Below are 105012 nucleotides of genomic sequence, written 5' to 3'. Positions count from 1 at the left end.
CTGCCGGTGGGGAGACCGGGGCCCGGACGCCGTATCACCGCGTCACGGGGTGACGATCGGGAACTTCGGGTCCGGCAGGGTCAGCGTGCCGAAGACGCTGTCCGCCGCCTGCTGGGCGTACGTGCCGGCCAGCGTGATCCTCCCGTCCTGCACCGCCCGGTCGAAGTTCCGCTGGAAACCGGGGGTTTCGGCGATGTCGTCGAGCGTCCGGCGGGTGAGCGTGATGGTGGCGTCCGGGACCTCGACGAAGCGGTCGCCGCCCGGCACGAAGACCAGCACGCCGTTGCGCAGGGTCGTGGTGCAGCGGTCGCCGGTGTCGGTGAACTCCCAGTTGAGCGCGATCGGCACGCGGTGCTGCTCGGCGGCCGTCGGCCCGTCCACGCTGCGGGCGAGCGCCGAGAAGAACTGGTCCAGGGTGGTGCTGCGGATCAGGTCGGCGGAGGACTGGCTGGTGATCAGCGGCTGCGGGCCGTGGACGACCTCCTGGGCGCCGGTCAGGTAGGCGTTGCGCCAGGTGCCGTTCTCGGCGCCGTAGCCGAGCTGGGTGAACACCTTCGCCTGGAGCTCCTTGGCCTGCTGGAGCACGTCCGCGGGGACCGGCGTGCCGGCCGTGCCGGTCGTGCCGGTCGTGGCGGCGGCGCCGAAGACGACGTGGTTGAGGAGTTCGGCGGCCCAGCGGAAGCCGTCCGGGGTGTCGGTGCCGTAGGCCTGCCGGGCCTGGGTGACGACGGCCTCCGCGCCGCCCATCGCCTGCACGTAGTTGGCGCCCGCCTGCACCGGCGGCAGCGTCCACAGGTGCGCCGGGTTGGCGTCGTACCAGCCCATGTACCGCTGGTAGACCGCCTTGAGGTTGTGGCTCACCGAGCCGTAGTAACCCCGGTTGTACCAGTGGTCGTCGAGGCCGGGCGGGAGAGTCTTCAGCTCCTCGGCGATCTCGGTGCCGGTCTGCCCCGCGTTGATCAGGCGCAGCGTCTGGTCGTTGAGGTAGCCGTACATGTCGCGCTGCTTGTTGAGGAATTCGAGGATGCGGGCGTTGCTGCCCTCGCTCTCCTGATCCCGCCAGACCGGCCAGTGGTGCGAGGCGAACAGGACGTCCGTCTCCTTGCCGAAGGTCTGGATCGACTCGGTGAGGTACTTCGACCAGGCGTGGGCGTCCCGCACCTGCGCGCCGCGCAGGCTGAGGATGTTGTGCATGGTGTGGGTGGCGTTCTCGGCGATGCACAGGGTGCGGGCGTCCGGGAAGTAGATGTTCATCTCCGCCGGGGCCTCGGTGCCCGGGGTGAGCTGGAACAGCATCTGCACGCCGGCCAGGGCGAACTCGTACAGGCCCGGACGCCACGGGATGACGTAGCTGTCCCGCCAGCTCTGCTCCGGCACCGCCGGGTGGGCCGGTCCGCCGATGTACTCGGTCGGCGGGACCAGCGTCACCTCGCCGGTGGAGATGGTCAGGCCGAGGCCCGAACCGACCTGCCCCGTCGGGCCCTTGTCCAACTGTGCCGCGTACATGTACTGCGCGCGGCGGGCCATCGCGGGGCCGGCGTAGATGTTCTCGCTGACGGCGTGTTCGAGGAAGCCCTCCGGCGCGACGACGGGCACGCCGGGCTCCAACGGGTCGCCGAGCTCGTGGAACAGGCCGCGGGAGCCGCCGAAGTGGTCGACGTGGCAGTGGGTGTAGACGATGCCCTTGACCGGCCGCTGCTCCTTGCTGAGCTCCGTCTTGTCCCGGAACAGCTGGAGCGCGGCCTGCGCGGTCTCGTAGCAGGCCAGCGGGTCGATGACGATCAGGCCGGCGTCGCTCTCGACGATCGTCATGTTGGACAGGTCGTAGCCGCGCACCTGGTAGATCCGGTACTCGCGACAGCTGGTGACCTGGAACAGGCCTGCGATCGCCGTCAGTTCGCCTTGGCGGTGGAGGCTGCCGTTGACCGTCGGGAACCCGGAACGGCTGTCGGGGTCGAGGAACTCGTAGGCGGTGAAGTCCCAGACCACCTTCTCCCGGTCCTTGCGGGAGACGATGACGGGCACGTCCGGCGGGGCGATCAGGAACCGGCTCGCGTCGGCGAAGTCCCGGCCGTCCTTCTCATCGGCGGCCGTGGCCGCCTCCGCGGCCCGCCGGTTCGCCGCCGCGACGGCGGGGGTCGGCTCGATGGGCTCGATGGGCTCGGCGTACTCGGGTGTTCCAGGCATGGCGAAGCCACCTCCACGTCGTTGTGCGGGAGCCGCGATGCGGCGGAGGTGGTCACGCTACGAACACGACCGGTCACCCACAAGGGAGCGATCGCGCCAACGCGCCGGGCCGAAGAGGCCGAATGACGACGTTTGGTGGGTGGGCGAAGCGTCCGACCACGGCGGGGACGGGGGAGCCCCCCGCGCCCGCTCCGTCCGGCCCGGGCAGGATGGGCCGATGAGCGATGAGCAGTTGCGGGTTTCCCTCGATCAGGTGCGCGATTCGTTCGAGGTGCTGATGCGGCACCTGGAGGCGCACGGGGCGGGCGGGGAGGCCGCCCTGCCGAACGACCTCTTCTGGACCGTGCCACCGCCCGAGCTGTACGACATGACCGCGAAGCCCGACGTGCTGACGATCGGACAGGTGTCGGAGTCCTGGGCGCAACTCCAGGCCCTGCTCGCCGACCCGGACCGCGCCATCGGCCACCACCTGGTGTGGCTCGCCGACGTCCTGCGCGCCATCGGCCTGGAGCACCCGGCGTAGCCCCTCAGCCTCAGCCCTCAGCTCCGGCGGGGGCGGCGGCGGGCGAGGGTGGCGAGGCCGAACAGCAGCCCGCCGGCCAGGAAGAAGGGCTCGTAGAGCAGCGTCGCGAACCGCCCCATCGCATCGAAGTCGCCCGTCGTCCGGGAGCTGGTGGCCAGGGCGAACCAGTCCGGCACGGACGGCAGCGAGTGCACCAGCAGGACGGCGGTGATGCCCCAGAGCGCGACCCCGAGCAGCTTGGCGGGCAGCCGCCCACCCCACGGCCGGACGATCGCCAGCGCGAGCACCGCCGCCACGGCACACCCCGGGATCGCGAGGATGTCGATGATCAGCAGCGGGGTGTTCCCGGTGACGGACAGCCCGTCCGGCAGGCCGATCCGGCCACCGAACAGCCAGTAGAGGTGGACGAGCGAGAACGCGCCGGCCCACACGGCGGCGGCGTAGGCGGCGGGGCGGAGAACGGTCGTCTTCATGCCTCCACATTCGCCGCGCGGGGCCGGTCGGCGAATCGTCCCGGCGGCGCGACCCCCTCCCCCTGGCAGGGGAGCGGGTCGCGCCCTGGTCATCCGTCAGGAGCAGTCGGACCGGTAGGCGAAGGGTCGGCCCGGGCACTCGGGGCACTCGAACAGGTAGACGCCGCCCATGTCGCCGATCGTGAGGCCGGGCGGACACTGGATCCGCGTCCGCTCCTCGTACGGGAGGTCCCAGATCTCGCCCTCCGCCGGGGTGTCCTCCACGGCCAGCCAGGTACGCCATCCCTCACCGTCGAACTCGCGGCTGTTGACGGTCAGGAGGTGCCGCATGGTGCGGTCGCACGACGGGCAGTCGGGCCAGTCCGGTTCCTGCGTCCAGGTCGGATAGCCGCCGACCTTGATCCCGCCGGACACCGAGAGGTGGTACCAGTACGACCAGCCGGTCTCCTCCTCCACCTGCTCGAACCTGGCCCTCAGCGCGTCGGCGACCTCCTCCGGCAGGTCCCAGTTCGGGTAGTCGGTGACGACCTCCGGGTGCAGGACGCACGGATTCGGCAGGTAGTCGTCGTCCGCACCGTCCGGGCGGGAGGGCGCCACCGGTGCGAGGTCCGTGCGGGCACTGTCCCACCGGAACACCTCCGGGCGGGGCACGAAGTCCGGATCGTGCTCCAAGGGGCACCACAGCAGCTGCAACAGGTCAGTGCCGGGCGGCAGTTCGAGCCCGGGCAGATCGGCGGCGAACAACTGCAGGACGGGCACCAGCGGGACCGGGCCCTCCGTGGTCCTCGGCGGGGAGTACGCCGTCCGCGGATGCTCGTCCGCGCAGTGCGGCCACGGCTCGGAGGACGGCCACAGCACCGGCCCGCCCATCGAACTCTCCCGGGGCCCCGGCTCGCCGGGCCGCGGATGCAGCCGGGTGGCCGGCTTCCGGAACGCGGCCACCTCGGGAAACAGCGCCTCCACGTCGAGCGGACGCGGCGGGGTCGTACGAGCCATCGAACGGCCAATCTGCCGTGGAACAAAGATCCACCCGTGTCTACCGCCGCCCCTCACCCGACGCAAGGGCCACCTGCGGCCCTCAGAACACCCAGCGGAACGACGTGCCGTCCGGGGCCGCATAACTCACCTCGTGGCCGTCCGGTCCGGCTTCGATGGTGAACCACTCACGCCGGGGGCGGTTCTGGTCGAGCCAGCTCCGGTGCGCGGCCTCAACGGTCTCCTGGAAGTCGCGGGAGCCTCCGAGATGAAGTCCCGCCCAGAAGGAGAACCCGGGGTCGTCCAAGGCGGGAAAGCTGATACCCGTGGGCCGCTCCCTCTCCCACTCCGGCGCCTCCGGGCCCGGGCCGGCCCCGGAACGCAGCGGCATGAAAGCGGCCGGGCGGTGCAGGAACCGCCCGACCGCCCGCCCGTCCGACAGCTTGGTCAGCCGGGCCACCGCGCCCCTGATCGGGACGACGATCAGGCCGCCCGGCGCGCACTGGTCCAGCCAGGCCCGGGGGAGCCGCTGGATGCCGCAGGTGGCGATGATCCGGTCGTAAGGGGCTCCGGCCGGATGCCCGTCCGCGCCATCGGCCCGGAGGACGGTCGGTTCGAAACCCACCGCACACAGCCGCGCCCGGGCGGTGGCCACCAGTTGCTCCGTACGATCGATCGTCGTCACCTGGGCCCCGCCCGCGAGGTGGCAGAGCAGAGCGGCGTTGTAGCCCGTGCCCGTGCCAACCTCCAACACCCTGTCCCCGAGCCGGACATCCAGCGCGTCGAGCATGTCCGCCATCAGGCTCGGCAACGTGGACGAGGAGGTCGGCACTCCGCGTTGCCCGTTCGGCGACGCGGCTTCCGCGTGCACCTCGTCCACCTCGGTCACCAGGACCTGATCCGTGTACACCTCCCGCAACCACCCTTCGTCCGCCGGCTCCCCTGCCCACCACGGCCGGTGAAGGCCGTTGGGATCCTCCCGGTAGAACACCGGAACGAACGGATGCCGGTCCACATTGAGAAACGCCTCGACCACCCGCGACGGCAGCGCCGCGCTCCGGCTGTCGATCTCCGACGCCAAGGCGACACGCGCTCGGAGGAGTTGCCCATCGGAGTAGCGGACGGTCGTCATGCCTCGTCGCTCCCTTCCAGGTAGTCACAGATGGCGGCCGCGATCGGAAGACCGGTCGCCTGCTCGATGAACCCGTACTGCCCGTTGGGGTTCACTTCGAGGAACGTCCACTCGCCCGAGGGCGACACGACGAAGTCGAATGCCCCGTAGGGGAGCTCGAGTCGGTCGAGCATCCGGCGAACCCCCTGCGCCACGGCGGCCGGCGGATCACAGACGCGGTAGGTCAGATTGTCGTAGTCGCTGCGCCAATCGACCTTCGAGGATGCCGAGTTCGCATGAATCTCAGCGGCGAAGAGCTGTCCGTCGATGGCGGTGAGCCGCACCTCGTAGGCCTTCGGCACCCACTCCTGGAACAGGTGCGCCGTGGTGGCGACCGATGGGTCGTCGACGTCGTCGGCCGCCACCACGCTCGCGTAGACGGCGACCGACCTGCCGTCGAGCGTCCCGCGGATCGGCGCGAAGGGCTTGTAGACCAGCGGAGTTCCGAGTCCAGCCGCGAAGTCCCGTGCGGCATCCTGACTATTGGTGACCAACGTCCTCGGAACACGCAGTCCTGATTCGGCCGCCACCCTGAGCTGGAGCGGCTTGTACTCGGCGTCGGCCGCACGCCCGGGTGGCGGCAGCCAGCGGCAGGGCAGCGCGGACAACAGCCCGCCGAATCCCCGTCGCGCTTCGGCGGACGCCACACTGCGAGCTTCGGCGGACATGCGCTCCGGGAACGCCGGTGCGGTCGGGCGCCGGTAGTAGACCGACCGCACCGACGACAGGTCGATCGCGCGTCGCTCCGTCGCCAGCGTCCCGCCCCAACCGGCCGCCCCGTCGAGGTTGGCCACCAGGGCCAACCTCGACGGGAACCACGCCGTGTCCGCCCGGAAGACGGGGGTCCCGCGCCGGTTCAGCTCCTCGATCACGAGATCGGCGGTGGGATCGAACGTCCCCGTGAGCACGAGGACGGCATCGGCGGTCGGCATCTCAGTCGTCGCTGCTTCCGGGGTCGTCCGGCGCGTCCATCTGCCCGGTGGGCTGCGTGGGGCCGAACGTCTTCGGCGGGCTGCTGGTCATGTAGACGCCGGGTGGCAGCCCCTCGTAGATGCAGGTCTGGGTCTCGTCGTCGTACCCGATGTCGGCGGGCAGGATCCCCCCGGCCCCGGTGACCGGGACGAGGAACCGGAACGCGAACGGGCTCTCCGGGCCGTGCTCGCCGTCCAGTTCGGGCATGGGCGTCGCCCCGGCCACGCCCATGGGCAGCCGGGACTCCACCCGGTCGAAGGCCGGAACGGCCTTCGACCGGGTCAGGACAGTGGTGGACATGTGTACCTCCGCGTTGGCGCACTCGTCGAATCGCGGGCCGCACACGACGCATTCCTTGTCGTGCGGCTCTCCCCGGCGGCCTCATTCCGCCCGGCGAGCAACCACGTTAGGACCAACGGGGGATTCTCCGGACAGGGTTTCCTGATCCGTCACATATCCAATCCGGGGGACGCAGACCCCCTTGCACTTTCCCGGATCTCCGCAGCCCACGTCGCCAACTTTGTCCGGGCCTCCTCATCCCAGAGCGAATAGCCCTCAAACGTTCGGAAGTCATTCAGATACTCCTGAACATCATCGGGGTCGCGAAAGACGAGTGCGCCTGTGGTGACCTCGACAGTGGCCCGAGTGGCGTCATAGACGGTGAAGACGTTCAGAGGCGCTCGCGGCAGATGGCCTTCCATCGGAATCACACCGAGCCGAACGTTCGGAAACCGGGCCACAGATGCCAGATGCTCGAGCTGGACGGCCATGCCCGCCGGTGGCAGCAGCGGCCACCGGCAGGCCTGCTCGGTGAGGATGAAGGTGAAGCACTTCGAGGCATCACGGAGTACAGCCTGCCGCTCCAGTTTCTTGGCGACAACCTTCGAATGATCACCCGGAAACGGGGCCACGCTGGCCCTCGCGTACTCCGGTGTCGCGAGCAACCCGGTGATCATCGTCGGCAGGAAGTAGCGAAACTCACGGAAGTCCCGCTCAAGGGCCGACAGTTCCAGCTGCTTGGTGTCCACCCCCGTCCGGCGCACGGCTTTGCCGTCCTGCCACTCCGCGTTGGTCGTCTGAGTCAACCCAGGTACTTCGGCCACGCCAACCTCCGGAAGGGATTACTGCAGCTAGGGTTCCTGGCGCCACAAGAAATCATCTCGAATGATCTCGATGGCACGACGCATCTCGTCAGCGGCAAAGGCCGCTTCGGCGAATCCTTCAAACTTGCGGATATAGAGCTCGACGTCACGAGGATCGGTGACAGAAATCTCGGCATGAATGGTTTCGACCGTCACCATGCGATCGTCGCGTATGACGAAGGAGTGCGACGGCACGTCGAACTGTCTGACCGTCAGCGGCACGACCCGGACATCGACATGGGGCAGCCGAGAGGCGGAGAGGATCCGGTCGAGCTGACCTGCCATCATGACGTCCGGCACGAAGCGCCACCGAAGAACCGACTCGGTGATGACGAACCTGAACGTCTTGGTTGTCTCATAGAGCGATTGCTGCCTTGCGATCCGCGCCGCCACCGTTCGATCCAACTGCTCGCCGCCGATTCCCGTTCTCGCGAACACGGCCCGAATGTACTCAGGAGTCTGGAGCAATCCGGGAACGAGTGACGGCTGGAAGACCCGAATCATGTCCGTGGAGTCATCCAGGGCTTTGATCTGCTGCTGCTTGCGGTGATACCCCAGGCGGCGGATCAGGCGCCATGCCGTCGCCTCCGTCGCATCGGCTCTGGCCGCAGCCATGTACTCGGCTTTGACCTCGTCGGAGACGCCTATGGCCGTGAGGATCCGCTCCACATCAACGACGGTCGGCGACACCTTGCCGGTCTCGATCTTGCTCAGCTTGCTCGGGGACATGACAGCGCCACGGGCCACGGCTTTGGCTTCTTTCCCAGAAGCCTGCCGAAGTTCCCGCAGCGCTGTCCCGAGCTGTGTTCTGTTCACTCGCCGTGCTCGGCCCACCAGTCCGCGAACGGGACGGCGTTGGCCATCGCGAGGTCGCGGTAGGCCTTGAACTCGGCGATCCGGTTGTTGTCGGTGTGGAACTCGGAGCCGAGGTACTTCCCCTTGGCGTCGTAGCTCATCTCGGCGGCGGTGGCGTCGTCGAAGAGCCAGAAGTCCGGCGCCTTGGGGATGGGGTTGATCCGGTCCGTGGTGTCGAGGATGAAGAACTCCTCGCCGGCCGCCATGTTCCGCAGGTACCCCCAACTGAGTTCGAACCGGAGGTAGTCCGTGAGCGGACGCGAAAGAATGTGTACCCGGTACATGCGCTTGCCGGCCCGGGCTGCGTTGCCCACAGTCCCGACCCAGCCGGAGTTCTTGAAGTCTTCCGGCTGCTCCTCGCCTGCGAGGAAGGCATGATAGGCGTCCACTCCGCCGGACCGGCTGTAGTCGTCCAGCGTCTCCAGCCGGAACGCCTCCCGTTCGAACTCCGAGAACCAGTCCCCCAGGGTCCTAGATGAGGTTGTCACGGATGGCCTTTCGGATGAGTTCCATGGGAATCTCGACGAGCTTCTCGTGACCCGGAATCTGGAGATCGTGCTCGGTCAGGTGCTCACCCTGAACGGCGAGGCTGCCCCGATCCGTCAGGTAGAGCGTCGGACACTCGCCCTCTTCACAGGAACCCACAAGCCGCGTCAGCTTCACGATGTCTCCTCGCTCGCCCGGTCTTACGACGATGCTCCCGAGTCAAGCCAGGGGGAGGCAAGAGGCAAGCGTTTCCGGTACTGGAAACCAGCTCAACTTCGAACATTCACACGAGAGTTCGGTAGCGACCGCGTTCCTTTTGGCAACGGAAGGGGCGTTGGCGTGGGAAGTCGGCCGGGCCGACTTCCCACGCTCTCCTCCCACCTGCAGGCCCGGGGTCTGTGCAGGTCGCCTTCGTGAGAAAGCTCGGCGGCTGCTGGGTAGGGTTCGGGGGATGTGGAGAGAAACGGCTCTTGGGGCCTATTCCGAGGTGGGGTTCCGGGAGCCCGTGCAGGTGGCGGCGCTGGCTGAGGCGGAGCGGCGGCTCGGGTTCGGGCTGCCCGGTGAGCTGGGGGAGTTGTTGCTGGAGAGCGACGGGGTCATCGGGCGCACCTGGGTGGACACCGTCTGGCCGGTCGAGCGGATCGTCGAGCAGAACCTGCTGTTCCGGTCCGACCGTTCTTTCGCCGAGTTGTACATGCCCTTCGACGCCCTGCTGTTCTTCGGGGACAACGGCGGCGGGGACCAGTTCGCCTTCGTGCGGACTCCGGTGCGTCCGGACATCTTCGTCTGGGAGCACGAGTCCGACAGCCGCCGGTGGGTGGCACGGGACTTGCGGGACTACCTGGGCCGCTCGCTCGCCCAGGGCGGCGACGACTGGTACCAGTAGCGCCAACAGCGGTGCGGCACAGGAAGTCGGTCGGGCCGACTTCCTGTGCCGCGGGGTGCTGCCTCGATCGGGGTCACGGCTTGGGGATCGCGGTGGTGACGGCCTTGGTCCGGGTGAGGAAGGCGATCGGCAGGACCGCCAGGGCGGAGAGGCCCTGGAGGACGGCGTACCAGGGCGGGCAGATCCCGGGGATCAGGTCGACGGCGATGACGGCGATCGGCATCACGGTGGCGACGGTCCGGATCCGGTCCAGGGCCTTGTAGTCGCCACCGGCGGCCCGGGCGGTGATCCGCAGCAGCACCGGGGCGAGAGCGGGGAAGAGGACCCCGCGGACCCACATGAACGGGGTGCTCGCGTGCCCGCTGAACGCCATCACGGCCACGGTCGCGAGGGTGATCACACCGATCGCACCGAAGAGCGTGATGCACTTCTTCGCGAGCGAGAAAACCTCGTCGGTACGGGAGTTGGTGCCGGTCGCCGATGCCGTGGTCGCCATTGTTCTGTCCTCCGTGTCGTGGTGAGAACGAATCTACGGAGACGACGGAAGACCCAGAACCCGTCCAGCCCCACACCTGGGGTGGGCCCAGACCCACCCCAGGCGCCGGCGGAGCGGAAACCGCCACCCGCACGCACACGCACCGAGAAACACATCGACGCAGGAAGTCGGCGAAGTCGACTTCCTGCGTTGGGTGGGGTGTCCGGAGAGGGTCAGGCGAGGGTCAGGCGAGGGGATCAGGCAAGGGGATCCGGCAAGGGGGTCAGGCGAGGGCGCGCTGCAACAGGACGGTGTCGATCCAGCGGCCGTGCTTGTGGCCGACGGCGGTGAGGCGGCCCGCGTCAGTGAAGCCGTGGCGGCGGTGCAGGGCGGCCGAGGCGTCGGAGCCGGAGTCCGCGATGACGGCGACGAGTTGGCACAGGTGGGTCTCGGCGCAGGCGTCGATCAGGGCGGCCAGCAGGGCGGTGCCGAGGCCTCGCCCGGTGTGGGCGGGGGCGAGGTAGATGGAGTTCTCCGCGGTGTGGCGGTAGGCGGGCTTGGGGCGGAAGGGGCCGGCGTACGCGTAGCCGGCGACCTCGCCGTCCACCTCCGCGACCAGGAAGGGCAGCCCCTGGGCGGTGAGGTCGTCCAGCCGTTGCTGCCAGGCGGCGAGGGGTGGCGGGGTCTCGTCGAAGGTGGCCACCGTGTGGTGGACGTAGTGGGCGTAGATCTCGGCCACCGCGCCCAGGTCGGCGGGGGTCGCCGGGCGGATCACTGGCTCCATGGCTGTCATGGCGGGGAGTGTAGGAGGCCGGGCTCCGGGGCGTGGGGGTGAGGGGTCACGGCTTGGGGATCGCGGTGGTGACGGCCTTGGTGCGGGTGAGGAAGGCGATCGGCAGGACCGCCAGGGCGGACAGGCCCTGGAGGACGGCGTACCAGGGCGGGCAGATCCCGGGGATCAGGTCCACGGCGATGACGGCGATCGGCATCACGGTGGCGACGGTCCGGATCCGGTCCAGGGCCTTGTAGTCGCCGCCCGCAGCCCGCGCGGTGATCCGCAGGAGCACCGGGGCGAGAGCGGGGAAGAGGACCCCGCGGATCCACATGAACGGGGTGCTCGCGTGCCCGGTGAACGCCATCACCGCGACCGTCGCGAGGGTGATCACACCGATCGCTCCGAAGAGCGTGAGGCACTTCTTCGCCGTCGAGAACGCCTCGTCGGTACGGGAGTTGGTGAGGGTCTCCGTCGCGGTGATCGCCATTGTTCTGTCCTCCGTGTCGTGGTGAGAACGAATCTACGGAGACGGCGGAGGACGGAACACGGGTCTGGCCCCACACCTGGGGTGGGGCCAGACCCACCCCGGATCAGTCGAGGGGGCTGAGCGGGATGTCGAGGTAGGACTCGGCGCCCACGGGGGAGGTGATCTCAAGGCTGGTCGGGACGGAGTTGGCGTCCGCGAAGAACTGGTCGTGGGTGCCGATGACCAGCTGGAGCACGCGGCCCTGGGCCAGGACGTAGTGGGCCGGCTGGAGCGGGAAGGTCACCGTGCTGGCCTGGCCGGCCTGCTGGTTGGTGACGGTGTACGGGGCGTTGGTGATGATGTGGGCCTTGCCGGTGGCCGGGTCGCAGTCCAGCAGGTAGGCCACGATCGTGGCGTCCATGGCCCGCGGCTTCACGGTCACCCGCAGCTCCAGGTCGCCCTGGACGCGCATGGGCTGGGTCAGCGGCGCGGTGGTCCAGATCGCGGCGAGCTCGCGGTCGATCCCGTCGGTCTTGTAGACGTGCGGCAGGCCCATCCGCTCGGCCAGGCCGGTCTGGACCAGCTTCGGGGCGACGACGACCTCGGTGTCCCGTCCGGTGGCCTTGACGGCACGGGTCCAGCCCGACTGCGGCTCCCCCTCGACCAGTTGGGCGTCACGCTGGCCAGCGACCGGTCCGGCGAGGTGGAGGCGCTTACGGGACAGGGCGTAGTCCTGCCAGCTGTCGTGGAAGAGGTCGGACAGCAGGTTGTGCATGTACTCCGAGCGGACGCCGAACCGCGGCGTGCGCCCGTCACCGGCGTTGCCCCCGAGGTGGTGGTCGAGCCAGCGGTAGGCCATCTCGGTGGGCTTGGAGAGGAGGCCCGCCAGACCGGCCAGTTCGCCGTTGCCGTGATCGCCGACCTGGACGAGCAGCGACTTGGGGCCCGCGAGGTTGGTGAAGAGGTCGATGACGGCGGGCACCGAGAAGATCGTCTCGTGCCAGGCCGTGGTCAGCATGATCGGCGTCGCGGCATCGTTATAGGCACTCAGGTGCGTACGGGGCGAGCGCTCGGCCGCGAACTCCCGGACCTCGTCGTCGACGTTGTTGTTCCGGATCTTCTCGATGATCCCGCGGAACTCCTTCGAGCAGCGCTCCTCACCGAAGAGCTGCACGAGCGCCTCGAAGGCCTTGAGGTGGCGGGTGCCGTTCTCGTAGAGCGACGCGAAGAGGTCGCCCCACGCGCTGGTGCCGGCCACGACCTTGATCCGGCGGTCCTTGGCAGCAGCCAACAGGCTCGTCCCGGCGCCGTAGGAGGAGCCGAAGAACCCGATCCGTTCGGCGTCGACACCGTCGATCTGGACCAGCGAGTTGATGATCTCGGTGGCATCGGACACGTCCTGCGGCCCGGCGACGTGGATCTCACCACCGGAAGCGGCCAGACCGCGCTGGCTGTAGGCGAGGACGGCGTAGCCGCCCAGGGCCAGACGCGGGAACATGCCGAGGTAGGCCCGGTGTCCGATGTTGATCAGCGGGGCGGGCAGGACGACCGCCGGAACGGTCTGTCCGGGCGCGAGGTTGCGCGGGATGCTCAGGGACGCGTCGATCATCGTCCCGTCCGCCATGGCGATCGAGAGCTCCCGGTAAGTGGCGACCTCCGCGTTGGTCTCGTAGGTGTCGGCCAGACCCCACTGGTCCAGGCGCCCGATCCGGCGCGGCGACGGGTCGAGAAGTGCCTCGCGGATCGCGTCCAGCTTGGCGAGGTCGTCGGCGTTGACGACGAACGGGTTCTCCGGGAAATCGGAAACGGGCATGGGTTTAACCGCCTTTGGTGGCAGGGATGGTGACGAACTGTCGGAGCCATGCTCGCTTCGCGGCGATCATCCCGGGGCACGTTCGAGGATGGTCACTCGAATGGGTGAACGGCGCGGTTCAAACCCCCAGAGCCGAAGGAGGGCGGAGCCCGTCACACGCCGGCGGCCTCCTGCTCCCCGCAGGAGGCCGCCGGAACGATCCGCTCAGGGGTTGGTGATCAGGTGGTCGAACTCGCCCGCCTTGGCGCCTCGGAGGAGTGCAGCGAACTTCGGAGCGGTGGTGCGGACGATGACATCGCCCTCATCGGATTCGCGAAGTTCGATCAGCCCGTCGACAGTGCGAAACTCAACGCAGTCAGCATTGGAACCTGAGTAACTGGACTTCTGCCAAACAGAGTTAGACATACTTGCTTTCCATGTCTTTCTTGATGGATCGAATGAAATCTCGCGACTCGCCTACCGTGAGGGCAGCCGAGTCAATCTGGGCAAGTAGCGACCGGAACCGAGCTGTGTGAGCTGGTGCATCGAAGAGAAAGTTACCGACGCCCGAGTCCGCCTGGACCGTATCGAGTTCCTGCACCGGTCCTTCGGCGTAGGTGAAGTTCTCATTCGGGAGCGGGATCGTATCGGCGTCGAACAGGACGACTCGAACTGAGATATTGGACTGACCGGAAACATCCATCAGAGCACCGAGTTGCTCGGCATGGATCCTGGCTCCGCCGAACTGCATGCGCAGCGCCGCCTCATGGATGTACGCGGTGAACGGGGTCGCTTCGGACCGGACGATGTGCTGACGCCGCAGGCGGAAGGCCGCTCTCAGATCGACCTCGTGACTCGGAAGCGGCGGATAGGAGCGGGCGAAGACGGCCGAGGCATAGTCGTTCGTCTGGAGCAGCCCGTGGATGAAGGCCATCGTGTAGGCCGAGAGCCCCCGAACCTCCCGGACGGCCGTGCCCGGCAGTGATTCGCCGAGATCCATGGTTCCGCCCGGCAGCGCGTACAGACCGTTGTCGGTGCGCCGCTGGAGCAGGATGCGCCCTTCGGCATCCGTCACGACGGCAGACGCCGCCACGACGAGCCGGTTCGGCTCGGGGGCGTCGGGATCGTCGTAGTACTCGGTCCGTGCCACGCGATCACCTCCCTTCAACTGGTACCAGCGGCGGCCACCAGGCAGGGCCCGGGCAGCACTTCGCCCCGCTGGATGGCTCCAGCGGGGCGAAGTGGCGTCCGGCGGTACCGGGTCAGCCGCCGGACGGGCTCTTGGGGGCGCCTCCGCCGAAGCCGCCTCCGCCTCCGGCACCACCGCCGCCGAATCCGCCCGCTCCGGCACCGGCGGCGCCCTCGACGAGCTGGGTGGCGTTGTAGCCGCCGCTGGAGTCGGGGGTGCCGACGACGGTCACGCTCTGGCCGGGCTGGAGGTCGGCGACCTTGCCCTGCTTGTTGAGCTGGACCTTGGTCGAGTCCCCCGTCGTCACCTTGATCGTGTTGCCGTTGGCGTCGGTCAGGTACACCGTCGAGCCGTCGACGGCCTTGACGGTGCCGCGCGCGAAGCCGCCCTGGCCACCGCCCTGACCGCCCTGGCCACCCTGCCCCTGGCCGCCCCGGCGCCCGCCGCCCTGAGCGCCACCCTGACCCTGACCGCCCTGTCCGTAGCCGCCCGCCGCCTGGCCGCCCGCCGCGGCGGCCCGAGCCGGCGCCTTGCCACCGGAGGAGGTCCCGCCCTGCCCCTGCTGGTACCAGACCCCGCCCGCGAACGCCCCGGTGGCGATCACGCCACCGGCCAGCACCAGCGACAGCCACGGCAGCTTCCGCCGCGGCGGCGCCGCCAGCTCCGCGCTCACGTCCCGCGCGTCGGGCGCGGTGGCCAGCAGGGCGACCTGTTCGTCGTGCTCCATCGAAGAAGTGCTCCTACTCGTGCCGGAGGGCGTCGATCGGCCGCAGCGAGGCGGCCCGGTTGGCGGGGTAGCTGCCGAAGAACAGTCCGATGGCGACGGCGATGCCGAAGGCGCCCACTACGGACTCGGGGATGACCACCGGCTTGATGCCGACGATGCTGAAGTGCGAGCCGACGATCCCCGCCGCCACGCCCAGCCCGGCCCCGATCACCGACAGCAGGGTGGATTCGGTCAGGAACTGCCCGAGGATGACGGCCCGGGGCGCGCCGAGCGCCTTGCGGATGCCGATCTCGCGCGTCCGCTCGGTGACCGTCACCAGCATGATGTTGGTGATCCCGATCCCGCCGACCAGCAGCGAGATGGCGGCCACCGCGCCGAGCAGCACGGTGAAGGTCTTGGTCGTGCTCTCCCGGGCCGTCAGCAGCGAGGCCTGGTTGGTGATCCGGAAGTCGGCCTTGGTCGGGTCGGTGATCGCGTGCGTCCCGAGCAGTACCCGGGTGATCTCCGACTGCGCGGCCGTGGTCGTGTCGGCGGACGACGCCTGGACCAGGATCTGGTTGACCGCCCCGAAGCCGGTGAAGGCGTTCTGCACGGTCGGCAGCGGCGCGATCACCACGTCGTCCGGGTCGGTGAACCCGCTGCCGCCCTTGGCGGCCAGCACGCCCACCACCGTGAACGGCGTCCCGCCGAGCACGATCTTCTTCCCGACCGGGTCCTCGGCGTCGAACAGCTGCTTGGCCGTCGTGGCGCCGAGCACCGCGACCTTACGCGAGCCGAGCACGTCGTCCTCGGTGAAGTAGTCGCCGTGGGCGACCTTCTGGTTGGAGGTCTCGAAGTACGCGGGGTAGGTGCCCACGACCGAGCCGGGGCTGTACGAGATGTTCCCGTACAGCGCCGTCGCGCTCGTCGTGACCACCGGCGCGACGGACTTGATCGCCGACGAGTCGGTGTCGCTCGCCAGCGCCTTGGCGTCGGCGACCGTCAGCTTCTTCACCGAGGAGGTGGCCCGCGAGCCGCCGGCCGCCGAACCGGCGCTGACGGTGAGGGAGTTGGTGCCGAGCGAGGTGATCGAGTCCTTCACCGCCTGGGAGGAGCCGTTGCCGACCGCCAGCAGCAGGATCACCGAGGCGACACCGATCAGCACCCCGAGCATGGTGAGCGCGGAGCGCACCTTGTTGGCGGCCAGGCCGCCGACCGCGAAGCGGAGCGTCTGCCAGAGGATCACGCCGATACCCCCTGTCGGCGCAGGGCGGGCGGGGGCCCGTCGACCGGCGCCTGCCGGACGTCGCTGACGATCTGCCCGTCGACCAGGCGCAGCACCCGCTTGGCGTGCAGGGCGACCTCGTCCTCGTGGGTGATCAGCACGACGGTGCGGCCGGTGGCGTTGAGCCCGTCGATCAGGCCCAGCACCTCCTCTGTCGAGCGGCTGTCCAGGTTGCCGGTCGGTTCGTCGGCGAGCAGCATCGCGGGCGCCGTGACCAGCGCCCGGGCCACCGCGACGCGCTGCTGCTGGCCGCCGGAGAGCTGGTTGGGCTTGTGCCCGGCCCGCTCGCCGAGGCCGACCAGGGACAGCGCGGCCATCGCCCGTCGTCGGCGCTCCGCCGACCGGACGCCCGCGTAGGCGAGCGGCAGCTCGACCTGGGCGAGGGCGGTGGTGCGCGGCACCAGGTTGAAGGACTGGAAGACGAAGCCGATCTTGCGGTTGCGGACCAGGGCGAGCTGCTGCTCGTCGAGGTGCCCGACGTCGGTGCCGTCCAGCAGGTAGCGGCCGGAGGTGGGGATGTCGAGGCAGCCGAGGATGTTCATCAGGGTGGACTTGCCGGAGCCCGAACTGCCCATCACGGCGACGTAGTCGCCCTGTTCGATGTCCAGGTCGACGCCGGCCGGTTCGTCCGTCCCGGGCCGGGACGGGCCGCGCAGGGCGTGCACGGTGGCGTCGCCGTGCCCGTACGACTTGGTGAGCCGGCTGATCCGGATCACCGGCACGGGTTGCGCGGGGACGCGTTTGTCGATGACGTGCTGCATGCTCAGCCCTTACCGCCGCGGCCGCCGCCACCGGCGCCACCGGCACCGCCGCCGGTACCGCCCGGGATGCCGACCGCGCCGCCGTTGCCGCCCCGGCCACCGCCGCCGCCACCGCCGCCCAGGCCCGGGAAGGAGCCGTTCGGGAAGCCGTTGGTGCCGCTGGTGGTGGGGAGTTGGACCTTGTCGCCCTCCTTGAGACCGGAGGTCACCTGCACGGTGCTGTCGCCCTCGACGCCCACGCCGACGTCGACCCGCTCGGTGGCCCCGCCCTCGTGCACCACCGTGGCGGTCCGCGAGGTGCCGGTGCCGGACAGCGCCGAGGTCGGCAGCGAGAGCGCGTTGTCCGCCTCGCCGGTGATCACCTGGACGGTCGCGCTGAGGCCGGTGCGCAGCGTGCTGGTGTCCCCGCTGAGCTGCAGGGTGGCCGCGTACTGGACGGCGGAGGAGCCGGCCGCGCCGCTGCCGCTGCTCGACGGCAGCGAACTGACGGACAGCACGGTCGCGTTGAGCTTGGTGTCGGACTGGGCGTTCAGCGTGACGGTGGCGGCCTCGCCCTTCTTCAACTTGAGCGAGTCCAGCTCGGAGAAGTTGGCGGTGACCTGCATCCCGGTCGGGTTGGTCAGCACGATGAAGCCGCTGGGCGATCCTGAACTCGCGCTGCTACCCGTGGACTTGGCGGCCGAGGAGGAGGACGCGCCGGAGGCCGTGGCGCCCACCGTGTCCCCGACCTTCGCCGAGACCGAGGCGACCGTGCCGTCCACCGAGGCGGTGAGCGTCGTCCCGGTCAGCGCCGCCTGGGCGTTGGTGAGGGTGGTCTGCGCGGTGGCGACCTGCTGCTGGGCCTGGGCGACGGCCGCGTCGTCGACCTTGGTGGTGGTGATGGTGGTGGTCTGCGGGGCGGGCGTACTGCTCCCGCCCGCCCCGCGACCCCCACCGGAGCCGCTGCCGCCGCTCGCCGGGGGTGTGGCCCCGGGCAGCGGCTCGGTGGTCGTGGTGGTGACGCCTGCCTGCGCCTTGGTGAGGTTGGCGTTCGCCGTGGTGAGCGCGGACTGGGCGGCGTCCACCTGCTGCTGGGCCGCCGTGGTGTCGACCGTCGCCAGCACCTGGCCCTTCTTGACGGCGTCGCCGACCGCGACCTTGACCGCGGTGAGCCGCCCGCCCGTGGCGAAGTCCTGGGCGGCGTCGGTCGGGGAGGCCAGGGTGCCGGTTCCGGACACCGTGGCCAGGACCGTTCCCTTGGTGACGGTCGCGGTACGGGCGACCGGCTTGGCGGCGGCCGTGCCGCCGCTGCCGTCGAGCGTGGCGTACACCAGGGCCGCACCGCCCAGCAGGGCCACGCCGAGCGCGGAGTTGACGAGGACGGCACCGCGCCGCCGTGGGAGCACCTTCATGGCGGACAGCTTCGCCGGGCGCTCTTGCGCTGCCCTGGGCGGCGGCTGGGAGAAGACTGACCGGCCGGATCCGGACATCCCTCCCATATCCACCGGCCCGCGCGGGCGGCTTGGGCGGGGCAAGGGCGATCGTTGGCCGAACTCCCAGCGCTCTCCCAGCAATCCCCGGCCATCCGGGAGGGCTTCCTCAGACGGCCCTCAGAAGACAGCCCTCAGACCGGGCCGGGAGACACGCGCCCCCGCGCCCCGGGACGCCGCAGGGGCGCACCCCGACCGGAGTGCGCCCCTGCGGGCGGGAAGGCGACCGGCCTCAGCCGTCGATCTCCTTGCGGAAGCCCTCCGCCACCGCCAGGAAGATCGAGTTGCCCTCGGTCTCGCCGATCGAGATCCGCACGCCCTCCGGGAACGGCCGGACCATCACCCCGGCCGCCGCGCAGGCCGCCGCGAAGTCCTGCGAGCGCTCGCCGAGCCCGAGCCAGACGAAGTTGGCCTGCGAGTCCGGGACGTCCCAGCCCTGGGCGCGCAGCCCGGCGACGACCCGGGTGCGCTCGGCGACCAGCGCCTCGACCCGCTCCAGCAGCGCCTCCTCGGCGCGCAGCGAGGCGACGGCGGCGTCCTGGGCGAGCTGGCTGACCCCGAACGGGACGGCGGTCTTGCGCAGCGCGTTCGCGACCGGCTCGTGGGCGATCGCGAAGCCGACCCGCAGGCCCGCCAGGCCGTACGCCTTGGAGAAGGTGCGCAGCACGCAGACGTTGGGGCGGTCGCGGTAGAGGTCGATGCCGTTGGGCACCTCGGCGTCGCGGATGAACTCGATGTACGCCTCGTCGACGACGACCAGGACGTCACCGGGGACGGCGTCCAGGAAGCGCTCCAGCTCGGCGCGGTGGATCACGTTGCCGGTGGGGTTGTTGGGGTTGCAGACGAAGACCAGCCGGGTGGCCGGGGTGACGGCGGCGAGCATCGCGTCCAGGTCGTGGTCGCCGTTGTCCTTGAGCGGGACCGGGACGGGCGTGGCGCCGGCGATCTGGGTGATGATCGGGTAGGCCTCGAAGGAGCGCCAGGCGAAGACCACCTCGTCGCCCGGGCCGGCGGTGGCGAGCACCAGCGACTGGGCGACGCCGACCGAGCCGGTGCCGAGGGCGATGTGCTCGGCGGGCACGCCGAAGCGCTCGGCGAGGACGGCGGTCAGCTCGCTGACACCCATGTCCGGGTAGCGGTTGAAGGAGCCGGCCGCCGCGACCGCCGCCTCCAGGACGCCGGGCAGCGGGTCGTTCGGGTTCTCGTTCGAGGACAGCTTGTAGGCGTCGGCGCCGGCCGGCTTGCCGGGCTTGTAGGTGGGGATGCCGTCCAGGCTCGGGCGCAGGCGCGGGCCCGGCGCTGAGGTACCACTGCTCACGGTCGTACTCCTTCGTCTTCTCTGCCGGTCCGCCCGCCCTCGCACGGCCGGGATCGCCGCCGTGCCGCGGTACCTGGCCACGTCCCCGGGAATCCCGGGACGCGCCCGGACCAACCCCGGTCGGGTGCCTTGCACGATACCGACCGCCCTCACCCGTAGGAGTGAGATGCCCGGACGGGTGACAGGCGCAGATCAGCCATTCTGCCCGGTTCCTTTGGCACATGTCAGAGGTAAGACGGCTGGATTCGGGAGGGGATCGAAGGGGTGCACCCCGGCTCACTCATGGAGAAACGTATCTCCAAAGGCTCCCGATGCGCCGGTCACAGACCCTTGTCAGGAGCCATACGATCGGTCCGCCATGACAGCAGCAGCCAACCAGAGCGGTCGGCGTCCCACCACCTCACGGCGTCTGGAGCGGGCCGGCATCCGGGATGTGGCAGCAGCCGCCGGAGTGTCGATCACCACCGTCTCCGATGCGCTGAACGGAAAGGGCCGCCTGCCCGACGAGACCCGCAGCCGGGTGCGCGAGGTCGCCGAGCGCCTCGGCTACCGCCCCTCGGCCGCAGCCCGCACCCTGCGCACCGGACGGTCCGGCCTGATCGGGCTGACCGTCACGACGTACGGCGAAGAACCCTTCACCTTCACCGAGTTCGCCTACTTCGCCGAGATGGCCCGGGCCGCCACCAGCGCCGCCCTCGGCCGCGGCTACGCGCTGGTCGTGCTGCCCGCCTCCTCCCGCCACGACGTCTGGGGCAACATCGCCCTGGACGGCACCGTGGTGATCGACCCGCCCGACCAGGACCCGCTGGTCAGCGAGCTGTACCGGTCCGGCGTGCCGGTGGTCAGCGACGGCAAGCCCGGCAACTGCCCGGTCACCGCCTGGGTCGACAACGACCACGAGGCCGCCGTGCTCGGCATCCTCGACCACCTCTCCGAGGCCGGCGCCCGCCGGATCGGCCTGCTCACCGGCACCAGCACCGACACCTACACCCGGCTCTCCACCGAGGCCTACCTCGGCTGGTGCGCCAAGGTCGGCCAGGAGCCGGTGTACGAGGCCTACCCCGCGCACGACCCGGCCGCCGGCGCCGTCGCCGCCGACCGGCTGCTCGCCCGCCCGGACCGCCCGGACGCGGTGTACGGCCTGTTCGACCCCAACGGCACCGACCTGCTGGCCGCCGCCCGCCGGTACGGCCTGCGGGTCCCGGACGACCTGCTGCTGGTCACCTGCAGCGAGAGCGACGTCTACGCGGCCACCGAACCGCCGATCACCACCCTCTCGCTCAAACCGCGCAAGATCGGCACCACCGTGGTCAACCTCCTCATCGACGCCATCGAGGGGGTCGACTCCGGGACGGGCGTGGACATCGCCCGGCTCTTCCCGCCCCGCTTCCGCACCGCCGGCAACGGCCCGCCCCCCGGCACCCTGATGCCGACCGAACTGATCGTCCGCGCCTCCTCCCAGCGCCGCAGCCCGCGCACCACCGTCAGCCCGCCGCGCCCCCCTGGCGAGGTGTAGCGCAGCGGGCGGGAAGGCGGCGAACAGCCGCCGGTACGCCCACGAAAAACCCACGAGACCCTACCGAGCCGGGGCAAAACGGACCCTGCGGGACCGCCCGGCTGACGCTCCGGAGGATTGGATACCCACCAGGTGACGACGGCGGGAGAGTGGTCTTCCTATGATGGGCGAATGACACCCGAGGACCGCTTCCCCGGACCTGAGCACCCCCACTCAGGCCCCCGCCACCAGCCGGACCTCGACGTGCTGCCGTACGGCACCTACTACGAACCCGAACCCGCCCAGGGCTACCAGGACACCCCGTACGAAGCGGAGACCTACAGCGGCTACGGCGGCGCCCGCTACCTGGAACAGCACTGGCACGACGGCCAGGGGCAGGGCCACACCGTGCACGCCCAGGTCGGCTACGAAGGCGGTTACGAACCCCAGGAGCGCGGCGGCTACGGGCAGCAGGACCACACCGGCTACGAGCCCACCCTGCCCGACCAGCCCTCCCCGGCCCTCCAGCTCGCGGACCAGCTCGGCGACCAGCTGACCGACCAGCTCGGCGACCAGCTCACCGACCGCGACGACCCGCCGACCATCGAGCTCGGCCCGCCGCTGCCCGACCCCTCCGCGCCGACCTACCCGTACCCGGCCCCCGGCCCCGGCGAGCCCCCCGGCCCGGTCTACGTCGTCGGCGACGTGCACGGCTACCTCGAAGAGCTGCGCGCCGAACTCCACCACCAGGGCCTGATCGACGACGGCGGCCACTGGTCCGCCGGCCGCGCCCGGATCTGGTTCCTCGGCGACTTCACCGACCGCGGCCCGGACGGCATCGGCGTCATCGACCTGGTCATGCAGCTCGCCGCGGAGGCCGCCGCGGCCGGCGGCTACTGCCGCGCCCTGATGGGCAATCACGAACTGCTCTTCCTCGGTGCCGCCAAGTACGGCGACGAGCCCGTCCAGTCCACCGCCGGCACCGCCTCCTTCCTCGCCGCCTGGCGGCTCAACGGCGGCCAGCAGAACGACCTGGACCGGCTGGAGGCCCACCACATCAGCTGGCTCTCCCGGCTGCCCGCCATGGGCCTGGAGGACGGCCACCTGCTGCTGCACTCCGACACCACGGCGTACCTGGAGTACGGCGAGTCCATCCCGGACGTCAACGACGCGGTGCACAGCCTGCTCGCCGACGGCGGCGTGGACGAGTGGTGGGACTGCTTCCGCCGCTTCACCAAGCGCTTCGCCTTCCGCGGCGACGCCGGGCCGATGGCCGTCCACGAGCTGCTCGACACCTTCGGCGGCAGCCGGGTCGTGCACGGGCACAGCCCGATCCCGTACCTCACCGGCGCCGTGCACGCGGACGACGGGCAGCCACCGCACATCCCGGGGCCGTACGTGTACGCGGACGACCTGGCGGTGGCGATGGACGGCGGGGTCACCATGGAGGGCCGGCTGCTGGTCGCGCGGCTGCCGATCTGACGCTCAGCCACCCGTCGGCACCACTGGAACAGTTGTTCCCGGCGCTCGCGTCCCCACGCGCGCGCGGGCCGGGGCGCGAAATTCCGGAAACCGACTGTCAGCACGGGCGCACCCGCCCCTACCATGAGGCACACCACACCCGGCCGCCCGTCCGGCGGCCCGCCTCCGCGCCCGCCCCGGCGCCCTGAGGATGTCCCGCGTCCTCGATGCGGTCCCGCGTCCTCGCCGCCGGGCCGGGGGTCCGCATGAACGGGGTCCCCATGTCCAACCCCCCGCCGCTGCTAGCCGAGGACCGCCCGGAGTACGAGCGCCTCCTCGCCGAAGCCCTGCGCGACCGCACCGTCCTCACCGCCCTGCGCGCCCCCGGCGCACTCGGCACCGACCAGCTCCGCGCCCTCGCCCTGCGCGACGCCGACGCCGTCAACACCGCCGCCGCCACCGAGTACGCCCACTACACCGCGCTGCGCGAGACCCTGCGGGCCACGCCCCCGCCGCCGGCCGACGTCGAACCGTACGCCCCCGGCCTGCTCAGCCAGCTGCGCTCCGCCGACGGCGGCGCCGGGCTGTTCCCCGTCCTCACCGTGCTCACCCCGATCCTCGCCTGGGCCGCCGCCCTCGTCCTGCTGCTGGTCGGCTACCTGATGCGCGCCGCCGACTCCGGCCTCGCGCTCGCCCGCGCGATGGTCACCGCCGGCTGGGTGGCGCTCGCCGCCGGGGTCGCCGCCATGGCCGTCGGTGTCATAGGCCTGCTGCTCACCGCCCTACGGGACGGCGCCGCCGCCGTCCCGGCCGGCACCGACCCCGAGCTGGCCGCCGAACTCGGCGCCGCCCGCGCGGAGTGGCGCACCGCCCTGCGCGAACGCGGCCTGCTGCCCTACCTCCACGGCCACCTGCCCGCCGTCGCCGGCCGCCCGGCCCCCGGCTACACCAGCCCGGACTTCACCAGTCCGGACTTCACCGGCCCCGACGACACCGGCCCCGACGCCGCCGGCGCGGAACCCACCCGCCCCGACTTCACCCGCCCCGACTTCTCCAGCCCCGGCTACAGCCCGCCGGCCTTCACCAGCCCCGGCCCCGACGGCATCACCGACCCCCAGGGCCGCAGCCCCCGCCCGGCCGCCTTCACCCCGCCCGACTTCACCGGCCCGGGTTACACCCCGCCGGACTTCACCGGCCCGGACGAGGTCGGCTGACCACGCCCGGAAGCCCGTCGGCAGCCGCGCCGGGCGCCCTACCTCCCTGCCGCGGCGGCCACCTCGGCCGCCGCCCGGACGAACGCGCGCACGCGCTCGGTGGTGTTGCCCGGGAGCCAGACCGGGCCGCGTTCGATCGGCGGGGCGTCGTGGATGGGGACGTAGGCGAGGTCGGGGCGCGGGTAGTAGCGGCGGCAGTGCTCGCCGACCGGCAGGACGCCCCGGCCCAGGGCGACCAGGCTGAGCATCTCGGAGAAGGTACTGCCCGACGGGCCCTTGGGCACGGCACGGCCGGACGGCGTGCGGTCGGGGGTGCGGTCCCGCTTGAAGCCGACCGAGGTGACGGCCGGGTACTGCACCACCGGGTGGTCCCCGAGGACTTCGAGCGACACCGAGGCCTCGGCGGCCAACGGGTGCCCGGCCGGCACCGCCAGGAGCCGCCGCTCGCTGAGCAGGACCGGACCGACGGCCATGCCGCCGAAGGGGTAGGAGGCCAGCAGGATGTCGATCGAGCCGTCCTCCAGGCTGGCCCGGGAGTTGGAGAGCTGCACCTCCCGCACGTCCACCCGGCACTCGGGGTGCCGCTCGCCGAACAGCGCCACCGCCCTGAACAGCACCGGCGCCGTCCACTCGCCCAGGAACGCGACCCTCAGCCCACCCGTCACCCCGCGCCCGGCGTCCACCGCCCGGCGCACCGCCTCCTCCATCGCGGCCACCACCGGGGCGAGGTCCGCGGCCAGTTGCCGCCCGACCGGGGTGAGCCGGACGGACCGGCTGGAGCGGTCGAACAACGGCACGCCGATCCGGCGTTCCAGCGCCTTGACCACCTGGCTGACCCGCCCGGTGCTGAGCCGCAGCCGCTCGGCGGTCCGCCCGAAGTGCAGCTCCTCGGTCAGGGCGAGGAAGACCTCGGTCTCCAGCCGTTCCAGCATGCCGCCCCACCCCTTCGACCCGGCATCGTTTAACCGGGCTCAACGATCGTACGGTGATCCGCCATTGATGACCGCCCCGGGCCGGAGGATCGTTGACCCCGTCACCGCACGAGAACCCACACCACCGGAGCCGATCACCATGCGCGTCGTCGCCCTCGACCACCTGGTCCTCAACGTCGCCGACATCGAGCGGTCGCTCGCCTTCTACACCGGCCTGCTCGGCCTGGCGCCCGTCCGGGTCGACGAATGGCGCGCCGGGAAGGTCTCCTTCCCCTCCGTCCGGGTCAGCGGCGAGACGATCATCGACCTCTTCCACCGCCCCCGCCACGAGTCCAACGTCGACCACATCTGCCTCACCGTCGAGCCCCTCGACTGGCAGGAGGTCGTCGACTCCGGCGTCTTCACCGTCCTCGACGGCCCCGGCCCCCGCTACGGCGCCCGCGGCACCGCCACCTCCCTCTACGTCCAGGACCCGGACGGCAACACCGTCGAACTCCGCTGGTACCCGCAGGACACCACCGGCTGAAAGAGCAGGGTGCCGCCCCGGACCCTCGGGGGAGGACCGGGTCGGCACCCGCAGTACGCCTCAGGACCGCTCGTCCGGACCGTTGGTCCCGGGCCGCTCGTCCGGGCGCTCGTCCGGGCGCTCGTCCGGGCGCTCGTCCGGGCGCTCGTCCGGGCCGCTCAGACGACCTTCAGATGGGGCAGCCAGTCCACCTGCACGATGACGCACACCACGCCCCCGGACCCGTCGAGGCCCAGCCACACCGGGTGGGTGCCGTCGCTGTCGGTGGCGAACGCGAGCAGGTCCGCGCCCGACTCCTCGTCCACGGTGCGCAGGAAGAACCCGGAGCCGGAGTCGAGGTCCTCACCGGCCTCGTCGTCCCGGTCCACCAGGGCGCGCCGGAACCGCTTCTGGAGGACCGGCCAGGCCCCGGCGTCCGCGAAGCACCCCGTCGCGCCGTCCGTGCTGAACCCGTACGCCTCGCCGTCCCGCAGCAGCCTGAGGTCGTGCCCCTCCCCGAGGGCCATCGTCCAGGAGTCGACGGGTCCGTCGCCCACCCGCAGCCGGAGCGCTGGTGTCTCAGTGCGCTCGACCCAGGCACCCTCGAACTCGCAGTGGTACCCGAACCCGATCGTCGCCACCTCCGTCGGGTAGCTGCCGGGCGGCACCTCGACCGTGATGTCCGGCCGCCCGGTGTCGAGCGGATCGGCCACCGCCAGCCGGCCGCTGGGGACCCGCAGGCGTGGGCCGTCCTTCGGCTCCAGCACCACCATGTTCTCCCGGTGATCGCTGGTGGTGAGCCGGGTGCCGGGCACGAACAGGGCGGGGAGGTCCCCCGGCCCGCCCGGGCGCGGCGGGAGCCACGGCTCCGCCGGGGCTGCGGACACCGGCTCCGTGAGCGGCGCCGCGGTGGGCCGGACCGTGCCGTCGAGCCCCCACCGGTCGGCCGAGAGGAGCGGCCAGTCGTCGAAGTCCGGCCGCCGGAGCCAGCGTTCCTCCTCGGAGGCACTCGGCACGGTCACCGTCCTGGGCCCGGCGTCCCCTCGGGGCCGGTGCGACACCCGGCCCCGTCCGCCCGGGAACAGCTCGACCGCCATCCGGTCGGCGACCCGGTCGAACTCCGGTGCCTCCGGGCCCGAGTAGCCCCAGCGCTCGTGGTACCTCCGCAGCAGCCGGCCCTCCTCCAGCAGCCGCAGCTCCAGGTGCTCCACCCGTCGCCCGTGCTCGTCGTACACCCACACACCCGCGTAGTGGTCCCGCCACGACACCAGGCGCACTTCGAGCGGCACCGAACGCCCCGCGCTCCGGTACACCACGACGTACGGCAGGCCCGCCGCGTCCCGGGCCCGCGCCTCCTGCGGCCGCAACGCGCCCACCGCGGCACCCGCCGCGAAGTCCCACCCCTCGGCATGGCCCAACTCGACCACCGGACCGCTCACCCGCACGCCTCCTCGCTCATCGGTCCGAGCAAGGTACCGGAGCCCGCCGACAGCCCGGTTCAGTGCAGCAGTTCCGCGGCCGGGGTGTGGTTCCCGGTCGCTGAGGCGCCGGCCATCGCGGCGGCCGCCGTCGCCGGGGCGGTGCCGGGCGGCACCACCAGCAGCAGGAAGTGGTCCTGGAAGCCCCGGGTGATGCTGATCGTCGCGTCGCTGCCGGGGAACCAGTTGATCTTGACGGTCAGGCCGTTCGCCGCGACCGACCTGGGCACGCCGTCCCAGGCCGAGGTGTCGAGGCCGACCCGGACGATCCGTCCGAAGTGGGCGCCGAGTGCGGTGATCAGGTCCGGCAGTTCGGCGAGGACACGGTCCGAACGGGGCCACCAGGCCCCGTCGAAGACGCCGTCCCGCGTCATCGTCGGCTCCAGTTCCAGCCGCGGGAGCAACGGGACGCCCGGGACCGGCCACGGCCCGGAGGCGAACGAGCTGGGGAGAGGAATCGGCATCATACGGAGCCGCCCGTCCGGTCCACGCGGGACCCATCACCACCCAGGGCGACGTCGGCGCTGCTGCCGGTGTTCGGAATGTCCTCGGTTACCCCCACGCTACTCCGCCGCAGCCTCCCCCGGCGCCGGTCAGCGCGTCAGTCGACCAGGGGGAGGTAGACCTTGTTGCCCTGGGCGGCGAACTCGGCGGACTTCTCGGCCATGCCGGCCAGCGCCTCGGCGTCGAAGTCCGTCGTGACGGCGGTGGAGCCGTCCCCGTGCTCGTCGCGGATCTTCTGGGAGATCTTCATCGAGCAGAACTTCGGGCCGCACATGGAGCAGAAGTGCGCGGTCTTGGCCGGCTCGGCGGGGAGGGTCTCGTCGTGGAAGTCGCGGGCGGTCTCCGGGTCGAGGGCCAGGTTGAACTGGTCCTCCCAGCGGAACTCGAAGCGGGCGTCGGAGAGGGCGTCGTCCCAGGCCTGGGCGCCGGGGTGGCCCTTGGCGAGGTCGGCGGCGTGGGCGGCGATCTTGTAGGTGATCACGCCGGTCTTGACGTCGTCCCGGTTCGGCAGGCCCAGGTGCTCCTTGGGCGTGACGTAGCAGAGCATCGCGGTGCCCCACCAGGCGATCATCGCGGCGCCGATGCCCGAGGTGATGTGGTCGTAGCCGGGGGCGACGTCGGTGGTGAGGGGGCCGAGGGTGTAGAACGGCGCCTCGTCGCAGATCTCCTTCTGGAGATCCATGTTCTCCTTGATCTTGTTCATCGGGACGTGGCCCGGGCCCTCGATCATCACCTGGACGTCGCGCTCGCGGGCGATCCGGCCGAGCTCGCCGAGGGTCTGCAGTTCGGCGAACTGGGCCTCGTCGTTGGCGTCGGCGATGGAGCCGGGCCGCAGGCCGTCACCGAGCGAGAAGGTGACGTCGTAGGCGGCCAGGATGTCGCAGAGTTCCTCGAAGTTGGTGTAGAGGAAGTTCTCCTGGTGGTGCGCCAGGCACCAGGCCGCCATGATCGAGCCGCCGCGGGAGACGATGCCGGTCTTGCGGCGCGCGGTGAGCGGGACGTACCGCAGCAGCACGCCCGCGTGGACGGTCATGTAGTCGACGCCCTGCTCGCACTGCTCGATGACGGTGTCGCGGTAGACCTCCCAGCTGAGCTCCTCGGCCCTGCCGTCGACCTTCTCCAGCGCCTGGTAGAGCGGCACGGTGCCGATCGGCACGGGGGAGTTGCGCAGGATCCACTCGCGGGTGGTGTGGATGTTGCGGCCGGTGGAGAGGTCCATGACGGTGTCGGCGCCCCAGCGGGTGGCCCAGGTCATCTTCTCCACCTCCTCCTCGATCGAGGAGGTGACGGCGGAGTTGCCGATGTTGGCGTTGATCTTCACCAGGAAGTTGGTGCCGATGACGGCCGGCTCCACCTCGGGGTGGTTCACGTTCACCGGGATGACGGCGCGGCCGCGGGCCACCTCGTCCCGCACGAACTCCGGCTCCAGGCCCTCGCGCAGCGCCACGAACTCCATCTCCGGCGTCACCACGCCCCGCTTGGCGTAGGCGAGTTGGGTGACGGCGACGCCGCCGCGGCCACGCAGCGGGCGGCGCGGGCGGCCGGGGAAGACCGCGTCCAGGTTGCGCAGGTTCCCGCCGCGCGGGGAGGTGTGCTTGATCCCGTCGTCCTCGGGGCGCGCCTCGCGGCCGTCGTACTCCTCGACGTCGCCGCGCTGGCGGATCCAGGCGTCGCGCAGGGCGGGCAGCCCGCGCCGCACGTCGGGCTCGTACGCCGGGTCGGTGTACGGGCCGGAGGTGTCGTACAGCGGCACGGTCCGGCCGTTGGTGAGCTGCACCTCGCGGTACGGGGCCCGCAGGTCGGGGCGGGATCCGTCGCGGTAGGCCTTGCGCCAGGCCGGGGTGGGGTAGCCGGTGCGCTCGCTGCTGGGCGTGCTGCGGGCAGGCTGCGGCTGTGCTTCGAACGTGGTCATCTGACCTTCACTCCCTACGCCGGCATTACCCGGTCCAGGTTCCTGCGGTCGACGCAGCCGTCGGTCCGTCCGTCGACGGTCCGGTCAGCGTCCTCTCAGCCCGGTGCTCCGAGCTCCCGCGTCGCAGGCGGTGTTGCCTGCACATGACGCCAACACGGTAGCGAGCCGATCGCCGCAGGTCCAGACGGTCCCCGAAACGGATCCGCGGGGGGAACGGCCGAGGCCCGGCCCCCGCGAACGGGGTGCCGGGCCTCCGGAGGTGCTCCGCGCGGTGCGCGGAGCGGGGTCAGTTCTTGGCGGCCTTCTTGACCAGGATCACCACGGCGGCGGCGATGCCGACGACCACCAGCAGCTTGATCACGATGCTCAGCAGGGCGCCGACCACGCCGAACACGAAGGCGATGACGTTCCAGGCCAGCACCAGGACCAGCACCGGGATGACGATGTTGCGCACCCAGGAGGGCAGCGACTTCCAGAGCTCAGCCATGTCGGTTCCTCTTCTCCCCTCGGGTCGGCCGCCGTCCGGTAACCGCATCCCGCTTGCTTTCGATGCTTCGAGCTTACGGCGGCGGAAGCGGCGGAACGAGGGCCTTCGGCCCGGAGAGAACCCCTAGATCACCCCGATCCCACCCCCCGGGGGGACCCCCGAGAAACGGCGGGGGGACGGGTCAGACCGGCCAGCGCTCGCCGCGCCAGGCGGCGTCCCAGAACATCCACTCGTAGCGCGAGGTGGTCGTGAAGTGCCCGACCACCCGGCGGCGTTCGGCCGCCGAGAGCTCCTCGCCGAGCCGGTCGGTGAGCGCCAGCACCCGGCGGACCACGGACTGGAAGGCCTCGTCGCCGTAGGTGGCGATCCACTTGGCGTACAGCGGGTCGGGGGAGCCCTGGGCGAGCAGCGCCTCGCCGACCCGGGCGTAGATCCAGTAGCAGGGCAGCACCGCGCCGAGCGCCTCGGCGAAGGACCCGCCGTACACGGTGGCCAGCAGGTAGCTGGTGTAGGCGCGGGTGGTCGGCAGCACCGGTTCGGCGGCGGCCTCCTCGGCGGTGCCGCCGAAGGCGGTCAGGAACTCGGCGTGCATGCCCTGCTCGGCGGCGAGCGCGCCGACCGCGTCGTCGGCGAAGGCCCGCACGTCGGCCTCGCCGGGGGCCTTGGCGGCGCAGACGGCGAGGGCGCGGGCGTAGTCGCGCAGGTAGTGCGAGTCCTGGACGACGAAGTGGCGGAAGGCCTCGCGCGGCAGGGTGCCGTCGGTGAGGCCGCCGATGAAGGGGTGGGCGAGGATCTCGGCGTAGATCGGCTCGATCGACGCCCAGAGCTCTTCGCTGAGGCTACGGGTCATGCCCACGACCCTACGACGGCTGCGCCCCCGCCCTTCGGCTCCGTCGCGTCCGCCTCCGGGACCAGGGGCGTTCGGCACCAACTCGTCCGGTGGGAGCTTCCCCCGGAGCGGGCCGCCTGTCAGGCTTGGGCGGCATGAAGGGTTTCGTCATCAAGACACTGATCAACGCGGCGGCCATCTGGGTCGCCGCCTGGATCGTCAGCGGCATCCAACTCGCCGAGGGCAAGGCCGACTGGCAGCACAAGACGCTGACGGTGCTCGGCGTCGCCGTCGTCTTCGGCCTCATCAACTGGCTGATCAAGCCGGTCGTGAAGCTGTTCTCGTTCCCGTTGTTCATCCTCACGCTGGGCCTGATCACCTTCGTGATCAACGCCCTGATGCTGCTGCTCACCTCGTGGGCCTCCACCAAGCTGGAGTTGGACTTCCACGTGTCCACCTTCGGCTCCGCGCTGGTCGGTTCACTGATCATCAGCCTGGTCTCCTGGGGTCTGCACCTGGCCCTGGACGACGACTGATCCGTCGTGCGCGGTGTCGCACGCGGCCGTGGAAGGGGCCCGTGCCCGGGTGGGTGGTCCACCGGGCACGGTCCCCTTCGTCGTCCCCGGGGGTCCCCGGCCGTCGCCCCCGGGGCGCACCGAGCACCCGGCGCGCCCCGGCCCGACCCGCTCACCCCGCGTCGCACCCCCGCAGGATGTCCGCGAGCTCGGCGTCCAGCTCCTTCCCGATGGACTCCCCGCCCACCGGCACCAGCCGGTCCGCCCGGGCCAGGAAGGCGGTCAGCGGCGCCGCCGGGGCGTGCAGCACGGCGTGCCCGTTGGGGGAGCACAGCGCGATGCGGACCTCGGCGGGCTCCCCGCCGAGCGGCCGGACGCGCACGTCGCCCTCGCCGGACGGGCCGCCGAGGCCGTCCAGCAGCAGCTCGCGCGCGAACACCCAGGTGACCGGGGCGTCACCGGGCAGGTGGAAGGTGAACCGGACCGCGTAGGGATCGCCCGCCTCGTACGCGAGGTCCACCACGGTGCGGAAGGACAGCTCGGGCGAGACCACGAGGTTCATCGCCAGGTGCCCCTGGACAGTGCTGTGCTGCATGGCGCCGGTACCTCTCTTCTGCTCTTCTGCCGGTGTTTCGACCCTTTCCCGGGGTTTCGACCGTTTCCCTCCGCGGGGAGACTCACGCACAACGCTCCAGCCCCGGAGGTCACCATGGGCCCCGACAACCGAACCCCGCCGCCGCGCCCGGTGGTCAAACGGACCGCGCGGGCGATCCTGCTGGAGCTGGACCCGGACGATCCGCACGGTCCGGCCTCGATCGTGCTGATCCGGCGGGTCCGGCCCGGGGCGCCGCACCCGTACTGGATCACCCCGGGCGGCGGCGTCGAGCGCGAGGACCGCACCGTGGTCGAGGCGCTGCACCGCGAGGTGGACGAGGAACTGGGCGGCAAGGTCGTGGACGTGGTGCCCGCCTTCGTCGACACCATCAGTCACACCCACCACGACGACGGCACCCCGCTGCACCCGCACGGGGTCAAGGTGCAGCACTTCTTCGTCTGCCGGCTGGCCTCGATGGACCTCAGCCGACGGCACGGTCCCGAGGTGACGGACCCGAACGGCGAGTACGAGGTGGTCCGGCTGCCGTTCACCCGCGAGGGCGTGACCTCGGTGAACGTCGTCCCGCCCCGGCTCCGGGCGTACCTCGCGGCCAACATCGAGGGCATCCGCGCGCTCCTCGCGCCCGACCTCGGCTGAGCCCCGGGGCCGGTCCCCGACGCCGGCCCGGCGCTACCCGGCCGCCAGTTCGCCGACCAGGTCGTGCCGGATCCGCTCGGCCGGCAGCCCCGCCCGCAGCAGCACCCCGACCCCGCGCCGGACCATCGCGGGCGGGCCGCTGAGCACCGCCTCCCGACCGTCCCACGGGCCGAACCGGCCCACCACCTCGGGAAGTTCACCGGTCAGCGCACCCCCGGCCGGGCCGGTGCCGGACAGCACCGGCCGCACCGTCAGCCAGGGCAGCCGCCCGGCCAGCTCGCGCAGCCCGTCCAGGTCGTACAACTCGGCGGCGCTGCGGGCCCCGTAGAACACCTCGACGCTGCGGCCGGAGGCGCCGTGCTCGGCCGCCTCCTCGACCAGGGCGCGGATCGGCGCGATGCCGGTGCCGCCGCCGAGGCAGAGCAGATCGGGACCGGAGGCGTGGTCGACGGTCATCCCGCCGGCTGCCGGGCCCAGCCGCAGCACGTCCCCGGGGGCGGCCCGGCGCACCAGCGCGTTGCTCACCCAGCCCGCCTGGACGGCCTTGACGTGGAAGACCAGCAGCCCGTCCGGGCGAGGGGCGGAGGCAAAGGAGTAGTGCCGCCAGACCCGCGGCCACCAGGGCGTCTCCAGGCTGCAGTACTGGCCGGCCCGGAACGGGTACGCCTGGTCGGGGCGGACGGTGAGCACCGCGACGTCCCGGGTGCGCTGCTCGTGCCGCACCACCTCGCCCTGCCACCACGGCGGCGAGGTGCGGGCGGCCTCCTCGGCGGCCTCGATCATGATCGTGGAGATCAGCCGGTAGGCGCGGCGCCAGGCCAGTTCCGTCGCCGCGTCCCAGCGGCCGCCCGCGTACCGGGCCAGCGCCTGCACCAGGCACTCCCCCACCGGGGCGTAGTGGCCGGTCAGGGTGCCGTAACGGCGGTGGCCGCGGCCCAGTTCGCTCAGCCGGGTGCGCAGCGCGACCGGGTCCTCGGCGCCGCGGGCGGCGGCCAGCAGGGCGCGGAACAGCCGGTCGCGCTGGACGTCCATGGCGGCGGGGAAGAGCGGGCGGACCTCGGGGTGCTGCAGGAAGAGCAGGGCGTAGAAGTGCGCGGTGGCCCGGTCGGCGACCGGTTCGACGAGCGCGAGGCTGTCCCGGATCAGTGCGATGTCCTGGGCGGTGAGCGGGAGTTCGGTCGGGTCGACACCGGTGGCGGGGGCGGGCACGGCGGCGGTCGGGGCAGCGGCCAGGGCCTGCGGCTGGGGCTGGAGCTGGGACGCAGGCTGGTGCTGGACCGCCCAGGCGTCGCTCCAACTGTCACCCGGACCGGCCCAGTTGAGGCTGGGAGCGTCGACGAACAGGGACTGGAAGGCGGGGGCGGTCCCCGTGGTCGACGACGTCTCCGGGTAGCTCGGCGCGGGGACGATCGGCGGCTCGGTGGGCGGCGGCGGCACGACCGGCCCGGTCCGCACCGGGGCCGCCACCGACGCGGACTCCGCCACAGCGACCGGCTCCACCAGCGGCACGGGCTCCGCCACCGACGCGGGCGGCAGGTCGGGCGGGTCCAGCGGCATCGGCGGCCGCGCGGGCTCCGCCTCCGGCAGGCCCGGGACGGAGGCGGCCCCCGCCGAGCCGTGCCCGGTGCGGATCAGAAGTGTTCTGCGGGACTTCACCGCTACGTTTCGAGTAACCAAGAGAATCGTTTCGCCTCCGGCCGGCCTGCGCCACCACCTGGCTTGTCTCTGCTGACGCCTAGGCAGCGTGGCACGCCCGAACTGCTCATCCGACAAATCGCGGGAAGCCCGGACACCCGGCCGGGGAACGCGCTACTCTCACACGATCGGTGGTCGCCCTGAGTGCCGAGCAGCACACCCAGGGCGACCCCGCCCTGCTCACAGCTGCCGCAGCAGCATCCCGGGTTGCTCGACGCAGTCCGCCACGAACCGCAGGAACCCGCCCGCCGTCCCGCCGTCGCAGACCCGGTGGTCGAAGGTGAAGGACAGCTGCGTCACCTCGCGCACCGCCAACTCCCCGCCGTGCACCCAGGGTTTGGCCACGATCCGACCGACCCCGAGCATCGCCGCCTCCGGGTGGTTGAGGATCGGGGTGGACCCGTCCACACCGAACACCCCGTAGTTGTTCAACGTGAAGGTGCCGCCGGTCAGTTCGGCCAAGGTCAGCGACCCGACGCGCGCCGCCCCGGTCAACCGTGCCAGCTCCTCGCCGAGTTGCTCGGTGCTGCGGGTGTGCGCGTCCCGGACCACCGGGACGACCAGTCCGCGCTCGCCCTGGGCGGCGAAGCCCAGGTGCACCGCCGAGTGCCGCACGATGCCCGAACCGTCCTCCGTCGCACTGGAGTTGAGCTCGGGGAAGCGGGCCAGCGCGACCGTGCAGATCCGGGCCAGCAGCGCCAGCACGCTCACCTTCGGGCCCGGGGCGGCGTTCAACTGCCGCCGCAGTGCCATCAGTTCGGTGGCGTCCGCATCCACCCAGCAGGTCGCGGCCGGGATCTCCCGGTGGCTGCGGCCGAGCTTCTCGGCCACCGCCTTGCGCAGCCCGCGCAGCGGGACGACCGTGTCCGGCCCGGCCGGTACGGGCGCGGCGACCGCCGCAGCGGCCACCGGGCCGGCCGCCTTGGCCGCGACCGCGCGTTCGACGTCCGCCCGCATGATCAGCCCGTCCGGCCCGCTCCCGGCGAGCGCGGTCAGATCGACCCCCTGCTCCCGGGCCAGCCGCCGCACCAACGGCGAGATCACCGGCACCACGACCGGAGCCACCGGCACCACCGGCGCCACCGCAGCCGCAACAGCCACAGCCGGAGCCGGAGCCGCAACAACGGAAGCACCGGGAGCAACGGGAGCAACCGCACCGACCCGGCGCCGCCGCCCGCCCTTGCTCTCGAGCACCCCGTACCCGACCAACGGCCGCTCGACCTCGGCGACAGCGGCAACGACACCGGCAGCGGCGAGCTCCTCGCCCACCCCCGCCGCCGACGCCACCGCGACCGTCACCAGCGGCGCGCCCACGGCGATCTCCTCGCCCTCCGCGCCGTACCGCGCGGTGACCACCCCGCCGTACGGGCAGGGCACCTCCACCACGGCCTTGGCCGTCTCCACCTCCACCACCGGCTGGTCGACGGCGATCACCTCGCCGACCTCGACCATCCAGCGCACCACCTCCGCCCCGGTGAGTCCCTCACCGAGGTCGGGCAGCCGGAACTCCCGTACGACGGGCATCATCCTCGGTCCTCCCACTGCAGCCGGGCGACCGCGTCCAGGATCCGGTCCACCCCGGGCAGGTGGTGGTGCTCCAGCATCGGCGGCGGGTACGGGATGTCGAAGCCGGTGACCCGCAGCACGGGCGCGGCCAGGTGGTGGAAGCACCGCTCGGTGACCCGGGCGGCGATCTCCGCGCCGGTGCCGCCGAAGCCGCTGGCCTCGTGCACCACCACGGCCCGGCCGATCGAGCGCACCACCCGGGTGACCGTCTCGTCGTCGAAGGGCACCAGGGTGCGCAGGTCGAGCACCGCGAGGTCCCAGCCCTCCGCCTGCGCGGCCTCGGCCGCCTCCAGGCAGACCGGCAGCGAGGGCCCGTAGGTGATCAGCACCGCGGAGGTGCCGGTGCGGCGCAGCGCGGCCCGGCCGATCGGCTCGACCGGCGCGGACGGGTCGAACCCGTCCTTGCCCCAGTAGAGCCGCTTGGGCTCCAGGAAGACCACCGGGTCGTCGGAGGCGATCGAGGCGCGCAGCAGCCCGTAGGCGTCGCCGACCGTCCCGGGGGTGACCACGTGCAGGCCGGGGGTGCTGGTGTAGTACGCCTCGGAGGCGTCGCTGTGGTGCTCGACGCCGCCGATGCCGCCGCCGTACGGGATGCGTACGGTGATCGGCAGCGGGAGCTTGCCGCCGGTGCGGTTGCGCATCTTGGCGACGTGCGAGAACAGCTGCTCCAGCGCCGGGTAGGCGAAGGCGTCGAACTGCATCTCGACCACCGGGCGCAGCCCGTACATCGCCATGCCGATCGCGGTGCCGAGGATGCCGGCCTCGGCGAGCGGGGTGTCCAGGCAGCGGTCGGGGCCGAACTCGGCGGTGAGCCCGTCGGTGATCCGGAAGACCCCGCCGAGCGCGCCGACGTCCTCGCCGAGCACGTGGACGGTGGGGTCCTCGCGCAGGGCGTCCCGCAGCGCGGAGTTGAGCGCCTGCGCCATCGACGCCGTGCGGGCGGTACCGGCGGCAGGGGCGGAAACAGCGGTGGACATCAGTGCTGCACCTCGGCTTCGGCGGCCAGCTCGGCGGCCAACTGGGCTGCCTGCTCCCGCAGTTGCGGGGTCGGCTCGGCGTAGACGTGGGTGAACAGGGCCATCGGGTCGAGCTCCGGGTCGGCGTGGAACTCGGCCCGCATCCGGGCCGCCAGCGCCTCCGCCTCGTCGGCGGCGTCCTGCACCAGCCCGTCGTCCAGGACGCCGAGTCCGCGCAGTGCGCGGTCCAGCAGCAGGATCGGGTCGTGCTCCCGCCAGGCCTCCACCTCGGGTTCGGTGCGGTAGCGGGTGGCGTCGTCGGCGTTGGTGTGGGCCTCGATCCGGTAGGTGAGGGCCTCGATCAGGGTCGGGCCCCCGCCGGCCCGGGCCCGCTCGACGGCTTCGCCGAGCACCGCGTGCACGGCGGGCGCGTCGTTGCCGTCGACCAGTCGGCCTGGCATGCCGTAGCCGACCGCCTTGTGGGCGAGGCTGGGTGCGGCGGACTGCGCGCTGAGCGGGACGGAGATCGCGTAGCCGTTGTTCTGCACCAGGAAGACGACCGGCGCCCGCAGCACGGCGGCGAAGTTCAGCGCCTCGTGGAAGTCGCCCTCGCTGGTGCCGCCGTCGCCGAGCATGGCCAGCGCGACCACCGGTTCGCCGCGCAGCCGGGCGGCGTGCGCCAGTCCGACGGCGTGCGGGGCCTGGGTGCCGAGCGGGGTGCAGAGCGGGGCGGTCCGGCTGGCGCGGGGGTCGTAGCCGGTGTGGGCGTTGCCGCGCAGCAGGGTCAGCGCCTCCAGCGGGTCGACCCCGCGGGAGACCACGGCGAGGGTGTCGCGGTAGCTGGGGAACAGCCAGTCGCGTTCGCCGAGCACCAGGGCGGCGGCGACCTGGCAGGCCTCCTGCCCGGTGGAGGCCGGGTAGACGGCGAGGCGGCCCTGCTTGGTCAGGGTGGTGGCCTGCTGGTTGTAGCGCCGGCCGACGACGAGTCGCCGGTAGAGCTCGCGCAGCAGCGCCGGGTCCTGCTTCTCCAACGCGGGGGTGCCGAGCACCCGGACGGGGGAGACGTCCGGGAGAAGGGGGGCCGGATCCGTGCGCGGAGCGGTGGCCCCGGGCATCCAGCCGGGCACACCGGTGTGGTGTCTGTGGTCGAGAACGGTCATCTCGGGGCACCTCCAGGGGTGGCGGGGGCTCCCTACCGATTGTTCGGTCGTCTGTTCATCTTGACCAGAAGCGTGACAAGGTGGTGGACATTCGGCCCGAGCGGCGGTCGACTGGTGGCAGTGTGTCCAATCGGCGAGGGTGGGGGGTCATGTCGGCTGAACAGATGTCCAGACTCGACCGGGTCGACCGGGCGATCCTGCGGCTGCTGCAGCAGGACGGTCGAGCCTCGATCCGCTCGGTGGCCGAGCGGGTGCACGTGTCCCGGGCGAACGCCTACGCCCGGATCTCCAGGATGGTCGAGGACGGCATCATCCGCGGCTTCACCGCCCGGGTGGACCACGAACGGGCAGGTCAGGGCGCGTCCGCGTACATCACCCTGAAAATCGTCCAGAACTCCTGGCGCACCGTGCGCGAGCAGCTGCTGGCGCTGCCCGGGGTCGCCCACATCGCCCTGGTCGGCGGGGACTTCGACGTCCTGCTGCTGGTGCACACCGCCGACAACCACGCCCTGCGGGACCTGGTCCTCAACCGGATCCAGTCCATCCCGCAGGTGCTCGGTACACAAACCATGCTGGTGTTCGAGGAGACCGACCAGGTGCCCCCCGACTAGGCCCGCCGGGTCAGCGCGCCCGCAGCCCGTCGAAGGCCAGGTGCACCACGGCGTCCGCGACCCCGTCGGCCGCCTTCAACCCCGGCCGGTACCACTCCACGATCGAGTTGATCATCCCGAACAGCAGCCGGGTGGCCAGCCGCGGCTCCACGTCCCCGCGCAGCGAGCCGTCCGCGACGGCCGCCCGCACCAGCTCCGCCACCTGGTGGTCGAAGTCCCGCCGCCGCTCCAGCGCCCACAGCTCGGTGGCCGTGTTGCCGCGCACCCGCAGCAGCAGCGTCACGTACGGCAGCTCCGCCAGCAGCACCTCCGCGGTGCGCCGCACCACGTGCTCCAGCCGCTCCACCGCCGGGCCCGCCACCGCCTCCGGCTCGGCCAGGATCGCGAACAGCCCGTCCAGCGCCCGCCCGACGGCCAGCCGCAGCAGCTCCTCCTTGCCGCGGACGTGGTGGTAGATCGAGGACTTGGAGATCCCGGCCGCCCGGGAGAGGTCCTCCATCGACGTGCCGTCGTATCCGCGCTCGTTGAACACGTCGACGGTCACCGCGAGCAGTGACTCGACGGTGTAGGCGGTGCGCGTGGTGTGATCGGCCATCCTCCGAGTATCCCCGGCCGCCGAGCGGGGTACGCGATCGGGTCCGGCCGGTCCGCTCCGGAGGGAGCCGGTCCGCACCGTCCGGAGCCGGTCCACACCGGCCGGAGCTGGTCCACACCATCCGGAGGGGGGACCGCCTAGAATCTGCGGACGATCGTCCACGTCCAGCAGGCTGGGGTCCGCAGCTGATGAACGCAATACCGGCAGTCTCCTCCGACCTGCCCGAGGACGTGCCCGACCAGCGCGGCGAGGACCCGGCGGGCGTCACCCCCACCTGGCAGGACCGCGCCCGGGCCCTGGTGGTGCGGTTCGGACCGGCCGTGTGGTGCTACGCCGTGCTCAAGCTGGTCGGCTTCACCGTCTTCATGAAGCTGCTCTCCTTCTCCGGCGACTACGCGAAGAAGCCGGCCCGTTTCGGCGGCGGCACCAACCCCTGGGACGTGCTGGCCAGCTGGGACGGCTGGTGGTACCAGCAGGTCGCCCAGTTCGGCTACCACCCGGCGCTGGTCCCGATCCCGGGCGGCCAGCCGGGCTTCACCATCGAGCAGAACTCGGCGGCCTTCTTCCCGCTCTACCCCGGCCTGATGCGGCTCACCTCGGACGCCACCGGCCTCGGCCTGTACGGCGCCGGGATGCTGGTCTCGGTGCTGGCCTCGCTGTTCGCGGCGGCCGGGATCTACGCCGTGGTGGAGAAGCTGTCCGGCCCCCGGGCGGGCGTGATCGCGGCCGGGATCTGGGCGATCGCCCCCGGCTCGGGCGCCGAGTGGGCCGTCTACTCGGACTCGCTGTTCGTCGCGCTGGCCGCCTGGGCCTGCTACTTCACGATGACCAAGCAGTGGGTCGCGGCCGGGGCGGTCACCCTGGTCGCCGGGCTCAACCGGCCGACCTCGGCGGCGCTGATCGGCGCCGTCGGCCTGGCCGCGCTGGTCGAGCTGTACCGCCGGGAGAGCGGGGTGCTGCGCCCGCTGGCGGCGATGCTGCTGGCCCCGCTGGGCCTGCTCGGCTACGTGGCCTGGGTGGGCTGGCGGACCGGCGAGTGGGGCGGCTACTTCCGGATCCAGCACGACGCCTGGCTGCACTACTTCGACGGCGGCCAGGGCACCTGGCAGGCGATCCGCGGCGTGCTGCTGGGGCGGGGCGACTACCCCTTCGCGTTCCCGGTGCCGGACCTGCTGGCCACCCTGATCGTGTTCAGCCTGCCGGTGCTGATCGTGCTGCTGGTCCGGCTGCGCCCGCCACTGGTGCTGACCGCCTACACCCTGGCCACGATCGTCTCGGTGCTCGGCAGCCTGGGCATCTTCGGCAACGTCTCGCGCTACCTGCTGCCGGCGTTCCCGCTGTTCATCGCGCTGGCGGTGGGGATGCGCAAACTCAGCTGGCCGGTGCTGGCGACGGTCCTGGGGACGGGCGCGATCGCCTCGGGCTGGTACGCCGGGTTCGTGATCTTCGAGCTGGGCGTGCCGTAGACCGGTCCACCCGGTCGCACAACCGGTCCACCCGAGCGCGCACAGGGGCGGTGTCCTACGGGACCCGCCCCTTCCCCGTTCCCGGCGGAATCCGTCCCCCACGCCCTCTTGAGCCGACCGATCGTTCGGTTACCCTGTGACGTGTCCCGTCCTCCCCTCTGAGGAGCGCACAGATGCCCGCAGCGGTCACCCACCCCCTCGTCGGCGAGCTGGTCGAGCGCCACCAGGCCACCCTGGACGCCGCGCTCGCCGCCGCCGCGACGCGCGACTACTGGTCCGCCTACCCCGAGTTCCCGAAGGCCTACGGCGAGAGCGGCCCGGCCGACGGCAAGGCCGCCTTCGACGCCCTTCTCGGCCGGCCCTTCGTCCTCGACGGCCACCCCGGCGACGGCGACCAGGTCGGCGGCGAGGTCTCGCCGTACGGCATCGAGCTGGGCATCACCTACCCGCACGCCGGCCCGGACGCCCTGGTCGCCGCGCTCGACGCCGCCCGGCCCGGGTGGGCCGCCGCCTCCCCGCTGGAGCGCGCCGCCGTCTGCCTGGAGATCCTGCGGCGGATCAACGCCCGCTCCCACGAGTTCGCCCAGGCCGTCATGCACACCACCGGCCAGGCCTACGGGATGGCCTTCCAGGCCGGCGGGCCGCACGCCCAGGACCGCGGCCTGGAGGCCGTCGCCTACGCGTACGCCGAGCAGACCCGGCTGCCGCGGCAGGCCGGCTGGACCAAGCCCCAGGGCAAGCGCGAGCCGCTGGTGATGACCAAGGACTTCACCGTCGTCCCGCGCGGCCTCGCGCTGCTGATCGGCTGCAACACCTTCCCCACCTGGAACGGCTACCCGGGCCTGTTCGCCTCGCTGGCCACCGGCAACCCGGTGCTGGTCAAGCCGCACCCGCGGGCCGTGCTGCCGCTCGCGCTGACCGTCGCGATCGCCCGCGAGGTGCTCGCCGAGGCCGGCTTCGACGCCAACCTGGTCTGCCTGGCCGCCGAGCACGAGGGCGGCACCGTCGCCGCGACCCTCGCGGTCCGCCCCGAGATCCGGATGATCGACTACACCGGCTCCACCGCCTTCGGCGACTGGCTGGAGGAGAACGCCAAGCAGGCCCAGGTCTACACCGAGAAGGCCGGCGTCAACGCGGTCGTCATCGACTCCACCGACGACTACAAGGGCATGCTGGGCAACCTGGCCTTCGCCCTCTCGCTGTACAGCGGCCAGATGTGCACCACCCCGCAGAACGTGCTGATCCCGCGCGGCGGCATCGGCACCGACCAGGGCGACAAGTCCTACGACCAGGTCGTCACCGACCTCGCCGCCGCCATCGAGGGCCTGCTCTCCGACGACGCCCGCGCCGCCGCCATCCTCGGCGCCGTGGTCAACCCGGGCGTGCTCCAGCGCTCGGCCGCCGCGGCCGGCGGCGAGTACGGCGAACTCGCCCTCGCCCCGCGCGCGGTGGTCTCGCCCGACTTCCCCGGCGCGACCGTCCGCACCCCGGCGCTGGTCAAGCTCGACGCCGACAAGCCGGACGACCGCGCGGTGTTCCGCACCGAGTGCTTCGGCCCGGTCTCCTTCGCCGTCGCCGTCGAATCCACCCCCGCCGCCGTGGAGTTGCTGCGCACCACGGTCCGCGAGAAGGGCGCCATGACGGCCTCCGGCTACACCACCTCGCCCGAGGTGGAGGCCCTGCTGGTCGAGGCCGCGCTGGACTCCGGCGTCTCGCTCTCGCTCAACCTCACCGGCGGCGTCTACCCCAACCAGACCGCCGCCTTCTCCGACCTCCACGGCACCGGCGCCAACCCGGCCGCGAACTCCGCGTACTGCGACGGCGCCTTCGTCGCCAACCGGTTCCGCACCGTGGAGATCCGCCGCCACAGCTGAGCCGGCGGGGCCGTCCCGCCCCCGCCCGCACCCCCGGTCCCCCGGTCGGCCACCCGCCACCGGGGGACCGGCGGTTCACAGCTCCACCGGCGCCCGCGATGATGGAGGCTGGGAGAACGCCGGGGACGGCGTAACCGCCCTCCGAACAACGGGAGCTGATACATGGCCGTGAAGCCGACCGAAACCGATGTCGTCATCGTCGGCGCCGGACCGACCGGACTGCTGCTGGCCGGCGACCTCGCCGCCGCCGGGGTCGGCGTCACCGTCCTGGAGAAGCGCGGCACGGAGTCCAACCTCACCCGGGCCTTCGCCGTGCACGCCCGCACCCTGGAGCTGCTGGACGCCCGGGGCCTGGCCGACGAGCTGATCGCCACCGGCCGCCCGCTCAGCGGGCTCAGGATGCTGAACAAGGTCGGCATCGACCTCAGCACGCTGCCCAGCCGCTTCCCGTTCGTCCTGATCACCCCGCAGTACAACGTCGAGCGGGTGCTCCAGGAGCGCGCCGAACGGGCCGGCGCCGTGATCCTGCGCGGCGCCGAGGTCACCGGGCTGCGCCAGGACGCCGAGGCGGTCACCCTGGAGACGGCCGACGGGCAGAGCCACCGGGCCCGCTACGCGGTCGGCACCGACGGCGTCCGCTCCGCCGTGCGCGAGCTGCTCGGCATCGAGTTCCCCGGCGAGTCCGTGGTCGACTCCGTGATGCTCGCCGACGTCCGGCTGGAGCGCGAGCCCGCCGACGCGATCGCCGTCGGGGCCAACAAGGCCGGCTTCTCCTTCGTCGCCCCGTTCGGCGACGGCTGGTACCGGGTCATCGCCTGGGACCGCAACGAGCAGCAGGCCGACGGCGCCACCCCCACCCCCGAGCAGCTCACCGCGATCGTCCAGGCCACCCAGGGCGAGGACTACGGCCTGCACGACGTGCGCTGGAGCTCCACCTTCCACAGCGACGAGCGCCAGGCCCCCCACTACCGCTCCGGCCGGGTCTTCCTGGCCGGCGACGCCGCCCACTGCCACTCCCCGGCCGGCGGCCAGGGCATGAACACCGGCCTCCAGGACGCCGCCAACCTCTCCTGGAAGCTCGCCGCCGCCGTCCGCGGCCGGGCCACCGACGCGCTGCTGGACACCTACCAGGCCGAGCGGCACCCGGTCGGCAGGACGGTGCTGCGCACCTCCGGCGCGCTGATCCGGATCGCCCTCGCCGAGTCCGCCCCCACCCGCGCCCTGCGCGGGGCGCTCACCGCGATCGGCGGCCACCTCGACCTGCTCACCGAGCGCGGCGCCCGGATGGTCTCCGGCATCGAGATCGCCTACCCCGCCCCCAAGGGCGCCCACCCCCAGGTCGGCAAGCGCGTCCCCGACCTCCGGCTGACCTCCCTCAGCAAGCCCGCCGACGGCGAGCCGGCCGGGCCCGAGCGGCTCTACGAGGCGCTGCGCGCCGGGAAGTTCGTCCTGGTGAGCAATGACGAGCTGGCCGCCACCGCGCCCTGGGCGGACCGCCTGGTCTGCGCCGCCCCGGCCGACCCGCACGGCAAGCTGGCCGACACCGTGCTGCTGATCCGCCCGGACGGCTACGTCGCCTGGGGTGCCGTGGACCCCGGCCAGCGCGAGCTGCGCGAGGCCCTCGCGGACTGGCTGGGCGCCCCCGCCGAGGACTGACCGGGGCACCGCGACGAAGGGTCGGCGGGTGCGGCACGGACGCCGCCCCCCGCCGACCCTTCGTTCGGTCGTCGGTTAACCCCGCGCCTTCACGTAGTGCCGCGCCGCCTTCGCCCGGTTCCCGCAGACCGCCATCCGGCACCACCGCCGGCGCCCGTTCTGCGAGGCGTCGAAGAAATGCAGAATGCACGCCTCGTGTGCGCACTGCTTCACCCGGTGGGCGCCCTGTCCGAGCAGCGCGAGGAAGTCGTCGGCCGCCAGCCAGGGTGCCAGCCACTCCGGCCGGTCGGCCTCGACCCGCTCCTCGGCCCCGCCCGGCCCGGCCGTCCGCCGGATCCGTCCGTGCGCCAGCACCGCGTCCAGCCCGGCCCGCGCCCGCTCGCCCAACTCGCCCCGCTCGCGGGCGTCCTGGGCCGCGAGCAGGACCGCCTCGCGGGTCTGCCGGATCGCCGCCAGTCCGGCCGCGTCGGCCGGGCAGCGCTCGGTCAGCCCGTTGGAGGAGAGCCAGATCCCGTACTGCTCCACGTCGGTGAGCGCGTCGTTGACGGGCGTTCCGGACCAGCGGGTGTTGAGCAGGTCGAGGGCGAGCGGCTCGCCGGTCAGCGGTCGGTGGTCCCTCGGGTCCGGCATCAGGTCAGTCATCGCTCTCCCTCGGCTCGGCCCGATTCTACGTCCGCTCCCGCACCGGGAATTGGTGTGGACCGTTCCCGGAACAGCGGCCATTCACTGTATGGAACGCCTGGATTTCCGGCCCTCCACAGTTGACTGTTTTTTAGCAACGAATTGCCGGACCATGATCCACCGCACCGATCCGCTCTGACATGTTCTAGCCAGCGTTCCTGAACCCCTCGGGACGCCTTGCCCCTTGCCGGCTCCCCACAGCCGGCCGGAGGAGGATCCGTTGCGTCACCGTTCCCTCGCCATCGCCGCGGCGATAGCCGTCCTGCCGCTGACCGCCGTCTCCCTCGGCGTCGCCACCGCACAGGCCGCCACCCCGCACGCCGCCCCGCGCGTCGCCCTGCCGAACACCGTGAACCCCGCGGTGGCCCACTCGGAGAAGAAGGGTGACGTCCCGGCCGAGCAGCAGATCTCGGTGGCCGTCAGCCTCAAGCTGCGCGACTCCGCCGGGCTGGACCGCTTCCTCGCCGCCGTCGCCACCCCCGGCACCCCGGAGTACGGCACGTACCTGACGCCGGAGCAGTTCAGCGCGCGGTACGCGCCCACCCAGCAGGCCGTCGACCAGGTCAAGGCCTACCTGACCGCCCAGGGCCTGACCGTCGGCGACGTCAGCGCCAACCGCCAGGTGGTCAACGCCCACGGCACCACCGCGCAGGTCTCCCAGGCCTTCGGCACCCACGAGAGCTCGTACCTCGACCCGCAGCAGCAGCGCACCTTCTTCGCCAACGACGGCGCCGCCTCGATCCCCGCCGAACTGGCCTCCGTGGTCCAGGGCCTGAGCGGCCTGGACAACCACGCGGTGCGCAAGGGCCGGATCGCCGCGCCGCACTCGGTGACCCCGAACGCCGCCACCGCCACCCCGAAGGGCATGGCCCCGGCCCAGTACCGGGGCGCGTACAACCTGGACAAGACCGGCGCCGACGGCACCGGCACCACGGTCGCCCTCTGGGAGTTCGACGGCTACAAGTCCTCGGACCTGACCACCTACGACTCCCAGTACGGCCTGACCGGCCCGGCCGTCACCACCGTTCCGGTGGACGGCGCGAACTACGACTCCTCGCCCGGCCAGGGCGAGGGCGAGGTCGAGCTGGACAGCGAGATCGTCCGCGGCGCGGCCCCCAAGGCCACCCAGCTGCTCTACGAGGCCCCGAACAGCGACCAGGGCGAGATCGACATGGCCAACAAGATCGTGGCCGACAACAAGGTCTCGGTCATCTCGATCTCCTGGGGTACCTGCGAGCCGGACACCACCGCCTCCTCGATGACCGCCGTCGACAACGCCTTCAAGCAGGCCGCCGCCCAGGGCATCTCGGTCTTCTCCGCCTCCGGCGACGACGGCTCCAAGGACTGCACCCGCTCCGCCAGCGGCGCGAGCGTCACCTCGGTCGACTTCCCGGCCTCCAGCCCGCACCAGACCGGCGTCGGCGGCACCAACCTCCAGGTCACCGGTGGCAACGGCTACTCCTCGGAGAGCGCCTGGAGCACCGCCGGGGGCGGCGTCTCCACCGTGTTCGGCAAGCCGAGCTGGCAGACCGGCACCGGCATCGGCGGCACCATGCGCACCGTCCCGGACGTCGCCTCCAACGCCGACCCGCAGAGCGGCTTCGCGATCTACACCGGCGGCGGCTGGAACGTCTACGGCGGTACCAGCGCGGCCGCGCCGCTGTGGGCCGGCTACGCCGCCCAGGTCAACCAGAAGGCCAAGGCCGCCGGGCAGCCCGCCCTCGGCGAGGCGAACCCCAAGCTGTACGCGGTCGCCAACAGCAGCAGCTACGGCAGCACCTTCCACGACGTGACCACCGGCGCCAACCAGGACTTCTCGGCCGGCACCGGCTACGACCAGGTCACCGGCTGGGGCACCCCGGTCGCCGACGCCCTGACCACCGCCCTGCTCGGCGGCGGCAGCACCGGCGGCACCACCCCGCCGACCGGCGGGGGCTGCACCGCCGCCCAGCTGATCGGCAACGGCGGCTTCGAGACCGGCACCGCCGCCCCGTGGAGCACCTCCTCGGGCGTCGTCGACAACGGCACCTCCGAGCCGGCCCACTCCGGCAGCTGGAAGGCCTGGCTGGACGGCTACGGCAGCGCCCACACCGACACCCTGTCGCAGACCGTCACCGTCCCGGCCGGCTGCGCCTCGGCGACCCTCACCTTCGCGCTGCACATCGACACCGCGGAGACCGGCTCCACCCCGTACGACACGCTGACCCTCCAGGCGAACGGCACCACCGTGAAGACCTGGTCCAACGTGGACGCGGCCGCCGGCTACGTGCAGCAGACCGTGGACCTGACCTCCTTCGCCGGCCGTAGCGTGACCCTCAAGTTCACCGGCACCGAGGACGGCTCCAACCAGACCAGCTTCGTGATCGACGACGTCGCCCTGAACGTCAAGTGATCACCGGCCGGTAGCACCACGTAGACCCCCGCCGGGGCGGCGCCGTCAGGGCCCGCCCCGGCGGTGTCCGTTTGCGCCCGGTTCCGCACCGTTCCCGACGTCGCGTTCCGGCCGTGTTTCCGAACTGTTTCAAGATCGCTAACCATCCGGTCCACCTGCTGTGACCACTGTCATCCGCACGACTGATGACGTAGCCTCTCGACGGTGCATAGGGTTCCCCAAAGCTCGGTGAAGCCGCTCACAGCGCGCCCCGGCGCCGGTCCGGTGCCACCGAATCCACCTGGTGGGGAGGTTCACCGCATGGCCGCACAGCAGCCTCAGGACGCCGCGCGGCTGCGGCTGGTCGGATCGCGTACGGAGCGCCCCGACCCGCCCGTCCAGGCGCCCGCCCCGACCCCGGGCCCCCCGGCGCCGTCCGCCGGCCGACCGGCCCCGGCCGGCGGCTTCGCGGACGCCCTGCACCTGGCGATCGAGGCCAGCGGCCTCAGCCTGGACCGGATCCGCGCCGCACTCGCCCAACGCGGCGTCAGGGTCAGTGTCACGACGCTCAGTTACTGGCGCCGCGGCCGCAGCCAGCCCGAACGGGCCAGCTCGCTGCGCGCCGTCCACCTGCTGGAGGAGCTGCTCGGCCTGCCGCACAGCGCGCTCTCCTCACTGCTCGGCCCGCCCCGCCCGCGCGGCCGCTGGGCCGCCGCCGCCAACACCCTCCACCTCGGGCTGGAGGACGTCTGGCCGGGCGAGCAGGAGATCGCCGAGATCTTCGCCGAACTGGACGCCCCGCCGGCCGGCGAGCTGGAGCGGCTCAGCATCCACGACTCGTACTACGTGGACGCCGAGCGGCGCGCCAACCTGCTGCGGATGCGCCAGGTGGTGCGCGCCACCGTCGGCGGCGTCGGCCGCTGCCTGGTCGTGCACAAGGCCGACGAGGAGGCCACCGGCTGCCCGGAGATCACTTCGGTGCGGCACGGCCGGCTGGGCCGGGTCCGCCGCCGCCCGGAGGTCGGCCTGACCGTCGCCGAGCTGATGCTGGACCGCCCGCTCGGGCTCGGCGACAGCACGGTCTTCGAGTACGAGGTGGAGATCCCGCCCGGCGGCCCGACCATGGAGTACAGCCGCCGCTTCGCCACCACGGTGCGCGAGTACGTGCTCCAGGTGCACTTCGACCCGGCGGCCGTCCCGGTGCACTGCGAGCGCTACGACCGCGAGCCGGGCGCGGACGTCGACCACCGCCGCGAGCAACTGTGGATCGGCGCCTCGGCGAGCGCCCACGTCCTGGCCCCGGACCAGCAGCCCGGCCACATCGGCATCCGCTGGGAATGGCCCTAGGCACCACCGCCCCACCGAAGCCCCACCGGAGCCCCGTCGGACCACCAGGTCCGGCGGGGCTTCCGCGTTCCCTCCCGGAAACCCGACCCCTTCAAGCCGCTCCATCGGTTGACGCTCCATCATCTAACCCATAACCTCATTAGTACCGGTTAGGCAGTCGCCCCGCCGGAACCCACCGGGAGGGACCAGGCATGTCCGGCACCACCGCACTCCGCACCCTGCAGACCGGCCACGTGGGCCTCAACGTCACCGACCTCGACCGCTCGGTCGACTTCTACCGGACCGTCCTCGGCCTCGAACTCACCCACCGGGGCACCGACCCCGAACGCCGCTACGCCCTGCTCGGCCGCGACGGCCGCCTGGTGGTCACCCTCTGGCAGCAGAGCACCGGCACCTTCCCCACCACCACCCCCGGCCTGCACCACCTCTCCTTCGAGGTGGCGGACCTCGACGAGGTCCGCGCCACCGAGGAACTGCTGCGCACCCTGGGCGCCGAGTTCGCCTACGACGGCGTCGTCCCGCACCGCGAGGGCTCCGCCTCCGGCGGCGTCTTCTTCACCGACCCGGACGGCATCCGGCTGGAGGTCTACACCCGCACCGGGCTGGCCGACACCGCCGCCGAGGCCCCCCACGCCGACGCCCCGACCTGCGGCTTCTTCTAGGCAACGGGATGACCGCCACCAGCACCCCCTACCACCCCGGCGAGCGCAGGGCCCAGGCCCGCGCCGGAGTGACCGAGCGGGCCGACCACGCGGGCCGGTCGATCCGCAGCACCGTCCCGGCCGTGGCCGCCCGCTTCCTCACCGAGCGCCGGACGCTGGTGGTCGGCGCCGCCGACCAGGACGGCCGGGTCTGGGCCACCCAGCTCTCCGGCCCGGCCGGCTTCCTGCGGGCCCCGGACGAGCACACCGTGACGATCGCCGCCCACCCGTCCGAGGCCGACCCGCTGGCCGCGGCCCTGGCCCGCCCCGCCCAGCTCGGCACCATCGCCCTGGACCCGGCCGGCCGCCGCCGGATGCGGCTCAACGGCCGTTCGGTGCCGGACGGCCGGGGCGGGCTGGTGGTCCGTGCCGAGGAGGTGGTGTCCAACTGCCCGAAGTACATCCAGCGCCGCAGCCCGCTGGACCGCCCGGGCGCGGGCACGCCCCGCACGGTCGCCGAGGGGCCGGTCCTGACCACGGCCCAGCGGCTGACCGCGGCCACCGCCGACACCTTCTTCGTCGCCACCTGTGGACCCGACGGCCGGGTGGACGCCTCGCACCGCGGCGGCTTCCCCGGCGTCCTGGAGGCGGTGGCGCCGGACACCGTCCGCTGGCCCGAGTACCGCGGCAACAGCATGTTCCTGACCCTCGGGAACCTGGAGCTGGACCCGCGGGCCGGACTGCTGCTGCCCGACTGGGAGACCGGCGGGGCCCTGCTGATCACCGGCGAGGCCCGCACCGACTGGTCCGAGGAGGCCCGGCGGGCCGCCCCCGGCGCCGAGCGGATGGTCGAACTGACCGTCACCGGGGTCCGGGAGCTCGCCGACGCCACCCCGCTGACCTGGACCGATCCCGAGTACTCGCCCGCCAACCCGCACTGACCACGGGTCAGTTCCGTACGGGCCCCCGACCGAAGGCCGGGGGAGGGTCCTCACCCGTCCGGCGCAATCCGCCGCGCCGCACCCCGCCCGCTCTGGGACCTTTGGTTCCCGATGACACGCGGTCGGACCGGGACGAGCACTCCTGTCCCGCCGTCAGGCGCGCCGACCAGGAAGGAGGCGGGGCATGACCCTCACCGACGGCCCCTCACCGCTGATGGAGTTCACCGAGGTCGACCCCGAGGAGGACTGCATATGCGGCGGCTGCAACGCCCGCCGCCGCGCCCGGCTGCACGCCGCCCCGGTCCACGAGGGCGGGCACGCCGCGGCCCGCAGCACCCGCCGCCGGGCCGCCGTCCTGGTGGCCGCCGTCGGCACCGCGATAGGCGGCGGCACCGCCGCCGCGGCCCCCGCCCCCGGCCCCACCCCGGGCGGCAGCAGCACCGCCCAGCCCCCGCGGACCCCGCAGGGCGAGGTCAGCGGCCTCTACGGCCAGGACCCCGGCGCCCGCTCCGCCGCCCCGCAGCCCGCCGCCCAGCCCGTCACCCGGGCCCGGATCATCCAGCGCGCCCAGGCCTGGGTCGACCAGGCCGTGCCGTACGGCATGGGCCGCTACTGGTCGGACGGCTACCGCCAGGACTGCTCCGGCTTCGTCTCGATGGCCTGGGGCCTCGGCAGCAGCCAGACCACCTGGACCCTGCCGAACTTCGCCGAACGGATCGACCGCAACGACCTCCAGCCCGGCGACGCGCTGATCTACAACAACCCGGCCAACCCCCAGGCCGGCTCGCACGTGACGATCTTCGGCGGCTGGACGGACTCCTCCCGCACCCGCTACGTCGCCTACGAGCAGACCTCCCCGGGCACCAGGAAGCGCTCCACCCCGTACGCCTACTGGAACAACTCCGGCTCCTACCTCCCGTACCGCTACACCGGCCTGTCCGGCGGCAGCAACGACAGCACCGGCAGCACCGACGCCTTCCCCGGCGCGCAGGAGTTCGGCCCCGGCGCGGACAACGGCTACGTCACCAGGCTCGGGCAGCTGCTGGCGCAGCGCGGCGGCGCCCGCTTCTACACCGAGGGCCCCGGCCCCCGCTGGGGCGAGGCCGACCGCAGGGCCACCCAGGCCTTCCAGCTCGCCCAGGGCTGGCGCGGCGGCGAGGCCGACGGCATCCCGGGCAAGGACACCTGGGACTTCCTGGTCCACCACAAGGGCCACGACATCGACGCCGGCACCCCGCCGCCGTCCCCCTGAGGCCCCCGCGGTCGCGGCACCGCCCGGGCGCCGCGCCTCAGCGCCGGCCCGACATCCAGTGGAACAGCCCCATCGCCACGCTGGTCGCCAGGTTGAAGCTGGACACCCCCGCCTGCATCGGCACCGCGACCAGCCGGTCGGCCCGCTCCTTGAGCTCCGCCGACACCCCGTGCCGCTCGGTGCCGAAGGCGAGCAGCGCGTCATCCGGGAACGGCAGGTCCCGGATGTCCGTGCCCTCCGGGTCCAGCACGTACAACGGCCCGGCCGGCAGTTCCGGCAGGTCCACCCGCTCCACCGCGGTGGCGAAGTGCAGTCCCGCGCTCCCGCGCAGCACCGTCGGGTGCCAGGGGTCCAACTCGCCCGTGGTCACCACCCCGGTCGCCCCGAACCCGGCCGCCAGCCGGATCACCGCCCCGACGTTCCCCAGGTTCCGCGGATTCTCCAGGAGCACCACCGGCGCCCGCCGCGGCAGCCGCCCCAACGCCTCCCGGTTCGCGGCCACCGAAGGCCGCGCCGCCAACCCGACCACCCCGGTCGGATGCAGCCGCGGCGCCAGCCCCCGCAGCCGCTCCTCGGCCACCTCCACCGCCAGCGCGTCCAGCGCCGGGACCACGTCCGGCGCCAACTCCCCGGCCAGCGCCAGCAGGGCCCCCCGGTCGGCCGTCAGCACCCGCCGGACCTCGCCCCCGAACCGCAGCGCGTGCTTCAACGGATGGAACCCGTCCAGCAGCACCGCGCCCCGCTCGGCCGCCCGCCAGTCCCGCACCAGCTCGTCGTCCATGCCGCTCACTCTCCCACCCCCGGCTCCCCGGGCCGCCCGGCGGCCGCGATCACCTCGTCGAACCCGAGCGGCACCCCCACCGGGCCGCCCTCAGCGGCCAACCCGGCCAACGCGAGATCCAGATGCCGGTGCACCAACGCCCCGTCCGCGTCCAGCGCGGCCAACGCCCCCGGCAGCGGCCGGGAGACCCGGACGCAGAGCAGCACCAGATCCCCCATCCCCACGTCCGCCCGGATCTTGCCGGCGTCCCGGGCAGCCCGCAGCAGTCCCTCCACCGCCGTCACCGCACCCCGCCGGGCGGCCACCAACTCCCCGTCCACCACCAGCCGTTCGAGCAGCACCACGATCGCCGCCCCCATCCGCAGATCGGCGGCCGCGTGCACGAACCGGCGCAGCGCCCGGTACGGATCGTCCTCCGCCCGCCGCGCCTCCTCCGCTGCCCCGGTGAGCCGGCCCAGCAGATCGGTGACCAGCGCCCGCACCAAGGCCTCCCGGTCGGGGAAGCGCCGGTAGAGCGTGCCCGGCCCGACGCCCGCCCGCCGGACCACCGCGTCCAACGGGGCGTCCGGCCCGCGCTCCAGGAACACCTCGCAGGCGGCGTCCAGGATCCTGCGCCGGCTGCGTTCCGCGTCGGCCCTCATCCACCACTCCCTAACCGGAGAACTTCTCTCCCCCTATGCTAGCGTCCAGCCAACCGGAGAAAAACTCTCCGCCTATCGCCCTCCCCGAGGAGCGCCACCATGCCCACCACCCCCCTCACCGTCCACACCGCACTCGACGGCGTCCCCCAGCCCCGCGAAGCCGTCCTCGCCTGGGAGCTCGACCGCGCCCGCGCCGCCCTGCACCTGCTCAAGCAGCGCCTCGGCGACGACCGGATGCGCGAACTCCTCACCCCCGACACCACCGAGGCCGACGCCGCCCTCACCACCTGGGCCCACGCCTCCCGGGGCCGCTGGCGCACCGCCGTCACCGAACTCACCGCCACCGGCATCGACGCCACCCGGTTCCTCACCTGGTGGCAGGGCCGCCTCCGGGCCGGCGACCGCACCGCCCTGCTCGCCGCCAACCCCGAGCACTACCTCGCCGACTCCACCGCCGACCGCGTCGAGATCATCGAAACCCTCGGCACCACCCCGACCCGCTTCTTCCTCCGCTTCCACGACGACGTCCCCGTCCCCACCACCTTCCCCACCCACATCGCCGGCACCGGCACCCTCGCCGACGGCACCGAGATCCTCCGCGTCCTCCACGAGTTCGCCGACACCCCCGCCGGCCTCCGGATCCGCCTCACCGTCCAGTTCCCCGAGGCCGCCCCCGACCACCTCCCCACCGGCCACCAGTGGCACTTCGCCTGCGAGTTCACCAACTGGCTCCGCGCCGCCCACACCGCCGCCTGACCCCGGACCCCGAGCGGGCGCGCAGGGCCGGAGCCCGCGCGCCCGCACGAGGAAACCCACCCCACCCCCGGCCCCCTACCGCTTCTCCTTCTCCGAACTCCCCCGCAGATTCTCCGAACTCCCCCGCAGAGCCCGCTCCAGATCCCGCAGGGCCACCCCCACCAACCGGGTCCCGGCCCGCACCACGTCCCCCTGCACCCCCGCCCCCGCTCCCTCCCCCAGGCCCTCCTCCAACCGCACCTGCGCCTGCCGCACCGCCCCGAACTCCACCGCCCGCCCCGTCAGCAACGCCCCCGCCGCCAAGGCCGTCGCCAACCGCAGCTCCTCCGCGTACTCCGCCGCCCCCGGCACGGGCTCCGCGTCGGCCGCCGGCAGGTGGGCCTCCAGCAGCACCGCCGCCCGCCCCAGGTGCCCCACCGCGGCCCGCGCCCGGTCGATCTGGCGCCGGGTCACCCCGCTGAGCCCCGACTCGTGCCGCCCCGGCTCCGCATCGGCCCGCTGCATCGCCTGCAACAGCTCCGACCGCGCCTCCCGCGAGTCCAGCAGCGCCGCCCGCACCGCCCGCCCCCGCGGCGCCGCCGGATCCTCGTAGCAGTCGACCACCGCCGCCGCGTACCGTCCGGCCGCCGCCAGCCATTCGGCGAGCCGCTCCCCGAGCCGCGCGGTCTGCCAGGTCGGGAACAGCGCGTACGTCAGCAGCGCCAGCGACCCCCCGAGCAGCGTCAGCCCGACCCGCTCGAAGGCCGTGACCAGCGGATCCCCGGCCTGCAGCCCGAGCAGGAACACCACGTACGAGGAGATCCCGACCGTCGTCAGCGCGTACCCCGTCCGGAACGCCAGGTACGCCCCGCCGATGCACAGCACCGCCAGCGAGGCCAGCACCCACTCCCCGGGATGGGCCAACTGCACCACCAGCGTCGAAACGGCGACCCCGACCACCGTCCCCGCCAGCCGGGCGACCCCCCGGCTGTAGGTCTGGGCGAAGTCGGGCCGCATCACCATGGCCGCGGTCATCGGCGCCCAGTACCCGTGGTGGAACCCGGCCAGCCGGGCCAGCAGGTAGGCGGCGGTGACCACCCCGGCGAGCCGGACGGCGTGCTGGAAGATCGCCGACCGCGGCCGCAGCTGCCGCCGTACGGCCCGCAGCGCGACCGGCAGCATCCGCGAGATCGACGGCTTGTGCAGCGCCCCGCCGGCGCCGACCACGGGCGTGGTGATGGTGTCCTCGTCGTTGCGGTCCAGGGTGTCCGCGGCCTTGCGCAGCAGCCCGCCGAGCCGCCGGGCGGAGCGCCGGGCCGCCCCCTGCAACTGCGCCCCCTGGTCCGGCCGGACCAGGGTCAGCGCGGGCGCCGACCGGGGGAGCCGGACGGGGTCGCCGGTGCGGACGGCCCGGGCGAGGGCGTCCATCACCTCGGCGGCGGCCGCCAGCACCTCCCGGGCCCGGTCGCGTTCCGGCCCCTCCTCGGGGGCGCCGACCTTGGGGTCGGCGAGCGCGGCGAGGGTGGGGCGGATGCGCTCGGCGATGCCGCGCAGGCCGCGCAGTTCGGGCGGCCGGTGGCGGTCCTGCCAGGGGGTGACGGCGGAGGCGTGCCGGGCGGTCATGAACGGTTCCGGGTCCACGTGCGCGGTCGGGTCCTGGCGCAACCGGCGCGCGTAGTCGGCGAGTTCGGCGAAGGTGTCGGCGAGCGCGGCCCGTTGGGCGCTCCAACTGCCGATCGGCCACAGGGTGATGACGACGGCCTGGGCGACGCCGCCGAGCGCGGCGACCAGCCCGTGGCCGAGCGCGGCGGCCGCGCTGACCGGGAGTTGGACCACGATCAGCATCACCGAGAGGGTGTTCGCGGTGACCACTCCGGCGGTGGGGCCGATCGCCCAGGCGAGTCCCGCGCCGAAGGCCCACACCGCGAGCAGCACCGGGAACAGCCCGTACACCCCGGCGGCGAGGTAGCCGAGGAAGGTGCTGATCCCGAGCCCGACGCCGGCCGCGACGGCCAGACTGGCGCGGGGACGGAAGCTGCGCTGGAAGGTGGCCGAACCGGCGATGAACGCGCCCATCGCGGCCGAGGTGGCGAGCCCGACCCCGCCGAGGGCGAGCGTGGGGAAGAGCACCAGCGCCACGGCGACCGCCCCGCGCAGCGCGCGCTTGGGATCGGTGAGCGCCCGGTCGAGGGTGAGTCCGGTCCGCGCGGTGTCACGAAGGGCGGCGAACCAGGACATACCGCCATCCTAGGCTGCCGTCGGCCCCGACCTCCGCCACCGCTGCCCGAGCCGCCCCAGCCGCGCCGCCGCCCACAGCAGGGCCCCCGTCGGCAGGAACACCGCGTCCGCCGCGACCATCGCGAGCGAGAACACCGGCAGCCCGAGCACCACCGCGATCCCCAGGTGTTCCAGCATCAGGACCGCCAGCAGCGCGTTCTTGACCCGCCGGTTGAGCAGCGTGAACGGGAACGCGACCTGGAGGACCACCGTGCCGTACGAGATCAGGAAGACCGGCAGCAGCGCCGAGCCGACCAGCGCCGACAGCCCCGGCCAGGGCGCGAAGTAGTCCAGGTGCAGCGGGTAGTACAGCGCCGTGCCGTCCTGCCAGCGCGAGCCCTGCACCTTGTACCAGCCGGCCGTGGCGTAGACCAGCACCACCTCGGCGGCGATGACCAGCATCGCGCAGTTGTGCACCATGTTCGCCAGCGCGTCGAGCACGGCCCGCGGCTCGCCCGTCGGCCGCAGCCGGCCGAGCGTCCACCAGATCCCGGCGACCGCCCAGAGCCCCCAGAACAGCGGCGCCCAGCCGAGGTACGGGAAGGCCGGCCCGGTCCAGGTGAGGCTGTCCCCGGAGAAGTCGCCGGCCTGACAGACGGCCAGCACCGCGCCGAGCAGGGCCCAGAGCACCACCCCGCCCCGCCCGGGCCGGGCCCGGCGCGCGTCCAGCGACCAGACCTCGGCGCAGCGGGTGAAGACCAGGTAGACGGCCATCAGGTGGACGACGTTGTCGCCGCCGTCGCCGAGCAGGACGTCGCGGTTCTGCAGCGACAGCACGGTGACCAGGAACAGGACGGTGCTCGCCCTGGTCCGCCAGCCCAGCAGCACCGCCAGGGCGGCCAGCAGGGCCAGGTGGTAGACCAGTTCGAACCAGAGCCGCCCGCCGAACCAGGGCAGCACGGTGAACGCCCCGTCGTCGGCCAGCAGCCGCTGGGCGAGCTCCATCGACCAGGGCGAGCGGTCGCCGTACAGCACCCGCCGGTTGGGCCACTCGCGCAGCAGGTAGGCGAGCCAGACCAGCCCGAAGCCGATCCGCACCGCCGCGGCCTGGTGCCGTCCGAGCGCCCGTCCGGTGAAGGCCTCCATCGCCCGCCCGAGGGCGGCGACCGGCCGGCGCGGCCCCGCGCCCGGCCCGGGGCCCGCCGGGCCGACGGACGGTCCGCCCTGCCGCGGCACACCGTCCAGCAGCGGCACGCCGTCCAGCGGCCGCGGCACCACCGGCCCGCCCGCCACGGTCGGCGCCGCAGGCTCCACGCCCGACGCCACGGGCTCCACCGCCCCCTCGTTCACCCCAGCCCCCGGTAGTCCTCGTCCCCGACCGGCCACCACGGCAGCTCCCGCACCCTGGGCGCGGGCGGCGCGGCCTCACCGCTCCAGGACGGCGGCGGCACGGTCGCCGTGGTCGCCCGGAACTGGATCTCCAGCACCCGCTCGCCGTCCACCTCCCGGCCGATCCGCTGCAACGCGATCCGCTTGAGGTACTGCTCGGCGAGCCGGCCGCGCGAGTTGGTCGGCTTCCCGTCCTGGGCGTCGTGGGAACCGTCGTAGAAGTCCCAGGCCCGGCGCAGCAGGTTCTGGTCGACGTGGCTGGGCGCCGGGTTGCCCCGGATCGCCGCGATGTCCTGCGCGGTCAGCCCGGTCCAGTCATGGGTGCGGGTGGCGCCGCCGTCCGCGACGGTGCGCACCCGGGCGTCCACGTCGACGTTCTGCTGCAAAGGGTTGGGGGCGAACAGCTTCCAGTTCTGCTCGAACTCCGGGTAGACGATCCCGTCGACCTCGTCCCGGTACTGCCGGGACAGCGTGTTGGCGGGGGCGACGTGCAGGAACACCGCGGCGAGGAACAGCCCGGTGCCGCTGACCAGCACCGCGGCGGCCAGGCCGAGGACGAGCTGCGCGGGCGTCGACCAGACCCTCCCCGGGGCGGCCCGGTCCGTGCTGCCCGTCATGGCCTCCCCGCCCGGTCGGCGCGCCGCCGGCCGGTACCGGCGCGTCGCGCGCCCATCCTGCCCTACCCGTCCCCGGGCGGGCACCGCGAGGTTCCGGAGGTCCTACAGGACGAAGGCGGCCTGGCCGGTGCTGCTGACCATCGGACGGCCGGCGCCCTCCCAGGCGTACATCCCGCCGTCCACGTTCACCGCTTCCCGGCCCTGCTGCACCAGGTACTGGACGACCTGCGCGGAGCGGCCGCCGACCCGGCAGAGCACGTACAGCTTCTCCTCCGGCAGCTCGCCGATCCGGGCGATCACCTCGCCGATCGGGATGTGCAGCGCGCCGTCCACGTGGCCGGCGTCCCACTCGTCCTGCTCGCGCACGTCCAGCAGGGCGGCATCGGCCGGCACGGAGGCGGCGTCGGTGGAGGGGATCTGCGCGAACATCGTGGGGCTCTCCTGGGCTCGGTGCGGGTCGGTGGAGTCGGTGGGGCCGGTGCCATTGTCGCCCACCGCCGTCGGCCGGTGGGCCGGATCCGGGGTGCCGAGCAGCCGCTCCAGCTCGGCCTGCTGTGCGGCGGCCTTGGCGAGCAGCTCCTCGGCGAGCTGCTCCAGCAGCCGGTCCGGGTCCTGCGGGGCGAGGGCGAGCAGCTGGCCCATCGGGGTCTGCTCCAGCCGGACCTGCTCGGTGGCGGTCTCGGTGATCTTGGCGGTCAGCCAGTCCAGCCGGCGGCGCAGCCAGCCCAGCCGGTCGGGGGAGTCGACGGCGGGCGCGGCCTCCGGCGCGGTGGACCACTCGGCGGCGAGGCCCTCCAGCACGGCGGCGTCCCCGTAGGCGTAGGCCTCGTTCACCCGGACCAGGAAGTCCGCCCGGCGCTGCTGCTCGCCGGGGTCGGTGGTGAGGTCGGGGTGGGCGCGGCGGACCAGCTCGCGGTAGATCCGCTGGGCCTCCTTCCCGGGCCGCACCCGGGCGGGCGCGGCGGGCGGCGGCGGGACGGCCTCCTCCGCGCCCTCCGCGGACTTCTCCCGTACGGAGTCGAACAGCGCGTCCAGATCCGGCAGCTCCTCGACCCGCTGCCGGGCCTCGGTGGCCCGCCGCCGGTCCTCCGGGTCCCCGGTGCGGGCCGCGACGGCCTCGGCGACCAGCGCGTCGAGCTCGTCCAGCCGGGCGTAGAGCGGGCCGAGCAGCTGGTGGTGGATCAGGGCGAAGTTGTCGATCTCGACCCGCAGCGTCTGGACGTCCACGTCCATGCTGAGCCAGGCCAGCTCGGCGGCGGCGACCCGCTCCTCCAGCTCCTGCTGCTCCGGGTCCGTCCAGCGGGCGGGGCTCTGCGCGGTCACGATCTCGCCTCTGTCTCGTCCGTCCGGCCGGCTTCCTGCGGAGCCGCCGCGCGGGCGGCCCGGCCTGCCACCCTACCGCCGCGTTCCGGGCCGCCGTCCGGGTGAAGCGGGCGTGCGGACCGGCGCGCGGCACGTGACACGCAACCGATCCTGATGAATCTCCCCGTTTCGGTGTCGGGCCCGGCCCGGTCCGTGCTTCGCTGGTATCCGCACAGCGTGCCTTCCTCCGGAGAAACGGCCGCCCCGGGCGCGGTGGCCAGGCGGGAGCAGACCGAATCCATGGTGGCCGAGTCCAACTCCACACCGCTTCCGGCGGGCGCCGAGACCGCGCCGGGCGACCACCCGACCGGAGTGGCCGCCCTGGTCCGGCTCGCCCTCGTCGTGGTCGACCGGACCGGCCGGATCGCCCAGTGGAGCCGGGCCGCCGAGGAGCTGTTCGGGCACCGCGCCGAGGCCGCCACCGACCGCCCGGCCTCGGGCCTGCTGCCCGCGCTGGAGGCACGGGTGCTCGGCCGCTGCGCGGTGCGCCGCCGCTGCGACGCCCTCGACACCCTGGCCGGGCTGACCGCCGCCGGGCGCCCCTGGGCCGGGCGGCTCACCGTGACCGACCGGGAGGAGCACCAGCGCGACGTGCTCTGGTGGGCCTACCCGCTGCCCGGCCCGGCCGGCGGACTGCTCGCGCTCGCCGCCGACGCCCGCCCGCTGCGCAGCTCCGGGCCGCGGCTCGCCCTCGGCGAGCGCCTGCTGCCCTTCGCCGCGGCGCCCGGCGCCCGGGGCGGCTTCCACGGGCTGACCGCTGCCCTCACCCCGCCGGCCGCCGAGCTGCCCGAGCCGCTGGCCCGGCTGCTGCCCGCCGCCCTCCGGGCCCCGCTGCGCGCGGCCGCCGCCCTGGGCGGGCTGCCCGCACTGCGGCTGGACGCGACCACCGTGCTGCCGGTGCTGCCCTCCGATCCGCAGGCCGGCACCGCCCACGTGGCCGCCGGCCTGGGCCGCCGCTACCCGACGCCCCAGCAGCGCGCGGCCCGGCTCGGTCCGCCGCCGCAGGCCGACCAGTCCGCGCCGGGCCGCCGTCCCCAGGGCCCGCTGCCCGCCCAACGCGAACCGGCACCCCGCGAACCGGCCCGGCGCGACCCCGCCCCGCACGCCCCCGGCGAGCGGCCCACCGCGGTCGTCGGTGCCCCGCCCGCCCCGCTCCCGGCCCCCGGCCGCGAGACACCCCCACGCACCGGAGGAGGAGCCACCATCGAGCCGCAGGCCGCCGTCGAGTCGTCCGCCCACGGCCTCCCGCCGCGCCGCCCCGCCCAGGCCCCGCCCGGCGCCGTCCCCGCCCCCACCGGCGCCGAGGGACCGCCGAGCGGCCGACTGGGCCCGTTCCTCACCAACGGCCAGGCCGGCGAACAGCTGGCCCTGCTGAACGAGGTCGGCGGCAAGGTCGGCACCACCCTGGACCTCGGCTTCACCGCCCACGAGCTGTGCCAGGTGCTGGTCCCCCGGGTCGCCGACTTCGCCTGCGTGGACCTCGTGGACGGCCTGATCTCGGACTCCGAGCTACCGGTCTCCCGCCCCGACGACGACACCATGCTGCGCCGGGTCGCCCTGGTCTTCAACCAGACCGGCGGCGCCTGGGACCACGTGCTCTCCGAGGGCTCGCTGGTCAGCATGCCGCGCCGGACCCCGCCCGGGCTGGCCCTGCAACTGAACCAGCCGGTGCTGGTCCCGGTGGTCAGCGCGGACGTCGCGGTGGACTACGCGATCGCGCTCGGCGGCGCCCGGCTGGCCCCGGTGGTCTCCGGCCGCTCGATGCTGGTGGTCCCGCTGTCCGCCCGGGGCACCGTGCTGGGCATCCTCAAGCTGCTCCGGCTGCCGGACCGCGCCCCCTTCGACGAGAGCGACGCCGCCACCCTCAAGGAGCTGGCGGTGCGGGCCGCGCTGTCGCTGGACAACGCCCGGCTGCACCGCGCCGAGGCCAGGGTCGCCACCACCCTCCAGCGCTCGATGATCCCGACCCGCCCGCCGCAGATCCCCGGGGTGCAGATCGCCCACCGCTACCTGCCCGGCGATCCGAAGGCCGAGGTCGGCGGCGACTGGTTCGACGCGATCCAGCTGCCCGGCAGCCGGGTCGCCCTGGTGGTCGGCGACGTGATGGGCCACGGCATCCACTCGGCCGCCGCGATGGGCCGCTTCCGCACCGCGATGCAGACCCTCGCCGCCCTGGACCTGCCGCCCGGCCAGCTGCTGCGGCACCTGGACAACCTGGCCCAGAAGCTCGGCGACGACCACCTCGCCACCTGCCTGTACGCGGTCTACGACCCGATCAACCGGACCTGCGAGCTGGCCAGCGCCGGCCACGTCCCACCCGTCCTGGTGCACCCGGACGGCAGCGGGGAACTGCTGGAGATCCCGGCCGGCGCGCCGATCGGCGTCGGCGGGGTGCCGTTCGTCGCCAAGACCATCGACGTCTCGGACGGCTCGATGCTGGTGCTGTGCACCGACGGACTGGTCGAGGTCCGGGGCGGGGACATAGGGGCGGGCCTGGCCGCGCTGTGCGGCAACCTGATCGACCCGCAGCAGAGCCCCGAGCAGGCCTGCGACGAGGTGCTGCGCCGGCTGCACTCGGACGACCGCAAGGACGACGTCGCCCTGCTGGTGGCCCGTTTCGACGGGGTCGCCCCGTCCGAGGTGGCCACCTGGAACCTCACCGTGGACCAGCGCGAGGTGCGCCGGGCCCGTTCCCTGGTCCGCGAGCAGCTGGCCGCCTGGCACCTGGAGGCGCTCAGCGACACCACCGAGCTGCTGGTCAGCGAACTGGTCACGAACGCCGTCCGGGTCGCCCGGGACCGGGTGCAGCTCCAGCTGATCCGGGTGGACAAGCTGCTGGTCGAGGTCAGCGACGACAACCACAACCTGCCCTCGCTGGAACCGGCCGAGCAGCTCGGCGAGACCGGCCGCGGCCTCACCCTGGTCACCAAGCTCGCCGAACACTGGGGCACCGCCCGCAAGGCGGTGGGCAAGGTCGTCTGGTTCGAGCTGCCCCTCCCGCACGCATGACGGCCGCGTACGGGCAACGCCCCGTACGCGGCCGACAAGGAAGGTGAAGGGTCGCTCAGGGGATGACGGCCCCCGCCGAACGGCGCCGGGCCTCCGCCGCGACCTCCCGGGAGGCCGAGGTGGCCACCGAGGTGGCGGCGCCGACCCCGGCCAGCACCCGCGGCCAGAAGTCCCCGAAGACCTCGACCGAGACGGCGATCAGCAGCGCGGTGACCACCGCGACCACGTGCTCCAGGCCCGCCAGGTTCGGCAGCACGACCGCCTCGCCGACCATCAGCACCACCACCGTGGCGGCGGTGAACCAGGCCCGGGTGCGGAACGCGATGCAGATGGCCAGCGCCACCACCGCGGCCGAGGGCCCGGTGTCCCGCACGAAGGCGACCCACTTCGGGAAGCCGAACAGGTGGTGCGGCCCCATCGCCACGCCGACCCGGGCGAACAGCGTGCCCGCCAGGGTGCACGCGTAGGCGACCACCAGCGTCATCCGCCGGCCGAGCACGACCTCGGCGATCGCGAAGACCACGAAGACCTGGGCCAGCGCTCCCCACACCGGCAGGTCCAGGGCCGGCACGTACAACGACAGCGGGGTCCGCAGCAGCGAGACCTCCAGCGGCAGCGAGGCCCGCACCACCCCGATGTGGTTGACGAACCGCTCACCGCCCGGCAGGTGCTGGACGATGCTGAACAGCAGGATCAGAAACGTCGCCGTCGTGGCCAGCGGGAAGGCGGCGAACTTCTTGCGCACCACCGCATCGCGGACCGTCAGGTACAACGTCCCCCACTCTGCGACAGCGGCCTTTCTGGCTCGCGCCAGCAGCCCCTTTCGCACGCCCCCCGCGTGGGTCCTGTGAATCACAACCGTTTCTCCCGAATCCCCGAACTTGTCAGCTACTCCCACATTAGAAGCCTGTTAACAAATCCACATCGGCATGGATGGGGATCGAGGTCATCCTCAGGAGGGAGACGAATCCCCCCTCCGGACCCCCCGTACGACCGATGGCCTTCTCCGCCCCCGGCCGCCCGGCCCCCCTCCGCCCCCCGACGGAGGGCTACCCCTTCCCGTCCCGGGCCGCCACCGGCACCCGGGGCGCCACCACGGCGGGCCCGGCGTGCCGGCGCCGGAACAGGGCGGGCAGGCTCGGCGCGACGATGAAGCCCTCGGCGCGGGCGCTGGCGATGCCGATCCGGGGAATCTCGCTGCTCTTCTCGAACAGCAGGTAGCGCGGCTCCCAGATCGGCCGGTACTTGGCGTTCGCGCGGTACAGCGACTCGATCTGCCACCAGCGCGAGAAGAAGCCGAGCACGGAGCGCCACAGCCGCAGCACCGGACCGGCACCGAGCTTGGAACCGCGCTCGAAGACCGAGCGGAACATCGCGAAGTTCAGCGACACCCGCTTGAGCCCGACCTCCTCCGCACGCTGCAGCAGCTCGATGACCATGAACTCCATCAGGCCGTTCTCGGTGTCCCGGGCCCGGCGCATCAGGTCCAGCGAGAGCCCGTCCGGGCCCCACGGCACGAAGCTCAGCAGCGCCTTGAGCTCGCCGTCCCCGTCACTGCACTCCAGCATCACGCAGCGGCCGTCGCCCGGGTCGCCGAGCCGCCCCAGCGCCATCGAGAAGCCGCGCTCGGTCGCCCCGTCGCGCCACTCGTCGGCCTTGGACACCAGCCGCGCCATCTCCTCCTCGGAGATGTCCTCGTGGCGGCGGATCCGCACCGTGTACCCGGCCCGCTTGACCCGGTTGTACGCCTGCCGGACCACCCGCATCGCCCGGCCGTCCAGCGAGAACTCGTCCAGCTCGACGATCGCCTCGTCACCCAGCTCCAGCGCGTCCAGCCCGTGCCGGGCGTAGATCACCCCGGCCTCCTCGGAGGCACCCATCACGGCCGGCGCCCAGGCGTGCTCGCGCGCCTCGGACAGCCAGGCCTCGATCGCGCCCGGCCAGGCCTCCGGGTCGCCGATCGGGTCGCCCGAGGCCAGCGAGACCCCGCCGATCACCCGGTAGGTCACCGCCGCCTTGCCGCTGGGGGAGAAGACCACCGCCTTGTCCCGGCGCAGCGCGAAGTAGCCCAGCGAGTCCCGCTCGCCCTGCTTGTCCAGCAGGCCGCGCAGCTTCGCCTCGTCCTCGGGGTTGAGCAGCTCCTTGCCGCGCGGGCTGCGGAACGCCACGTACAGCACCAGCAGGAACAGCACCGCGCCCATCGCGTTGATCGCCGCGTTCACCCAGGTCGGGGCCGCGATCACGGAGCGCAGGTGCTCGGACGGGGTGATGGTGATCATCCGGCCGACCGAGTAGCGGAAGAGGTCCCACCAGCCGGCCCCGTTCAGCTCGTTGGTGATCCAGACCAGCAGCGCGCCGACGGCACCGCCGAAGAACAGCCCGCCGACGAAGGTGGCCGCCGCGGTCTTCGGGTTGGAGCGGTCGCCCTTGGAGGTGAACTCCTTGCGCCCGATCAGCAGCGCCAGCACGAACAGGCAGGTCAGCACCGTGGAGATGTAGTTGAGCGGGTGCTTGTTGAAGCGCTCGCCGGGCAGCACCATGGCCGCCAGGTACAGCAGGGCGAAGACGCTGCTGAGCGCCGCGTTGAAGATCCACGCGGCCCGCTTGCGCCGCCGCATCGCGACCGCCAGGAAGACCGACAGCACCGCGGCCGCCAGGCCGGAGGTCATCAGGTACGGGGTGAAGTACTCGCCCTCGTTGTGCTCGTTGACCTGGTTCCCCCAGGGCACCAGCAGCACGGTCGCCACGTTCAGCAGCGCCAGCAGCCGGAGGTACCAGACCGAGGCGGCCGCGGCCCGCGGGCGCCAGCGGTCGAGCGGTCCGGCGGGCCGGGGCTCGGCGGAGGTGGCGGACGGCTCCGACTTCACAGTGGACGACACAGCTCAATTCCAAACGATCAGATGGTGGGGCGCATCCGCACGCGGCCCGGCGCCGGGCGCCGGCACGGGCCCGACGGGCTGACCGGCCACCCCCGCCCACCGACCGCCCGCGTCGAGCGACCGGCCGGAAAAGGCAGCCAACTCCATGGTTCCGCACCATTCCTGAAAATTGCGTGAACCGGGTAGCGGATTCCCACCCCCGCCGAACGGCGGGGGTTCTTACCCCCCATGGGTTCGGCACCCCGCCCCGGCTACCCCTACTCTCAAAGCGACCCCCGCGGACCGACCGAACCCGGCCGCCCGAACCGAGGAGGCCCCCCATCACCACCACCCGCGTGCTGATCGTCGACGACGAGATCCTGGTCCGCTCCGGCCTCGGCCTGATCGTCGGTTCCGCCCCCGACCTGGAGGTGGTCGGCGACTGCTCCGGCGGACAGGCCGAGGAACACGTCCAGCGCCTGCGCCCGCACGTGGTGCTGCTCGACATCCGGATGCCCGACCTCGACGGCATCTCGGTGCTGCGCCGCCTGCGCGCCCTGCCCGACCCGCCGGCCGTCGCGATGCTCACCACCTTCGACACCGACGAGTACATCGGCACCGCGCTGCGGGCCGGCGCGACCGGGTTCCTGCTCAAGGACACCGCCCCCGAGCAGCTGGTGCACGCCGTCCGGGTGCTCGCCGCGGGCGGCAACATCCTCTCCCCGACCGTCACCCGCACCGTGATCGGCGGCTACGTGGACGGCGGCGGCCCGGACGCCGAGGCCACCGCGCTGGCCCGCACCCTGACCGGCCGCGAGCTGGACGTGCTGGCCCTGCTCGGCGAGGGCCTGTCCAACGCCGAGATCGCCGACCGGCTCTTCCTCGGCACCGGCACGGTCAAGGACCACATCAGCGCGATCCTCGGCAAACTCGGCGCCGCCAACCGGGTGCAGGCCGCCGTGCTCGCCCACCGGGCCGGCCTGGTGCGGCCCAAGCCCGGCGACGGGGCATGACGGCCGCCGACCAGCTGCCGTCCCGACGGCTGCCGGCCTGGTGCACCGCCCCGTGGCCGATGGTGCTGCTGCCCGTCCTGTACTCCCTGATGGACGCCGCCCTGGTGTCCCGGGACTCCACCTGGTGGCAGGTGACGCTCTCCGTGCTGGCCGCCGTGGCGCTGTTCTGGCGGCGCCGCTTCCCGGTGACGGTGCTGCTGCTCACCATGCCCGGCACCTGGGTGGAGGCGATCTGGCTGGCCCCGATCACCGCCGTCTACACGGTCGCCACCGAGCGCCCCAGGGCCGCGGTGCTGTTCCCCTGCGCGGCCCTGTTCACCCTGGTCGACTTCTTCCACTGGCCGCTGCCGAACCCGCTCGTCGAGCTCAGCCGGAACACCGCCCTGGACGCCATCCAGGCCGTGATGCTCTCCGCCGGCCCGGCCGCCACCGGACTGCTCTCCCGCACCCGGCGGGAGCTGGCCGCCCGGCTGGACGAACTGACCCGCGGCCAGGAGCGGGAGAGCCGGCTGCTCGCCGAACGGGTGCTGATCAGCGAGCGCGGCCGGCTGGCCCGGGAGATGCACGACGTGGTCTCGCACCAGGTCAGCCTGATCAGCATCCAGGCCGGCGCGCTCCAGGTGAGCACCACCGACCCGGCCGCCGCGACCACCGCCCGCACCATCCGCGAACTGTCCGTCCGGACCCTGGAGGAGCTGCGCCAGATGGTCGGGGTGCTGCGCAGCACCGGCGGCCCCCGCCCGGACGCCCCGCTCGCCCCGCAGCCCCGGCTGGCCGACCTGCCCCGGCTGATCGCGGAGAGCGGGCTGGCCGCCGACTCCGAGCTGAACCCCGGTGACCGCCCGTGGCCGGAGGCGGTCGAACGGGCCGCCTACCGCACCGTCCAGGAGGCGCTCACCAACATCACCAAGTACGCCCCGGAGGCGGTGGTGCACGTGCGGGTCCGGGCGAAGGGCCGCCGGCTGCGGGTCGAGGTCCGCAACGAGGCGCCGCCGGTCCGCCCGGCCGAGACCCTGCCGGGCGGCGGCCACGGCCTGGTCGGGCTGCGCGAGCGCGCCCAGCTGCTGGGCGGCACCCTCACCGCCGGTCCGACCCAGGACGGCGGCTTCGAGGTCCGCGCCGACCTCCCGGCCGGCCAGTCCTGACCCACCCGCCCCGGCCCTCCGGGGCGGGGCCGGCGGCGCGGGACAACGAGAAAGCCCCGCAGATCCGAAGATCTGCGGGGCTTCGCTGTGCGCGAGGGGGGAGTTGAACCCCCACGCCCTTTCGGGCACTGGAACCTGAATCCAGCGCGTCTGCCTATTCCGCCACCCGCGCATGGGTGTCGTCTTCAGTGCCGTCCGTTCCGCGGAGCCGCTCGGTACCATGTGGTCTTCGCGTTTCCCCGGTCCGGCTCCCTTTCGGGCGGCCCTTCCGACGTGGAAAACAGTAGCACGACCTGGGGGGCTGCTCCGAATCCGTTTCCCGGGGAGACCGACCACGTCCGAACGGCCGCGCGACGAACGGACGGGCGGAGCGCGGTGCACCGCTCCGACGGGCAGACCTGGCGTGCCGCACCCGGAATGCGTCACCCTGTGTGTCCGAGCCCACCCCCCGGCACCACGCGGTCCGGGAACCGTACGGAAGGGCCCGGCGTGGATACGATCAGTACGGAAGTACCGCAAGTAGGCACGACCGACTCCCCCGAGGACACCTCCGCGGCGGACCCCGGTCGGCAGGCAGGCGAACGAACCCTGGAAGGGGGTGCCCCATGGGGATGATGAAGAAGTTCGAGCAGCGGCTGGAGGGTCTCGTCAACGGCACCTTCGCCAAGGTGTTCAAGTCCGAGGTCCAGCCCGTGGAGATCGCCGGCGCTCTGCAGCGCGAGTGCGACAACAACGCGAGCATCTGGAACCGCGACCGCACCGTCGTGCCGAACGACTTCATCGTCGAGCTCAGCCCGCACGACCACGAGCGGCTCAGCCCCTACTCGGGGCAGCTCGGCGCCGAGCTGGCCGGCATGGTCCGCGAGTACGCCGAGGCCCAGCGGTACTCCTTCATGGGCCCGCTCCAGGTGAACCTGGAGAAGGCCGACGATCTGGACACCGGCCTCTACCGGGTGCGCAGCCGCACCCTGGCCTCCGAGGAACCCCAGCAGTTCGCCCCGCAGCAGCAGCCCGGCTACGACCGCCAGCCGGCCGCACCGGCCCCCGGCGCACCGTGGCAGCAGGGCGGCGCCGGGCAGTACAGCGCGCCCCCGCCGCCGGCCGCGCCCCCCGCGATGCCCCCGGGCCCTCCGGCCGGCGGCAACGTCCGCGCCTTCCCCGGAGCCGGCCACGGCACCTCGGTCCGCCGCTGGATCGAGGTGAACGGTGCCCGCCACCAGATCACCGGCGCGGCCTGCGTCCTCGGCCGCTCGACCGAGGCGGACGTCCGGATCGACGACCCCGGGGTCTCCCGCAAGCACGCCGAGATCCGCCCGGGCACCCCTTCGATGGTCCTCGACCTGGGCTCCACCAACGGCATCGTGGTGGACGGGCAGCACACCCAGCGCGCTACGCTCCGCGACGGCTCCCGAATCGTCGTGGGCTCCACCACCATCGTCTACCGGCAGGTCGAAGGGTAGTGTCCGAGTTGTTCGCGCGCCTCGCTCACCGACTGGCGGGACGGCCATGTCAGAACTGACCCTCACGGTCATGCGGCTGGGCTTCCTGGCCGTGCTGTGGCTGTTCGTCATCGTCGCGATCCAGGTGATCCGCAGCGACCTGTTCGGCACCAAGGTGAACCCCCGCAGCTCCCGTCGCGGCGGCGGTGCCGCCACCGCGTCCGGAGCCGCCGCGGCGCCCTCCTCGGCACCCGGACGTCCCGCGGCCCCCGCCCCCGGCACCAGCGCCCCGGCGGCCCAGACCCAGGGCGGCGGCGGCCGCCGCCGCGGCGCCCCGACCCAGCTGGTGGTCGTCCAGGGCTCGCTGGCCGGGACGACGGTCGCCCTCCAGGGCCAGACCATCACGCTGGGCCGGGCGCACGACTCGACCATCGTGCTGGACGACGACTACGCGTCCTCCCGGCATGCCAGGATCTATCCGGATCAGACTGGGCAGTGGACGGTCGAGGATCTAGGCTCCACCAACGGCACCTATCTGGACCGGCAGCGCCTGACCGCGCCCACTCCGCTCCAGCCGGGCACGCCGATCCGTATCGGCAGGACCGTCATCGAACTGCGGAAGTAGTAGCGCATGAGGGACAGCATCCCGTCCAAGACCCAGAGGGGGGCACAGGTCGCATGACCCTGGTGCTGCGCTTCGCCGCCGGCTCCCACAAGGGACTGATCCGGGAGGGGAACGAGGACTCCGGCTACGCCGGGCCGCGGCTGCTGGCCGTGGCCGACGGCATGGGCGGCGCCGCGGCCGGCGAGGTCGCTTCCTCCGAGGTGCTCGGCTCGATCGTCCGGCTGGACGAGGACGTGCCGGGCGCGGACCTGCTGACCCTGCTGGGCGACGCCGTCCAGGGCGCCAACGACCGGCTCCGGCAGATGGTCGAGGAGGACCCGCAGCTGGAGGGCATGGGCTGCACCCTGACGGCCATGCTCTGGACCGGCCAGCGGATGGGCCTGGTGCACGTCGGCGACTCCCGCGCCTACCTGCTGCGCGACGGCTCGCTGGTGCAGATCACCCAGGACCACACCTGGGTGCAGCGCCTGGTCGACGAGGGCCGGATCACGCCCGAGGAGGCCGAGACCCACCCGCAGCGCTCGCTGCTGATGCGGGCCCTGGACGGCCGCGGCCAGGTCGAGCCGGACCTCTCGATCCGCGAGGTCCGGGCCGGCGACCGCTACCTGATCTGCTCGGACGGACTCTCCGGCCCGGTCAGCCACCAGACCCTCCAGGACACCCTGGGCAGCTACTACTCGCCCGAGCAGACCGTGCAGGAGCTGATCCAGCTCGCGCTGCGCGGCGGCGGTCCGGACAACATCACCTGCATCGTGGCGGACGTCATCGACGTCGGCGCCACGGACACCATGAGCGGCCAGTTCAACGACGTCCCGGTGGTCGTCGGCGCGGTCGCCGAGACCCCGCCGTCCTCGACCGCCGCCGACCGCTCGATCGCGGACACCCCGGCCGGCCGCGCCGCCGGCCTGGGCCGCGGCCCGCAGGGCGCCTTCGGCCCGGCCGAGGGCTACGACGCGGCCGGGAACGCCTTCGGCCCCGCCGAGGGCTACGAGGGCGACGGCGGCTACGGCTACCCGGCCGAGCCCTCGGTGTACGGCACCGAGGAGTTCGACGGGGAGCAGCCCTCCCGGCGCAAGCGCCGGGGCCTGACCGTCCCGCTGGCCGTCCTGGTCACGCTCGGCCTGCTCGGCGGCGCCGGGTACTTCGGCTACCGGTGGACCCAGGACCAGTACTACATCGGCGAGGACGGCGACCACGTCGCCATCTACCAGGGCGTCAACCAGAACCTGGCCGGGCTGAGCCTGTCCTCGGTGCACGAGTCGCACAGCGACGCGCCGTTGAAGTGGCTGCCGCAGGACCAGCGCGCCCAGGTGAACCGGACCATCTCGGTCGGCAGCCTGTCGGACGCCCAGAAGACCATGGGCACCCTGGTGGACTGGGCCAAGCTGTGCCAGAAGGCCGCCACCGCGAACACCGCGGCCCCGCAGGGCGCCCAGGGCACCACGACCACCAGGACCGCGTTCGTGGCCGCCACCCCGACCACCCCCGGCGAGCGGGAGAAGCCCCGCTCCCCGGGCGCGGCCGCGCCGTCCGCGACGACGACCCCGTCCGCCCCCGGCACCGCCGCCCCGACGCCGAACGCCACCCCCCCGGCGGCCGCCCCGAGCGAGCAGGCCCAGCCGCCCCAGCAACCCGCACTGTCCGACGACGAGCGCAGCCGGGCCGAAGCCTGCCCGAAGCCGTGACGTCCTTGATCCGACATAGGTCCGCCCGGAACGGGCCCGCCGGCCGTCAGGGAGCGGTCACCACGTGAGCAGCTACGACCTGAGCGGCGACACCGCCCGCACCGGCTCCCGACGCCGGGCGGCGGGCGGGCGTGTCGTGCCGCGGCGCCGCGGCAACACCACCATCTCGCTCCAGGGCGCACCGAACCGCCGCAACACCGAACTGGCCCTGCTGGTCTTCGCCGTGCTGCTGCCGATCCTGGCGTACGCCAACGTGGGCCTGGCGATGGACTCCCGGCTCCCGACCGGGATGCTCGGCTACGGCCTCGGGATGGGCTCGCTGGCCCTGGTCGCGCACCTGCTGGTGCGCCGCTTCGCGCCGTACGCGGACCCGCTGATGCTGCCGATCGCCACCCTGCTGAACGGGCTGGGCGTGGTGATGATCTGGCGCCTGGACAAGGCGGGCCACCTGCTCAGCGGCAACTTCCCGGCGGCCCGCAACCAGCTGATGTGGTCGGCCCTCGGGGTCACCCTGTTCATCGGTGTGATGGTCTTCCTGAAGGACCACCGGGTGCTGCAGCGCTACACCTACATCTCGATGGTGGTGGCGCTGGTGCTGCTGGCCGCGCCGGCCTTCTTCCCGGCCCGGGCGGAGGACTTCGGCGCGAAGATCTGGATCCGGATGGGCAGCTTCTCCATCCAGCCCGGCGAGTTCGCCAAGATCGTCCTGACCGTGTTCTTCGCCGGCTACCTGATGGTCAAGCGGGACGCCCTGGCACTGGCCAGCCGCCGCTTCATGGGCCTGTACCTGCCGCGCGGCCGCGACCTCGGCCCGATCGTCGTGATCTGGCTGCTCAGCCTGCTGATCCTGGTCTTCGAGAACGACCTCGGCACGTCCTTCCTGTTCTTCGGCCTGTTCGTGGTGATGCTCTATGTCGCCACCGAGCGGACCAGCTGGATCCTGTTCGGCCTGCTGATGTCGGTCGGCGGCGCGGTCGCGGTGGCCATGACCACCAGCCACGTCAAGGTCCGCATCGACGCCTGGCTCGACCCGATGGCCGCCTTCGCGCCGACCCCGCCCAAGGGCGCCACCGAGCAGATCGGCCAGTCGCTGATGGCGCTCGGCTCCGGCGGGGTGACCGGCTCCGGCCTCGGCCAGGGCCGCTCCTGGCTGATCAACTTCGCCGCCAAGAGCGACTTCATCCTGGGCTCCTTCGGCGAGGAGCTCGGACTGACCGGCCTGATGGCGATCTTCCTGCTGTACGCCCTGCTGGTGCAGCGCGGCCTGCGCACCGCCCTCGCCGCCCGCGACCCCTTCGGCAAGCTGTTCGCCGTCGGGCTCGCCTCGGCGATGGCGCTGCAGGTCTTCGTGGTGGCCGGCGGGGTCACCGGGCTGATCCCACTGACCGGTATGACCATGCCGTTCCTCGCGCAGGGCGGTTCGTCCGTGGTCGCCAACTGGGCGCTGGTCGCGATCCTGCTCAAGATCAGCGACAGCGCCCGACGTCCCGGGGTCGAACCGGCCCCGGTCCCCGAGGGCCAGGGAGGACCCGCCCGATGAACAAGCCGATCCGACGGGTCTCGATCTTCTGCCTGGTGCTGATCCTGGCGCTGATGGTGCGCACCAACTGGGTGCAGGGCGTCCAGGCCGACGCGCTGGCCTCCAACAAGAACAACAAGCGCCAGCTGTACGACCGCTACGCCCACCCGCGCGGCAACATCATCGTCAGCGGCCAGCCGGTCACCAACTCCGACTTCGTGAACGGCCTGCGCTACAAGTACAAGCGCTCCTGGAAGGACGGCGCGATGTACGCGCCGGTCACCGGCTACTCCTCGCAGGCCTACGGCTCCAGCGGGCTGGAGAACCTGGAGGACGGCATCCTCTCGGGCACCGACGACCGGCTGTTCTTCCGCAACACCCTGGACATGCTGACCGGCGAGCAGAAGCGCGGCGGCGACGTCGTCACGACGATCAACGCCAAGGTGCAGAAGGCCGCCTTCGACGGCCTGGGCGACAAGAAGGGCGCGGTGGTCGCGCTCGACCCGAAGACCGGTGCGATCCTGGCCCTGGTCTCCACCCCGTCCTACGACCCGGGCACCTTCGCCGGCGGCGAGAGCGGCGACACCAAGTCCTGGCAGGACCTCAACGCGGACCCGAACAAGCCGATGCTCAACCGGGCGCTGCGCGAGACCTACCCGCCCGGCTCGACCTTCAAGCTGGTCACCGCCACCGCCGCGTTCGAGAACGGCCTCTACCAGGGCGTCAACGACGCCACGAAGACGCCGGACCCGTACACCCTGCCCAACACCCAGACGGTGCTCAAGAACGAGAGCCCCAACGAGCGCTGCGAGAACGCCACCATCGAGTCCGGGATGGACCAGTCCTGCAACACGGTCTTCGCCAAGATGGGCGCCGACCTCGGCAAGGACAAGATGCGGGCGCAGGCCGAGAAGTTCGGCTTCAACAGCACGGTGGACACCCCGGTCCGCTCGGAGAAGAGCATCTTCCCGGACAGCCCCAGCCTGGACGGCACCGCCCAGGACTCGATCGGCCAGCACGACACCCGCGCCACCCCGCTGCAGATGGCCATGGTCTCCGCGGCGATCGCCAACAACGGCAGCCTGATGCAGCCGTACCTGGTCGACCAGGAGCGCTCGGCCTCGCTGACCACCATCTCCAAGCACACCGAGAAGCAGTTCTCCCAGGCGATGAGCCCGGCCACCGCGCAGAAGATGCAGGACCTGATGGTCTCGGTGGTCGAGAACGGCACCGGCACCAACGCCAAGATCCCCGGCCTCCAGGTCGGCGGCAAGACCGGCACCGCCCAGCACGGCGAGGACAACGCCGGCCTGCCGTTCGCCTGGTTCACCTCCTGGGCCAAGACCTCGGACGGCCAGTCGGTCGCGGTCGCGGTGGTGGTCGAGGACGGCTCCCAGAACCGCGACGGCATCAGCGGCGGCCGCCTCGCGGCCCCGATCGCCAAGGCGGTGATGCAGGCCGCGCTCGGCAAGTAGGGCGACGGTGAGGCGAAAGTCACGATCGGCACCCCCGTACGGATACCGGTCTGATATCGGCCGACGGCTGACTCCGGTCCGGTGCGGTGCGACCGGTAGCGTATCCGCCAGCAGCGGGTGTGCCCGTTGCCGCCCGCGAGGCGGTGCACGGCCCGGCCGGAGAACCGGTCTCGGCCCGCGCGGCGTCACCCAGAGCGTGCGGGGACATCTACGTCACAACCTCACCGGCGGGTGAAGGAGAGGGTCGGAACTATGGAAGAGCCTCGTCGCCTCGGCGGCAGGTACGAGCTCGGCGGCGTCCTCGGACGCGGCGGCATGGCCGAGGTGTACCTCGGCCATGACACCCGGCTCGGCCGTTCCGTCGCAGTGAAGACGCTCCGGGCCGACATGGCGCGGGATCCGTCGTTCCAGGCCCGTTTCCGCCGCGAGGCACAGTCGGCGGCGTCCCTGAACCACCCCGCGATCGTCGCCGTGTACGACACCGGCGAGGACTACATCGACGGGATCTCCATCCCGTACATCGTGATGGAGTACGTCGAGGGGTCCACGCTGCGCGAGCTGCTGCACTCCGGCCGCCGGCTGCTGCCCGAGCGGGCGCTGGAGATGACCATCGGCATCCTCCAGGCCCTGGAGTACTCGCACCGGGCCGGGATCGTGCACCGCGACATCAAGCCGGCCAACGTGATGCTGACCCGGCAGGGCAACGTCAAGGTCATGGACTTCGGCATCGCCCGCGCGATGGGCGACGCCGGGATGACCATGACCCAGACCTCGGCCGTGATCGGCACCGCCCAGTACCTCTCCCCCGAGCAGGCCAAGGGCGAGCAGGTCGACGCCCGCTCCGACCTCTACTCCACCGGCTGCCTGCTCTACGAGCTGCTGACCGTCCGGCCGCCGTTCGTCGGCGACTCCCCGGTCGCGGTGGCCTACCAGCACGTCCGGGAGGAGCCGCAGCCGCCGTCGGTCTTCGACCCCGAGGTGCGGCCGGAGATCGACGCGATCGTGCTCAAGGCGCTCGCCAAGGAGCGCGACTACCGGTACCAGAGCGCCGACGAGATGCGCGACGACATCGAGCGCTTCCTCGACGGCCTCCCGGTCGCCGCCGCCCAGCAGGCCGCCTACGGCATGGGCGCCGCCGGGTACGGCTACGACCAGAACGGCTACCCGCAGCAGCACGACCCGTACGGCCAGACCAACGTGCTGCCGCAGCAGCCCGGCGGCCCGACCACCATGCTGCCGCAGGCCTCCGGCTACCAGGACGACGGCTACGGCCAGACCTCCGCCGGCGGCGCGGGCGGCCACGACGGCTACGACGACGGCTACGGCCGGGGCGGCCGGCGCGGCGACGACCGGCAGAAGAAGAGCAACACCTCCTGGATCGTCCTGGCGGTGGCCGCCGTGCTGGTCCTGGTCGGCACCTTCTTCGTGGCCCAGGCGATGTTCAGCGACAAGGGCACCAAGGACGCCCCGAAGGTCACGGCGCCGAACCTGGTCGGCAAGAGCCTGGCGGACGCCAGGACCGCCGCGGCCGCGGCCGGCTCCAAGCTGGTGGTCACCGAGGGCGACAAGATCGCCTGCCCGGACACCAACGTCAAGAAGGACCAGGTCTGCACCCAGACCCCGACGGCGGGCACCTCGGTCGCCGAGGACGCCCACCTCACCGTGCAGGTCTCCTCCGGTCCGGCCAAGACCCAGATGCCGACCGTGACCGGCAAGACCAAGGACCAGGCGATGCAGGCCCTGACGGCGGCTGGCTTCACCAACATCGCCACGCCGGACTACAAGGACGACGACACCGCGCCGCAGGACACCGTGCTCTCCCAGGACCCCCCGGCCGGTGCCTCCGCGGACCCGAGCGCCCCGGTCAAGCTCACGGTCTCCCAGGGCAAGACCAAGCAGACCGTCCCGAACGTGGTCGGCGCGCAGAAGGACGACGCGACGAACACGCTGCAGGCCGCCGGCTTCCAGGTGGACGCCTCGAAGACCACGACCACCAACGACCCGACCAAGGCCAACACCGTGGCCCAGCAGTCGGTCCAGGCCAACACCAAGGTCCCGGCCAACACCAAGATCATCCTGACGATCTTCAAGGCGCCGGACAAGCCGCAGATCCCGCCGCTGCAGAACGTCAAGCTCTCGGACGCCGGCGACAAGCTGGCGAAGCTCGGCCTGACCTACACCGTGATCGCCGGTCCGCAGGACCCGAACGCGGTCGTGGTGCAGAGCAACCCGGGCGCCGGCAGCCAGGTGGACCCGAACACCCAGGTGCAGCTGATCACCCGGCCGGCCGATCCGGCCAAAGGGGGGGACCCCAACACCACACCCCCCGGCAAAGGGGGCAACAACTAAGCCGCCCCTCTTCCCCTGGTTCTGACACCGGGGAGCGGGAGCGGTGAGAACGCCCGAGGGCCCGTCGCGGAGATCGCGACGGGCCCTCGGGCGTTCCGTTCCGGCATGGTCTTCCGGCATTGCGTTCGGCGTTGCGTTCGGCCGGCCGGGCCCTCGGATCAGCGCAGCTCCGGCGGCGGGGTGCGCTTGGCGTCCATGGGGTCCACCCGGACCAGGCTCCCCCAGACGGCCATCCGGTAGCGCGAGGTGTACACCGGCGTGCAGGTGGTCAGGGTGATGTACCGGCCGGGGCCGGCGTACCCGGAACTCACCGGGACGGGCGCGACGATGCCGGTGTCGTACTTGGAGGTCTCCGGGAGGGTGTTGTCGACCTTGTAGACGTACCACTTGTCCTTGGTCTCCACCACGATCGCGGCGCCCCGCTGGACGGCGTCCAGGTCGTGGAACTTGGCACCGTGGCCGTCCCGGTGGGCGGCCAGCGCGAAGTTGCCCGTCTCGTCCCAGGGCATCGCGGACTTGTAGGGCTGCTCGTAGACGCCCGCCACGCCCTCGTCCAGGACGGCGGTGGAGGTACCCATCCGGATCAGCACCTGGAAGTCCCGGCCCATCGCCGGGACGTGCAGGAAGCCCACGTCGTCCCCGATCGCGGGCACCGCGGCGGGCGCGGGCGCCGTGCCACTCCCGCCCGGCGGGCCGGCGGTCGGACCGGCCGCCCAGGAGCCGCGCAGCCGGTCCGCGGCGTGCGCGGCGGAGGAGTCCGCCTGCACGTTGGTCCACCAGAGCGAGTAGGCCACGAACAGGCCGAGCACCAGGCCCAGGGTGATCAGCAGCTCGCCGAACACCCCGAGCGCGGCCAGCGCCCGGCCACGGCCCTTGCGGCCCTCCCGTCCCGGTGGGGGGAAGGCCTCCTCCGCCGTACCGGCCGGCCGCGTGGTCCCGTCGTCCTGCATCTGCGGTGCTCCCCCTCCGAAACCGGTACCGGGCGGCTATCCGCCCGTGATCGCGGCCGGTTTGCCCTGACTGCGCGGCCGCTCCTCGATCATCTTGCCAAAGACAATGAGGCGGAACTTGGAGGTGAACTCCGGGGTGCAGGTGGTCAGCGTGATGTAGCGGCCCGGCCCGGCGTACCCGGAGCCGTTCGGCACCGGCTTGATCACGCTCACGTTGCTGGGGGAGGTCTGCGGGATCCCCCCGGTGATCTCGTACGTGTAGTACCCGGTCGCGGTCTCCACCACGACCTTGTCGCCCTTGCCCAGCTCGTTGATGTACCGGAACGGCTCGCCGTGGGTGTTGCGGTGCGCGGCCAGCGCGAAGTTGCCCGCCGGGTCGCCCGGCATCCCGGTGCCGGGGTAGTGGCCGACCAGGCCCTTGTCGAGCACCGCCGCCTTGTCGGTGCCCTCGGCGATCGGGAACTTCAACCCCAGCTTGGGCAGGTAGACGATGGCGAAGCCCTTGCCGGGCGCGAACGCCTCGGGCTTGTTCGGGTCGGCGGCGGGCTGCCCCGCACCGGGCGGCTGGGCGTCGAACTGCTGCTCCAGCTGGTCCCGGGCACTGTTGGCGGCCGCGTCGGCCTGCACGTTGGTCCACCAGAGCTGGTAGGCGACGAACAACAGCATCACCGCGCCGAGGGTGATGCACAGCTCGCCGACGAGGCGGGCCGCCACCACGACCGCGGACTCCTTGGGGCGGGGCCCGGCGGCTCCCCGGCCCTTGGCGCGGCGCCGGCCGCCGCCGGTGCGGACGGCGGTCCGGCCCTGGGCGGCCCGCCGGCGCTCGGCCCGGCCGCCGGTGGGCGCGACGGGCTCGGCCGCCGGGTCGCCGCCCTCGACGGGCAGCCGGAGTTGGAGGGTCTGGTCGGGCAGCCACGGGTACTCGGGCCCGCCCTCGACGGGCCGCTCGGCCTGCTCGTAGACGCCCCAGCCGTCCTCGGGCGCGCCCGCAGCGGCCGGCTCCCCCGGGTACGGCCGGGCCTGCACGGCCCCGCCGTACTGCGGGGCGCCGTACTGCGGGGCACCGGGCTCCGCGCCCTGGTACGGGCCGCCGGCGTACTGCGGCGGGCCGCCGTACGGGCCCTGCTCCTGCTCCGACTGGTAACGCCCCTCCGGACGTACCGCGGTCACGCGGCTCAGCCCCGGCCGATCACCGGGGCGAGCCCGGCCGACCGGTCCACGGCCTGCGGGAAGCCGCACTCCGCCAGCCAGTTGGCGAGCATCCGGTGCCCGCCCTCGGTCAGCACCGACTCGGGGTGGAACTGCACGCCCTCGACCGGCAGTTCACGGTGGCGCAGGCCCATGACCACGCCGCTGCCGGTCCGGGCGGTGACCACCAGCTCGTCCGGCACGGTGGCCGGGTCGACGGCCAGCGAGTGGTAGCGGGTCGCGGTCAGCGGCGAGGGCAGGCCCTCGAACACCCCGCCGTCCTCGTGCTCGACCGGCGAGGTCTTGCCGTGCAGCAGTTCGGGCGCCCGGCCGACCACCGCGCCGTACGCCACCGCGATCGACTGGAGGCCCAGGCAGACGCCGAACACCGGCAGCCCGATCGCCGCGCAGTGGTGCACCATCGCGATGCAGACCCCGGCCTCCTCGGGCGATCCGGGCCCGGGGGAGAGCAGCACCCCGTCGAAGCCCTCCTCCCCCGCCCGGCGGACGGCGTGCTCGACGGTCACCTCGTCGTTGCGCACCACCTCGCAGGTGGCGCCGAGCTGGTACAGGTACTGGACCAGGTTGAACACGAAGCTGTCGTAGTTGTCCACGACCAGGATGCGGGGCGGGGTCGACTGGGTGGTCATGCGCGCGTGCTCTCCGTGGGATGCGGTACTGGGGGGAAGTTCCGGGCCGGCCGGGTCAGCCGGCCGGGGCGCCGTCGCCGCCGTCCACTGTGACGTCGCCGAAGGGGAGCAGCGGTTCCGCCCACGGGAAGACGTAGGTGAAGAGGAGGTAGACGATCCCCAGGATCAGGAGCACCGAGATGACGGCCTTGACCAGGGCGTTCCCCGGGAGGTGACGCCAGATGAAGCCGTACATGGTGCTCCCTCTAGGTAGCGGACTGGGCTCAAGAGTAGACCCGGTATCCACGGCCGTGAGGCCGGTCCACCCCTACTGCCGCCGCGTTACGGCTGGCCGCCCGCGGACCGGAGCTCGGTCGTGCCGGAGTACCCGGGCAGCGTGAGGTCCCCGCTCTCCTGGACCTTCCAGCCCAGGCCGTACGCCTGGACGTACTGCAGGTAGTTGCGGATCGTCGGGTCCCCCTCGACGGCCGACCGCAGGGCGTCGGTCCGGCCCACCGCCTTGACCACGTACGGCGGGGAGTAGACCCGGCCCTGGAGCAGCAAGGTGTTGCCGACGCAGCGGACGGCGCTGGTGGAGATCAGCCGCTGGTCCATCACCTGGACGCCGGCCGCGCCGCCCCGCCACAGCGCGTTGACCACGGCCTGGATGTCCTGCTGGTGGATGACCAGGTCGTTGACGCCGGGCTCCGGGACCCCGGGGATGCGCGCGGTGGCGTTCGGCGGGGCGTCGTTGAGGGTGACGGTCAACCCGCCGCCCTGGAGCGGCTCCAGGGCCGCGCCGAGCCGCAGGCCGTCCAGCCGGGCCGTGTCGGCGGGGTCGTGGCCCTGCTGCTCGGTGAGCTCCTGCGCCCGGGACTGGAGGTCGGCCAGCTGGGACTGCGCCTGCTGGTTCTGCCCGCTGCGCTGGCGGATGACGTCGCCGAGGCTCAGCAGCGAGTTGTCGGTCCGCAGGTCGGTGCCGCGGGCGGTCTGCGCGCTGATGTAGAAGAGCAGACCGGCGAGCGCGAACACGGTGCAGGTCAGGGCACGTCCGACAATTCGGGTGCCGGAACGGGGGGTGACGGCCTTCCCGGGGGGAATCGACAAATTAGTCACCGTACCCTTATCTCCTTGAGACCCGCCGAGCCACTACGCTAACGGACGCCGGTGGCAGGCGTGGGAGTGGTCCCAGAGCACTCTCCTCGACCGTCCGTCGGCGTCTCGCCCGCTGCACCCCTGCGCGGTCTCACAGCGCATCGACAGGAGAGCTCCTCGTGCCGAAGTCTCGACTCCGCAAGAAGTCCGACTACACCCCGCCGGCTACGACCGCGGTGAAGATCAGCTCGGGCCGTAGTTGGGTCGCACCGCTGATGCTGGCACTGTTCCTGATCGGCCTGGTGTGGATCGTCACCTACTACGTGACCAGCGGCAGCTACCCGGTGGAGAGCTGGCGGAACTGGAACATCCTGGTCGGCTTCGGCTTCATCGCGGCCGGGTTCGGCGTCTCCACCCAGTGGAAGTGACGCTCCGCGCGTCCTGAGGCTCGATCCCGAGTCCTGACCGCCGCTCCGGACCCCGGTCCCGGAGTGGCGCTCAGGCGTGCCCGCGACCGGTCGCGGTGTCATCGGCACGCCCATCATCGGACCGTCCCACCATCGGACGGTCGGGCTTATCCACATGGTTATCCACACTGGGGAAAAGTCCCCACAGCCTGTGGATAACTTCGTGCCGCGCCACCGTCCACAGCTGTGCACAACTCCCGGGACGCGGACGAACCGCACAGCAGGACACGCGTAGAACAACAGTCCACAGCCCGATCACCGCACGGCCTGTGCACAACTCCGCACCCGCTGTGGACAAATGTCCGGGGCGTCACGCGCCGTACAGGGCCATCCCGGTCAGCAGCAGCACCGCTTCCAGGGCCACCGCGCCGGCCAGCGTCAGCCACTGGACCAGGGCGCGCCGCTCGCGCGGGGCGTACATCAGGCCGAAGGCGACCAGGCCGCCGACCACCAGGCCGCCGATGTGCGCCCGCCAGTCGATGGTCGGGCGGGCGAAGGTCACCACCAGGTTGAAGACCAGGAAGGCCACCGCCGGGGCGACCGGGCCCCGGTCCCGCAGCTGCATCAGGATCGTGGCGGAGATCAGGCCGAAGACGGCCCCGGAGGCCCCCACCGAGTTCATCCAGTCCCCCGCCACCAGGAAGGCGAAGGTGCTGCCGCCCAGCCCGGCGAGCAGGTAGAGGGCCAGGAAGCGCAGCCGCCCGAGCGCCTCCTCCAGCGGGGGGCCGAGCCACAGCAGCACCAGCATGTTCAACCCGATGTGCCACCACTCCAGGTGCAGGAAGGTGGCGGTCAGCAGCCGGTACCACTGGCCCGGGCCGTCGGCGACGCCGTACGGCCCCCCGTCGTGCGCCCGGCCGGCGCTGGCCAGCGACCAGACCTCGCCCAGGCGCGGGTTGAGGACGTACGCGGCCAGCACCCAGACCACCACGTTGATCCCGACCAGCGTCCGGGTCACCAGCCCGCCGTCCAGGGTCGGCGCCCCGCCGAAGCGGGTGGTGGCCCGCCGCGCCCCGGCGTGCCCCTCGCCGACGCACTCGGGGCACTGGAAGCCCACCGCGGCGGCCACCATGCACTGCGGGCAGATCGGCCGCTCGCAGCGGGTGCAGGAGATCCCGGTGGGCGTCCCCGGGTGCCGGTGGCAGTCGGGCTGCCCGGCCCCGGGGGACCGGTCCGTGGACCCTCGCGGCTCGTCCGGGAGCATCAGCGGCTACCCCTTCCCCTGGCCGACCACCGAAGCCGCCAGCCTACTGCGGCCCGTACCCCGCAGGGCCCCCGAACGGCCCCGCCGGGGCCCGCGTACGGCCCACCCCGGCGTGCCGGTGGACAAATCCGGATGCATGATCAGCATTCAGGTGGATATGTGCATAAAGGACGCCACCAGGAGGAGAGACTCGTGAGCTTTTCGGACTCGGCCCGTGACACCGCCACCAGGACCCGGGACTCCGCCGCACAGTTCGCGGACGGCGCCAAGCAGCGCCTCGGGCCCGCCCTGGACGCCCTCGGCCCCAAGGCCGCCCAGGCCGCCCACACCCTCCGTGTCCAGTACGACCGGCACCTCGCCCCGCAGTTCGGCCAGGCCTTCGCCAACCTGCCGCCCGAGGCCCAGCAGAACACCCTGCGGGCCCTCCACCGGGCCCAGGAGGCCGCTCTGGCGGCCCGCCTGTCCGCCGCCCGCGCCGCCGACCAGGCGCGCGGCACGGTCGGTCCCAGGGTCGCCCAGGCCGTCGAGGAGGCCCGGGCCGCGGTCTCCCCGGTCGCCCACGAGGCCCAGTCCCGCGGCGCCGCCGCGCTGACCGCCCTCCAGGGCCACGTCAGCTCGGCCGAGATCAACGAGCTGGCCGCCCGGAACGCGAAGCGGCAGCAGCGGTGCGGCGGCCGGACGACGGCCGGGCTGCTGCTGGCCGGGGTGCTGGCGGTCGGTGGCGGGCTGGTCGCCTGGCAGTGGTGGCGCCGGCACAGCAACCCGGAGTGGCTGGTCGAGCCCCCGGCCCCGCAGTCCCACCGGCCGGCCGGTGCGACCGCCGCCACCTCCCCGGTGAACGGCCTCACCCCCGAGGAGGCGGCCGGAGCCGCCGAGCCCACCGAGGACGACACGCCCTAGGACCCCGGGAACGCCGAACGGCGGCCGACCCGGAAGGGTCGACCGCCGTTCAGGCGCTGTGGAGCATAGGAGACTCGAACTCCTGACATCTGCCTTGCAAAGGCAGCGCTCTACCAACTGAGCTAATGCCCCTCGACGGCACGGCGCGTGCCAACGGGCACTAGCGTACCGGGTTCCGGCGTGTTTCCGAGAGCCGTCCCCCTGGGGGAACCGGCCGGTCCGATCGAGTGAGCGGGCCGACCGGTTCGGGAGGCGCCGGTCAGCGCCTCCGAAGACCGTCGATCGTCAGATCGTCCGGGGCTCAGCGACCGGCCGGAACCGGGTCGGTGGCCTCGGTCCACAGGTCCTGCTCGGCGCGGTCCGCCTGGACCTGACGGTAGACAAAGAAGCCGCCGAGGGCGACCAGGGCGACCAGGAGGAGCTTCTTCACCGCGGGACCTCGTCCTTCTAGCGTTGGCGGACTCAGGAGCCGGTGCTCCGGCCGGACCGACCGGGCCGACGAGTCCAGATGTGTTTCGAGCGCGAACGGGCTGTCGGGTGCCGGACTGCCCTTGCGGCCGATGATACACACCGGTGTCCCAATCGTGACCAGCCACCGGCACCGTCAACCCGGCGGTCCGGTCCGAGGATTGACGCCGCACCTCATGTCGTACGGATCGTCCGCACCCGGTCCGCCCGGGAAGCCCTCGTCAGGGGCGGTCCGCCGGGGAACGTCGAAGGGCCCGGAGTGGATCACTCCGGGCCCTTCGGGGCGGTGGGCCTAACAGGACTTGAACCTGTGGCCTCTTCCTTATCAGGGAAGCGCTCTAACCGTCTGAGCTATAGGCCCTCGCTGCACACAGAGCGTACCGGAAGCCGCCCGATCTGCGAAAACGTCGAAGGGCCCGGAGTGGATCACTCCGGGCCCTTCGCGGTGGTGGGCCTAACAGGACTTGAACCTGTGGCCTCTTCCTTATCAGGGAAGCGCTCTAACCGTCTGAGCTATAGGCCCTTGCCGCACTGAAAGATTAGCGGACCGACCGCCGATCCCCCAAATCCGTTCCGACCGGGGTCGCGGCAGTGACCTCGGCGGCCGGGCGCACCAGCCATTCCTCACGGGTCGGCGGCAGGCCCGAGCCGCCCTCCTCGGTGCTGCGGACGGCGAGGATCTGGTTCACCCCGATCCGGTTCTGCTCGAAGGCCAACGCGGAGGCCGCCATGTACAGCCGCCAGACCCGGGCGCGGCCGAGGCCGACCAGCCGGACCGCCTCCGTCCAGTGCGCCTCCAGGTTGGCCACCCACTCGCGCAGGGTCAGCGCGTAGTGCTCGCGCAGCGCCTCGACGTCCCGGACCTCGAAGCCGGCCTCCTCCAGCCGGGCCACGGTGGAACCGACCGGGGAGAGCTCGCCGTCCGGAAAGACGTAGCGGTCGATGAAGGGGCTGGTGCGGTGCGGTTCGCCGGGGTGGTCGGGGCGCCGGGCGATCTGGTGGTTGAGCAACCGGCCGCCGGGCGCCAGCAGCCGGAACAGGCCGTCGGCGTACACCCGGTACTGCTCCGCGCCGACGTGCTCGGCCATCCCGACGCTGGAGATCGCGTCGAAGGGGCCGTCGGTGATCTCCCGGTAGTCCTGGAGCCGGACCTCCACCCGGTCGGCCAGGCCGGCCTCCTCGATCCGGGCGCGGGCCAGCGCGACCTGCTCGGTGGAGATCGAGACGCCGACCGCGGTGACCCCGTAGTGCTCGGCCGCGTGCAGCAGCAGCGAGCCCCAGCCGCAGCCGACGTCCAGCAGCCGCATCCCGGGCCGCAGGCCGAGCTTGCGGCAGATCAGGTCGAGCTTGGCCTCCTGGGCGGCCTCCAGGCTCTTCGCCTCGGGCGTCCAGTAGGCGCACGAGTAGACCATCGAGGAGCCCAGCACGAGGCCGTAGAAGTCGTTCCCGACGTCGTAGTGGTGGCTGATGGCGGCGCGGTCCCGGCCGCGGCTGTGCAGCCGCCCCTGGGCCCGGCGGACCTCCTCCGGGGGCGGGGTGGGCTCCGGGCCGACCGCCCCGGCCCGGAGGGCCGCGGCGACCGCCCGGCGGCCCGCGGCGCCGAGGACGTCGCGCGGCCCGAGGGCCATGGTGCGGATCTCGGGGAGTTCGGCGAAGCGGGCGACCTCGGAGAGCGTCTCGTAGAGGTCGGTGCCGGGGGCGAGGTCGAGGTCCCCCGAGACGTAGGCCCGGGCCAGGCCCAGCTCGCCCGGCTGCCACATCAGCCGGCGTAGCGCCCTGCGGTTGCGCAGCACCAGGGTGGGTGCTCCGGGCGGCCCGGCGACACTGCCGTCCCAGGCCTGCACCCGCAAGGGGATCGGGATGCCCAACAGCCCGTCCAGGGCCTCGACCAGTTGATCTGCGAGCTTCGCCACCGCGCGCCTCCGTCCAGCCTTCCTGCGGAAACCCTCCTGACCCGGTCGACCGACCGGGGCGGCCTGCGGCACTCCCACGGGTGGGAACGGGCGGCGTCCAGCTAATCCCACCGCGGCCGGCCCGTTTCCGGGCGGCACGCCGCGGGAGCCGGCTGTCACCCGAAATGCCGACGGGCCCCGCAGGCTGCAACAGCCTGCGGGGCCCGTACATTCCGTCCGCGGACGGTGAATTGACCAGGGGTCAGGATCCGGCCGGATCAGTCCTCTTCGGCCAGGGTGAGCTCGACGCCGCCGGTGAATCCGGCCGCCGCGTTGTAGATGAAGGCCGACAGCGTGGAGAGCGCGGTCAGCAGCACCACGTCGACCACCGCGATCAGCGTGGTGAACATCATGACCTTGCCGAAGCCGATGTAGTCCATCAGGTTCAGCTGGCTGCTGGCGTTGTCCGCGCCGCCGCCGGTGACGTCCTTGAGGGTCTTGGTCAGCGAGTCGAAGACGCCGAGCGAGTCCAGGGTCATCCACAGCACGGCCGAGGCCACGATGATGATGATGCCGACGGCCAGCGACAGCAGGAAGCTGACCTTCATCACCGACCACGGGTCGACCTTGGTCACCCGCAGCCGGGCCTTGCGGGTCCGGCCGAGGCCGCCCCCGACGGTCGCCGGGGCGGCGGCGGGGCGACGCGCCGCACCGGGCACCGGGGTGCCTCCGGGCGGGGTGTTGCCGCCGGTCCGGGTGCCCCGGGCCGGGGTCGGCTGCCCCTTGGTGTACGTCGTCGGCTGCGAGAAGCCGCTCTGTCCGGCCTGGCCCGCTCCGCCGACCGGCGGCATCAGCGAGGTGGACGCGGCCGAGTGCTCGGTCGGCGGCTGCCCCGGAACGCCGTACGACCCCCCGCCCTGCGCGCCCGGACGGCCGCCGGCGGGTCCTCCCGCAGCACCCGTGGCTCCACTCACCTGGTCCTCCCGCACTTCCCACCAGGGCGGCGCCCTGATCCGTCACTCGTCATCCAGCGCCCGGCGGGATTGCCCGGAACTGGTCGGCGTCCGGTGACGCCGCGTCCACTCTTCTGGACGCGGCGGCACCGGTCTGCGGTTCGGTTCAGACCTCGGCGTCGCCGCCGACCGCCGTCCCCGCACCTTCGGTCGTCTCGGTGGACTCGGTGCCGGCGACCTCGTCCTCCGCCGTCTCCTCGTCCTCGGCCTCCGCGTTGCGGGCCATGCCCACCACCGCGTCGCGCTTTCCGAGGTTGATCAGTTGGACGCCCATGGTGTCACGTCCGGTTTCACGAACCTCGGAAACCCTCGTGCGGATCACACCGCCCGAGAGGGTGATCGCCATGATCTCGTCGGTGTCGTCGACCACCAGTGCGCCGACCAGCGAGCCCCGGCCCTCGACGATCTTCGCCGCCTTGGTGCCGTAGCCGCCGCGTCCCTGGACACGGTACTCGTCCACACCGGTCCGCTTGGCGTAGCCGCCGTCCGTGGCGGTGAAGACGTACGTCCCCGGGCGGACGACGTTCATCGAGAGCAGCTCGTCGTCCTCGCGGAAGGCCATGCCCTTGACGCCGGAGGTGGCGCGGCCGGTGGGCCGCAGGGCGTCGTCGGTCGCGGTGAAGCGGATCGACTGGGCCTTCTTGGAGACCAGCAGCAGGTCGTCCTCGGAGGAGACCAGCTCGGCGCCGATCAGCTCGTCGTCCCGGCCCTCGTCGTCCTGGCGCAGGTTGATCGCGATCAGGCCGCCGGAGCGCGGGGAGTCGTAGTCCTTGAGCGGGGACTTCTTCACCAGGCCGGCCCGGGTGGCCAGGACCAGGTACGGCTTGTCCTCGTAGGTGCGGACGGCCATCACCTGGGCGATGTGCTCCCCCGGCTGGAAGGCCAGCAGGTTGGCCACGTGCTGGCCGCGGGCGTCGCGGCCGGCGTCCGGCAGCTCGTAGCCCTTGGCGCGGTAGACCCGGCCCTTGTTGGTGAAGAACAGGATCCAGTTGTGGGTCGTCGTCACGAAGAAGTGGTCGACGATGTCGTCCTGCTTGAGCTGGGCACCGCGCACGCCCTTGCCGCCGCGCTTCTGCGAGCGGTAGAGGTCGGAGCGGGTCCGCTTGACGTAGCCGCCACGGGTGATCGTGACGACGATGTCCTCCTCGGCGATGAGGTCCTCGATGGAGAGGTCGCCGTCCGAGGGGATCAGGGTCGAGCGGCGCTCGTCGCCGTACTTCTCGACGATCGCGCCGAGCTCCTCGGAGATGATCTCGCGCTGGCGGGTCGGCGAGGCCAGGATGGCGTTGTACTCGTCGATCTTGCGCTGCAGCTCGTCGTGCTCGTCCATGATCCGCTGGCGCTCCAGGGCGGCCAGCCGGCGCAGCTGCATCTCCAGGATCGCGTTGGCCTGGAGCTCGTCGATGTCCAGCAGGCCCATCAGGCCGGTGCGGGCGGCGTCGGCGCTGGCCGAGGCCCGGATCAGCGCGATGACCTCGTCGATCAGGTCCAGGGCCTTGAGCAGCGCGCGCAGGATGTGGGCGCGCTCCTCGGCCTTGCGCAGGCGGAACCTGGTGCGCCGGACGATGACCTCGACCTGGTGGTTGACCCAGTGCCGGATGAAGGCGTCGAGCGACAGCGTGCGCGGCACGCCGTCGACCAGGGCCAGCATGTTGGCGCCGAAGTTGGTCTGCAGCTCGGTGTGCTTGTACAGGTTGTTGAGCACGACCTTGGCGACCGCGTCGCGCTTGAGCACGACCACCAGGCGCTGGCCGGTGCGGGACGAGGACTCGTCGCGGACGTCGGCGATGCCGGCGATCTTGCCGTCCTTGACCAGGTCGGCGATCTTGAGGGCGAGGTTGTCCGGGTTGACCTGGAACGGCAGCTCGGTGATCACCAGGCACTGGCGGCCCTGGATCTCCTCGACCTCGACCACGGCGCGCATGGTGACCGAGCCGCGGCCGGTGCGGTAGTAGTCGTCGATCCCGCGGCGGCCGACGATCAGCGCGCCGGTCGGGAAGTCGGGGCCCTTGATCCGCTCGATCAGGGCCTCCAGCAGCTCCTCGGAGGAGGCCTCGGGGTTCTCCAGGTACCAGAGCGCGCCGGAGGCGACCTCGCGGAGGTTGTGCGGCGGGATGTTGGTGGCCATGCCGACCGCGATGCCGGTGGAGCCGTTGACCAGCAGGTTGGGGATGCGCGCGGGCAGGACGGTCGGCTCCTGGGAGCGGCCGTCGTAGTTGGCCGCGAAGTCGACGGTCTCCTCGTCGATGTCGCGCATCATCTCCATGGCCAGCGGCATCATCTTGCACTCGGTGTAGCGCATGGCCGCGGCCGGGTCGTTGCCCGGGGAGCCGAAGTTGCCGTTGCCGTCCACCAGCGGCATCCGCATCGACCACGGCTGGGCCAGGCGGACCACGGTGTCGTAGATCGAGGTGTCACCGTGCGGGTGGTAGTTGCCCATCACGTCGCCGACGACGCGGGCGCACTTGTAGTAGCCCTTCTCGGGCCGGTACCCGCCGTCGTACATCGCGTAGAGCACGCGGCGGTGCACCGGCTTGAGGCCGTCGCGGACCTCGGGGAGCGCCCGGCTGACGATCACGCTCATCGCGTAGTCGAGGTACGAGCGCTGCATCTCGGTCTCGAGCTCGACCGGCTCGATCCGCATGGTCACCTGGGTGGCGGCCTCGGCTGCGGGGGTCTCGGGAGTCTCGGGCTGGTCGCCTTCGGGACGGTTGTCGTCGACCACTGGTGGTCAGTTTCCTTTCACGCGGACTGGTACGTGCGGGGCCTGGTTCGCAGGCGTCACACGTCCAGGAAGCGGACGTCCTTGGCGTTGCGCTGGATGAAGGAGCGGCGCGCCTCGACGTCCTCGCCCATCAGCACGGAGAACAGCTCGTCGGCACGGGCGGCGTCCTCCAGGGTGACCTGGAGCAGCAGGCGGTGCTCGGCGTCCATGGTGGTGACCCGGAGCTCCTCGGCGTTCATCTCGCCGAGACCCTTGAAGCGCTGGATCGCGTCGTCCTTGGGCAGTCGGCGGCCGGCCTCGACGCCCGCCGCGATCACGGCGTCGCGCTCGCGGTCGGAGTAGGCGTACTCGAAGTCGTCCTTGCCCCACTTGATCTTGTACAGCGGGGGCATGGCGAGGTAGACGTACCCGGACTCCACCAGCGGCCGCATGAAGCGGAACAGCAGGGTGAGCAGCAGGGTGCGGATGTGCTGTCCGTCGACGTCGGCGTCGGCCATCAGGACGATCTTGTGGTACCGCAGCTTGGACTCGTCGTAGTCCTCCTGGATGCCGCAGCCGAAGGCCGAGATCAGTGCCTGGACCTCGGTGTTCTGCAGCACCTTGTCGATCCGGGCCTTCTCGACGTTCAGGATCTTGCCGCGGATCGGCAGGATGGCCTGGGTGCGCGGGTCGCGGCCCTGCTTGGCCGAGCCGCCGGCGGAGTCACCCTCGACGATGAAGATCTCGCACTCGGAGGGGTCCTTGGACTGGCAGTCCGAGAGCTTGCCCGGCAGCGAGGCGGACTCCAGCAGGCCCTTGCGGCGGGTCAGGTCGCGGGCCTTGCGGGCGGCGACGCGCGCGGTGGCGGCCTGGATGGACTTGCGGATGATGTCCGAAGCCTCGGTGGGGTTGCGGTCCAGCCAGTCGTTGAGCTGCTCGTGGACGACCTTCTGGACGAAGGTCTTCGCCTCGGTGTTGCCGAGCTTGTCCTTGGTCTGGCCCTCGAACTGCGGCTCGCCGAGCTTGACCGAGATGATCGCGGTCAGGCCCTCGCGGATGTCCTCGCCGGAGAGGTTGTCGTCCTTCTCGCGGAGCAGCTTCTTGTCCCGCGCGTAGCGGTTGACCAGGCCGGTCAGCGCGGCGCGGAAGCCCTCCTCGTGGGTGCCGCCGCCGTGGGTGTGGATGGTGTTGGCGAAGCTGTAGACCCCCTCGGTGTAGGAGGAGTTCCACTGCATCGCGATCTCCACCGAGATCGCCTTGTCCTTGTCCTCCGCCTCGAAGTCGATCACCGAGGGGTGGATGACCTCGCCCTTGCGGGAGTTGAGGTGGGCGACGAAGTCGGCGATGCCGCCGTCGTACTTGTACGTGACGGAGAGCGGCTTGCCCTCCTCGTCCACGTGCTCGGGGCGCTCGTCGGTCAGCGAGATCGACAGGCCCTTGTTGAGGAAGGCCATCTCCTGGAAGCGCCGCGACAGCGTCTCGAAGGAGTAGACGGTGGTCTCGAAGATGTCCGGGTCGGCCCAGAAGGTCACCGTGGTGCCGGTGCGGTCGGTCTCGGCACCCTTGACCAGGGGGGCGGTCGGCGCGCCCATCTTGTAGTCCTGGGTCCAGATGTGGCCGTCCTTGTGGATCTCCACCGAGAGCCGGGTGGACAGCGCGTTCACCACCGAGACGCCGACGCCGTGCAGACCGCCGGAGACGGCGTAGCCGCCGCCGCCGAACTTGCCGCCCGCGTGCAGGACGGTGAGCACGACCTCGACGGCCGGCTTGTCCTGGCCGGGGACGATGTCCACCGGGATGCCTCGGCCGTTGTCGACGCAGCGGATGGCGCCGTCGGGCATGATCGTGACGTCGATGGTGTCGGCGTACCCCGCCATCGCCTCGTCGACGGAGTTGTCCACGACCTCCTGCACCAGGTGGTGCAGGCCACGCTCACCGGTGGAACCGATGTACATGCCGGGGCGCTTGCGGACGGCGTCGAGGCCTTCCAGCACCTGGATGTTGCTACCGGTGTAGGAAGCCTGGTCGTTCTGGTCTGGGGTCTGGCTGGGGTTGCCGGAATCGGCCACGAAGCGCCCTCTCTGGCACAGCGCGGGCCGCATTCCAGCCCCGTGCGGGCGGGCGTGCGACCACGGCGTTTCGACTCGGTTGCCACTAGCAACAGTGTTTGGCTCTCAGTCTACCGGTACGACTGACATAGATGGGCGTTTGGCAGCCCTTGAAGGCAGATATGCCGCCCTGAATCCCCTCTGGACGTGTCCCGATACTCGACCGGGGGGCCGGAGGCGCCTGGAAGGGCCGTCAGGGGTTCCGGAAGATCGTGGTCCGATCCCGGCCGGGGGTGATCCCCGCCGGCCGGGCTCAGCCCCAGGTGTCGCCCGGGCCCTTGCTCCCCGGCGCGCGCAGCCGGCCGTAGCCGCGGGCCGGCGCGGCCGGGCCGAGCACCTTGATGGTGCGGACCGTGCCATGGCCCAGTTCGTGGTTCAGACGGGCCACCAACTGGCGTGCCAGCCAGCGCAGTTGGGTCGCCCACGCGGTGGAGTCGCACTGCACGGTGAGCACCGCGGCGGCCTCGTCGTAGGAAGAGGGGTGGCAGTGCGCGGCGATGTCCGGGCCGACGATCTGCGGCCAACGGCCCATCACCCCGCCGACCGCGGCGGAGGACTCCCAGCCGCGCTCGGTCAGCAGCCGGTTCAGTGCCGCCCCCAGCGGCACCGGGTCGCGGCCGTCCGAGCGGGCGCCGCTGCGCAGCCCGTGCCGCTTCGCCTCGCGCTTCTGCTGGACCTGCTCACCGCGCTGGCGGGCCTGCGCCCGGGCCGCCCTCAGCGCGGAGCGGGCGAGGTCGGCACCGGTGGGCCCGGCGGCGCCGGGGCCGGGGGAGGTCTCCGCCGAATCGCTCACGGCGATCTCCTTTCCCCAGCCTGTGGACAACCCGATGAGCCGTCCAGCCTACGGGAGCGCACGCACGCCGGACGTCGGCACCCACCGCGGTGCGGGTGCCGACGGCAAAGCTTCGGTACGGGGCAGGTCAGGTCGCGACGGATCCGGTCGGACCGGGTCGTTACGGCTCGGGTCGTTACGGCTCGGGGGCTCAGGCGTCGACCCGGCGCACGGCGCCGTCGGAGACCGCGAAACGGGCGCCGGCCAGCGCCTTCGGCACGTCCTCGGCCACCGCCGCGGTCACCAGCACCTGCTCGCCGTCGGCCACCAGCTCGGCCAGCCGGTCCCGGCGGGCGGCGTCCAGCTCGGCGAACACGTCGTCCAGGACCAGCACCGGCTCGCCGCCGTCGGCGCGCAGCAGCTCGTACGAGGCCAGCCGGAGCGCCAGCGCGAACGACCAGGACTCACCGTGGCTGGCGTAGCCCTTGGCCGGCAGCGGGCCCAGCTTGAGCACCAGCTCGTCCCGGTGCGGGCCGACCAGGGTGATCCCCCGCTCGACCTCCTGCTTGCGGACCGCCTGCAACGCCGCCAGCAGCTGCTCCTCGGCCTGCTCCCGACTGCTCGGCAGCTCGCCCTCGAAGGAGCTGCGGTACTCCAGGACGGTCTCCCCGCCACCCGGGGCCACCCGGCCGTACGCCCCCGTCACCAGTGGTTGCAGGGCGGCCACCAACTGGATCCGGAAGGCCGTCAGCTCGGCCCCGGCGCGGGCCAGGTGGCCGTCCCAGACCTCCAGGGTGGACAGGTCGGCGCCCTTGCCGCCGCCGGCCCGGCGGGCCATCGCGGCGGTCTTCAACAGGGCGTTGCGCTGCTTGAGCACCCGCTCGTAGTCCTGCCGGACCCCGGCCAGCCGGGGCGCCCGGGCGGTCAGCAGCTCGTCCAGGAAGCGCCGGCGCTCACCCGGATCGCCCTTGACCAGGCTGAGGTCCTCGGGGGCGAACAGCACGGTGCGCAACAGGCCCAGCACGTCGCGCGGGCGGACGTTGTCGGAGCGGTTGATCCGGGCCCGGTTGGCCTTGCCCGCCGTGAGCTCCAGCTCGATCAGGGTGGAGCGGCCGCGGTCCACCACCGAGGTGCGGACGACCGCCCGCTCGGCGCCCAGCCGGATCAGCGGGGCGTCCGTGGCCACCCGGTGGCTGCCCAGGGTGGCGACGTAGCCGATCGCCTCGACCAGGTTGGTCTTGCCCTGGCCGTTGGGCCCGACGAAGGCCGTCACGCCCGGGTCGAGGGGAACCTCGACCCGGGCGTACGACCGGAAGTCGGCGAGCGACAGGTGCGCGACGTGCATGGCTGTGGACTGCGCCCGCCTTCTGTGTGTGGGGCTACCCGGGGAACGGCCCCCGGGGCCCCGACCGGTTCTCGGTTACTTGGACTCGACCGCGTGGCCGCCGAACTGGTTGCGCAGCGCGGCGATCATCTTCATCTGCGGCGAGTCGTCCTGGCGCGAGGCGAAGCGGGCGAACAGCGAGGCGGTGATCGCCGGCAGCGGAACGGCGTGGTCGATCGCGGCCTCGACGGTCCAGCGGCCCTCGCCGGAGTCGGCGGCCCAGCCGCGCAGCTTGTCCAGGTGCTCGTCGCTGTCCAGGGCGCGGACGGCCAGGTCCAGCAGCCAGGAGCGGATGACCGTGCCCTCCTGCCAGCTGCGGAAGACCTCGCGCACGTCGGTGACCTCGGGGGCGGCCTCCAGCAGCTCCCAGCCCTCGGCGAAGGCCTGCATCATCGCGTACTCGATGCCGTTGTGGACCATCTTGGCGAAGTGGCCGGCGCCGACCGCGCCCGCGTGCACCGAGCCGAAGTCGCCCTCGGGCTTGAGCGCGTCGAAGACCGGCTGGACCAGGGCGACGTGCTCGGCGTCGCCGCCGTACATCAGCGCGTAGCCGTTCTCCAGGCCCCAGACGCCACCGGAGACGCCGCAGTCGACGAAGCCGATGCCCTTGGCCGCCAGCGCCTCGGCGTGCTTGATGTCGTCGGTCCAGCGGGAGTTGCCGCCGTCCACCACGACGTCGCCGGGGGAGAGCAGCTCGGCGAGCTCGTCGACGGTCGCCTGGGTCGCGGCACCGGCCGGGACCATCACCCAGACCACGCGCGGGCCCTGGAGCTTGGAGACGAGCTCCTGCAGGGTCTCGACGTCGGAGATCTCCGGGTTGCGGTCGTATCCGATGACGGTGTGGCCGGCGCGGCGGATCCGCTCGCGCATGTTGCCGCCCATCTTGCCGAGACCGATGAGGCCGAGCTCCATGACCAAATCCTTACTGTGGGGACGTGCCTGGCGGCGGCGCCGTTGCCGCATCCCCGAGCCTACGCTTCCGGGGCATCCGGACTCCGCGCGGTCGGGCCGACCGGGTCGACGGGGTCGGGACGTCCACAGGCTGTGCACAACGGGTGTGCACAGCCTGTGGGTGACCGGAGCGGCCGGGGTCGGCCGGAGCCGTCCTCAGCCGGAAGCGGTCGTCAGCCGGAGAGGCGGACCGGCATGATCAGGTACTGGTAGGCCTTGTCCTCCTCGGCGTCCACCGAGACCTTGCCGCTGAGCAGGGCCGGCTTGGTCGGGGTGGTGAAGCTCAGCTGGGCGAACGGGGAGTCGATGGCCTTGAGGCCCTCCTCCAGGTAGCCCGGGTTGAAGGCGATCGAGATGTCGTCGCCCTCCAGGTCGGCCTCGATCCGCTCGGTGGCCTGGGCGTCGTCGCCCGAGCCGGCCTCCAGGGTCAGCACGCCCTGCTCGAAGTTGAGCCGGACCGGGGTGTTGCGCTCGGCGACCAGCGAGACGCGCTTGAGCGCCTCCAGGAAGGGCTGGGTCTGGATCGCGGCGACCGCGCTGAACTCGGTCGGGAAGAGGCTGCGGAACTTGGGGAACTCGCCCTCCAGCAGCCGGGTGGTGGTGCGGCGGCCGGCGCCCTCGAAGCCGATCAGGCCCTCGCCCGCGCCGCCCGAGGAGAGCGCGATGGAGACCGTGTCACCGCTGCCCAGGGACTTGGCGATGTCCTGGAGGGTCTTGGCGGGGACCAGGGCGACCGCGGAGATGTCCGACTGCTCGGGCTTCCACAGCAGGTCGCGGACGGCGAAGCGGTAGCGGTCGGTGGCGGCCAGGGTGATCCGGTCGCCCTCGATCTCGACCCGGACGCCGGTGAGCACCGGCAGGGTGTCGTCCCGGCCGGCCGCGACGGCGGCCTGGCTGACCGCGGAGGCGAAGACGTCCCCGGAGACGGTGCCGGTGGCGGTCGGCATCTGGGGCAGCGCCGGGTACTCGTCCACCGGGAGGGTGGGGAGGGTGAAGCGGGAGCTGCCGCAGACCACGCTGACCCGCTGGCCGTCGGTGGAGATCTCCACAGGCCTGTTGGGAAGGTTGCGCGAGATGTCGTTGAGCAGGCGACCGGAGACCAGGACGGTGCCGGCCTCCTCGACGTCCGCCTCGAGCTCGACCCGGGCCGAGACCTCGTAGTCGAAGCCGGACAGCGCCAGGCTGCCCTCCTGCGCGGTCAGCAGCAGGCCGGCCAGCACCGGCACCGGCGGCCGTGCCGGGAGGCTGCGGGCAGCCCAGGCCACCGCCTCCGCGAGGACGTCACGCTCCACCCGGAACTTCACCGGTAACCGCCTCCTGGATCGAGCGCTCCCGCTCGCACTCTGGTTCGTCTGATCTTGATCGTCGGTCCGCCTGTCCGCCGAGCTCTACCACTCCGCTTCCAGTCGCAGAGGACAGTCTGACGTACTCCGCCGACAGACGGGGCAGACGGGCGGAAGCGAGGCCGAACAGATGTCGGGGCGCGGTTGTCCACAGATTTCGGGACCACCCACTTTGAAAGCAGGTTCACGGTCTAACTGTGTAGCGGTAGTAGTAGGGCCTGTGGAAACCGTGGATAACCCTGTTTCCGCAGGTCAGCGCCCGGATTTTGTCCACAGCGGGTGTGGACGGCGGCTGTGGACGGGCAGGCCGCGCTGTGGACAGCCGAGCGTTACCCACAGGGCACGCAGGGTATCCACAGGTTATCCCCAGGACTGTCCCCAGATCCGGGCCCGGTTATCCACGGGCCCCGGTCAACTTTACGTGACGCCTTTCACACCAGGGTATGAACGGCTGCCCAAGGTTGTCGAACTGTGGACCCCGTTGTGGACAACCTGGGGATAACCGCCCGCTCCCTGGGGACAACCGGTGGATAACCCGGACGGCCCACTGGTGGCCCGTCAATTGTCCACACCCTGTGGACAACGGTTGTGCACAAGTCCACAGGCACCTGACCTGCGCGGAAGAGCGTAGCGGCGCCGGGCCTGTGGACGAATTCTGGATAACTCCGGGCTCCCGGGCCTGTGGACCGCGCGGAAGGGGTCCGGCCTGTGGACAACTGCCCTGCGCGCCCCCGGTTTTCGAATCACCGGTCAGTTGTTCGGCGCGGGCTGTGGACCGGCGGGACGTCCGTCGTGCGGATACCTGCCCGGCGGCGGCCCGGTACACACCTGTGGAAACGGCGGAAGGGCGCCAGGATCGCTCCTGACGCCCTTCCGGGGCACTCCGGTGTCCGCCCCCAACTCGCGGGGGACGGCTAGCTCTTGATGCGGTTGGTCAGTTCGGTGACCTGGTTGTAGATGGAGCGCCGCTCGGCCATCAGCGAGCGGATCTTCCGGTCCGCGTGCATCACCGTGGTGTGGTCGCGGCCGCCGAACTGGGCGCCGATCTTCGGCAGTGAGAGATCGGTGAGCTCCCGGCAGAGGTACATGGCGATCTGCCGGGCCGTCACCAGCACCCGGCTGCGCGAGGAGCCGCAGAGGTCGTCCACACCGAGGCCGAAGTAGGCGGCGGTCTGCTGCATGATGACCTGCGCGGTGATCTCCGGGCCGGCGTCCTCGTCCCCGCCGGGGATCAGGTCCTTGAGGACGATCCCCGCCAACTCCAGGTCCACCGGTGCCCGGTTGAGGTTGGCGAAGGCGGTCACCCGGATCAGCGCGCCCTCCAACTCCCGGATGTTGCGGGTGATCCGGGACGCGATGAACTCCAACACGTCGGCAGGGGCGTTGAGTTGTTCCTGGATCGCCTTCTTGCGCAGGATCGCGATCCTGGTCTCCAGCTCCGGCGGGGTGACGTCGGTGATCAGGCCCCACTCGAAGCGGTTGCGCAGCCGGTCCTCCAGCGTGGTCAGCAGTTTGGGCGGCCGGTCCGAGGACAGCACGATCTGCTTGTTCGCGTTGTGGAGGGTGTTGAAGGTGTGGAAGAACTCCTCCTGGGTGGACTCCTTGCTCGCCAGGAACTGGATGTCGTCCACCAGCAGGATGTCCATGTCCCGGTAGCGGCGGCGGAAGGTGTCCGCCTTGCCGTCCCGGATCGAGTTGATGAACTCGTTGGTGAACTCCTCCGAGGACACGTAGCGCACCCGGGTGCCCGGGAAGAGGCTGCGCGAGTAGTGCCCGATGGCGTGCAGCAGGTGGGTCTTGCCCAGCCCGGACTCGCCGTAGATGAAGAGCGGGTTGTACGCCTTGGCCGGGGCCTCGGCGACGGCCACCGCCGCCGCGTGCGCGAAGCGGTTGCTGGCGCCGATGACGAAGGTGTCGAACAGGTACTTGGGGTTCAGCCGGGCGGCCGGCTCGTCCTTGCGGGAGCCGCCGGCCGGGGGAGCGCCGGGCGGGGCGGGCACCCCGGGGACGGCGGGGCGCTCGGTCGGCGGCTCCGCGCCCGACTTCTCGGCCGGGCGTCCGCCGGAGGGCCGGGAGCCGTGTCCGCGGCGCCCGGCGCCGGTGCGGGGCTGCTCGCCGGGGCCGGGGCCGTACGCGCCGCCGAAGAGGTCGCCCTGGGTCGTGGAGGGCGGACCGGGGAGGTGCCGCGGGGCGGGGCGGGCCGAGGGCTCCTCGGGCTCGTGGTACGGCGCCTGCGGCTCCTGGTAGCCGGGCCACGGCTGGGCGGGCTGGCCGCCGCCGTAGGGCGCGGGGCGCTGCTCGTAGCCGCCGGTGTCGTAGCGGGGGCGCTCGTAGTCCTGCTCGTACGGCTGCTGGTAGTTCTGGTCGCCGTAGCCGGAGTCCTCCTCGGCCGGGCCCGGGTAGGGCTCGACGGGGGCCTGGGCGGCCGGTGCGGGGGTGGTGGGCACCGCGTTGGCGTCGACCATCACGGCGATCCGGACGGGTCGGCTGAGCTCGCGGCTGAGCGCGTCGGTCAGCTGGGGCAGCAGCCGGCCCTCCAGCACCTGCTTGGCCCGCTCGTTCGGGGTCGCCAGCAGGGCGGTGTCGTGCATCATCCACATGGGCTGGGTGCGCTGCACCCACTGTTTGTCCATCTCCCCGACATCGGGGTCGCTGACCAGCCGCTCGACGACCCTCGCCCAGACCGGGACGAGGTCGCTGTTGACATCAGCCACTGGTGCACGCTTTCCAAGAACAAAACCAGACAAGTCCTGCAACGGTAGTCAGCGAACAGGGACGGATCAAGTCGTTGTCCACAGCCTGTGGGTAAACGGCCTCCGGACGGCTGGTTTGACCCTCGTGCCCCGTCCCGCGTACCGTAACCAGGTCGAGTTGTCGATGGCCGCTGCCGCATGTCCGCGGGTCCACCCGCTCCATAAGGCGCGCAGCACGGGCGCCGTGGATTGCCTCAGACCCCAGCCGAACTGGGGCGATGGGCCGGATTTCCGAATTCCAGGGAGATCACGCGGACGCACGGTGACGGCCAAGCGACTCCCCGTCATCCTACGATTCACCTCAGGAGCCCCCGAGTGAGCAAGCGCACCTTCCAGCCGAACAACCGTCGTCGCGCGAAGACCCACGGCTTCCGGCTGCGTATGCGTACCCGCGCCGGCCGCGCCATCCTGGCTGCCCGCCGTGGCAAGGGCCGCGCCAGCCTGTCCGCCTGATCCGCACCCAGAGTCTGTTGTGCTGCCCTCCGAGAATCGGCTGCGGCGGCGCCAGGACTTCGCGACCGCGGTGAAACGCGGTCGCCGGGCCGGTCGGCCCCTTCTGGTCGTCCATCTCAGCAGAGAAGGCGACCCGCAGGGGCAGACCGACCGGACCAGCGACATCCGCCCGCACGTCGCCGAGGGGACTCCTTCGGCGCGTGCGGGTTTCGTCGTGAGCAAGGCCGTTGGCCCGGCGGTCGTCCGCAACCTGGTGAAGCGCCGGTTGCGCCATCTCGTTCGTGATCGTCTGTCCAGGCTGCCCGCCGGTAGCCTGATAGTGGTGCGTGCGCTGCCCCAGGCCGCGACCGCCTCGTACCAGGAGCTGGAACGCGACCTGGACGCGGCGCTCAAGCGGTTGCTGAGGGTCGAGCCCGCCGCCACGGCGCCGACGGGAGCAGGGCGATGAAGTACCTGCTGATGGGACTGATCAGGGTCTACCAGTGGACGATCAGCCCACTGCTCGGTCCGGTCTGCCGCTACTACCCCTCGTGCTCGCACTACGGCTTCGAAGCCGTGAAGGTGCACGGGGCGGTCAAGGGCGGCGGACTGACCGTGTGGCGCATCCTCCGTTGCAATCCCTGGTCACCTGGCGGGGTGGACCACGTACCGCCCCGCAAGCACCCGGTGTGGCACCGCCGGCTGCGTGATCTGCTGAGCCCCAAGAGCGGGACCGCCGAGCCGGAGCCGGTGGCGAAGCCCGATGCCCAAGGAGTCTGACCGGTGACCTTCGGTTTTCTGAGTCCCCTCTACACAGCGGTGTCCTGGATCATCGTCCAGTTCCACTCGCTGTACAGCAACGTCTTCGACCCGGACGGTGGCTGGGCCTGGGGTCTGGCCATCGCCTCGATGGTGGTCGTCATCCGGATCTGCCTGATCCCGCTCTTCGTGAAGCAGATCAAGGCGACCCGGGCCATGCAGGCGATCCAGCCGAAGATGAAGGCCATCCAGGAGCGCTACAAGAACGACCGGCAGCGCCAGTCCGAAGAGATGATGAAGCTGTACAAGGATGCGGGTACCAACCCGTTCTCCAGCTGCCTTCCCATCATCGTTCAGGCCCCGTTCTTCACCGCCCTCTACGGCGTGCTGTCCAACGTCGCCAAGGGCCACGACATCGGCGTCATCCACGGCTCCCTGCTGGTCAGCGCCGGCAAGGCGCACATCTTCGGTGCCCCGCTGTCCGCGACCTTCCTCGGCAGCCCGGAGACCAGCGTCAAGATCGTCACCGCGGTGATGATCGTGATGATGTCGCTGTCGCAGTTCGTCACCCAGCGCCAGCTGATGACCAAGAACGTCGACCTCACGGTCAAGACGCCCTTCATGCAGCAGCAGAAGATGCTGATGTACGTCTTCCCGGTCATGTTCGCCGTGATGGGCATCAACTTCCCGGTCGGTGTCCTGGTCTACTGGCTGACCACCAACGTCTGGTCGATGGGCCAGCAGCTGGTCGTCATCCACAACAACCCGACCCCGGGCAGCCAGGCCTTCTCGGAGCGCCAGGCGCGGCTGAAGAAGGCCGGCCGACTGCGCTCGGACGGTACGGAGATCAAGGGCGCGCTCTGGGGCATGCTGCCCCCCTCCAAGGCGGCCATCGCCGAGGCGGCCTCCGCCGCCGCCGTGGTCGAGGAGTCGGTCCGGGCGAGCCGCCAGCAGCCCCGGCGCCAGAGCAAGGCCCAGCGCCAGCAGGGCGCCGGCCAGGCGGTCGAGTCGAGCGAGGACACCCAGGTCGAGCAGCCCGCCGAGGACGCCGTCCCGGCGGACTCCGCCGCCAAGACCACGGCTGCCAAGCAGACCGCGGCCAAGCCCGGCGGCACCAAGCAGGGCACCCGGCAGCAGCCCAAGCGCGGCGGCCAGCGGCCGAAGAAGAAGTCCTGACCGACTTCTGCGAAGAGCTTCGTTCCCCGCCCGCCAGCCGGGCCCATCTCCGAAGGAGTCCATCAGTGACGGAAGGCACCACCTCCGCCGTCGAGGCCGAGGACGTCGCCAGCACCGACGAGAGCGTCATCACCCGCCTGGAGCAGGAGGGCGACATCGCGGCGGACTACCTGGAGGGTCTGCTCGACATCGCGGACCTCGACGGTGACATCGACATGGACGTCGAGGGTGACCGTGCCCTGGTGTCCATCGTCAGCGACGGCAACGACCGCGCGCTGCAGCGCCTGGTCGGCCAGGACGGCGAGGTGCTGGAGGCCCTGCAGGAGCTGACCCGGTTGGCCGTCCACCGGGAGACCGGCGAGCGCAGCCGTCTCATGCTGGACATCGCCGGCTTCCGCGCCCGCAAGCGCGAGGAGCTGGCCGCCCTCGGTGCCGAGGCCGCGGAGCAGGCGAAGAGCAGCGGCGAGCAGGTCAAGCTGCGGCCGATGACGCCGTTCGAGCGCAAGGTCGTCCACGACGCGGTCGCGGCCGCCGGTCTGCGCAGCGAGTCGGAGGGCGAGGAGCCCCAGCGGTGCGTGGTCGTGCTGCCGGCCTGAGGCCGTCGGAACGATGACCGGTCACCGCGGTGACCGGTGAGTCTTGCCGAACGCGACCCCGTCCGCCTCGTGCGGGCGGGGTCGTTGTTTCCTTCTGGGATGTTTCACGTGAAACAGTGCGTTGAGCGGGTCGGTGGATCCGGAGATCGGAGAGGTCGAGATGGACACGGAGAACGCGGCCACCGGCCGTCCGGGGGCGGACGTGAACCCTGACGCGGAGGAGCGGGCCGAGCTGCCCGAGCTGGACGTGTTGGCCGAGGCGCCGGCCGCCGCCCGGGAGGTCTTCGGCGACCGCTTCGACGCCGCCGTCCGCTACACCGAGCTGCTGGCCACGGCCGGCGTCCGGCGCGGGCTGATCGGGCCCCGCGAGGTGCCCCGGCTGTGGGACCGGCACGTCCTCAACTGCGCGGTGCTGGCCGAGCTGCTGCCCGCCGGCTCCACCCTGTGCGACGTCGGCTCCGGCGCCGGTCTGCCGGGCATCCCGGTGGCGCTGGCCCGGCCGGACGTCTCGGTGACCCTGCTGGAGCCGCTGCTGCGCCGGACCACCTTCCTGGAGGAGGTCGTCCGGGAGCTGGGGCTGGAGAACGTCACGGTCCTGCGCGGCCGCGCCGAGGAGATGATCGGCAAGCTCGCGGTGGACGTGGTGACCGCCCGGGCCGTGGCGCCGCTGGACCGGCTGGCCGGCTGGGGCATGCCGCTGCTGCGTCCGCACGGGCAGATGCTGGCGCTCAAGGGGGACAGCGCCGAGCAGGAGCTGGCCGACTCGCGCGCCGGGCTGGCCAAGCTGGGCGCCGTCGAGTGGACCGTCATCTCGGTCGGCGAGGGCACCCTGGAGACCTCTACCCGGGTGGTCCAGGTCAAGGCGGGGGAGAGCCCCGGTGGCGTGAAGGCCGCGACCAAGCGGGCCAAGGCGGCCCGGGCCGGTCGTAACGCCGGCGCCAAGACCGGTGACCGCGCCCGGGGCGGGCGCCGTCGCGGCACCCGCTGAGGTCCTCGGTTCGCCACGACGGGCGGACGGCTCCCCTCGCAAGGGGGGAACCGTCCGCCCGTCGTCGTTCAGGTGACGGGTGGGCCTCCGGCGGGACACCGGAGTGTCGCAACGTCAGATTTCCGGCATAGCGGGCATGGTGTTTCACGTGAAACGTCGCTCTCTGCTCTCCGGAATCCTCAGCCGCGGCCGGGCTGCGACTGTTGCCGCTCCGGTTTCACGTGAAACACTGAGCCCCATGCAGGACTCGGAGACCATCGACCAGATCGATGACACGCCCATCGCACGGGCTGCCCAGGCTGCGGTTCAGGCGATCGGCCGGGCGGGGGAGGGGCTACCGCGGCCCGCCGCCACCCGGGTGATCGTGGTCGCCAACCAGAAGGGCGGGGTGGGCAAGACCACCACCACCGTGAACATGGCCGCCTCGCTGGCCATGCACGGACTGCGCGTCCTGGTGGTCGACCTGGACCCCCAGGGCAACGCCTCCACCGCCCTCGGCATCGACCACCACGCCGAGGTGCCGTCCATCTACGACGTCCTGGTCGAGGGCAAGCCGCTGGCCGACGTGGTCCAGCCGGTGGTGGACGTCGAGGGGCTCTTCTGCGTCCCCGCCACCATCGACCTGGCCGGCGCCGAGATCGAGCTGGTCTCGCTGGTGGCCCGGGAGAGTCGGCTGCAGCGCGCCATCGCCGCCTACGAGCAGCCGCTGGACTACATCCTGATCGACTGTCCGCCCTCGCTGGGCCTGCTGACGGTCAACGCCCTGGTGGCCGGTCAGGAGGTGCTGATCCCGATCCAGTGCGAGTACTACGCGCTGGAGGGCCTCGGCCAGCTGCTGCGCAACGTCGAGCTGGTGCGCGCGCACCTCAACCCCACGCTGCACGTCTCGACCATCCTGCTCACCATGTACGACGCCCGGACCAGGCTGGCCGCCCAGGTGGCCGAGGAGGTCCGGACCCACTTCCAGGCCGAGGTGCTGAGCACGGCGATCCCGCGCTCGGTCCGCATCTCGGAGGCGCCCAGCTACGGGCAGACGGTGCTGACCTACGACCCGGGTTCCACCGGGGCGCTCTCGTACCTGGAGGCCGCCCGCGAGCTCGCGCTGCGCGCGGTGGGCCAGGGCGGCGGTTCGTCGGTCGGTCAGCAGCGGGACGGCAGCGGTACGGGGCACGGCGCCCCGATGGCACAGCACGGTACGACGGAGGGTCATCAGTGAGTGGTCGCAGGGGTCTGGGACGAGGGCTCGGGGCGCTGATCGGCCCCGCAGCGCCGACCGACGGCGGGGCGGCACAGCCCGCTGCCGCCACGTCCGCGCCGACCTCGGTGGTGGCGACCGGCAGGACGTCACCGGCCTCGGTGCCGGTGCTGCCGGGCGGCCGCGCCACGGTGGCGGCCCGCGCGGCCGTCGGGCGCCAGGCGGAGCAGTCGACGCCGGCGCCGGTGCCCGGTGCCTCCTTCGCCGAGCTGCCGCTGGACGCGATCACCCCCAACCCGCGCCAGCCGCGCGAGGTGTTCGACGAGGACAAGCTGGTCGAGCTGGTGACCTCCATCAAGGAGGTCGGCCTGCTGCAGCCGATCGTGGTGCGCCAGGTCGCCGCCGAGCGCTACGAGCTGATCATGGGCGAGCGCCGCTGGCGGGCCTCCCGGGAGGCGGGGCTGGAGCGGATCCCGGCGATCGTCCGGGCCACCGAGGACGACAAGCTGCTGCTGGACGCCCTCCTGGAGAACCTGCACCGGGCCGAGCTGAACCCGCTGGAGGAGGCGGCCGCCTACGACCAGCTGATGCGGGACTTCTCCTGCACCCACGAGGAGCTGGCCGACCGGATCGGCCGCTCGCGTCCGCACGTCTCCAACACCCTGCGGCTGCTGCGGCTCCCGGCGGCCGTCCAGCGCCGGCTGGCGGCCGGCACGCTGACGGCCGGGCACGCCCGGGCGCTGCTGCCGCTGACGGATCCCGAGGCGCAGGAGAAGCTGGCCGCGCGGATCATCGCCGAGGGCCTCACGGTGCGCAACGTCGAGGAACTCGTCGTCCTGATGCGCTCGGAGGAGCCGAAGGGGGAGAAGCGCCAGGCCCCGAAGGCGGGCAGGATCATCTCCCCGGCGTTCAACGACCTGGCGAGCCGGCTGTCGGACCGCTTCGACACCCGGGTCAAGGTCGAGGTGTCGCAGCGCGGCGGGAAGCTGGGCAAGGGCAAGGTGGTGCTGGAGTTCGGGTCGGTCGAGGACCTGAACCGGATCCTGGACAGCATGGCCCCGGGCGAGGACGGTCTGCGGCTGTCGCAGGGCTGAGCCGGTCGGCCGGACCGGGGGCGACGACCCGATGGGTGCATGGGCCACGTGAGCGCTGTTTCACGTGAAACATGCACCCATCGGCGTTCGTGGGGGCATGCTCGACCGTGAGAGGGAGGAGGAGGTGCGGGCCATGGGACGCCGGATCGTTCCGCTGACGCTGGACAACCTCGCGGACCTGCCGACGGGCTGCCGTTCCTGCGTGTTCTGGGAGCTGGACCCGGTCAGCGCGAAGGAGGCGGTGGAGTCCGGGAAGCCGGAGCTGGAGAAGGAGGGGTGGATCTCCGCGGTGCTGCTGGAGTGGGGGTCCTGCGGTCGGATCGTCTACGTGGACGACCGGCCGGCCGGCTTCGTGCTCTACGCGCCGCCCGCCTACGTCCCCCGCTCGCAGTCCTTCCCGACTAGCCCGGTCGCGCCGGACGCCGTTCAGCTGATGGTCAGCCGGGTGCTGCCGGGCTACCAGCACCAGGGGCTGGGCCGGGTGCTGGTGCAGACCGTCGCCAAGGACCTGCTGGGGCGCGGGGTGCGGGCGATCGAGGCCTTCGGAGCGGCGGGCCGGGTGCCCACCAGCTGCGTGCTGCCGGCCGACCACCTGCTCGCGGTCGGCTTCAAGACCGTACGGCCGCACCCGCGCTACCCGAGGCTGCGGCTGGAGGCGCGCACCACGCTCTCCTGGCGCGGTGACGTGGAGGGGGCGTTGGAGCGGCTGCTCGGCGGCGCGCGGAAGGAGCCGGCCCTGCGGCCGTTCTGAGCGGGTACGACGGCGGGGGGGGGGGGGGGCGCCGGGGGG

Annotated in this window: 96 protein-coding genes, 4 tRNA genes and 1 riboswitch; of the genes, 38 read left to right on the top strand and 62 right to left on the bottom strand. The window is 72.3% G+C overall.

All coding sequences use genetic code 11. The features are described 5' to 3' along the window. Window positions 1–42: 42 nt before the first annotated feature. Entirely contained in the window at window positions 43–2187 is a 2145-nt protein-coding gene (locus tag ACFC1T_RS25150; protein WP_375891971.1) for an alkyl/aryl-sulfatase, read from the bottom strand. Window positions 2188–2404: 217 nt separating this feature from the next. On the opposite strand from ACFC1T_RS25150, the gene ACFC1T_RS25145 reads away from it, so the two are divergent. Further along, the gene (locus tag ACFC1T_RS25145; RefSeq protein WP_375891969.1) at window positions 2405–2710 is read left to right on the top strand and encodes a hypothetical protein; all 306 of its coding nucleotides are present in this window, start codon (window positions 2405–2407) and stop codon (window positions 2708–2710) included. Window positions 2711–2727: 17 nt separating this feature from the next. Here ACFC1T_RS25145 and ACFC1T_RS25140 read toward each other — a convergent pair whose 3' ends face one another. From ACFC1T_RS25140 to ACFC1T_RS25100, 9 genes are all read right to left on the bottom strand, one after another. After that, window positions 2728–3183 (bottom strand): DUF3995 domain-containing protein, encoded by a 456-nt coding sequence (locus ACFC1T_RS25140; protein ID WP_375891968.1) that lies wholly within the window; start codon window positions 3181–3183, stop codon window positions 2728–2730. Between the two features lie 96 nt (window positions 3184–3279). Continuing rightward, complete coding sequence (locus ACFC1T_RS25135) at window positions 3280–4179, bottom strand: DUF1963 domain-containing protein (RefSeq protein WP_375891967.1); 900 nt, start codon at window positions 4177–4179, stop codon at window positions 3280–3282. Window positions 4180–4261: 82 nt separating this feature from the next. Next, window positions 4262–5290 (bottom strand): methyltransferase domain-containing protein, encoded by a 1029-nt coding sequence (locus ACFC1T_RS25130; protein WP_375891966.1) that lies wholly within the window; start codon window positions 5288–5290, stop codon window positions 4262–4264. Then, a complete protein-coding gene (gene tgmB, locus ACFC1T_RS25125; RefSeq protein WP_375891964.1) occupies window positions 5287–6261 on the bottom strand; it encodes an ATP-grasp ribosomal peptide maturase in 975 nt (324 codons plus the stop codon). Before tgmB ends, ACFC1T_RS25130 begins: the two co-directional genes overlap by 4 nt. Window position 6262: 1 nt before the next feature. Beyond that, the gene (locus ACFC1T_RS25120) at window positions 6263–6601 is read right to left on the bottom strand and encodes a hypothetical protein (protein ID WP_375891962.1); all 339 of its coding nucleotides are present in this window, start codon (window positions 6599–6601) and stop codon (window positions 6263–6265) included. A 149-nt stretch (window positions 6602–6750) separates the two neighbouring features. Continuing rightward, window positions 6751–7404 carry a DUF5753 domain-containing protein gene (locus ACFC1T_RS25115; protein ID WP_375891961.1) on the bottom strand — a complete coding sequence of 218 codons (654 nt, stop codon included), beginning with the start codon at window positions 7402–7404 and terminating at the stop codon, window positions 6751–6753. A 27-nt stretch (window positions 7405–7431) separates the two neighbouring features. Next, entirely contained in the window at window positions 7432–8259 is an 828-nt protein-coding gene (locus tag ACFC1T_RS25110; RefSeq protein WP_375891960.1) for a helix-turn-helix domain-containing protein, read from the bottom strand. Next, the gene (locus tag ACFC1T_RS25105) at window positions 8256–8786 is read right to left on the bottom strand and encodes a DUF6879 family protein (RefSeq protein WP_375891958.1); all 531 of its coding nucleotides are present in this window, start codon (window positions 8784–8786) and stop codon (window positions 8256–8258) included. The genes ACFC1T_RS25110 and ACFC1T_RS25105 overlap by 4 nt, the downstream gene beginning before the upstream one ends. Continuing rightward, on the bottom strand, window positions 8770–8961 hold the full coding sequence (locus ACFC1T_RS25100) for a hypothetical protein (protein ID WP_375891957.1): 192 nt from the start codon (window positions 8959–8961) through the stop codon (window positions 8770–8772). Before ACFC1T_RS25100 ends, ACFC1T_RS25105 begins: the two co-directional genes overlap by 17 nt. 334 nt (window positions 8962–9295) lie before the next feature. Between ACFC1T_RS25100 and ACFC1T_RS25095 the strand changes: the two genes are divergently transcribed. Next, window positions 9296–9670, top strand: a complete 375-nt coding sequence (locus ACFC1T_RS25095; protein ID WP_375891955.1) for an SMI1/KNR4 family protein — start codon at window positions 9296–9298, stop codon at window positions 9668–9670. Between the two features lie 73 nt (window positions 9671–9743). Here ACFC1T_RS25095 and ACFC1T_RS25090 read toward each other — a convergent pair whose 3' ends face one another. The 11 genes from ACFC1T_RS25090 to hisC form a co-directional block, all read right to left on the bottom strand. Further along, window positions 9744–10166, bottom strand: a complete 423-nt coding sequence (locus ACFC1T_RS25090; RefSeq protein WP_375891953.1) for a hypothetical protein — start codon at window positions 10164–10166, stop codon at window positions 9744–9746. 262 nt (window positions 10167–10428) lie between these two features. After that, window positions 10429–10938, bottom strand: a complete 510-nt coding sequence (locus ACFC1T_RS25085; RefSeq protein ID WP_375891951.1) for a GNAT family N-acetyltransferase — start codon at window positions 10936–10938, stop codon at window positions 10429–10431. 46 nt (window positions 10939–10984) lie between these two features. After that, window positions 10985–11407 (bottom strand): hypothetical protein, encoded by a 423-nt coding sequence (locus ACFC1T_RS25080; RefSeq protein WP_375891950.1) that lies wholly within the window; start codon window positions 11405–11407, stop codon window positions 10985–10987. Window positions 11408–11510: 103 nt separating this feature from the next. Continuing rightward, window positions 11511–13199 carry a CocE/NonD family hydrolase gene (locus ACFC1T_RS25075; RefSeq protein ID WP_375891948.1) on the bottom strand — a complete coding sequence of 563 codons (1689 nt, stop codon included), beginning with the start codon at window positions 13197–13199 and terminating at the stop codon, window positions 11511–11513. Between the two features lie 204 nt (window positions 13200–13403). Continuing rightward, window positions 13404–13604: a DUF397 domain-containing protein gene (locus ACFC1T_RS25070; RefSeq protein WP_375891946.1), complete on the bottom strand. Its 201-nt coding sequence runs from the start codon at window positions 13602–13604 to the stop codon at window positions 13404–13406. After that, complete coding sequence (locus ACFC1T_RS25065) at window positions 13597–14328, bottom strand: Scr1 family TA system antitoxin-like transcriptional regulator (protein WP_375891944.1); 732 nt, start codon at window positions 14326–14328, stop codon at window positions 13597–13599. Before ACFC1T_RS25065 ends, ACFC1T_RS25070 begins: the two co-directional genes overlap by 8 nt. Before the next feature lie 112 nt (window positions 14329–14440). Then, on the bottom strand, window positions 14441–15094 hold the full coding sequence (locus ACFC1T_RS25060) for a hypothetical protein (RefSeq protein WP_375891942.1): 654 nt from the start codon (window positions 15092–15094) through the stop codon (window positions 14441–14443). Between the two features lie 13 nt (window positions 15095–15107). Continuing rightward, window positions 15108–16319 (bottom strand): ABC transporter permease, encoded by a 1212-nt coding sequence (locus ACFC1T_RS25055; RefSeq protein WP_375891940.1) that lies wholly within the window; start codon window positions 16317–16319, stop codon window positions 15108–15110. After that, on the bottom strand, window positions 16316–17119 hold the full coding sequence (locus tag ACFC1T_RS25050) for an ABC transporter ATP-binding protein (protein ID WP_375891938.1): 804 nt from the start codon (window positions 17117–17119) through the stop codon (window positions 16316–16318). The genes ACFC1T_RS25055 and ACFC1T_RS25050 overlap by 4 nt, the downstream gene beginning before the upstream one ends. A gap of 2 nt (window positions 17120–17121) precedes the next feature. Next, window positions 17122–18510, bottom strand: coding sequence for an efflux RND transporter periplasmic adaptor subunit (locus ACFC1T_RS25045; RefSeq protein WP_375891936.1), 1389 nt, complete (start codon window positions 18508–18510; stop codon window positions 17122–17124). A 310-nt stretch (window positions 18511–18820) separates the two neighbouring features. After that, on the bottom strand, window positions 18821–19906 hold the full coding sequence (hisC, locus tag ACFC1T_RS25040; protein ID WP_375891934.1) for a histidinol-phosphate transaminase: 1086 nt from the start codon (window positions 19904–19906) through the stop codon (window positions 18821–18823). A gap of 358 nt (window positions 19907–20264) precedes the next feature. Between hisC and ACFC1T_RS25035 the strand changes: the two genes are divergently transcribed. The 3 genes from ACFC1T_RS25035 (at window position 20265) to ACFC1T_RS25025 (ending at window position 24076) form a co-directional block, all read left to right on the top strand. Further along, on the top strand, window positions 20265–21422 hold the full coding sequence (locus ACFC1T_RS25035; RefSeq protein ID WP_360243017.1) for a LacI family DNA-binding transcriptional regulator: 1158 nt from the start codon (window positions 20265–20267) through the stop codon (window positions 21420–21422). A 171-nt stretch (window positions 21423–21593) separates the two neighbouring features. Continuing rightward, the gene (locus ACFC1T_RS25030) at window positions 21594–22883 is read left to right on the top strand and encodes a metallophosphoesterase (RefSeq protein WP_375891932.1); all 1290 of its coding nucleotides are present in this window, start codon (window positions 21594–21596) and stop codon (window positions 22881–22883) included. Between the two features lie 260 nt (window positions 22884–23143). Then, window positions 23144–24076: a hypothetical protein gene (locus tag ACFC1T_RS25025; protein WP_375891930.1), complete on the top strand. Its 933-nt coding sequence runs from the start codon at window positions 23144–23146 to the stop codon at window positions 24074–24076. Between the two features lie 38 nt (window positions 24077–24114). Here the strand turns inward: ACFC1T_RS25025 and ACFC1T_RS25020 are convergent, their stop codons facing one another. After that, the gene (locus tag ACFC1T_RS25020; protein WP_375891929.1) at window positions 24115–25008 is read right to left on the bottom strand and encodes a LysR family transcriptional regulator; all 894 of its coding nucleotides are present in this window, start codon (window positions 25006–25008) and stop codon (window positions 24115–24117) included. 139 nt (window positions 25009–25147) lie between these two features. Here ACFC1T_RS25020 and ACFC1T_RS25015 point away from each other — a divergent pair, with 139 nt between their 5' ends. Beyond that, window positions 25148–25534 carry a VOC family protein gene (locus ACFC1T_RS25015; protein WP_375891928.1) on the top strand — a complete coding sequence of 129 codons (387 nt, stop codon included), beginning with the start codon at window positions 25148–25150 and terminating at the stop codon, window positions 25532–25534. 158 nt (window positions 25535–25692) lie between these two features. Here the strand turns inward: ACFC1T_RS25015 and ACFC1T_RS25010 are convergent, their stop codons facing one another. From ACFC1T_RS25010 to tenA, 5 genes are all read right to left on the bottom strand, one after another. Next, window positions 25693–26952, bottom strand: a complete 1260-nt coding sequence (locus tag ACFC1T_RS25010; RefSeq protein WP_375891926.1) for a DUF4241 domain-containing protein — start codon at window positions 26950–26952, stop codon at window positions 25693–25695. 59 nt (window positions 26953–27011) lie between these two features. Beyond that, window positions 27012–27455 carry a DUF5994 family protein gene (locus ACFC1T_RS25005; RefSeq protein ID WP_375891924.1) on the bottom strand — a complete coding sequence of 148 codons (444 nt, stop codon included), beginning with the start codon at window positions 27453–27455 and terminating at the stop codon, window positions 27012–27014. 137 nt (window positions 27456–27592) lie between these two features. Beyond that, the gene (gene thiC / locus ACFC1T_RS25000) at window positions 27593–29407 is read right to left on the bottom strand and encodes a phosphomethylpyrimidine synthase ThiC (RefSeq protein WP_375891923.1); all 1815 of its coding nucleotides are present in this window, start codon (window positions 29405–29407) and stop codon (window positions 27593–27595) included. After that, window positions 29402–29537, bottom strand: a riboswitch (TPP riboswitch). Its footprint overlaps the gene before it by 6 nt. 156 nt (window positions 29538–29693) lie before the next feature. Continuing rightward, complete coding sequence (locus ACFC1T_RS24995) at window positions 29694–29894, bottom strand: DUF5326 family protein (protein ID WP_375891922.1); 201 nt, start codon at window positions 29892–29894, stop codon at window positions 29694–29696. Window positions 29895–30075: 181 nt separating this feature from the next. Further along, window positions 30076–30744: a thiaminase II gene (gene tenA, locus ACFC1T_RS24990; RefSeq protein ID WP_375891921.1), complete on the bottom strand. Its 669-nt coding sequence runs from the start codon at window positions 30742–30744 to the stop codon at window positions 30076–30078. A 134-nt stretch (window positions 30745–30878) separates the two neighbouring features. On the opposite strand from tenA, the gene ACFC1T_RS24985 reads away from it, so the two are divergent. After that, window positions 30879–31259, top strand: a complete 381-nt coding sequence (locus ACFC1T_RS24985; RefSeq protein WP_360242972.1) for a phage holin family protein — start codon at window positions 30879–30881, stop codon at window positions 31257–31259. A gap of 151 nt (window positions 31260–31410) precedes the next feature. Here ACFC1T_RS24985 and ACFC1T_RS24980 read toward each other — a convergent pair whose 3' ends face one another. Continuing rightward, on the bottom strand, window positions 31411–31833 hold the full coding sequence (locus tag ACFC1T_RS24980; protein ID WP_375891919.1) for an SsgA family sporulation/cell division regulator: 423 nt from the start codon (window positions 31831–31833) through the stop codon (window positions 31411–31413). A 114-nt stretch (window positions 31834–31947) separates the two neighbouring features. Between ACFC1T_RS24980 and ACFC1T_RS24975 the strand changes: the two genes are divergently transcribed. After that, entirely contained in the window at window positions 31948–32490 is a 543-nt protein-coding gene (locus tag ACFC1T_RS24975; protein WP_375891918.1) for an NUDIX domain-containing protein, read from the top strand. 33 nt (window positions 32491–32523) lie between these two features. Here the strand turns inward: ACFC1T_RS24975 and ACFC1T_RS24970 are convergent, their stop codons facing one another. The 4 genes from ACFC1T_RS24970 to pdhA all read right to left on the bottom strand — a co-directional run bounded on the left by ACFC1T_RS24970 (window position 32524) and on the right by pdhA (window position 37867). Continuing rightward, the gene (locus ACFC1T_RS24970; RefSeq protein ID WP_375891916.1) at window positions 32524–34146 is read right to left on the bottom strand and encodes a globin domain-containing protein; all 1623 of its coding nucleotides are present in this window, start codon (window positions 34144–34146) and stop codon (window positions 32524–32526) included. 219 nt (window positions 34147–34365) lie between these two features. Next, window positions 34366–35709: a dihydrolipoamide acetyltransferase family protein gene (locus ACFC1T_RS24965; RefSeq protein ID WP_375891975.1), complete on the bottom strand. Its 1344-nt coding sequence runs from the start codon at window positions 35707–35709 to the stop codon at window positions 34366–34368. Then, window positions 35709–36728, bottom strand: coding sequence for an alpha-ketoacid dehydrogenase subunit beta (locus tag ACFC1T_RS24960; protein ID WP_375891915.1), 1020 nt, complete (start codon window positions 36726–36728; stop codon window positions 35709–35711). Before ACFC1T_RS24960 ends, ACFC1T_RS24965 begins: the two co-directional genes overlap by 1 nt. Continuing rightward, entirely contained in the window at window positions 36728–37867 is a 1140-nt protein-coding gene (gene pdhA, locus ACFC1T_RS24955; protein WP_375891913.1) for a pyruvate dehydrogenase (acetyl-transferring) E1 component subunit alpha, read from the bottom strand. The genes ACFC1T_RS24960 and pdhA overlap by 1 nt, the downstream gene beginning before the upstream one ends. A gap of 149 nt (window positions 37868–38016) precedes the next feature. On the opposite strand from pdhA, the gene ACFC1T_RS24950 reads away from it, so the two are divergent. Continuing rightward, a complete protein-coding gene (locus tag ACFC1T_RS24950; RefSeq protein ID WP_375891912.1) occupies window positions 38017–38478 on the top strand; it encodes an Lrp/AsnC family transcriptional regulator in 462 nt (153 codons plus the stop codon). Between the two features lie 10 nt (window positions 38479–38488). Here the strand turns inward: ACFC1T_RS24950 and ACFC1T_RS24945 are convergent, their stop codons facing one another. Continuing rightward, a complete protein-coding gene (locus tag ACFC1T_RS24945; protein ID WP_375891910.1) occupies window positions 38489–39073 on the bottom strand; it encodes a TetR/AcrR family transcriptional regulator in 585 nt (194 codons plus the stop codon). Between the two features lie 188 nt (window positions 39074–39261). On the opposite strand from ACFC1T_RS24945, the gene ACFC1T_RS24940 reads away from it, so the two are divergent. From ACFC1T_RS24940 to ACFC1T_RS24930, 3 genes are all read left to right on the top strand, one after another. After that, entirely contained in the window at window positions 39262–40539 is a 1278-nt protein-coding gene (locus tag ACFC1T_RS24940; RefSeq protein WP_375891908.1) for a hypothetical protein, read from the top strand. A gap of 173 nt (window positions 40540–40712) precedes the next feature. Continuing rightward, window positions 40713–42413, top strand: coding sequence for a phenylacetic acid degradation protein PaaN (gene paaN, locus ACFC1T_RS24935; protein ID WP_375891907.1), 1701 nt, complete (start codon window positions 40713–40715; stop codon window positions 42411–42413). Window positions 42414–42575: 162 nt separating this feature from the next. Further along, window positions 42576–44069, top strand: a complete 1494-nt coding sequence (locus ACFC1T_RS24930) for an FAD-dependent monooxygenase (RefSeq protein ID WP_375891905.1) — start codon at window positions 42576–42578, stop codon at window positions 44067–44069. Window positions 44070–44144: 75 nt separating this feature from the next. Here the strand turns inward: ACFC1T_RS24930 and ACFC1T_RS24925 are convergent, their stop codons facing one another. Continuing rightward, the gene (locus ACFC1T_RS24925) at window positions 44145–44711 is read right to left on the bottom strand and encodes a CGNR zinc finger domain-containing protein (RefSeq protein ID WP_375891903.1); all 567 of its coding nucleotides are present in this window, start codon (window positions 44709–44711) and stop codon (window positions 44145–44147) included. Between the two features lie 259 nt (window positions 44712–44970). On the opposite strand from ACFC1T_RS24925, the gene ACFC1T_RS24920 reads away from it, so the two are divergent. The 5 genes from ACFC1T_RS24920 (at window position 44971) to ACFC1T_RS24900 (ending at window position 51302) form a co-directional block, all read left to right on the top strand. Continuing rightward, complete coding sequence (locus ACFC1T_RS24920) at window positions 44971–47142, top strand: protease pro-enzyme activation domain-containing protein (protein ID WP_375891901.1); 2172 nt, start codon at window positions 44971–44973, stop codon at window positions 47140–47142. 300 nt (window positions 47143–47442) lie between these two features. After that, window positions 47443–48468 carry an XRE family transcriptional regulator gene (locus ACFC1T_RS24915; RefSeq protein ID WP_375891899.1) on the top strand — a complete coding sequence of 342 codons (1026 nt, stop codon included), beginning with the start codon at window positions 47443–47445 and terminating at the stop codon, window positions 48466–48468. Window positions 48469–48659: 191 nt separating this feature from the next. Next, window positions 48660–49130, top strand: a complete 471-nt coding sequence (locus ACFC1T_RS24910) for a VOC family protein (protein WP_375891897.1) — start codon at window positions 48660–48662, stop codon at window positions 49128–49130. A gap of 8 nt (window positions 49131–49138) precedes the next feature. After that, window positions 49139–50050, top strand: a complete 912-nt coding sequence (locus tag ACFC1T_RS24905) for a pyridoxamine 5'-phosphate oxidase family protein (protein ID WP_375891896.1) — start codon at window positions 49139–49141, stop codon at window positions 50048–50050. Between the two features lie 184 nt (window positions 50051–50234). Further along, on the top strand, window positions 50235–51302 hold the full coding sequence (locus tag ACFC1T_RS24900) for a peptidoglycan-binding protein (protein WP_375891894.1): 1068 nt from the start codon (window positions 50235–50237) through the stop codon (window positions 51300–51302). A gap of 37 nt (window positions 51303–51339) precedes the next feature. Here ACFC1T_RS24900 and ACFC1T_RS24895 read toward each other — a convergent pair whose 3' ends face one another. Next, complete coding sequence (locus tag ACFC1T_RS24895; RefSeq protein WP_375891892.1) at window positions 51340–52083, bottom strand: TrmH family RNA methyltransferase; 744 nt, start codon at window positions 52081–52083, stop codon at window positions 51340–51342. A 5-nt stretch (window positions 52084–52088) separates the two neighbouring features. After that, window positions 52089–52724: a TetR family transcriptional regulator gene (locus ACFC1T_RS24890; RefSeq protein ID WP_375891891.1), complete on the bottom strand. Its 636-nt coding sequence runs from the start codon at window positions 52722–52724 to the stop codon at window positions 52089–52091. A 99-nt stretch (window positions 52725–52823) separates the two neighbouring features. Here ACFC1T_RS24890 and ACFC1T_RS24885 point away from each other — a divergent pair, with 99 nt between their 5' ends. Further along, window positions 52824–53480: a hypothetical protein gene (locus ACFC1T_RS24885; protein WP_375891890.1), complete on the top strand. Its 657-nt coding sequence runs from the start codon at window positions 52824–52826 to the stop codon at window positions 53478–53480. Window positions 53481–53555: 75 nt separating this feature from the next. Here ACFC1T_RS24885 and ACFC1T_RS24880 read toward each other — a convergent pair whose 3' ends face one another. The 4 genes from ACFC1T_RS24880 to ACFC1T_RS24865 form a co-directional block, all read right to left on the bottom strand. Then, the gene (locus tag ACFC1T_RS24880; protein ID WP_375891888.1) at window positions 53556–55697 is read right to left on the bottom strand and encodes an FUSC family protein; all 2142 of its coding nucleotides are present in this window, start codon (window positions 55695–55697) and stop codon (window positions 53556–53558) included. A 9-nt stretch (window positions 55698–55706) separates the two neighbouring features. Further along, window positions 55707–57011, bottom strand: a complete 1305-nt coding sequence (locus ACFC1T_RS24875; RefSeq protein ID WP_375891887.1) for an HTTM domain-containing protein — start codon at window positions 57009–57011, stop codon at window positions 55707–55709. Window positions 57012–57022: 11 nt separating this feature from the next. Continuing rightward, a complete protein-coding gene (locus ACFC1T_RS24870; protein WP_375891885.1) occupies window positions 57023–57682 on the bottom strand; it encodes a DUF5819 family protein in 660 nt (219 codons plus the stop codon). Window positions 57683–57784: 102 nt separating this feature from the next. Then, window positions 57785–59005 (bottom strand): rhodanese-like domain-containing protein, encoded by a 1221-nt coding sequence (locus tag ACFC1T_RS24865; protein WP_375891884.1) that lies wholly within the window; start codon window positions 59003–59005, stop codon window positions 57785–57787. 216 nt (window positions 59006–59221) lie between these two features. Between ACFC1T_RS24865 and ACFC1T_RS24860 the strand changes: the two genes are divergently transcribed. Then, complete coding sequence (locus ACFC1T_RS24860; RefSeq protein ID WP_375891882.1) at window positions 59222–62053, top strand: SpoIIE family protein phosphatase; 2832 nt, start codon at window positions 59222–59224, stop codon at window positions 62051–62053. Window positions 62054–62108: 55 nt separating this feature from the next. Here the strand turns inward: ACFC1T_RS24860 and ACFC1T_RS24855 are convergent, their stop codons facing one another. Both ACFC1T_RS24855 and ACFC1T_RS24850 read right to left on the bottom strand, forming a co-directional pair. After that, window positions 62109–62825: a hypothetical protein gene (locus tag ACFC1T_RS24855; RefSeq protein WP_375891881.1), complete on the bottom strand. Its 717-nt coding sequence runs from the start codon at window positions 62823–62825 to the stop codon at window positions 62109–62111. A gap of 277 nt (window positions 62826–63102) precedes the next feature. Beyond that, window positions 63103–64932, bottom strand: a complete 1830-nt coding sequence (locus tag ACFC1T_RS24850; protein WP_375891880.1) for a phosphatidylglycerol lysyltransferase domain-containing protein — start codon at window positions 64930–64932, stop codon at window positions 63103–63105. A 341-nt stretch (window positions 64933–65273) separates the two neighbouring features. On the opposite strand from ACFC1T_RS24850, the gene ACFC1T_RS24845 reads away from it, so the two are divergent. Together ACFC1T_RS24845 and ACFC1T_RS24840 are read left to right on the top strand one after the other, a co-directional pair. Further along, window positions 65274–65924, top strand: a complete 651-nt coding sequence (locus ACFC1T_RS24845; RefSeq protein ID WP_229928260.1) for a response regulator transcription factor — start codon at window positions 65274–65276, stop codon at window positions 65922–65924. Then, window positions 65921–67069 (top strand): sensor histidine kinase, encoded by a 1149-nt coding sequence (locus tag ACFC1T_RS24840; protein ID WP_375891878.1) that lies wholly within the window; start codon window positions 65921–65923, stop codon window positions 67067–67069. The genes ACFC1T_RS24845 and ACFC1T_RS24840 overlap by 4 nt, the downstream gene beginning before the upstream one ends. 88 nt (window positions 67070–67157) lie before the next feature. Here the strand turns inward: ACFC1T_RS24840 and ACFC1T_RS24835 are convergent. After that, window positions 67158–67241: transfer RNA gene (locus ACFC1T_RS24835), tRNA-Leu, on the bottom strand. A 433-nt stretch (window positions 67242–67674) separates the two neighbouring features. On the opposite strand from ACFC1T_RS24835, the gene ACFC1T_RS24830 reads away from it, so the two are divergent. The 6 genes from ACFC1T_RS24830 (at window position 67675) to pknB (ending at window position 76161) form a co-directional block, all read left to right on the top strand. After that, window positions 67675–68529: an FhaA domain-containing protein gene (locus tag ACFC1T_RS24830; protein WP_375891876.1), complete on the top strand. Its 855-nt coding sequence runs from the start codon at window positions 67675–67677 to the stop codon at window positions 68527–68529. Between the two features lie 46 nt (window positions 68530–68575). Then, window positions 68576–69133, top strand: coding sequence for an FHA domain-containing protein (locus ACFC1T_RS24825; protein WP_375891874.1), 558 nt, complete (start codon window positions 68576–68578; stop codon window positions 69131–69133). Between the two features lie 53 nt (window positions 69134–69186). Continuing rightward, window positions 69187–70818: a PP2C family protein-serine/threonine phosphatase gene (locus ACFC1T_RS24820; protein ID WP_375891872.1), complete on the top strand. Its 1632-nt coding sequence runs from the start codon at window positions 69187–69189 to the stop codon at window positions 70816–70818. 136 nt (window positions 70819–70954) lie between these two features. Continuing rightward, a complete protein-coding gene (locus ACFC1T_RS24815; RefSeq protein ID WP_375891974.1) occupies window positions 70955–72358 on the top strand; it encodes an FtsW/RodA/SpoVE family cell cycle protein in 1404 nt (467 codons plus the stop codon). Beyond that, window positions 72355–73812, top strand: a complete 1458-nt coding sequence (locus ACFC1T_RS24810) for a peptidoglycan D,D-transpeptidase FtsI family protein (RefSeq protein WP_375891870.1) — start codon at window positions 72355–72357, stop codon at window positions 73810–73812. The genes ACFC1T_RS24815 and ACFC1T_RS24810 overlap by 4 nt, the downstream gene beginning before the upstream one ends. 252 nt (window positions 73813–74064) lie before the next feature. Beyond that, on the top strand, window positions 74065–76161 hold the full coding sequence (gene pknB, locus ACFC1T_RS24805) for a Stk1 family PASTA domain-containing Ser/Thr kinase (protein ID WP_375891868.1): 2097 nt from the start codon (window positions 74065–74067) through the stop codon (window positions 76159–76161). Window positions 76162–76319: 158 nt separating this feature from the next. On the opposite strand, the gene ACFC1T_RS24800 is transcribed toward pknB, so the two are convergent. The 5 genes from ACFC1T_RS24800 to ACFC1T_RS24780 form a co-directional block, all read right to left on the bottom strand. Then, window positions 76320–77111 carry a class E sortase gene (locus ACFC1T_RS24800; RefSeq protein WP_375891866.1) on the bottom strand — a complete coding sequence of 264 codons (792 nt, stop codon included), beginning with the start codon at window positions 77109–77111 and terminating at the stop codon, window positions 76320–76322. A 36-nt stretch (window positions 77112–77147) separates the two neighbouring features. Further along, window positions 77148–78281 carry a class E sortase gene (locus ACFC1T_RS24795; RefSeq protein ID WP_375891864.1) on the bottom strand — a complete coding sequence of 378 codons (1134 nt, stop codon included), beginning with the start codon at window positions 78279–78281 and terminating at the stop codon, window positions 77148–77150. 5 nt (window positions 78282–78286) lie between these two features. Next, window positions 78287–78949, bottom strand: a complete 663-nt coding sequence (locus ACFC1T_RS24790) for an aminodeoxychorismate/anthranilate synthase component II (RefSeq protein ID WP_375891862.1) — start codon at window positions 78947–78949, stop codon at window positions 78287–78289. A 55-nt stretch (window positions 78950–79004) separates the two neighbouring features. Further along, complete coding sequence (locus ACFC1T_RS24785) at window positions 79005–79184, bottom strand: hypothetical protein (protein WP_375891861.1); 180 nt, start codon at window positions 79182–79184, stop codon at window positions 79005–79007. Between the two features lie 86 nt (window positions 79185–79270). After that, entirely contained in the window at window positions 79271–80035 is a 765-nt protein-coding gene (locus tag ACFC1T_RS24780; RefSeq protein WP_375891859.1) for a DUF881 domain-containing protein, read from the bottom strand. Between the two features lie 167 nt (window positions 80036–80202). Between ACFC1T_RS24780 and crgA the strand changes: the two genes are divergently transcribed. Further along, the gene (gene crgA / locus ACFC1T_RS24775) at window positions 80203–80451 is read left to right on the top strand and encodes a cell division protein CrgA (protein WP_360242861.1); all 249 of its coding nucleotides are present in this window, start codon (window positions 80203–80205) and stop codon (window positions 80449–80451) included. Between the two features lie 349 nt (window positions 80452–80800). Here the strand turns inward: crgA and ACFC1T_RS24770 are convergent, their stop codons facing one another. After that, window positions 80801–81694 (bottom strand): rhomboid family intramembrane serine protease, encoded by an 894-nt coding sequence (locus ACFC1T_RS24770; protein WP_375891857.1) that lies wholly within the window; start codon window positions 81692–81694, stop codon window positions 80801–80803. A 192-nt stretch (window positions 81695–81886) separates the two neighbouring features. Here ACFC1T_RS24770 and ACFC1T_RS24765 point away from each other — a divergent pair, with 192 nt between their 5' ends. Then, window positions 81887–82594, top strand: a complete 708-nt coding sequence (locus ACFC1T_RS24765; RefSeq protein WP_375891855.1) for a DUF5324 family protein — start codon at window positions 81887–81889, stop codon at window positions 82592–82594. A 59-nt stretch (window positions 82595–82653) separates the two neighbouring features. Here the strand turns inward: ACFC1T_RS24765 and ACFC1T_RS24760 are convergent. From ACFC1T_RS24760 to dnaA, 13 genes are all read right to left on the bottom strand, one after another. Then, window positions 82654–82726 (bottom strand) — tRNA-Ala (locus tag ACFC1T_RS24760). A gap of 169 nt (window positions 82727–82895) precedes the next feature. Further along, window positions 82896–83024, bottom strand: coding sequence for a DLW-39 family protein (locus tag ACFC1T_RS24755; protein ID WP_014137031.1), 129 nt, complete (start codon window positions 83022–83024; stop codon window positions 82896–82898). A gap of 325 nt (window positions 83025–83349) precedes the next feature. Then, window positions 83350–83423, bottom strand: a tRNA-Ile gene (locus ACFC1T_RS24750). Between the two features lie 85 nt (window positions 83424–83508). Next, window positions 83509–83585 (bottom strand) — tRNA-Ile (locus tag ACFC1T_RS24745). Between the two features lie 16 nt (window positions 83586–83601). Next, window positions 83602–84975, bottom strand: coding sequence for a class I SAM-dependent methyltransferase (locus ACFC1T_RS24740; RefSeq protein WP_375891854.1), 1374 nt, complete (start codon window positions 84973–84975; stop codon window positions 83602–83604). 257 nt (window positions 84976–85232) lie between these two features. Continuing rightward, complete coding sequence (locus ACFC1T_RS24735) at window positions 85233–85928, bottom strand: DUF3566 domain-containing protein (protein ID WP_375891852.1); 696 nt, start codon at window positions 85926–85928, stop codon at window positions 85233–85235. A 145-nt stretch (window positions 85929–86073) separates the two neighbouring features. Further along, window positions 86074–88611 (bottom strand): DNA gyrase subunit A, encoded by a 2538-nt coding sequence (gene gyrA, locus ACFC1T_RS24730; RefSeq protein WP_375891972.1) that lies wholly within the window; start codon window positions 88609–88611, stop codon window positions 86074–86076. Between the two features lie 137 nt (window positions 88612–88748). Next, entirely contained in the window at window positions 88749–90773 is a 2025-nt protein-coding gene (gene gyrB / locus ACFC1T_RS24725; RefSeq protein ID WP_375891851.1) for a DNA topoisomerase (ATP-hydrolyzing) subunit B, read from the bottom strand. A 259-nt stretch (window positions 90774–91032) separates the two neighbouring features. Continuing rightward, a complete protein-coding gene (locus tag ACFC1T_RS24720) occupies window positions 91033–91572 on the bottom strand; it encodes a DUF721 domain-containing protein (RefSeq protein WP_375891849.1) in 540 nt (179 codons plus the stop codon). A 190-nt stretch (window positions 91573–91762) separates the two neighbouring features. Continuing rightward, window positions 91763–92896 carry a DNA replication/repair protein RecF gene (gene recF / locus ACFC1T_RS24715; protein ID WP_375891847.1) on the bottom strand — a complete coding sequence of 378 codons (1134 nt, stop codon included), beginning with the start codon at window positions 92894–92896 and terminating at the stop codon, window positions 91763–91765. Between the two features lie 75 nt (window positions 92897–92971). Then, window positions 92972–93847 (bottom strand): phosphogluconate dehydrogenase (NAD(+)-dependent, decarboxylating), encoded by an 876-nt coding sequence (gene gnd, locus ACFC1T_RS24710; RefSeq protein ID WP_375891846.1) that lies wholly within the window; start codon window positions 93845–93847, stop codon window positions 92972–92974. Between the two features lie 212 nt (window positions 93848–94059). Further along, complete coding sequence (gene dnaN / locus ACFC1T_RS24705; protein WP_360242831.1) at window positions 94060–95190, bottom strand: DNA polymerase III subunit beta; 1131 nt, start codon at window positions 95188–95190, stop codon at window positions 94060–94062. A 953-nt stretch (window positions 95191–96143) separates the two neighbouring features. Further along, window positions 96144–97943 carry a chromosomal replication initiator protein DnaA gene (gene dnaA / locus ACFC1T_RS24700; RefSeq protein WP_375891844.1) on the bottom strand — a complete coding sequence of 600 codons (1800 nt, stop codon included), beginning with the start codon at window positions 97941–97943 and terminating at the stop codon, window positions 96144–96146. A 354-nt stretch (window positions 97944–98297) separates the two neighbouring features. Between dnaA and rpmH the strand changes: the two genes are divergently transcribed. The 9 genes from rpmH (at window position 98298) to ACFC1T_RS24655 (ending at window position 104973) form a co-directional block, all read left to right on the top strand. Beyond that, window positions 98298–98435, top strand: coding sequence for a 50S ribosomal protein L34 (gene rpmH, locus ACFC1T_RS24695; protein WP_030059672.1), 138 nt, complete (start codon window positions 98298–98300; stop codon window positions 98433–98435). A 19-nt stretch (window positions 98436–98454) separates the two neighbouring features. Beyond that, window positions 98455–98883, top strand: a complete 429-nt coding sequence (gene rnpA, locus ACFC1T_RS24690; protein WP_375891842.1) for a ribonuclease P protein component — start codon at window positions 98455–98457, stop codon at window positions 98881–98883. Continuing rightward, window positions 98880–99194: a membrane protein insertion efficiency factor YidD gene (gene yidD / locus ACFC1T_RS24685; protein WP_375891840.1), complete on the top strand. Its 315-nt coding sequence runs from the start codon at window positions 98880–98882 to the stop codon at window positions 99192–99194. The genes rnpA and yidD overlap by 4 nt, the downstream gene beginning before the upstream one ends. Before the next feature lie 3 nt (window positions 99195–99197). Further along, window positions 99198–100349 carry a membrane protein insertase YidC gene (yidC, locus tag ACFC1T_RS24680; protein ID WP_375891839.1) on the top strand — a complete coding sequence of 384 codons (1152 nt, stop codon included), beginning with the start codon at window positions 99198–99200 and terminating at the stop codon, window positions 100347–100349. A gap of 65 nt (window positions 100350–100414) precedes the next feature. Next, on the top strand, window positions 100415–100945 hold the full coding sequence (locus tag ACFC1T_RS24675; RefSeq protein ID WP_375891838.1) for a protein jag: 531 nt from the start codon (window positions 100415–100417) through the stop codon (window positions 100943–100945). 160 nt (window positions 100946–101105) lie between these two features. Continuing rightward, a complete protein-coding gene (gene rsmG, locus ACFC1T_RS24670; protein WP_375891836.1) occupies window positions 101106–101933 on the top strand; it encodes a 16S rRNA (guanine(527)-N(7))-methyltransferase RsmG in 828 nt (275 codons plus the stop codon). Between the two features lie 238 nt (window positions 101934–102171). Then, on the top strand, window positions 102172–103149 hold the full coding sequence (locus ACFC1T_RS24665) for a ParA family protein (RefSeq protein ID WP_360242813.1): 978 nt from the start codon (window positions 102172–102174) through the stop codon (window positions 103147–103149). Beyond that, the gene (locus tag ACFC1T_RS24660) at window positions 103146–104222 is read left to right on the top strand and encodes a ParB/RepB/Spo0J family partition protein (RefSeq protein ID WP_375891834.1); all 1077 of its coding nucleotides are present in this window, start codon (window positions 103146–103148) and stop codon (window positions 104220–104222) included. Before ACFC1T_RS24665 ends, ACFC1T_RS24660 begins: the two co-directional genes overlap by 4 nt. Before the next feature lie 133 nt (window positions 104223–104355). After that, complete coding sequence (locus tag ACFC1T_RS24655; RefSeq protein WP_375891832.1) at window positions 104356–104973, top strand: GNAT family N-acetyltransferase; 618 nt, start codon at window positions 104356–104358, stop codon at window positions 104971–104973. Window positions 104974–105012 lie beyond the last annotated feature (39 nt).

The organism is Kitasatospora sp. NPDC056076, assembly GCF_042266305.1.
In the GTDB taxonomy this organism is placed as follows: Bacteria; Actinomycetota; Actinomycetes; order Streptomycetales; family Streptomycetaceae; genus Kitasatospora.
The sequence above is the reverse complement of the archived record's forward strand: the minus strand, read 5'-3'. Positions and strand labels throughout refer to the sequence as shown.

What these genes read in the sequence shown, in the direction of transcription:
- ACFC1T_RS25150 (WP_375891971.1), bottom strand. Translation starts at nt 2,187, where the DNA reads ATGCCTGGAACACCCGAGTACGCCGAGCCCATCGAGCCCATCGAGCCG.
- ACFC1T_RS25145 (WP_375891969.1), top strand. Translation starts at nt 2,405, where the DNA reads ATGAGCGATGAGCAGTTGCGGGTTTCCCTCGATCAGGTGCGCGATTCG.
- ACFC1T_RS25140 (WP_375891968.1), bottom strand. Translation starts at nt 3,183, where the DNA reads ATGAAGACGACCGTTCTCCGCCCCGCCGCCTACGCCGCCGCCGTGTGG.
- ACFC1T_RS25135 (WP_375891967.1), bottom strand. Translation starts at nt 4,179, where the DNA reads ATGGCTCGTACGACCCCGCCGCGTCCGCTCGACGTGGAGGCGCTGTTT.
- ACFC1T_RS25130 (WP_375891966.1), bottom strand. Translation starts at nt 5,290, where the DNA reads ATGACGACCGTCCGCTACTCCGATGGGCAACTCCTCCGAGCGCGTGTC.
- tgmB (WP_375891964.1), bottom strand. Translation starts at nt 6,261, where the DNA reads ATGCCGACCGCCGATGCCGTCCTCGTGCTCACGGGGACGTTCGATCCC.
- ACFC1T_RS25120 (WP_375891962.1), bottom strand. Translation starts at nt 6,601, where the DNA reads ATGTCCACCACTGTCCTGACCCGGTCGAAGGCCGTTCCGGCCTTCGAC.
- ACFC1T_RS25090 (WP_375891953.1), bottom strand. Translation starts at nt 10,166, where the DNA reads ATGGCGACCACGGCATCGGCGACCGGCACCAACTCCCGTACCGACGAG.
- ACFC1T_RS25085 (WP_375891951.1), bottom strand. Translation starts at nt 10,938, where the DNA reads ATGACAGCCATGGAGCCAGTGATCCGCCCGGCGACCCCCGCCGACCTG.
- ACFC1T_RS25080 (WP_375891950.1), bottom strand. Translation starts at nt 11,407, where the DNA reads ATGGCGATCACCGCGACGGAGACCCTCACCAACTCCCGTACCGACGAG.
- ACFC1T_RS25075 (WP_375891948.1), bottom strand. Translation starts at nt 13,199, where the DNA reads ATGCCCGTTTCCGATTTCCCGGAGAACCCGTTCGTCGTCAACGCCGAC.
- ACFC1T_RS25070 (WP_375891946.1), bottom strand. Translation starts at nt 13,604, where the DNA reads ATGTCTAACTCTGTTTGGCAGAAGTCCAGTTACTCAGGTTCCAATGCT.
- ACFC1T_RS25060 (WP_375891942.1), bottom strand. Translation starts at nt 15,094, where the DNA reads ATGGAGCACGACGAACAGGTCGCCCTGCTGGCCACCGCGCCCGACGCG.
- ACFC1T_RS25050 (WP_375891938.1), bottom strand. Translation starts at nt 17,119, where the DNA reads ATGCAGCACGTCATCGACAAACGCGTCCCCGCGCAACCCGTGCCGGTG.
- ACFC1T_RS25045 (WP_375891936.1), bottom strand. Translation starts at nt 18,510, where the DNA reads ATGAAGGTGCTCCCACGGCGGCGCGGTGCCGTCCTCGTCAACTCCGCG.
- ACFC1T_RS25035 (WP_360243017.1), top strand. Translation starts at nt 20,265, where the DNA reads ATGACAGCAGCAGCCAACCAGAGCGGTCGGCGTCCCACCACCTCACGG.
- ACFC1T_RS25030 (WP_375891932.1), top strand. Translation starts at nt 21,594, where the DNA reads ATGACACCCGAGGACCGCTTCCCCGGACCTGAGCACCCCCACTCAGGC.
- ACFC1T_RS25025 (WP_375891930.1), top strand. Translation starts at nt 23,144, where the DNA reads ATGTCCAACCCCCCGCCGCTGCTAGCCGAGGACCGCCCGGAGTACGAG.
- ACFC1T_RS25020 (WP_375891929.1), bottom strand. Translation starts at nt 25,008, where the DNA reads ATGCTGGAACGGCTGGAGACCGAGGTCTTCCTCGCCCTGACCGAGGAG.
- ACFC1T_RS25015 (WP_375891928.1), top strand. Translation starts at nt 25,148, where the DNA reads ATGCGCGTCGTCGCCCTCGACCACCTGGTCCTCAACGTCGCCGACATC.
- ACFC1T_RS25005 (WP_375891924.1), bottom strand. Translation starts at nt 27,455, where the DNA reads ATGCCGATTCCTCTCCCCAGCTCGTTCGCCTCCGGGCCGTGGCCGGTC.
- thiC (WP_375891923.1), bottom strand. Translation starts at nt 29,407, where the DNA reads ATGACCACGTTCGAAGCACAGCCGCAGCCTGCCCGCAGCACGCCCAGC.
- ACFC1T_RS24995 (WP_375891922.1), bottom strand. Translation starts at nt 29,894, where the DNA reads ATGGCTGAGCTCTGGAAGTCGCTGCCCTCCTGGGTGCGCAACATCGTC.
- tenA (WP_375891921.1), bottom strand. Translation starts at nt 30,744, where the DNA reads ATGACCCGTAGCCTCAGCGAAGAGCTCTGGGCGTCGATCGAGCCGATC.
- ACFC1T_RS24985 (WP_360242972.1), top strand. Translation starts at nt 30,879, where the DNA reads ATGAAGGGTTTCGTCATCAAGACACTGATCAACGCGGCGGCCATCTGG.
- ACFC1T_RS24980 (WP_375891919.1), bottom strand. Translation starts at nt 31,833, where the DNA reads ATGCAGCACAGCACTGTCCAGGGGCACCTGGCGATGAACCTCGTGGTC.
- ACFC1T_RS24975 (WP_375891918.1), top strand. Translation starts at nt 31,948, where the DNA reads ATGGGCCCCGACAACCGAACCCCGCCGCCGCGCCCGGTGGTCAAACGG.
- ACFC1T_RS24965 (WP_375891975.1), bottom strand. Translation starts at nt 35,709, where the DNA reads ATGCCCGTCGTACGGGAGTTCCGGCTGCCCGACCTCGGTGAGGGACTC.
- ACFC1T_RS24960 (WP_375891915.1), bottom strand. Translation starts at nt 36,728, where the DNA reads ATGTCCACCGCTGTTTCCGCCCCTGCCGCCGGTACCGCCCGCACGGCG.
- pdhA (WP_375891913.1), bottom strand. Translation starts at nt 37,867, where the DNA reads ATGACCGTTCTCGACCACAGACACCACACCGGTGTGCCCGGCTGGATG.
- ACFC1T_RS24950 (WP_375891912.1), top strand. Translation starts at nt 38,017, where the DNA reads ATGTCGGCTGAACAGATGTCCAGACTCGACCGGGTCGACCGGGCGATC.
- ACFC1T_RS24945 (WP_375891910.1), bottom strand. Translation starts at nt 39,073, where the DNA reads ATGGCCGATCACACCACGCGCACCGCCTACACCGTCGAGTCACTGCTC.
- ACFC1T_RS24940 (WP_375891908.1), top strand. Translation starts at nt 39,262, where the DNA reads ATGAACGCAATACCGGCAGTCTCCTCCGACCTGCCCGAGGACGTGCCC.
- paaN (WP_375891907.1), top strand. Translation starts at nt 40,713, where the DNA reads ATGCCCGCAGCGGTCACCCACCCCCTCGTCGGCGAGCTGGTCGAGCGC.
- ACFC1T_RS24930 (WP_375891905.1), top strand. Translation starts at nt 42,576, where the DNA reads ATGGCCGTGAAGCCGACCGAAACCGATGTCGTCATCGTCGGCGCCGGA.
- ACFC1T_RS24925 (WP_375891903.1), bottom strand. Translation starts at nt 44,711, where the DNA reads ATGACTGACCTGATGCCGGACCCGAGGGACCACCGACCGCTGACCGGC.
- ACFC1T_RS24915 (WP_375891899.1), top strand. Translation starts at nt 47,443, where the DNA reads ATGGCCGCACAGCAGCCTCAGGACGCCGCGCGGCTGCGGCTGGTCGGA.
- ACFC1T_RS24910 (WP_375891897.1), top strand. Translation starts at nt 48,660, where the DNA reads ATGTCCGGCACCACCGCACTCCGCACCCTGCAGACCGGCCACGTGGGC.
- ACFC1T_RS24905 (WP_375891896.1), top strand. Translation starts at nt 49,139, where the DNA reads ATGACCGCCACCAGCACCCCCTACCACCCCGGCGAGCGCAGGGCCCAG.
- ACFC1T_RS24900 (WP_375891894.1), top strand. Translation starts at nt 50,235, where the DNA reads ATGACCCTCACCGACGGCCCCTCACCGCTGATGGAGTTCACCGAGGTC.
- ACFC1T_RS24895 (WP_375891892.1), bottom strand. Translation starts at nt 52,083, where the DNA reads ATGGACGACGAGCTGGTGCGGGACTGGCGGGCGGCCGAGCGGGGCGCG.
- ACFC1T_RS24890 (WP_375891891.1), bottom strand. Translation starts at nt 52,724, where the DNA reads ATGAGGGCCGACGCGGAACGCAGCCGGCGCAGGATCCTGGACGCCGCC.
- ACFC1T_RS24885 (WP_375891890.1), top strand. Translation starts at nt 52,824, where the DNA reads ATGCCCACCACCCCCCTCACCGTCCACACCGCACTCGACGGCGTCCCC.
- ACFC1T_RS24880 (WP_375891888.1), bottom strand. Translation starts at nt 55,697, where the DNA reads ATGTCCTGGTTCGCCGCCCTTCGTGACACCGCGCGGACCGGACTCACC.
- ACFC1T_RS24870 (WP_375891885.1), bottom strand. Translation starts at nt 57,682, where the DNA reads ATGACGGGCAGCACGGACCGGGCCGCCCCGGGGAGGGTCTGGTCGACG.
- ACFC1T_RS24840 (WP_375891878.1), top strand. Translation starts at nt 65,921, where the DNA reads ATGACGGCCGCCGACCAGCTGCCGTCCCGACGGCTGCCGGCCTGGTGC.
- ACFC1T_RS24830 (WP_375891876.1), top strand. Translation starts at nt 67,675, where the DNA reads ATGGGGATGATGAAGAAGTTCGAGCAGCGGCTGGAGGGTCTCGTCAAC.
- ACFC1T_RS24825 (WP_375891874.1), top strand. Translation starts at nt 68,576, where the DNA reads ATGTCAGAACTGACCCTCACGGTCATGCGGCTGGGCTTCCTGGCCGTG.
- ACFC1T_RS24820 (WP_375891872.1), top strand. Translation starts at nt 69,187, where the DNA reads ATGACCCTGGTGCTGCGCTTCGCCGCCGGCTCCCACAAGGGACTGATC.
- ACFC1T_RS24810 (WP_375891870.1), top strand. Translation starts at nt 72,355, where the DNA reads ATGAACAAGCCGATCCGACGGGTCTCGATCTTCTGCCTGGTGCTGATC.
- pknB (WP_375891868.1), top strand. Translation starts at nt 74,065, where the DNA reads ATGGAAGAGCCTCGTCGCCTCGGCGGCAGGTACGAGCTCGGCGGCGTC.
- ACFC1T_RS24800 (WP_375891866.1), bottom strand. Translation starts at nt 77,111, where the DNA reads ATGCAGGACGACGGGACCACGCGGCCGGCCGGTACGGCGGAGGAGGCC.
- ACFC1T_RS24790 (WP_375891862.1), bottom strand. Translation starts at nt 78,949, where the DNA reads ATGACCACCCAGTCGACCCCGCCCCGCATCCTGGTCGTGGACAACTAC.
- ACFC1T_RS24785 (WP_375891861.1), bottom strand. Translation starts at nt 79,184, where the DNA reads ATGTACGGCTTCATCTGGCGTCACCTCCCGGGGAACGCCCTGGTCAAG.
- ACFC1T_RS24770 (WP_375891857.1), bottom strand. Translation starts at nt 81,694, where the DNA reads ATGCTCCCGGACGAGCCGCGAGGGTCCACGGACCGGTCCCCCGGGGCC.
- gyrA (WP_375891972.1), bottom strand. Translation starts at nt 88,611, where the DNA reads ATGCGGATCGAGCCGGTCGAGCTCGAGACCGAGATGCAGCGCTCGTAC.
- gyrB (WP_375891851.1), bottom strand. Translation starts at nt 90,773, where the DNA reads ATGCGGCCCGCGCTGTGCCAGAGAGGGCGCTTCGTGGCCGATTCCGGC.
- recF (WP_375891847.1), bottom strand. Translation starts at nt 92,896, where the DNA reads ATGCACGTCGCGCACCTGTCGCTCGCCGACTTCCGGTCGTACGCCCGG.
- gnd (WP_375891846.1), bottom strand. Translation starts at nt 93,847, where the DNA reads ATGGAGCTCGGCCTCATCGGTCTCGGCAAGATGGGCGGCAACATGCGC.
- yidD (WP_375891840.1), top strand. Translation starts at nt 98,880, where the DNA reads ATGAAGTACCTGCTGATGGGACTGATCAGGGTCTACCAGTGGACGATC.
- rsmG (WP_375891836.1), top strand. Translation starts at nt 101,106, where the DNA reads ATGGACACGGAGAACGCGGCCACCGGCCGTCCGGGGGCGGACGTGAAC.
- ACFC1T_RS24665 (WP_360242813.1), top strand. Translation starts at nt 102,172, where the DNA reads ATGCAGGACTCGGAGACCATCGACCAGATCGATGACACGCCCATCGCA.
- ACFC1T_RS24655 (WP_375891832.1), top strand. Translation starts at nt 104,356, where the DNA reads ATGGGACGCCGGATCGTTCCGCTGACGCTGGACAACCTCGCGGACCTG.